106 protein-coding genes, 5 tRNA genes and 1 riboswitch (1 of these 112 only partly in view) are annotated in these 113,829 nt (G+C 56.9%); of the genes, 49 read left to right on the top strand and 62 right to left on the bottom strand.

Annotated elements, in window-relative coordinates; genetic code table 11:
- The 8 genes from urtE to ABFX35_RS03045 all read right to left on the bottom strand — a co-directional run.
- On the bottom strand, window positions 1-295 hold the 5' end (the start) of the coding sequence (gene urtE, locus ABFX35_RS03080) for an urea ABC transporter ATP-binding subunit UrtE (RefSeq protein WP_346079092.1). It extends 404 nt beyond the left edge of the window; only the first 295 of its 699 coding nucleotides appear in the window; the start codon lies at window positions 293-295; the stop codon falls past the left edge of the window.
- Between the two features lie 249 nt (window positions 296-544).
- Complete coding sequence (gene urtD / locus ABFX35_RS03075) at window positions 545-1,336, bottom strand: urea ABC transporter ATP-binding protein UrtD (RefSeq protein WP_487047079.1); 792 nt, start codon at window positions 1,334-1,336, stop codon at window positions 545-547.
- Between the two features lie 11 nt (window positions 1,337-1,347).
- Window positions 1,348-2,424: an urea ABC transporter permease subunit UrtC gene (gene urtC / locus ABFX35_RS03070; protein WP_346079088.1), complete on the bottom strand. Its 1,077-nt coding sequence runs from the start codon at window positions 2,422-2,424 to the stop codon at window positions 1,348-1,350.
- A complete protein-coding gene (gene urtB, locus ABFX35_RS03065) occupies window positions 2,424-4,004 on the bottom strand; it encodes an urea ABC transporter permease subunit UrtB (RefSeq protein WP_279029232.1) in 1,581 nt (526 codons plus the stop codon). The genes urtC and urtB overlap by 1 nt, the downstream gene beginning before the upstream one ends.
- Before the next feature lie 132 nt (window positions 4,005-4,136).
- On the bottom strand, window positions 4,137-5,405 hold the full coding sequence (gene urtA / locus ABFX35_RS03060) for an urea ABC transporter substrate-binding protein (RefSeq protein WP_346079086.1): 1,269 nt from the start codon (window positions 5,403-5,405) through the stop codon (window positions 4,137-4,139).
- A 91-nt stretch (window positions 5,406-5,496) separates the two neighbouring features.
- Window positions 5,497-6,207, bottom strand: a complete 711-nt coding sequence (locus ABFX35_RS03055) for a GntR family transcriptional regulator (protein ID WP_095845322.1) — start codon at window positions 6,205-6,207, stop codon at window positions 5,497-5,499.
- A 166-nt stretch (window positions 6,208-6,373) separates the two neighbouring features.
- The gene (atzF, locus tag ABFX35_RS03050) at window positions 6,374-8,191 is read right to left on the bottom strand and encodes an allophanate hydrolase (RefSeq protein WP_346079083.1); all 1,818 of its coding nucleotides are present in this window, start codon (window positions 8,189-8,191) and stop codon (window positions 6,374-6,376) included.
- Between the two features lie 383 nt (window positions 8,192-8,574).
- Window positions 8,575-9,042 (bottom strand): YehS family protein, encoded by a 468-nt coding sequence (locus ABFX35_RS03045; RefSeq protein ID WP_279028844.1) that lies wholly within the window; start codon window positions 9,040-9,042, stop codon window positions 8,575-8,577.
- A 199-nt stretch (window positions 9,043-9,241) separates the two neighbouring features.
- Here ABFX35_RS03045 and ABFX35_RS03040 point away from each other — a divergent pair, with 199 nt between their 5' ends.
- Window positions 9,242-10,117 carry an NAD(P)-dependent oxidoreductase gene (locus tag ABFX35_RS03040; protein ID WP_346079081.1) on the top strand — a complete coding sequence of 292 codons (876 nt, stop codon included), beginning with the start codon at window positions 9,242-9,244 and terminating at the stop codon, window positions 10,115-10,117.
- An 18-nt stretch (window positions 10,118-10,135) separates the two neighbouring features.
- On the opposite strand, the gene ABFX35_RS03035 is transcribed toward ABFX35_RS03040, so the two are convergent.
- Both ABFX35_RS03035 and ABFX35_RS03030 read right to left on the bottom strand, forming a co-directional pair.
- Window positions 10,136-11,239 carry a suppressor of fused domain protein gene (locus tag ABFX35_RS03035; protein ID WP_346079079.1) on the bottom strand — a complete coding sequence of 368 codons (1,104 nt, stop codon included), beginning with the start codon at window positions 11,237-11,239 and terminating at the stop codon, window positions 10,136-10,138.
- Window positions 11,240-11,356: 117 nt separating this feature from the next.
- Window positions 11,357-12,250 carry an oxygenase MpaB family protein gene (locus ABFX35_RS03030; RefSeq protein WP_279028839.1) on the bottom strand — a complete coding sequence of 298 codons (894 nt, stop codon included), beginning with the start codon at window positions 12,248-12,250 and terminating at the stop codon, window positions 11,357-11,359.
- A 339-nt stretch (window positions 12,251-12,589) separates the two neighbouring features.
- On the opposite strand from ABFX35_RS03030, the gene ABFX35_RS03025 reads away from it, so the two are divergent.
- Genes ABFX35_RS03025 through ABFX35_RS03015 form a run of 3 tightly spaced genes read left to right on the top strand, consistent with a single transcriptional unit; the run spans window position 12,590 to window position 15,112 of the window.
- Window positions 12,590-13,615 (top strand): methionine ABC transporter ATP-binding protein, encoded by a 1,026-nt coding sequence (locus ABFX35_RS03025; protein WP_279028841.1) that lies wholly within the window; start codon window positions 12,590-12,592, stop codon window positions 13,613-13,615.
- On the top strand, window positions 13,608-14,276 hold the full coding sequence (locus ABFX35_RS03020) for a methionine ABC transporter permease (protein WP_095845328.1): 669 nt from the start codon (window positions 13,608-13,610) through the stop codon (window positions 14,274-14,276). The genes ABFX35_RS03025 and ABFX35_RS03020 overlap by 8 nt, the downstream gene beginning before the upstream one ends.
- Window positions 14,277-14,293: 17 nt before the next feature.
- Window positions 14,294-15,112 (top strand): MetQ/NlpA family ABC transporter substrate-binding protein, encoded by an 819-nt coding sequence (locus ABFX35_RS03015; RefSeq protein WP_095845329.1) that lies wholly within the window; start codon window positions 14,294-14,296, stop codon window positions 15,110-15,112.
- Between the two features lie 58 nt (window positions 15,113-15,170).
- Here the strand turns inward: ABFX35_RS03015 and ABFX35_RS03010 are convergent, their stop codons facing one another.
- Window positions 15,171-15,824 (bottom strand): TetR/AcrR family transcriptional regulator, encoded by a 654-nt coding sequence (locus ABFX35_RS03010; protein ID WP_346079075.1) that lies wholly within the window; start codon window positions 15,822-15,824, stop codon window positions 15,171-15,173.
- Window positions 15,825-15,990: 166 nt separating this feature from the next.
- Here ABFX35_RS03010 and bhsA point away from each other — a divergent pair, with 166 nt between their 5' ends.
- A complete protein-coding gene (gene bhsA / locus ABFX35_RS03005; protein ID WP_095845331.1) occupies window positions 15,991-16,248 on the top strand; it encodes a multiple stress resistance protein BhsA in 258 nt (85 codons plus the stop codon).
- A gap of 216 nt (window positions 16,249-16,464) precedes the next feature.
- Complete coding sequence (locus tag ABFX35_RS03000) at window positions 16,465-17,424, top strand: sulfonate ABC transporter substrate-binding protein (RefSeq protein WP_279028877.1); 960 nt, start codon at window positions 16,465-16,467, stop codon at window positions 17,422-17,424.
- A 36-nt stretch (window positions 17,425-17,460) separates the two neighbouring features.
- Here ABFX35_RS03000 and ABFX35_RS02995 read toward each other — a convergent pair whose 3' ends face one another.
- Genes ABFX35_RS02995 through ABFX35_RS02970 form a run of 6 tightly spaced genes read right to left on the bottom strand, consistent with a single transcriptional unit; the run spans window position 17,461 to window position 23,814 of the window.
- On the bottom strand, window positions 17,461-18,111 hold the full coding sequence (locus tag ABFX35_RS02995; protein ID WP_279028879.1) for a methionine ABC transporter permease: 651 nt from the start codon (window positions 18,109-18,111) through the stop codon (window positions 17,461-17,463).
- Window positions 18,095-19,180, bottom strand: a complete 1,086-nt coding sequence (locus tag ABFX35_RS02990) for a methionine ABC transporter ATP-binding protein (RefSeq protein ID WP_346079072.1) — start codon at window positions 19,178-19,180, stop codon at window positions 18,095-18,097. The genes ABFX35_RS02995 and ABFX35_RS02990 overlap by 17 nt, the downstream gene beginning before the upstream one ends.
- A gap of 2 nt (window positions 19,181-19,182) precedes the next feature.
- Window positions 19,183-19,995 (bottom strand): MetQ/NlpA family ABC transporter substrate-binding protein, encoded by an 813-nt coding sequence (locus ABFX35_RS02985; protein WP_346079070.1) that lies wholly within the window; start codon window positions 19,993-19,995, stop codon window positions 19,183-19,185.
- An 18-nt stretch (window positions 19,996-20,013) separates the two neighbouring features.
- Complete coding sequence (locus ABFX35_RS02980; RefSeq protein WP_346079068.1) at window positions 20,014-21,399, bottom strand: LLM class flavin-dependent oxidoreductase; 1,386 nt, start codon at window positions 21,397-21,399, stop codon at window positions 20,014-20,016.
- Window positions 21,396-22,601, bottom strand: a complete 1,206-nt coding sequence (locus ABFX35_RS02975) for an SfnB family sulfur acquisition oxidoreductase (RefSeq protein WP_346079066.1) — start codon at window positions 22,599-22,601, stop codon at window positions 21,396-21,398. Before ABFX35_RS02975 ends, ABFX35_RS02980 begins: the two co-directional genes overlap by 4 nt.
- Before the next feature lie 10 nt (window positions 22,602-22,611).
- Window positions 22,612-23,814, bottom strand: coding sequence for an SfnB family sulfur acquisition oxidoreductase (locus tag ABFX35_RS02970; RefSeq protein WP_279028812.1), 1,203 nt, complete (start codon window positions 23,812-23,814; stop codon window positions 22,612-22,614).
- A gap of 497 nt (window positions 23,815-24,311) precedes the next feature.
- Between ABFX35_RS02970 and amyA the strand changes: the two genes are divergently transcribed.
- Together amyA and ABFX35_RS02960 are read left to right on the top strand one after the other, a co-directional pair.
- Window positions 24,312-25,802, top strand: a complete 1,491-nt coding sequence (amyA, locus tag ABFX35_RS02965; RefSeq protein ID WP_346079064.1) for an alpha-amylase — start codon at window positions 24,312-24,314, stop codon at window positions 25,800-25,802.
- A 117-nt stretch (window positions 25,803-25,919) separates the two neighbouring features.
- Window positions 25,920-26,771 (top strand): PA4780 family RIO1-like protein kinase, encoded by an 852-nt coding sequence (locus ABFX35_RS02960; RefSeq protein WP_095845340.1) that lies wholly within the window; start codon window positions 25,920-25,922, stop codon window positions 26,769-26,771.
- A 168-nt stretch (window positions 26,772-26,939) separates the two neighbouring features.
- Here ABFX35_RS02960 and ABFX35_RS02955 read toward each other — a convergent pair whose 3' ends face one another.
- Window positions 26,940-27,851 (bottom strand): EamA family transporter, encoded by a 912-nt coding sequence (locus ABFX35_RS02955; protein ID WP_346079062.1) that lies wholly within the window; start codon window positions 27,849-27,851, stop codon window positions 26,940-26,942.
- Window positions 27,852-28,154: 303 nt separating this feature from the next.
- On the opposite strand from ABFX35_RS02955, the gene yajD reads away from it, so the two are divergent.
- From yajD to ABFX35_RS02940, 3 genes are all read left to right on the top strand, one after another.
- A complete protein-coding gene (gene yajD, locus ABFX35_RS02950) occupies window positions 28,155-28,496 on the top strand; it encodes an HNH nuclease YajD (RefSeq protein WP_095845342.1) in 342 nt (113 codons plus the stop codon).
- Window positions 28,497-28,801: 305 nt separating this feature from the next.
- Window positions 28,802-29,437: a division plane positioning ATPase MipZ gene (locus ABFX35_RS02945; RefSeq protein ID WP_279028821.1), complete on the top strand. Its 636-nt coding sequence runs from the start codon at window positions 28,802-28,804 to the stop codon at window positions 29,435-29,437.
- A complete protein-coding gene (locus tag ABFX35_RS02940; RefSeq protein ID WP_095845344.1) occupies window positions 29,434-29,733 on the top strand; it encodes a hypothetical protein in 300 nt (99 codons plus the stop codon). Before ABFX35_RS02945 ends, ABFX35_RS02940 begins: the two co-directional genes overlap by 4 nt.
- A gap of 320 nt (window positions 29,734-30,053) precedes the next feature.
- Here ABFX35_RS02940 and bglX read toward each other — a convergent pair whose 3' ends face one another.
- Window positions 30,054-32,351: a beta-glucosidase BglX gene (gene bglX, locus ABFX35_RS02935; RefSeq protein ID WP_346079059.1), complete on the bottom strand. Its 2,298-nt coding sequence runs from the start codon at window positions 32,349-32,351 to the stop codon at window positions 30,054-30,056.
- Window positions 32,352-32,464: 113 nt separating this feature from the next.
- Window positions 32,465-33,397 (bottom strand): LysR substrate-binding domain-containing protein, encoded by a 933-nt coding sequence (locus ABFX35_RS02930; RefSeq protein ID WP_346079057.1) that lies wholly within the window; start codon window positions 33,395-33,397, stop codon window positions 32,465-32,467.
- A gap of 118 nt (window positions 33,398-33,515) precedes the next feature.
- Between ABFX35_RS02930 and ABFX35_RS02925 the strand changes: the two genes are divergently transcribed.
- On the top strand, window positions 33,516-34,670 hold the full coding sequence (locus ABFX35_RS02925) for a methionine aminotransferase (protein ID WP_095845347.1): 1,155 nt from the start codon (window positions 33,516-33,518) through the stop codon (window positions 34,668-34,670).
- Between the two features lie 34 nt (window positions 34,671-34,704).
- A complete protein-coding gene (locus ABFX35_RS02920) occupies window positions 34,705-35,487 on the top strand; it encodes an ABC transporter substrate-binding protein (RefSeq protein WP_346079055.1) in 783 nt (260 codons plus the stop codon).
- 374 nt (window positions 35,488-35,861) lie between these two features.
- On the opposite strand, the gene ddlA is transcribed toward ABFX35_RS02920, so the two are convergent.
- Entirely contained in the window at window positions 35,862-36,968 is a 1,107-nt protein-coding gene (gene ddlA, locus ABFX35_RS02915) for a D-alanine--D-alanine ligase (RefSeq protein ID WP_346079053.1), read from the bottom strand.
- 495 nt (window positions 36,969-37,463) lie between these two features.
- On the opposite strand from ddlA, the gene dld reads away from it, so the two are divergent.
- Window positions 37,464-39,179: a D-lactate dehydrogenase gene (dld, locus tag ABFX35_RS02910; RefSeq protein ID WP_346079052.1), complete on the top strand. Its 1,716-nt coding sequence runs from the start codon at window positions 37,464-37,466 to the stop codon at window positions 39,177-39,179.
- A 58-nt stretch (window positions 39,180-39,237) separates the two neighbouring features.
- Here the strand turns inward: dld and ABFX35_RS02905 are convergent, their stop codons facing one another.
- The gene (locus ABFX35_RS02905; RefSeq protein WP_095845350.1) at window positions 39,238-39,828 is read right to left on the bottom strand and encodes a Yip1 family protein; all 591 of its coding nucleotides are present in this window, start codon (window positions 39,826-39,828) and stop codon (window positions 39,238-39,240) included.
- Between the two features lie 443 nt (window positions 39,829-40,271).
- Here ABFX35_RS02905 and ABFX35_RS02900 point away from each other — a divergent pair, with 443 nt between their 5' ends.
- The 5 genes from ABFX35_RS02900 (at window position 40,272) to ABFX35_RS02880 (ending at window position 44,278) form a co-directional block, all read left to right on the top strand.
- Window positions 40,272-40,739 (top strand): acyltransferase, encoded by a 468-nt coding sequence (locus ABFX35_RS02900; RefSeq protein WP_346079050.1) that lies wholly within the window; start codon window positions 40,272-40,274, stop codon window positions 40,737-40,739.
- Window positions 40,740-40,772: 33 nt separating this feature from the next.
- Entirely contained in the window at window positions 40,773-41,492 is a 720-nt protein-coding gene (locus ABFX35_RS02895) for a DUF1460 domain-containing protein (RefSeq protein ID WP_346079048.1), read from the top strand.
- Between the two features lie 120 nt (window positions 41,493-41,612).
- Window positions 41,613-42,425: a lipoprotein NlpA gene (nlpA, locus tag ABFX35_RS02890; protein WP_346079046.1), complete on the top strand. Its 813-nt coding sequence runs from the start codon at window positions 41,613-41,615 to the stop codon at window positions 42,423-42,425.
- Between the two features lie 145 nt (window positions 42,426-42,570).
- Window positions 42,571-43,596 (top strand): MerR family transcriptional regulator, encoded by a 1,026-nt coding sequence (locus ABFX35_RS02885; RefSeq protein WP_346079044.1) that lies wholly within the window; start codon window positions 42,571-42,573, stop codon window positions 43,594-43,596.
- A 127-nt stretch (window positions 43,597-43,723) separates the two neighbouring features.
- Window positions 43,724-44,278: a GNAT family N-acetyltransferase gene (locus tag ABFX35_RS02880; protein ID WP_346079042.1), complete on the top strand. Its 555-nt coding sequence runs from the start codon at window positions 43,724-43,726 to the stop codon at window positions 44,276-44,278.
- Window positions 44,279-44,307: 29 nt separating this feature from the next.
- On the opposite strand, the gene ABFX35_RS02875 is transcribed toward ABFX35_RS02880, so the two are convergent.
- The 3 genes from ABFX35_RS02875 to ABFX35_RS02865 all read right to left on the bottom strand — a co-directional run bounded on the left by ABFX35_RS02875 (window position 44,308) and on the right by ABFX35_RS02865 (window position 47,838).
- Window positions 44,308-45,225, bottom strand: coding sequence for a DUF808 domain-containing protein (locus ABFX35_RS02875; protein WP_279027392.1), 918 nt, complete (start codon window positions 45,223-45,225; stop codon window positions 44,308-44,310).
- A 155-nt stretch (window positions 45,226-45,380) separates the two neighbouring features.
- Window positions 45,381-46,307 carry a D-alanyl-D-alanine endopeptidase gene (gene pbpG, locus ABFX35_RS02870; RefSeq protein WP_279027394.1) on the bottom strand — a complete coding sequence of 309 codons (927 nt, stop codon included), beginning with the start codon at window positions 46,305-46,307 and terminating at the stop codon, window positions 45,381-45,383.
- Between the two features lie 427 nt (window positions 46,308-46,734).
- Window positions 46,735-47,838 carry an adenosylhomocysteinase gene (locus ABFX35_RS02865; RefSeq protein WP_279027396.1) on the bottom strand — a complete coding sequence of 368 codons (1,104 nt, stop codon included), beginning with the start codon at window positions 47,836-47,838 and terminating at the stop codon, window positions 46,735-46,737.
- Window positions 47,839-47,955: 117 nt separating this feature from the next.
- Between ABFX35_RS02865 and ABFX35_RS02860 the strand changes: the two genes are divergently transcribed.
- The 3 genes from ABFX35_RS02860 (at window position 47,956) to ansP (ending at window position 51,047) form a co-directional block, all read left to right on the top strand.
- Entirely contained in the window at window positions 47,956-48,639 is a 684-nt protein-coding gene (locus ABFX35_RS02860; protein ID WP_346079039.1) for a DJ-1/PfpI family protein, read from the top strand.
- A gap of 79 nt (window positions 48,640-48,718) precedes the next feature.
- Window positions 48,719-49,279: a DedA family protein gene (locus tag ABFX35_RS02855; RefSeq protein ID WP_095845360.1), complete on the top strand. Its 561-nt coding sequence runs from the start codon at window positions 48,719-48,721 to the stop codon at window positions 49,277-49,279.
- A 301-nt stretch (window positions 49,280-49,580) separates the two neighbouring features.
- Complete coding sequence (ansP, locus tag ABFX35_RS02850; RefSeq protein ID WP_346079037.1) at window positions 49,581-51,047, top strand: L-asparagine permease; 1,467 nt, start codon at window positions 49,581-49,583, stop codon at window positions 51,045-51,047.
- Window positions 51,048-51,127: 80 nt separating this feature from the next.
- Here the strand turns inward: ansP and ABFX35_RS02845 are convergent, their stop codons facing one another.
- From ABFX35_RS02845 to rhlE, 4 genes are all read right to left on the bottom strand, one after another.
- Window positions 51,128-51,982: an ATP-grasp fold amidoligase family protein gene (locus ABFX35_RS02845; protein ID WP_279027406.1), complete on the bottom strand. Its 855-nt coding sequence runs from the start codon at window positions 51,980-51,982 to the stop codon at window positions 51,128-51,130.
- A gap of 262 nt (window positions 51,983-52,244) precedes the next feature.
- A complete protein-coding gene (gene dusC / locus ABFX35_RS02840; protein WP_346079034.1) occupies window positions 52,245-53,189 on the bottom strand; it encodes a tRNA dihydrouridine(16) synthase DusC in 945 nt (314 codons plus the stop codon).
- Between the two features lie 66 nt (window positions 53,190-53,255).
- Window positions 53,256-54,221, bottom strand: a complete 966-nt coding sequence (locus tag ABFX35_RS02835) for a D-2-hydroxyacid dehydrogenase family protein (protein ID WP_346079032.1) — start codon at window positions 54,219-54,221, stop codon at window positions 53,256-53,258.
- Between the two features lie 211 nt (window positions 54,222-54,432).
- Window positions 54,433-55,800, bottom strand: a complete 1,368-nt coding sequence (gene rhlE, locus ABFX35_RS02830; protein ID WP_346079030.1) for an ATP-dependent RNA helicase RhlE — start codon at window positions 55,798-55,800, stop codon at window positions 54,433-54,435.
- A 354-nt stretch (window positions 55,801-56,154) separates the two neighbouring features.
- On the opposite strand from rhlE, the gene ABFX35_RS02825 reads away from it, so the two are divergent.
- From ABFX35_RS02825 to ABFX35_RS02800, 6 genes are all read left to right on the top strand, one after another.
- Window positions 56,155-56,853, top strand: a complete 699-nt coding sequence (locus tag ABFX35_RS02825; RefSeq protein WP_346080832.1) for a CerR family C-terminal domain-containing protein — start codon at window positions 56,155-56,157, stop codon at window positions 56,851-56,853.
- A gap of 19 nt (window positions 56,854-56,872) precedes the next feature.
- Window positions 56,873-57,868, top strand: coding sequence for a secretion protein HlyD (gene hlyD, locus ABFX35_RS02820; RefSeq protein WP_346079028.1), 996 nt, complete (start codon window positions 56,873-56,875; stop codon window positions 57,866-57,868).
- 70 nt (window positions 57,869-57,938) lie between these two features.
- Entirely contained in the window at window positions 57,939-59,678 is a 1,740-nt protein-coding gene (locus tag ABFX35_RS02815) for an ATP-binding cassette domain-containing protein (RefSeq protein ID WP_346079026.1), read from the top strand.
- Window positions 59,675-60,811 carry an ABC transporter permease gene (locus tag ABFX35_RS02810; RefSeq protein ID WP_279026805.1) on the top strand — a complete coding sequence of 379 codons (1,137 nt, stop codon included), beginning with the start codon at window positions 59,675-59,677 and terminating at the stop codon, window positions 60,809-60,811. Before ABFX35_RS02815 ends, ABFX35_RS02810 begins: the two co-directional genes overlap by 4 nt.
- A 9-nt stretch (window positions 60,812-60,820) precedes the next feature.
- Entirely contained in the window at window positions 60,821-61,927 is a 1,107-nt protein-coding gene (locus tag ABFX35_RS02805; protein ID WP_346079024.1) for an ABC transporter permease, read from the top strand.
- A 54-nt stretch (window positions 61,928-61,981) separates the two neighbouring features.
- The gene (locus ABFX35_RS02800; protein ID WP_230469396.1) at window positions 61,982-62,296 is read left to right on the top strand and encodes a hypothetical protein; all 315 of its coding nucleotides are present in this window, start codon (window positions 61,982-61,984) and stop codon (window positions 62,294-62,296) included.
- 50 nt (window positions 62,297-62,346) lie between these two features.
- On the opposite strand, the gene ABFX35_RS02795 is transcribed toward ABFX35_RS02800, so the two are convergent.
- The 7 genes from ABFX35_RS02795 to moaA form a co-directional block, all read right to left on the bottom strand.
- Window positions 62,347-62,775, bottom strand: coding sequence for a DUF2628 domain-containing protein (locus tag ABFX35_RS02795; protein ID WP_279026810.1), 429 nt, complete (start codon window positions 62,773-62,775; stop codon window positions 62,347-62,349).
- A gap of 199 nt (window positions 62,776-62,974) precedes the next feature.
- The gene (locus ABFX35_RS02790; RefSeq protein WP_095845374.1) at window positions 62,975-63,685 is read right to left on the bottom strand and encodes a Bax inhibitor-1/YccA family protein; all 711 of its coding nucleotides are present in this window, start codon (window positions 63,683-63,685) and stop codon (window positions 62,975-62,977) included.
- A gap of 140 nt (window positions 63,686-63,825) precedes the next feature.
- Window positions 63,826-64,278, bottom strand: a complete 453-nt coding sequence (gene moaE / locus ABFX35_RS02785) for a molybdopterin synthase catalytic subunit MoaE (RefSeq protein WP_095845375.1) — start codon at window positions 64,276-64,278, stop codon at window positions 63,826-63,828.
- Between the two features lie 2 nt (window positions 64,279-64,280).
- Window positions 64,281-64,526: a molybdopterin synthase sulfur carrier subunit gene (gene moaD, locus ABFX35_RS02780; protein ID WP_279026813.1), complete on the bottom strand. Its 246-nt coding sequence runs from the start codon at window positions 64,524-64,526 to the stop codon at window positions 64,281-64,283.
- Between the two features lie 3 nt (window positions 64,527-64,529).
- Window positions 64,530-65,006, bottom strand: a complete 477-nt coding sequence (moaC, locus tag ABFX35_RS02775) for a cyclic pyranopterin monophosphate synthase MoaC (RefSeq protein ID WP_346079021.1) — start codon at window positions 65,004-65,006, stop codon at window positions 64,530-64,532.
- A 4-nt stretch (window positions 65,007-65,010) separates the two neighbouring features.
- Window positions 65,011-65,523: a molybdenum cofactor biosynthesis protein B gene (gene moaB, locus ABFX35_RS02770; RefSeq protein WP_121552979.1), complete on the bottom strand. Its 513-nt coding sequence runs from the start codon at window positions 65,521-65,523 to the stop codon at window positions 65,011-65,013.
- Window positions 65,524-65,576: 53 nt separating this feature from the next.
- Window positions 65,577-66,563 (bottom strand): GTP 3',8-cyclase MoaA, encoded by a 987-nt coding sequence (moaA, locus tag ABFX35_RS02765; protein ID WP_346079018.1) that lies wholly within the window; start codon window positions 66,561-66,563, stop codon window positions 65,577-65,579.
- Window positions 66,550-66,693: riboswitch (molybdenum cofactor riboswitch) on the bottom strand. (Overlaps the previous gene by 14 nt.)
- Before the next feature lie 258 nt (window positions 66,694-66,951).
- On the opposite strand from moaA, the gene yvcK reads away from it, so the two are divergent.
- The gene (gene yvcK / locus ABFX35_RS02760) at window positions 66,952-67,869 is read left to right on the top strand and encodes a uridine diphosphate-N-acetylglucosamine-binding protein YvcK (RefSeq protein ID WP_279026817.1); all 918 of its coding nucleotides are present in this window, start codon (window positions 66,952-66,954) and stop codon (window positions 67,867-67,869) included.
- Window positions 67,870-67,887: 18 nt separating this feature from the next.
- Here yvcK and ABFX35_RS02755 read toward each other — a convergent pair whose 3' ends face one another.
- Both ABFX35_RS02755 and uvrB read right to left on the bottom strand, forming a co-directional pair.
- Window positions 67,888-68,133, bottom strand: coding sequence for a VF530 family protein (locus ABFX35_RS02755; protein ID WP_279026818.1), 246 nt, complete (start codon window positions 68,131-68,133; stop codon window positions 67,888-67,890).
- Between the two features lie 115 nt (window positions 68,134-68,248).
- Window positions 68,249-70,261, bottom strand: a complete 2,013-nt coding sequence (gene uvrB, locus ABFX35_RS02750) for an excinuclease ABC subunit UvrB (RefSeq protein ID WP_279026820.1) — start codon at window positions 70,259-70,261, stop codon at window positions 68,249-68,251.
- Between the two features lie 1,330 nt (window positions 70,262-71,591).
- Between uvrB and ABFX35_RS02745 the strand changes: the two genes are divergently transcribed.
- Window positions 71,592-72,302, top strand: a complete 711-nt coding sequence (locus tag ABFX35_RS02745; protein WP_095845384.1) for an ABC transporter ATP-binding protein — start codon at window positions 71,592-71,594, stop codon at window positions 72,300-72,302.
- A gap of 43 nt (window positions 72,303-72,345) precedes the next feature.
- On the opposite strand, the gene bioD is transcribed toward ABFX35_RS02745, so the two are convergent.
- Genes bioD through bioB form a run of 4 tightly spaced genes read right to left on the bottom strand, consistent with a single transcriptional unit; the run spans window position 72,346 to window position 75,958 of the window.
- The gene (gene bioD / locus ABFX35_RS02740; RefSeq protein WP_279026821.1) at window positions 72,346-73,026 is read right to left on the bottom strand and encodes a dethiobiotin synthase; all 681 of its coding nucleotides are present in this window, start codon (window positions 73,024-73,026) and stop codon (window positions 72,346-72,348) included.
- The gene (bioC, locus tag ABFX35_RS02735) at window positions 73,019-73,786 is read right to left on the bottom strand and encodes a malonyl-ACP O-methyltransferase BioC (protein ID WP_346079014.1); all 768 of its coding nucleotides are present in this window, start codon (window positions 73,784-73,786) and stop codon (window positions 73,019-73,021) included. The genes bioD and bioC overlap by 8 nt, the downstream gene beginning before the upstream one ends.
- Complete coding sequence (gene bioF, locus ABFX35_RS02730) at window positions 73,770-74,921, bottom strand: 8-amino-7-oxononanoate synthase (RefSeq protein WP_279026824.1); 1,152 nt, start codon at window positions 74,919-74,921, stop codon at window positions 73,770-73,772. The genes bioC and bioF overlap by 17 nt, the downstream gene beginning before the upstream one ends.
- Window positions 74,921-75,958 carry a biotin synthase BioB gene (bioB, locus tag ABFX35_RS02725; protein WP_279026825.1) on the bottom strand — a complete coding sequence of 346 codons (1,038 nt, stop codon included), beginning with the start codon at window positions 75,956-75,958 and terminating at the stop codon, window positions 74,921-74,923. Before bioB ends, bioF begins: the two co-directional genes overlap by 1 nt.
- A gap of 88 nt (window positions 75,959-76,046) precedes the next feature.
- Here bioB and bioA point away from each other — a divergent pair, with 88 nt between their 5' ends.
- Entirely contained in the window at window positions 76,047-77,321 is a 1,275-nt protein-coding gene (gene bioA, locus ABFX35_RS02720; protein ID WP_346079011.1) for an adenosylmethionine--8-amino-7-oxononanoate transaminase, read from the top strand.
- Window positions 77,322-77,348: 27 nt separating this feature from the next.
- Here the strand turns inward: bioA and ABFX35_RS02715 are convergent, their stop codons facing one another.
- Both ABFX35_RS02715 and ABFX35_RS02710 read right to left on the bottom strand, forming a co-directional pair.
- Window positions 77,349-77,750, bottom strand: coding sequence for a YkvA family protein (locus ABFX35_RS02715; protein WP_341464482.1), 402 nt, complete (start codon window positions 77,748-77,750; stop codon window positions 77,349-77,351).
- A gap of 2 nt (window positions 77,751-77,752) precedes the next feature.
- Complete coding sequence (locus ABFX35_RS02710) at window positions 77,753-78,028, bottom strand: metal/formaldehyde-sensitive transcriptional repressor (protein WP_095845391.1); 276 nt, start codon at window positions 78,026-78,028, stop codon at window positions 77,753-77,755.
- 79 nt (window positions 78,029-78,107) lie between these two features.
- Here ABFX35_RS02710 and dmeF point away from each other — a divergent pair, with 79 nt between their 5' ends.
- Window positions 78,108-79,106, top strand: a complete 999-nt coding sequence (dmeF, locus tag ABFX35_RS02705; protein ID WP_346079009.1) for a CDF family Co(II)/Ni(II) efflux transporter DmeF — start codon at window positions 78,108-78,110, stop codon at window positions 79,104-79,106.
- Window positions 79,107-79,138: 32 nt separating this feature from the next.
- Window positions 79,139-79,621, top strand: coding sequence for a kinase inhibitor (locus tag ABFX35_RS02700; RefSeq protein WP_095845393.1), 483 nt, complete (start codon window positions 79,139-79,141; stop codon window positions 79,619-79,621).
- A gap of 53 nt (window positions 79,622-79,674) precedes the next feature.
- Here the strand turns inward: ABFX35_RS02700 and pgl are convergent, their stop codons facing one another.
- Entirely contained in the window at window positions 79,675-80,670 is a 996-nt protein-coding gene (gene pgl / locus ABFX35_RS02695; RefSeq protein WP_346079008.1) for a 6-phosphogluconolactonase, read from the bottom strand.
- Between the two features lie 346 nt (window positions 80,671-81,016).
- On the opposite strand from pgl, the gene ABFX35_RS02690 reads away from it, so the two are divergent.
- Both ABFX35_RS02690 and ABFX35_RS02685 read left to right on the top strand, forming a co-directional pair.
- On the top strand, window positions 81,017-82,573 hold the full coding sequence (locus ABFX35_RS02690) for an L-lactate permease (protein ID WP_279026713.1): 1,557 nt from the start codon (window positions 81,017-81,019) through the stop codon (window positions 82,571-82,573).
- Window positions 82,574-82,663: 90 nt separating this feature from the next.
- Entirely contained in the window at window positions 82,664-83,485 is an 822-nt protein-coding gene (locus tag ABFX35_RS02685; protein ID WP_121525259.1) for a pyridoxal phosphatase, read from the top strand.
- Between the two features lie 322 nt (window positions 83,486-83,807).
- Here ABFX35_RS02685 and modC read toward each other — a convergent pair whose 3' ends face one another.
- The 4 genes from modC to ABFX35_RS02665 form a co-directional block, all read right to left on the bottom strand.
- A complete protein-coding gene (modC, locus tag ABFX35_RS02680; protein WP_346079006.1) occupies window positions 83,808-84,899 on the bottom strand; it encodes a molybdenum ABC transporter ATP-binding protein ModC in 1,092 nt (363 codons plus the stop codon).
- A 2-nt stretch (window positions 84,900-84,901) separates the two neighbouring features.
- Window positions 84,902-85,591: a molybdate ABC transporter permease subunit gene (gene modB, locus ABFX35_RS02675; protein WP_095845398.1), complete on the bottom strand. Its 690-nt coding sequence runs from the start codon at window positions 85,589-85,591 to the stop codon at window positions 84,902-84,904.
- Window positions 85,588-86,361 (bottom strand): molybdate ABC transporter substrate-binding protein, encoded by a 774-nt coding sequence (gene modA / locus ABFX35_RS02670; RefSeq protein ID WP_346079004.1) that lies wholly within the window; start codon window positions 86,359-86,361, stop codon window positions 85,588-85,590. The genes modB and modA overlap by 4 nt, the downstream gene beginning before the upstream one ends.
- A 179-nt stretch (window positions 86,362-86,540) precedes the next feature.
- Window positions 86,541-86,702: an AcrZ family multidrug efflux pump-associated protein gene (locus ABFX35_RS02665; protein WP_279026723.1), complete on the bottom strand. Its 162-nt coding sequence runs from the start codon at window positions 86,700-86,702 to the stop codon at window positions 86,541-86,543.
- A 174-nt stretch (window positions 86,703-86,876) separates the two neighbouring features.
- On the opposite strand from ABFX35_RS02665, the gene modE reads away from it, so the two are divergent.
- From modE to ABFX35_RS02650, 3 genes are all read left to right on the top strand, one after another.
- Window positions 86,877-87,668 (top strand): molybdenum-dependent transcriptional regulator, encoded by a 792-nt coding sequence (gene modE, locus ABFX35_RS02660; protein WP_095845400.1) that lies wholly within the window; start codon window positions 86,877-86,879, stop codon window positions 87,666-87,668.
- A gap of 92 nt (window positions 87,669-87,760) precedes the next feature.
- Window positions 87,761-89,233: a molybdate ABC transporter ATP-binding protein ModF gene (modF, locus tag ABFX35_RS02655; protein WP_346079001.1), complete on the top strand. Its 1,473-nt coding sequence runs from the start codon at window positions 87,761-87,763 to the stop codon at window positions 89,231-89,233.
- A gap of 118 nt (window positions 89,234-89,351) precedes the next feature.
- The gene (locus ABFX35_RS02650) at window positions 89,352-89,924 is read left to right on the top strand and encodes a cysteine hydrolase family protein (protein ID WP_346078999.1); all 573 of its coding nucleotides are present in this window, start codon (window positions 89,352-89,354) and stop codon (window positions 89,922-89,924) included.
- A gap of 48 nt (window positions 89,925-89,972) precedes the next feature.
- Here the strand turns inward: ABFX35_RS02650 and ABFX35_RS02645 are convergent, their stop codons facing one another.
- Together ABFX35_RS02645 and ABFX35_RS02640 are read right to left on the bottom strand one after the other, a co-directional pair.
- The gene (locus ABFX35_RS02645) at window positions 89,973-91,343 is read right to left on the bottom strand and encodes a sucrose-specific PTS transporter subunit IIBC (RefSeq protein WP_346078997.1); all 1,371 of its coding nucleotides are present in this window, start codon (window positions 91,341-91,343) and stop codon (window positions 89,973-89,975) included.
- A 219-nt stretch (window positions 91,344-91,562) separates the two neighbouring features.
- On the bottom strand, window positions 91,563-93,095 hold the full coding sequence (locus ABFX35_RS02640; protein WP_346080830.1) for a carbohydrate porin: 1,533 nt from the start codon (window positions 93,093-93,095) through the stop codon (window positions 91,563-91,565).
- 450 nt (window positions 93,096-93,545) lie between these two features.
- Here ABFX35_RS02640 and ABFX35_RS02635 point away from each other — a divergent pair, with 450 nt between their 5' ends.
- The 6 genes from ABFX35_RS02635 (at window position 93,546) to gpmA (ending at window position 99,381) form a co-directional block, all read left to right on the top strand.
- Window positions 93,546-94,364: a CPBP family intramembrane glutamic endopeptidase gene (locus ABFX35_RS02635; protein ID WP_346078995.1), complete on the top strand. Its 819-nt coding sequence runs from the start codon at window positions 93,546-93,548 to the stop codon at window positions 94,362-94,364.
- A gap of 274 nt (window positions 94,365-94,638) precedes the next feature.
- Window positions 94,639-95,685, top strand: a complete 1,047-nt coding sequence (galT, locus tag ABFX35_RS02630) for a galactose-1-phosphate uridylyltransferase (RefSeq protein ID WP_095845404.1) — start codon at window positions 94,639-94,641, stop codon at window positions 95,683-95,685.
- A 4-nt stretch (window positions 95,686-95,689) separates the two neighbouring features.
- Window positions 95,690-96,841 (top strand): galactokinase, encoded by a 1,152-nt coding sequence (galK, locus tag ABFX35_RS02625; protein ID WP_346078993.1) that lies wholly within the window; start codon window positions 95,690-95,692, stop codon window positions 96,839-96,841.
- Window positions 96,835-97,875 (top strand): galactose-1-epimerase, encoded by a 1,041-nt coding sequence (gene galM, locus ABFX35_RS02620; protein WP_279026736.1) that lies wholly within the window; start codon window positions 96,835-96,837, stop codon window positions 97,873-97,875. Before galK ends, galM begins: the two co-directional genes overlap by 7 nt.
- A 194-nt stretch (window positions 97,876-98,069) precedes the next feature.
- Entirely contained in the window at window positions 98,070-98,411 is a 342-nt protein-coding gene (locus tag ABFX35_RS02615) for a PsiF family protein (RefSeq protein WP_095845407.1), read from the top strand.
- Window positions 98,412-98,628: 217 nt separating this feature from the next.
- Window positions 98,629-99,381 (top strand): 2,3-diphosphoglycerate-dependent phosphoglycerate mutase, encoded by a 753-nt coding sequence (gene gpmA, locus ABFX35_RS02610; protein ID WP_121553001.1) that lies wholly within the window; start codon window positions 98,629-98,631, stop codon window positions 99,379-99,381.
- A gap of 120 nt (window positions 99,382-99,501) precedes the next feature.
- Here gpmA and aroG read toward each other — a convergent pair whose 3' ends face one another.
- The 3 genes from aroG to nadA form a co-directional block, all read right to left on the bottom strand.
- Window positions 99,502-100,554: a 3-deoxy-7-phosphoheptulonate synthase AroG gene (aroG, locus tag ABFX35_RS02605; protein WP_346078990.1), complete on the bottom strand. Its 1,053-nt coding sequence runs from the start codon at window positions 100,552-100,554 to the stop codon at window positions 99,502-99,504.
- A gap of 405 nt (window positions 100,555-100,959) precedes the next feature.
- Window positions 100,960-101,685, bottom strand: coding sequence for a nicotinamide riboside transporter PnuC (gene pnuC / locus ABFX35_RS02600; protein WP_279029503.1), 726 nt, complete (start codon window positions 101,683-101,685; stop codon window positions 100,960-100,962).
- A 28-nt stretch (window positions 101,686-101,713) separates the two neighbouring features.
- Window positions 101,714-102,775, bottom strand: a complete 1,062-nt coding sequence (gene nadA / locus ABFX35_RS02595) for a quinolinate synthase NadA (RefSeq protein WP_095845411.1) — start codon at window positions 102,773-102,775, stop codon at window positions 101,714-101,716.
- 765 nt (window positions 102,776-103,540) lie between these two features.
- On the opposite strand from nadA, the gene ABFX35_RS02590 reads away from it, so the two are divergent.
- From ABFX35_RS02590 to ABFX35_RS02570, 5 genes are all read left to right on the top strand, one after another.
- Window positions 103,541-104,572: a zinc-binding dehydrogenase gene (locus ABFX35_RS02590; RefSeq protein ID WP_279029500.1), complete on the top strand. Its 1,032-nt coding sequence runs from the start codon at window positions 103,541-103,543 to the stop codon at window positions 104,570-104,572.
- Window positions 104,573-104,598: 26 nt separating this feature from the next.
- On the top strand, window positions 104,599-105,294 hold the full coding sequence (locus ABFX35_RS02585; RefSeq protein WP_279029498.1) for a FadR/GntR family transcriptional regulator: 696 nt from the start codon (window positions 104,599-104,601) through the stop codon (window positions 105,292-105,294).
- 202 nt (window positions 105,295-105,496) lie between these two features.
- Window positions 105,497-106,777 carry an MFS transporter gene (locus ABFX35_RS02580; RefSeq protein ID WP_279029402.1) on the top strand — a complete coding sequence of 427 codons (1,281 nt, stop codon included), beginning with the start codon at window positions 105,497-105,499 and terminating at the stop codon, window positions 106,775-106,777.
- A 47-nt stretch (window positions 106,778-106,824) separates the two neighbouring features.
- Window positions 106,825-109,455, top strand: coding sequence for a family 78 glycoside hydrolase catalytic domain (locus tag ABFX35_RS02575; RefSeq protein WP_346078987.1), 2,631 nt, complete (start codon window positions 106,825-106,827; stop codon window positions 109,453-109,455).
- Window position 109,456: 1 nt separating this feature from the next.
- Window positions 109,457-109,789 carry a hypothetical protein gene (locus ABFX35_RS02570; protein WP_279029396.1) on the top strand — a complete coding sequence of 111 codons (333 nt, stop codon included), beginning with the start codon at window positions 109,457-109,459 and terminating at the stop codon, window positions 109,787-109,789.
- A 583-nt stretch (window positions 109,790-110,372) separates the two neighbouring features.
- On the opposite strand, the gene ABFX35_RS02565 is transcribed toward ABFX35_RS02570, so the two are convergent.
- The 8 genes from ABFX35_RS02565 to tolB all read right to left on the bottom strand — a co-directional run bounded on the left by ABFX35_RS02565 (window position 110,373) and on the right by tolB (window position 113,734).
- A tRNA-Lys gene (locus tag ABFX35_RS02565) sits at window positions 110,373-110,448 on the bottom strand.
- A gap of 63 nt (window positions 110,449-110,511) precedes the next feature.
- Window positions 110,512-110,587: transfer RNA gene (locus ABFX35_RS02560), tRNA-Lys, on the bottom strand.
- Between the two features lie 64 nt (window positions 110,588-110,651).
- A tRNA-Lys gene (locus tag ABFX35_RS02555) sits at window positions 110,652-110,727 on the bottom strand.
- Between the two features lie 7 nt (window positions 110,728-110,734).
- Window positions 110,735-110,810, bottom strand: a tRNA-Val gene (locus tag ABFX35_RS02550).
- Window positions 110,811-110,842: 32 nt separating this feature from the next.
- A tRNA-Lys gene (locus ABFX35_RS02545) sits at window positions 110,843-110,918 on the bottom strand.
- A 177-nt stretch (window positions 110,919-111,095) separates the two neighbouring features.
- Window positions 111,096-111,872, bottom strand: a complete 777-nt coding sequence (cpoB, locus tag ABFX35_RS02540; RefSeq protein WP_095845418.1) for a cell division protein CpoB — start codon at window positions 111,870-111,872, stop codon at window positions 111,096-111,098.
- A 9-nt stretch (window positions 111,873-111,881) separates the two neighbouring features.
- On the bottom strand, window positions 111,882-112,397 hold the full coding sequence (gene pal, locus ABFX35_RS02535) for a peptidoglycan-associated lipoprotein Pal (protein WP_095845419.1): 516 nt from the start codon (window positions 112,395-112,397) through the stop codon (window positions 111,882-111,884).
- 44 nt (window positions 112,398-112,441) lie between these two features.
- A complete protein-coding gene (gene tolB / locus ABFX35_RS02530; protein WP_279026438.1) occupies window positions 112,442-113,734 on the bottom strand; it encodes a Tol-Pal system beta propeller repeat protein TolB in 1,293 nt (430 codons plus the stop codon).
- Between the last annotated feature and the right edge of the window lie 95 nt (window positions 113,735-113,829).

Raw genomic sequence — 113,829 nt, 5'->3', positions numbered from 1 at the left:
GCAGGATGTTCTCTTCCACCGTCAGGCGCGGAAAGATTTCCCGCCCCTGCGGCACATAGGCGATGCCCGCCTGCACCCGTTGATGTGGCTTGCGGTTATTTATGGTGTTTCCCTGCCAGCTGATGGTGCCGCTTTTAGCCGGGACCAGGCCCATCAGGCATTTCAGCAATGTGGTTTTACCCACGCCGTTACGCCCCAGCAGGCAGGTCACTTCGCCGATTTGCGCATCGAATGACAGACCGCGCAGGATATGACTACCACCGTAGTATTGGTTCAATTCGTTCACTTGTAACATTTTTTACCCTTAGCTTATGGTCTGGCCCTCACCCTGCCCCTCTCCCAACGGGAGAGGGAACCGACGGTGCCACATGCATGTACCGCCTCCCTCACCCTGGCCCTCTCCCAGCGGGAGAGGGAACCGACAGTGCCACATGCATGTACCGGCGCCCTCCCAGCGGGAGAGGGAACCGATGGTGCTATATGGGAGCACGGAATGCCCCCTCTCCCGGCGGGAGAGGGTTGGGGTGAGGGCGAAGGCGAAGCATCAACGCCCCAGATACACTTCAATCACCTGCTCATCCGCCTGCACCTGCGCCAATGAACCCTCCGCCAACACCTGGCCCTGATGCAAAACCGTCACGTGGTCGGCGATGCTTTCAACAAAGCCCATATCGTGCTCAACCACCATCAGCGAGTGCTTGCCGGCCAGCGATTTGAACAGTTCTGCGGTATATTCGGTTTCCGCGTCGGTCATGCCCGCAGCCGGTTCATCAAGCAGCAGCAGGTGCGGTTCCTGCACCAGCAGCATGCCGATTTCCAAAAACTGCTTCTGCCCGTGCGATAACAGCCCGGCCAGCCGGTGGCGTTCATGCCCCAGCCGCAGCGTTTTCAGCATTTCGTCGATGCGATCGCGCTGCTCGCTGTTCATCCTGGCGCGCAGGCAGGCCCACACCGACTTTTGCGTTTTTTGCGCAATCTCCAGATTTTCAAACACCGTCAACGCCTCAAACACCGTCGGTTTCTGAAACTTGCGGCCGATGCCGGCGCGGGCGATTTGCATCGGATCCTTTGCCGTCAGATCTATCGTTTGATCGTAAACCACCCGGCCGCTGTCCGGCCGCGTTTTCCCGGTGATCACATCCATCAGCGTGGTTTTCCCCGCGCCGTTGGGGCCGATCACGCAGCGCAGTTCCCCCACGCCGATCTGCAGCGACAGATCGCGCAGCGCGTGGAAACCATCGAAGCTGACGTTGATCTGATCCAACGCCAGCACCGGATCGGTTTGTTGGCGGTTTTTATCAGCCGGCAACGGCTGGGTATAGAGCGCTTCGTTCATCTGTGGCTGGCTCATTGTGATTTCCCTCTGCGCAGCAGGCCGATAACCCCTTTTGGCAGGAACAGCGTGACGACGATAAACATCAGGCCGAGGAAGAACTGCCAATACTCCGGGATCGCCATGGTGAACCAGCTTTTGGCGCCGTTGACGATGCCGGCGCCCAACAGCGGCCCCACCAGCGTGCCGCGCCCGCCGAGCGCCACCCAAATCGCGGCTTCGATCGAGTTGGTCGGCGACATTTCGCTCGGGTTGATAATGCCCACCTGCGGCACATACAGGGCGCCGGCCAGCCCGCACAGCACCGCAGACAGCGTCCAGACGAACAGCTTGAAGCCCTTCGGATCGTAACCGCAGAACATCAGGCGGTTTTCCGCATCGCGCACCGCCGTCAGCACCCGGCCGAACTTGCTACGCGCCAGTGCAAAGCCCATCGCCAGGCTGGCGAACAGCAGCACGACCGTCGCCAGAAACAGCGCCACACGCGTGCCGGTGGCGGTAATCGGGAACCCAAGCAGGGTGGTAAAGCCGGTAAAGCCGTTGTTGCCGCCAAAGCCGGTTTCATTGCGAAAGAACAACAGCATGCCGGCATAGGTCAACGCCTGGGTCATGATCGAGAAATACACGCCTTTGATTTTCGAGCGAAACGCAAAGTAGCCGAAGACAAACGCCAGCAGGCCGGGCACCAGAATAATCAGGCACAGCGCCCAGCCAAAATACTGGGTGCCGCTCCAGAACCACGGCAACTCGCTCCATGACAGAAACGACATAAACGCCGGCAGGCCATCGCCCGCCGCCTGGCGCATCAGGTACATGCCCATGGCGTAGCCGCCGAGGGCGAAGAACAGGCCGTGCCCAAGCGACAGCAGCCCGGCGTAGCCCCAGACCAGATCCAGCGCCACCGCCACGATGGCGTAACACAGGATCTTGCCGACCAGCGTTAAGGTGTAGGTCGAGATCGCCAGCGGGTTATCCGCCGGCAGCAGTGCAAGAAACGGCATGATCAGCAGCGCCAGCAACAGCACCGCGCCGATGCCCAGCGCCAGGCAGGGGGCTTTCTGCACGCCGGTTATGGTTAATGGTTGGCTCATCAGTCAATCACCCTGCCCTTAAAGGCGAACAGCCCCTGCGGACGCTTCTGAATAAACAGGACAATCAGCGCCAGGATCAGGATTTTCCCCAGTACGGCGCCAATCTGCGGTTCAAGGATTTTGTTTACGATGCCAAGCCCCATGGCCGCGACCACCGTGCCGGCCAATTGGCCAACCCCGCCGAGCACCACCACCAGGAAGGAATCGATGATATACCCCTGCCCCAGTTCCGGCCCCACGTTCCCCAACTGCGACAGCGCTACGCCGCCCAGGCCGGCAATCCCGGAGCCCAGGCCAAACGCCAGCATATCGACGCGCCCGGTCGGCACCCCGCAGCAGTCCGCCATCGCGCGGTTTTGCGTAACCGCCCGCACATTCAGGCCAAGGCGGGTTTTATTCAGCAGCAGCCAGGTCAGCACCAGGACCAGTACGACAAACACTATCACCGCAATACGGTTCCACGGCAGCACCAGATTCGGCAGCAGTTGAATGCCCCCCGACAGCCACGCCGGGTTGGCCACTTCCACGTTTTGCGTGCCGAACAGCACCCGCACTAGTTGGATCAGCATCAGGCTAATCCCCCAGGTCGCCAGCAGGGTTTCCAGCGGGCGGCCGTACAAATGGCGGATCACCACGCGCTCCAGCGCCATGCCGATACAGGCGGTAACGGCAAACGCCACCGGCAACGCCACCAGCGGATAAATCGCCAGCCACTGCGGCGCCAGCTGTTGGAGCAGGCTTTGCACCATATAGGCCGAGTAGGCGCCCAGCATCAGCATTTCACCGTGCGCCATGTTGATCACCCCCAGCAGGCCGTAGGTGATCGCCAGCCCCAGCGCCGCCAGCAGCAGGATCGATCCCAGCGACAGGCCGGTAAACGCCTGGCCGAGAAGATCCCCGAGCATCAGCCGGTGTTTGACGCTATTCAGGCTTTTTTCCGCTTCGGCACGCACCGCCGCATCCGGCTCATTGGCGCTATCGGTCAACGCCTGCAGGCGCGTCTGGGTTTCCGGATCGCCCGAGTTACCCAGCAGACGCACCGCGTTGAGGCGCACCTGCGGGTTGGCATCGGCCAGTTGCAGGTTGGCCAACGCAACGGCAAGCGCGTCGTGCACCTGGGTGTCTTTTTCTTCCGCCAGGCGTTGGCTCAACAGCGGCAACTGATCGCTTTGCGCTTCACGCTGTAAGGCCAGGGCCGCCTGCAAGCGCTGCGCCGGGTCATTACTCACCAGCATATGCGCAGATAAGGCGTTGGCGATCAGGTTGCGCAGCCGGTTATTCAGCCACACCTTTTTCGGCGTGCCCACCGGGGCGGCATCGCCCGACAGCGGCAGGAACTTATCGCCCTGTTGGATGAACGCGCGCTTGGCGCCGTCAATCACCACGTTTTCCTGTTTCAGCCCCTGCAGCAACGGCAGGCGTGAAGCGTCAGGCGCGGTAGACCACGCCTGCAATAATTGCGCCTGCTGCGTACGGCTGGCCGCAGCAAAATCGTCGGCTGGCCCGGCCTGCGCGAACATCGGCAGGCAGCACAGCAGAAACCACAGATGCCTAAGATGGCTTAGGGATAACAATTTCATCGTTTGTCTCGTCGCAATGGGCGGCGGCTCCGCACCGGGATCGCCGCCCTTCTTCGTAGAGAGGATGAAGGGAAAACGCATTCCCCCCCCTTCCCTGGCCCTCTTCGAGAGAGGGAATTCCCCTGCTGTCCGTTACTTACCGCCTTTCACCGGGTAGTCCGGTTTTTTGTCGTTACCGGCGATGTACGGGCTCCACGGCTGGGCGCGGATAGGTTCTTCGGTTTGCCACACGACGTTGAACTGGCCGTTACTTTCGATCTCGCCAATCATCACCGGTTTGTGCAGATGGTGGTTGGTTTTATCCATGGTCAGCGTAAAGCCGGAAGGAGCGGCGAAGGTCTGGCCGGCCATGGCCTCACGCACTTTATCGACATCGGTGGTACCGGCTTTCTCAACGGCCTGCGCCCACATCTTGATGCCGACATAGGTGGCTTCCATCGGATCGTTGGTGACCGCGGTGGCGTTGTTCGGCAGATTTTTCGCCTTGGCGTAGGCTTTCCAATCGGCAACGAATTTCTGGTTGGTCGGGTTATCTACCGACTGGAAGTAGTTCCATGCGGCCAGGTTGCCCACCAGCGGTTTAGTATCGATGCCGCGCAGCTCTTCTTCACCCACCGAGAAGGCAACCACCGGTACATCGGTCGCTTTGATGCCCTGGTTGGCCAGCTCTTTATAGAACGGTACGTTGGAATCGCCGTTGATGGTGGAGACCACCGCCGTTTTACCGCCGGCGGAGAATTTCTTGATGTTGGCGACGATGGTTTGGTAATCGCTGTAGCCGAACGGGGTGTAAACCTCTTCAATGTCTTTATCCTGTACGCCTTTGGAATGCAGGAAAGCGCGCAGGATCTTGTTGGTGGTGCGCGGGTAGACGTAGTCGGTACCGAGCAGGAAGAAGCGTTTTGCCGAGCCGCCGTCTTCACTCATCAGGTATTCCACCGCCGGGATTGCCTGTTGGTTTGGCGCCGCGCCGGTGTAGAACACGTTCGGCGACATCTCTTCCCCTTCGTACTGCACCGGGTAGAACAGCAGGCCATTGAGTTCTTCAAACACCGGCAGCACCGATTTGCGCGAGACGGAAGTCCAGCAGCCGAACACCACCGCCACTTTGTCCTGCGTCAACAGTTGGCGCGCCTTCTCGGCGAACAGCGGCCAGTTGGAGGCCGGATCGACCACCACCGGCTCCAGCTTTTTGCCCAGCACGCCGCCTTTGGCGTTAATCTCGTCGATGGTCATTAACGCCATGTCTTTCAGCGGCGTTTCCGAGATGGCCATGGTGCCGGAAAGCGAGCTTAAAATACCCACCTTGATGGTATCGGCCGCCTGTGCGTTAAAGGCCAACCCCATCCCGATGAAGGTGGCGGACAACGCAAAAGCTTTAATAAAGTGACGACGTTGCATAGTAAAACTCCTGATGTGTGTATGAATCTGTTTTATTCAGCAATCCACCTGCCCGGTGCCAACCCCCGCGCAGCAGGTGACAAACTGATCGTTAAACAGCCCGGCCTTCCTGTTCCAACCGTGCCTGATGCAGCATATGCAAGGTTATTTTTCGTACTTCAGCTTTACTAACGGCTATGTGTTGGCTTAACAGCGTGAGCGCCTCCTCGCTATGACGTTGTAAAATGGCCCGCAAAATGGCGGCATGTTCGTTATAAGTGGCATCGACCCGCGCCGTTTTGGTGAAATCCAGGCGGCGGATGATGCAGATTTTCTCCGTCACGTCGCGGTGGATGCGGGCGATTTCGCCGTTGCCCGCCGCAGCCACCAGCGCCATATGGAACTGCTCGTCCTCTAACGCCACCGCCTTGCCGTCTTCCAGCCTGGGCGCGGCGATCCAGAAACTTTCCAGCTCCGCCAATGTGGCAGGCACCTTCCCCGGCGGCCGGGCGCACAGCCGCCTGACGGATTCACGTTCCAGCACCACGCGCAGGTCGTATAATTCTTCGAAATAATTGAAATCAAAGGGCCGCACCTGCCAACCGCTGCGAAAATGCACTTCGACATAACCTTCACGCTCCAGCCAGAACAGAGCCTGGCGCACCGGGGTGCGGCTAACGTCCATACGCTGCGCAATTTCGTTTTCACTAAAGCGATCGCCCGGCAGTAAATGAAAATTGAAAATGTCATCCTTGAGCTGCAGGTAGATGCGCTCTGCCAGCCCCTCCGGCCGCGCTTTGGTTCGGTTATTGGTAATTTGCATAGCGCTTTCCCCTTGCCCTCACCCTGGCCCTCTCCCACAGGGAGAGGGGATCTGCGGAATTGCTTGCAACCACGGGGGCTGATGCCCTCACCCTAACCCTCTCCCACAGGGAGAGGGGATCGATGGTGCCCTCACCCTGCCCCTCTCACAAAGAGAGCGGATCCCGTCACCGCGTGAGATAATTGCGCCAACCGCCAAATTCCGTGATGTCCGTCGCGCCCTGCAGCGCCCACGGCTCGCAGATAAACCCTTTCACCCGGCGGCCATCTGCCAGAACCAATGTGCCGATGCCAAGCGGCGCGGGAATTTCAGCGACAAATTCGCCGAAGCGCGCCAACGGGATATCCCATAGCTCAACGCTGATCGCCGCACCGCCGTCTTCCCGCACCAACCCCGGCTTCGGCGGCTGGGTGTCGGCCAGCGCGTATAACCGGTAACACGGAGCGGTGGTGGTCTGTTCCACGCGCACCGCCTGGCGTTCGGTCAATTGATGATTAAGCGGCATACCGGAAAGGTGAGCGCCCACTACCGCCACACGTGCGTAGTTCTCGGCAAACGGCAGTGGCTGCTGCGGCGGCAAGGGGTGCCCGGTGGCGCCAAGAGGCAACCCCAGCGCCTGCTGCCAGCGCTGGCCAAATGCCGCCAGCGCCCGGTCGTGCCAGGCCGGTGCAATCAGAGTGATGCCGGCCGGCAGGCCGTCGGCACGCATTGGCGCCGGCAGCGCCAGCGCGCTGAGATCGGCCAGGTTGGTGAAGTTGGTGTAAATGCCAAACTGCGAGTTGAATAACACCGGCTCCTGGGCCATTTCCGCCAGCGTGCGGATCGTCGGCGAAGTGGGAACCACCAGCGCATCAAACTGCGCCAGTTGCAGGTGAATGCGGCGTGCCAGTTCGGCGCGCAGGTATTCGGCCTTGTAGGCATCGCAGGCGCTGTACTGCAGGCCGCTGCTGACGATGCCGCGCACCACCGGGTTGATGGCCTGCGGATTGCTTTGCAGCAGTTCCTCCACCGCCACGGTGCGTTCCGCCACCCAGGGGCCGTAATAGAGCTGCTCGGCCAGTTCGCGGAACGCCGTGAAATCGATCGGTTCCAGTTGGGCGCCGATGGCCTGCAACTGTACCAATGCCTGTTGAAATGCCTGTTCTGCCAGCCGATCGCCAAAGAACTCCGGCGAGGCCGGAACGGCAAAGCGTGGCGCCGCTGGCAGATCCGCCGGGGCGGTGTTGGGGTTATGGCGTGAATAAGCATCGGCGGCGTCAAAACCGCCGGCCAGTTCGGCCACCAGCGCCGCATCCGCGACCGTCAGGGCGAACACAGAAAGGGTGTCGTTCAACCGGCAGGCCGGCACCAGGCCGCTGCTTGACAGCCAGCCTTTGGTGGGCTTCAGCCCGACGATATTGTTGAACCCGGCCGGAACACGACCAGAGCCGGCAGTATCGGTTCCCAACGAAAACGGCACCAGGCCGCGCGCCACCACCGAAGCCGAACCGGAGCTGGAGCCGCCGCTAACGTAACGGCTGTCGAAGCTGTTAACCACCGCGCCATACGGTGAGCGAGTGCCTACTAACCCTGTAGCGAACTGATCGAGGTTGGTTTTTCCCACCACAATGGCGCCAGCGGCACGCAGCCTGGCCACCACGGCGGCATCGGCATCGGCCTGATAGCTGAACGCCGGGCAGGCGGCCGTGGTCGGCCAACCGCCGACGTCGATGTTGTCTTTTACCGCAAAGGGCACGCCGAACAAGGGTAAACGGCTGAGATCGCCCTCCACCGCCGCCAGGCGCTGTGCTAACTGTTGGTATTGGGCTTCACACTGGGCCGCGGTGGCGTGATACAGCCAGGCGTTGTCGCTGCCGCCAAGGCTGGCAAGCAGAGCATTGATAGCCGTGCGCACGCCATCAATGCGTGCGCCAACCGGCTGGGTTTGATAGAAGCGTTGCCATTCGGTGAGCGTAAAACCGAATTGCTTTACAGACTGGGCCATCCGTTGAATTCCAACTAGTACACAAGATGGAATCATCAGAGCAAGGGGCGTGCCAGCTTTATACTCGTCATACTTCAAGTTGCAGGTGTGTTGGCTTTATTACTCGGCCCATCCTTGGGCCTCGCCCCAAAGGGGCCGCTGCCAACAGCGTTCAAATCTGCTCCCGGCAGAATTTGTCGCTTACCCCAGTCACTTACTCCAGTAAGCTCCTGGGGATTCGCTGCGTCGCCGCCTTCCTGCAACTCGAATTATTTAGAGTGAATATCGTTATGATTTTCGCCGTGAAACGGCCTTAACGGGGGGCGTTAAACCCAGCGGCGCACCACTGGCGAGCGGGCGCTGAGCAAAAACGGTGCATAACATCCACCCCGGGGGGTTTCGGCTTAAACCGCGCCGCGCACGCGTTGCGCCAGGCCTTTAAGGAAATAACGCAGCATCTGATCGCCGCATGGCCGGTAGTTCTTGGTGCCCTCTTTCCGAAACAGCGCATTCAGCTCCGGCTTGGAAATGCGGAAATCCACCGCGCTGAAAATAGCGTGCATATCGGTGTCTTTCAGTTCAAACGCCACGCGCAGCTTTTTTAGCACCTGATTGTTGGTGACCGGTAGCTCCACCGCCGGCGCCGGGTATTTGTCGTCTTTACCGCGCTTGAAGAACACCAGGCCATTGAGAAAATGCGCCATCACTGGATCCGGGCATTTTTCAAAGCCGGGCTCGCCTTCCTTGATCACATAACGGCCCATCGCAGCGGCATCGACGTTAAAACCGTCCAGTGAGACGATTTCCGCCATTTTTGCATCGTTAATACTTAGCATGTAGCGCACGCTGCGCAGCACATCATTGTTAATCATGGTATAGCCTTTTATTACGGGCACGACAGGCGGCCGCACGCCGGGAAGATGTGCGGCAGTATAGGCAGACGGCCAGGGTTTCTCAATCGGTTTGGCCGTTGGGCGCCAGGCAATGGTGCTTTTTACCCATAGGCCTTCCCTGCCCGCCTCGTTCGGGCCAATCATCAGCAAACAACGCAGAACGAACAGGAGACACAGAATGAACATTGGTTTCGCCGGCCTGGGCGGTATGGGGCAACCCATGGCCAACAACCTGCTGAACGCAGGGTATTCGCTGACGGTATGGAATCGTTCACCGCAGGCCGCACAGGGGTTAGTCAATGCCGGTGCCGCCCTGGCGCAACGGCCAAGCGATCTGGCCGCCGTTGATGTGTTGATCACCATGCTGGCCAACGATGCAGCAACCGAACAGGTGGTGGTCACGAGCGGGCTGCTGCAGCAATTGCGGCCGGGGGCAATCCACATCAATATGGCGACGGTTTCCGTTGCCCTGGCGCAGCGGCTGGCGGCGCTGCATGCCGAACATCACGTGGGGTATATTGCCGCACCGGTGCTAGGGCGTGTCGAGGTCGCCGCCGCCGGCAAATTGAACATTCTGGCCGCCGGCGACGCGCAGCATATCGCCCGCGTACAGCCGCTGTTTGATGTGTTGGGCCAGCACACCTGGCGCTTCGGCGATAAACCGGAACAGGCCAATATCGTCAAGATCGCCGCCAATTTTACCTTGGCAAGCGCCATTGAGGCGATGGCGGAGGGCAGCGCGCTGGTGCGCAACCATGGCGTTTCGGGGGCGGATTATCTGCACATGCTGACCAGCACGCTGTTTGCTGCGCCTGCTTACCAAGGCTATGGCGCGTTGATCGCCGAAGAAAAATACGCGCCGGCCGGCTTTAAGCTGACGCTGGGGATGAAGGATGTGGGGCTGGCGCTAGAGGCCGGCGGCAACAGCCATACGCCGATGCCCTTCGCCAGCGTGCTGAAAGATAATTTCCTGGATGCCGTGGCCCAGGGGGATGGCGAACTGGACTGGGCCGCGCTGGCTAAGGTGGCGACGCGGCGTTCAGGGCTAAAATAGCCCGATCGCCGCGCCAGCTCAGGCCAGCGGCTGGCGCGGGCGGAAGATGTGGTCAACGCCCTGCGCGCGCAGTCGGTTAACCAGATCAAGCCCGCCGTTTGGCGTGGCGTGCGCCAACAGCCGCTCATTTTCAAACACCGGGCTGGCCCAGAAGATATTGACCGGATCGCCGTACTGCTCCGGCAGCTTCAGGTGCTCCTGGTAAGGGTAAAAGGCGGAAGAAAGCACATAGCCTTCATACCCCTGCGGCGCCACTTCCGATTCCAGCGTGTGGCCTTCGCCAAGCCAGGTGAGCCGCGCCCAGGGCACATGGGCAAAGCCAGCCAGCGCGCTGGCCATCTGCACCGCGTTCTCTTCGGTCATATATTGCCCATCAATGGCAATCCCCATTTCCATGCGGCGATAGCGGGCGGCATCGTCGTTGAACAGGATATCCACCCACGGCATCGGCCGGATGCTGACCCCCAGGGTGAGGAAGTAATAGATGCCGTCACGCTCGTGCTGGGTGATCGCCATCGGCGGCCATTTGCCCTGGTCGATGGCGTAATATTTTACCGACGGGCCAAAATGCTGCTCGTAGCAGACGCCGTAATCGCGCTGGATCGTCGGCCACGGGTTACCTTCCTCACGCTGCCAACGGCGCCAGAACTGGCGCGTATTTTCCGCCTGTGCGTACTGCACGTTGGTGGAGGCAGAGCCCAGCGGATAGGCCAGCGGGCTTTCTTTAATACAGCTGGCGGAATAGCACACCGAATGGTCGATATACAGGCTCCAGCCCGGGATCACCGCCAGCAGTTGGCCGTAATACCACAGCGCGGCGCCGTCGTCGCTCTCCGCCCATACCACCAGCAGCCCTTCCGGGTTGAGCGGGGCCTCGCCTTCCAGATTGCGACAAAACTCGGCGGCCAGCATCGGCGGCTGCCCCATCTCCAGCGCGGCGCGGTCTTCCTGCTGCGGCGCTGCGGCCAGGTTGCGCAGCCAGCAGGCCCGCACCTGAAAACGTTCACTGTATGCTTCCGTGGGGTAAATATAAAAATAGGCGGCGCGATGATCTTGCTGCACCACGGCCACCAGCGTTTGGTTCTCGTTACTGACTTCGGCAAGTACAGTAGACTCGTTCATATCGCCTCAATAGGTCACCACGCGGCAATCACCGCCGCGCGCCAGATAAATGGGTTTTCACCAGTGTAAAACGCAAAGCCAGGCGGGATCACGCGTAAAAGTCCGAAAAACCCAGACTTACGCCTGCCGTTGCCCGTCTGCCGCCGCATTATTGATGCGCCGCAGCGCACGATGATAGGAGCCGTTGCGCACCGATGCGCGCAGCACTTTCGCCGTGCCGGCCACGCCGGCACGCACCAGCCGGCGCTGTATCGCCCCCTGGCGAAGCCCCAGTTGCTGCTGCGCCCAGTCCGGCAGCAGATCGATACCGGCCCGCATCACCAGGGCGCCAAACGGCCGCGCCAGCAGGCTGGGCGCCGGTGCGCCAAGCAGGATACGCGCCACTTCACGCGTGCGCGCATCGCAAACCAACTGCCCGCGCATCTGCTGCAGATAATCGGCCACCTCCGCGCAACTGGCCGGGATATCGCGCGCGCCCAACGCTTCGGCCACGCGCGCAGCTTCCTGGTAGTAGCGATCCTGCTGCGCCGGCGGCAAGGCCGGGTTGCGGTAGCGCAGGTGCGCCGCCAGAAAACTGCGGCTTTCCGCCACGTGCACCCAGGTCAGCAATTGTGGATCGCTGGCGGCATAGGGCGTGCCGTCGGCAGCGTAGCCGTTAACATGCTGATGAATCGCCTTAACGCGGGCAATCAGCCGCTGCGCGTCGGCGCTGGCCGCAAAGGTGGTGGTGGAAATAAACTGGCCGGTGCGGCGCAGCCGGCCAAGCATATCGCTGCGGAAATTGGAGTGATCCCATACCCCGGCCAGCGCCAGCGGGTGCAGCATTTGCAACAGCAGTGCGCTGACGCCGCCGCACAGCATTGAGGTGAAATCGCCGTGCACCTGCCAGATCGTGGTCTGCGGCCCGAACAGCCCCGGATCCCCCGGTGGGTTTTCAAAGTCGATCCCGCCCAGCGTTAGCCCGCTTAGGCTGTGCACCTGTTTTTCGATCGCTGCGCGTACTGTTTCCATCCCGGCCCTCTTTGCTGTTGCGGCCAGTCTATCATGGGAATGCAGCGGCGTTTAACCTTGCCGCCGCCGTTCACCGGGCACGCCTGCCGGCCAAGCGCTCAATCACGCCGCGGGCTTTTTGCTTAGTTTTCAATCATTAGTATGCTTTATAACTCATTATAAAAAAGAAGCATAAGTAATAGTTATTACATTCTTCCTGCCGGTATCAAGCCCCGGTAGGATTGGTAGCAATTTTTACCTGGCAGCATGATTTTTACGTCTTCCTCTCAAGCCGGCCCTGACGGTATGATGCGCGGCCACCGGAATACGTAGACTTTTTATTTAAGGATTATTGTCACAATGATCGTTCTTTCGAACGTTTGTAAAACCTTTGACAGCGCTCAGGGCCGTGTAATCGCCGTGGACGACGTCAATCTTAACGTTGAGGCCGGGCAAATCTACGGCATCATTGGCTACAGTGGTGCAGGGAAAAGCACGCTCATTCGCTTACTCAACGGCCTGGAAACCCCCACCAGCGGCAGTATCCGCATCAATGGTTTTGATATTGCCAAGGCCAGCCATGATGAATTGCGCCGGGCGCGCCTGAAAATCAGCATGGTGTTCCAACACTTCAACCTGCTGTGGTCGCGCACCGTCAGCGAGAACATCGCCTTTTCCCTACAGATTGCCGGCGCCGCCAAAGCGCGCATCAAGCAGCGGGTGGCGGAGTTGATTGCGCTGGTCGGCCTGCAAGGGCGCGAAAACGCCTACCCTTCACAACTGAGCGGCGGCCAGAAACAGCGCGTCGGCATCGCCCGCGCTCTGGCCAACAACCCGGACGTGCTGCTGTGCGACGAGGCCACCTCGGCGCTCGATCCGCAAACCACCGACGCCATCCTCGATTTGCTGCTGGATATCAACCGCAAACTGAACCTGACCATCGTGTTGATCACCCATGAAATGCACGTGGTGCGGAAAATCTGCCACCGCGTCGCAGTGATGGAAAATGGCCGCATTGTGGAAGAAGGGCCGGTGATTGACGTCTTCACCCGACCGCAGCAGCCGATCACCCAGCAGTTTGTGAAGCAGGTTTCGCACTATCAGGAGACAGAGGAAAGCTTTAACCCGCAGTTGACCGAACACCTGCAGGGCACCATTTTCAAGCTGACGTTTGTCGGCATGCAGACCCATCAGGCGGTGATTTCCGACGTTATCCAACGTTATGGCCTGAGCATCAACATCCTGCACGGCAAAATCAGCCACACGCTGAACGGCACATTTGGCGAACTGTATATTCATACCCTGGGCAGCGAACAGCAAATCGCCGGGATGCGGGAATTATTGCAAGAACGGGATATCGCCGTTGAGGTTGTTAAACATGATTGAATCGCTGTTCCCTCACCTGCGTATTGACCAACTGTTAGACGCCACGCTGGAAACGCTGTACATGACCGGCATCGCCGGCCTGGCCACCCTGATCCTGGGCATCGTGCTTGGCGTGATCCTGTTTTTAACCTCTAAGGGCCAACTGCTGCAAAACCGCCCGATCTACCTGCTGATCTCAGCCATCGTGAACATCTTCCGCTCCATCCCGTTCATTATCCTGATCGTGTTACTGATCCCCTTCACCAAAACCTTGATCGGCACCATTTTGGGCGCAGACGCCGCACTGCCGGCGCTGATCGTCGGCGCAGCGCCGTTCTACGCACGCCTGGTGGAGATCGGCCTGCGTGAAGTGGATAAAGGAGTGATTGAAGCGGCGCGCTCCATGGGGGCGAAAACCCGTACCATCATCTTCCGCGTGCTGTTGCCGGAATCATCGCCGGCGTTGGTTTCCGGCATCACCGTCACGCTGATCGCGCTGGTGAGTTACACCGCAATGGCTGGCGTGATCGGCGCGGGCGGGCTGGGCAACCTGGCGTATCTGGAAGGCTTTCAACGCAACCATAGTGATGTAACGCTGGTGGCGACACTGATGATTTTGTTGATCGTGTTCGTCATCCAGTTTATTGGCGACACAGTAACCACACTGCTCGATAAACGTTAATAACAGGAATAATGACGATGAAAAAACAACTCATGATGTTAGCCTTCGCTTCGCTGACGGCGCTGGCGTCTTTCACCGCCGCAGCGCAAACCAAACTGGTGGTCGGCGCTTCCAACGTGCCGCACGCCGAAATCCTTGAACAGGCAAAACCGATCCTCGCCAAAGAAGGCATCGATCTGGAAATCAAACGCTTCCAGGACTACATCCTGCCGAACACCGCACTGGCCAGCCACGATATCGACGCCAACTACTTCCAGCACGTGCCATACCTGAACTCGGTGCTGAAAGACCACGCCGATGACAAGAGCTATGACTTCGTCAGCGCCGGCGCCATCCACATCGAACCTATCGGTATCTACTCGAAAAAGTACAAAAGCCTGAAAGATCTGCCGGAAAATGGCAAAATCATCATGCGCGATGCGGTGGCGGAAGAAGGCCGTATTCTGTCTATCTTTGAACGTGAAGGGGTGATCAAGCTGAAACCGGGCGTGAGCAAGGTGGATGCGCGGATTTCCGACGTGGTGGAAAACCCGAAACATCTGAAGTTCCTGGCTAATGTGGAAGGCGCACTGCTGCCGCAGATGTACAACAACGATGAAGGCGATGCGGTGGTGATTAACGCCAACTACGCGATCGACGCAGGCCTGAACCCCATCAAAGACCCTATCGCGGTTGAAAGCGGCGTAGATAACCCTTACGCCAACATCATTACCGTGCACAAGGCCGACGTTAACAAGCCGGAGATCGTCGCGTTGGTGAAAGTGCTGCACTCTAAGCCGATTCAGGACTTTATCCGCGAAAAATATCAGGGCGCGGTTATTCCGGTTGACCAATAAGCCACCGCGTTTCCCCCTATTGCGTTAAACCCCCTCGCCACAGCGGCGAGGGAGTTTTTTATGTTTTACGCAACGCTTCCGCCTGGCACAGGTGCGGCCACACGGCCATCAGCGCCGCCAACAGCTGCAGCAGATCTTCGTGGCTTGCGCCTTCACGCGCCTGAACCGACATCCCTTCAATGTTGCAGATGATGAACTTCGCCAGCAGCATGGTATCGGTGTGCAGCGCCAATTCGCCCTGCTGCACTTTGTGGTCAAAACACGCCTTTAGGCTGGCCTCTTGCTCCTGGTGTTTTTTCTGCAGCATCGCCGCAATGGCGCCCGCTGAAGACGATAACGCCGAAGAAGTACACACCATAAAACACCCCGACGGCGTATCAGGATCGGTAAATACCTTCACGTAGGCGTGAATGTAGGCCTCGATGATGGCGGCAACCGGCTCATCCCGTCCCAGTATCCGGTTGGTACAGGCGGTGTACTTTTCCAGATAGCACTCTACGGCCGCAAGGAACAGCCCCTCTTTGTTGCCAAACTCGGCATACAGCGTCGGCGCTTTGGCGCCGGTCACCGCGACCAGATCGGCCAGCGAGGTGGATTCATAGCCGTCGCGCCAGAACAGCCTCAACGCCTGGTCGAGCGCCCGATCGCGATCGAACTGTTTCGGTCTGCCGCGTGTTTTTTTCTCACACATCTTTTTTTCGTTAGTCGTCATGGCATTTCCCCTGGTTCATTAATAGCGCACTATTAACTTAACGGTCATTATAAAAAAATATTGCATCGCCGTCGAGAAGAGACTAGCATTTAGTTATCGATCGTTAATTAATTTAGCGAACACGAAAACCAACACTGAAAAAACGACACAAACAGGAAATAACATTATGAAAAACATTAAAATGGCACTTGCAGCTATCGCACTGACCACCGTTTCTTTTGGTTCATTCGCCGCTCAACTGGTTACCGAACAACCGGCAAATGCGCAAAAAATCGGCGTAGTTACCGCCACCGGCGCCACCGATCTGACCAGCATGGAAAACCAGCTTTCCGCCCAGGCGGATAAAGCCGGTGCCAAAGCCTTCCAGGTTATCGACACCACCGGTAACAACAAACTGCATGGCACGGCAATCATCTACAACTAATGCCGCACGCCTGTAGATAAACAGCAAGCATTAGCGCCCCTGGCCCTCTTTTTACATTGAGGAGCCAGGTGCTTCTTCTCCAAGCCCCCCTGATTTCCCCCGGCCAGATCCCCCCCAAATAAAACAAAAATGAATAACAAGTTAAATTAAGTTATTTAATTGCTATATGCGTGTTTTGTTATCGTCTCTACTCTCCCCCAGCCATGAGATAACACGATGAAACAGAACCTATTGGGCGCTTCTTTGCTCGCCCTGACACTGCTGCTTGCCAGCGCCGCCGCACCGGGAACCGCGTTTGCCGAGGAGGCGCCGAAAACCATTAATATCGGCTATCAAAAAGCCAATATCTTTGCCCTGTTGAAATACCGCGGCACGCTGGATGAAAACTTCAAACGGCAAGGGATCGCCGTGCGCTGGGTGGAATTCCCCGCCGGCCCACAGATGCTGGAAGGCTTGAACGTCGGCAGTATCGATCTGGCCGCCACCGGCGATGCGCCGCCGACCTTTGCCCAGGCGGCAAAGGCCGATCTGGTGTATCTGGCGCACTCGCCGGCCAACCCTAAAACGGAAGCGATTGTGGTGCCGGAAAACTCGCCCATCCACAACGTGGCGGATTTGAAAGGCAAGCGCGTCGGCCTGAACAAGGGCTCAGACGTCAACTACCTGCTGGTGACCGCGCTGGAAGACGCCGGCTTAACCTATAAAGACATCACCCCCGTCTACCTGCCGCCCAGCGATGCGCGCGCCGCCTTCCAGCAGGGCGCCATCGATGCCTGGGTGATTTGGGATCCGTTCTACGCCGAGGTGGAAACCAACGCCAAAGCGCGGCTGGTAAAAAACGCAGAAGGGTTGGTACCGCATTACACCTTCTATCTGGCCAGCCGGAAATTTGCCGACACTTACCCGCACACGGCGCAACAGGTGATTAATGAGCTCGCCACGCTAAGCGACTGGGCCAACAAAAACCCGCAGGAAGCGGCAAAAATCCTGTCTGACTCGACCGGGCTGGACGCCGCTATTTGGGGGCGTGCGTTGGCGCGTATGCCATTCGGCGCGCAGCGGATGACGCCAGAGGTATTCCAGCAGCAGCAGGTACTGGCGGATAAATTCACCCAGATCGGGCTGTTGCCGGTGAAGGTTGACGTCAGCAGCGCCAAATGGTCGCAGGATCGATAAGCATCCGGCGCTCCACGCTGGGAGCGCCGATGGCTTTCAGCGGTGATTCAGCCGGCGCGACAGGCGATCGCCGAAGAACTGCAGCAGTGTGACTAACGCCACCAGCACCACGATAACCGTCAACATCACTTGGGTATCAAAGCGCTGGTAGCCGTAACGATAGGCCAAATCCCCCAGCCCACCGGCGCCGATGGCGCCGGCCATCGCCGAAGCGTTGATCATCGTCACCAGCGTGATGGTAAAACCGCTGACAATGCCCGGCCGCGCCTCCGGCAGCAAAACGTGCCAGACAATGTGCCAACGGTTAAACCCCATCGCCTGCGCCGCTTCAATCAGGCCATCATCCACTTCACGCAGGCTGACTTCCGCGATGCGGGCAAAGAACGGCATCGCCGCCAGCGTCAGCGGCACCGTTGCCGCCCATACGCCATACGACGTGCCGACAATCATGCGGGTAAACGGGATCAAAGCGACCATCAGGATCAAAAACGGGATCGAGCGGAACAGGTTCACCAACCAGCCCAGCACGCGGTTAAGAAACCGGCTGGGATACAGCGAGCCGCGATCGGTCACCACCAGGATCACCGCTAACGGCAGCCCCATGATCAGCGCCAGCAGTGAGGACACCCCCACCATCATCAGCGTTTCAACCAACCCCGCCCACAGGCGATCAAGAAGCAGCGACATAACCGAGGATCTCCACGTGATCGGCAAGCCCGGCGGGCAATGGCTGCGGCAACGGCTGCGCCACCCGCAGTAAAAGCTGGCCGATATTTTTACCCTGTACGTTTTCCAGCGAACTTTGCAGCAGCGTAATATCGCTGCCGAATGCCGCTATCAGGTGATTGAGCTGCGGCATTGCGCCGCTGCCGTTATAGCGCAGGCGGATAAGCGGGCCATAGCCGGCGGCGGGTTCCGGCCGCAGCCGCCGTTGCAGATCCTCCGGCAGGGCATCATGATCGGGGGCCAACAGAATACGCGTGGTTTCCTGCTGCGGATTGCCGTACACCTGCCAAACCGGCCCGCTTTCGACGATCTCACCGCGCTCAATCACCGCGACGCGCTGGCAAAGATCGTGGATCACATCCATTTCATGGGTGATCAGCACGATCGTAATATGCAGTTCACGGTTGATTTTTCGCAGCAGTGCCAAGATCGAGCGGGTGGTTTCAGGATCCAACGCCGACGTGGCTTCATCACATAGCAGCAGTTCCGGATCGTGCACTAGCGCCCGGGCAATACCGACGCGCTGCTTCTGCCCGCCGGAAAGCTGCGCCGGGTAGGCGTGTTGCCGCGCTTCCAGCCCCACCAGCGCCAGCAGCGTGTCGGTTTTCTGCCGCCGCACGGCGGCGGGCACGCCGGCGACGCGCATCGGCAATTCAATGTTTTCCCGCACGGTTTTGGCCGAAAGCAAATTGAAATGCTGGAAAATCATGCCGGTGCGCCGGCGCCAGGCCACCAGCTGCGCGTGCGTCAACGACCCCAGATCCACACCGTCGATCACCACCTGGCCCGCCGTGGGCTCTTCCAGGCGGTTAAGCAGGCGAATCAACGTCGATTTACCCGCCCCGCTGCGGCCGATGATGCCGAAGATCTCCCCGCGCCGAACCTGCAAATGGATATTTTTCAGCGCATCCGTTTGTTGCCCGGGGTAACGTTTCACCACCGCAGACAGCTTCACATGCCAGTCACCCGGCCGGCTGGTTGACGCTTCGGCCCATTCAGCGGCGTTTTCCGGCATCACCAAACTGCTCATGGCTACTGGCTCCAACCGGGTTGATAAAGTTTGCCGTAGAAGCTATCCAGTTTGGCGCGCACCACAGGTGAATGCTGGTAGATATCGACAAACTTGCGCAGCCGCGGATCGTCCTCGTGGCCATCGCGGATCACAAACTGGATCACGTACTCCGGGTTTTCCAGCCCGTCGAACAACAGCGCGTTGTTGGGATCAATCGCCCCGGACAAACGCAGGTAATGCGGGTAGCCTTGCGCCAGATCCACTTCATCCAGCGAGCGCGAAAGCTGCACCGCTTCCACTTCGATGATCTTGAGCTTTTTCGGGTTTTCAACAATATCGCTCTGGGTGGATTTGATGCCGCTGCCCGGTTTCAATTTGATCAGCCCGGCTTTTTGCAGCAGCAACAGCCCGCGGCCGCCGTTGATTGGATCGTTGGCGATCGCTACCGTGCCGCCTTGCGGGATCTGATCCAGCTTGCTGTGCTTTTTCGAGTAAAGCCCGACGTTGTTAATGATGGCCGGCGCGTAAGCCACCAGGTGGAAACCGCTTTCCTGGTTGGCGTTATCCAAAAATGGCCGGTGTTGGAACAGGTTTACGTCAATATCGCCGTTTTCCAGGCTGACGTTGGGGGCAATCCAATCGCTGAATTCGATCAGTTCAACATTCAGCCCCTGCTTTTTGGCTTCTTCGACCGCGGTTTCCAGCGGCGGGGCAAACGCCGCGGTGGTGCCCACTTTCAACGGCGCGCTGTAATCGGCCGCCGCAGCGGCGTGGGCGATGCCCAATAGGGCGGCAAACAGGACATGGCGCGCACGGAATAAGGAAAATGACATGGTAAAAGCTCCAGGAGGTTAGGCAATAATGCGATCGCCGGCCGCGGCCGGTGTACGCCAACGGGCAGCAGGGTGGCTTGCCGGCAGGCAATCCTGCTGCTGAAAAAGTTTTTTCCTGAACGAACCGGCGGCATAGGCGGTTTTATAACGGCCGCGGGCCTGCAGTTCAGGGATCACCAGATCGATAAAATCGGTATAGCTTTGCGGATTAACAATGCGCGTCAGGTTGAAGCCATCGATATCGGCCTGATCCACCCATTGCAGCAGGCTGTCCGCTACCTGCTGCGGATCGCCGACGATCAGCGGGTAGCGCCCACCCAACGCATGCTGTTCCAGCAAGCGCCTTTTGGTCCAGCCGCTGTAAGTGTTGGAGACCGATTCGATCGCCCGCGTTGGCCCGCCAGCAACCGGCTCATCGAGGGCAAAACGGGAAAAATCAATGCCGGTCGAGCTGGAAAAGTGCGCCAGCCCCGCTTCCGGGCTGGCGTAGCGCAGATATTCCTGATGCTTTTCCTGCGCCTCGCGCGCCGTGGGGGCGACGATCACGCTGATGCCCATGAAGATTTTCAGATCTTCCGCCGCCCGCCCGGCCTCGACCACGGCGGCCCGCAGCTTATCGACCTGCGCCTTCATGGCCGCCGGCGTGGCGCCGTTAACAAAGGTGCATTCCGCATGACGGGCGGCAAAACGGATGCCGCGCGCCGAAGCGCCGGCCTGGAACAGCAGCGGCGTGCGCTGCGGCGAAGGTGAAGACAGGTGGTAGCCCTCCACCTGGTAAAATTCGCCGCGGTGGCGGATTTGATGAATTTTATCGGCGGCGGCATAGATACGCCGCTGCTTGTCGGCCAGCACCGCGTCATCCTGCCAACTGCCTTCCCACAGTTGATACGCCACGTCCAGGAACTCATCGGCCTGATCGTAGCGGCGATCATGGGCCACCAACTGTTGCTGGCCCATGGCCCGCGCCGCGCTGTCCAGATAGCCGGTTACAATGTTCCACCCTACCCGCCCCTGGCTAAGATGATCCAGGGTGGAAAAGCGGCGCGCGAACAAATACGGCGATTCATAGCTGACATTGGCCGTTAAGCCAAAGCCCAGGTGCTGCGTCACGCTCGCCATCGCCGATACCAGCAGCAGCGGATCGTTAACCGGCAGTTGAATAGCTTCACGCGCGGTTAAATCAATGCCGTTTTGATAAACGTCATACACCCCCAGAATATCGGCGATAAACAGGCCGTCGAACAGCCCGCGCTCCAGCAGGCGAGCCAGATCGAGCCAATATTCCAAGCGATTGAACTCCACCGAGCGGTCCTGTGGATGCGTCCACATGCCGTGATGAATATGCCCGACACAGTTCATGTTGAACGCATTGAGCAGGATTTCTTTGTGCGCGCTTGGGCTCATAGCGTCCCCCGCCGCGCGGGCAGCACACCGTTGAGCACGTAATTGCCGATCGCCGGGAACTTCCAGCGCACCGGATCGTGCAGCGTGTGGGTGCGGGCATTGCGCCAGTGGCGATCCAACTGGTACTCCTGCAGCGTGGCGCGCGTGCCGGACAGTTCGAACAGCAAATTCGCCGCCGCCAGAGAGAGCTCCGTAGTCCAGGCGCGGGCTTTGGCAACCTCAACAGAGGCCACCGCCACCGTTTCGGCATCGCTGTGCTGCTGGGCGGCATCTACCGCGTCCCCCGCCAGCGCCAGCAACGCTTCGCCGGCCTGCAAGCGCGCCGCCAACCGGCCGAGGCGATCCAGCGTCAGCGGATCGTCGCCGGCTTTTTCCACCCCGGCATCCGGCCATGGCCGCGAGCGCTCGCGCACGAACGCCAGCAGATCCTGGAACGCGGCCCGGGCGATCCCTTGATCAATCGCCGCATGCAGGATCTGGGCGAACGGGCCAACGGCCGTCGGGCGCTCAAACGCCACCTGGAACGGCACGATGTCCTGCTCATCCACGTTGCAACGTTCAAAGATTACCGTGCCGCTGCCGGTGGTTCGCTGGCCAAAGCCCGACCAATCGTCGATCACCTGCACGCCGGCCGCCCGGCGCGGCACGAACACCAGCTGTTCACTTCCCTGCTCGTTGTAGGCGGCGGTAGGAATGCGATCGGCAAACAGCGCGCCGGTAGCGTAAAATTTGCGCCCCTCCAGCAACCAGTTCCCCTGTTGGCGATAGACGCGGGTGGTGCGTTGATGTGCCGCCGGCGCCTGAAACTCGGCCAACGCATTGCCAAAATGCGCCCCGGCCAACACTTCGGCGTACAGCCGCTGTTTTTGCGCTTCGCTGCCGTTAACCCGCAGCACCTCCAGCGCATAAAAATGGTTTTGCGGTACCTGGCCGATCGAAGCATCCGCCTCGCTCAGGCTGGTCATCAGCTTCGCCAGCTCTGCGGTCGGCAAAGCTATCCCGCCATAGGCCCGCGGCACGGTCACCGCGCCAAGCCCAGAGCGAAACAGGGTGCGCAGTTCATCAACCGGCAATTGCCGTTGGCGATCGCGCTCGCCCGCGCCGCGGCGAAACTGCTGCGCCAGTTGCCCGGCCGCCTGGTGCGCCGCTTCCGCGCTGTCGATCCGCGTTGCCTGTTCGCCGGTATCAGGTTGATATGTCATCGCAATCTCCTTAAATCCAGGCGTGGCGCACCGGGAACTGCCCATTCAGGTAATAGTTGCCGATAGCATGGTTTTTCCAGCGCACCGGATCGTGCAGGGTATGAGTACGGGCATTGCGCCAGTGGCGATCGAGCCCATGTTCCAGCAGGGTGCCGCGGCTGCCGGCCCACTCCAGCAGTTTTTCGCTTGCCAGCAAGGCCACCTCGGTGGTCAACACTTTAGCTTCGGCAACGGCGATTGACGCACTGGCCGCATCGGCCGCCGTCAAGTTGGCCGGATCGAGCGCGTTCAACAGGCGCGCGGCGCGCTGCAACAGCGCATTCGCCGCGGTCAGTTCCATACTCACCCGGCCGATATCCGCCACCAGGTAGGGATCTTCCGCATTGCTGCTTACCCCCGCATCCACCCAGGGGCGCGAACGGGCGCGCACAAATTCGCAGGCTTCGTCCAACGCGCCCTGCGCAATTCCGGCGTCGATCGCGGCCTGGATCAACTGCGATACCGGCCCGCGCAGGGAGGGCTTTTCAGTATCCGGCAGGGGAATCACCAACGCCGGATCCACCGGCGTATCACGCAGGCGCACGGTGCCGCTGGCCGTGGTGCGCTGCCCCATGCCGGACCAATCATCAATAATCTCCAGCCCCGGCGCCGGGCGCGGAATAAACGCCATCACCGCCTTGCCGGCATCGTTTAACGCCGTGGTCACCACAATATCGGCGAACAGCGCCCCGGTGGAATAGAACTTATCGCCGGTCAGTTGCAGCCCCTGCGGCGTTTGCCGCAAACGCGCTTGCACTTCCCGCGTATGGCGGGTGTTTTTTTCCGGCCCGCCGTTGCCTAAACGCTGCCCGGCGACAATGCGTTCAAACAGATAACGTTGTTGTTCAGCCGTGCCTTCATCAAGAATAAATTGAATAATGCCGAAATGATTTTGCGGTATTTGGCCAAGGGCCGGATCGACGGCGGAAATTAAACGGAAAACTTCAGCTATCGTGGTATAAGGCAAACCGCCGCCGCCCCATTTGCGCGGCACGGAAATAGATCCCAGCCCGCTAAAGGTGAAAAGGGCCAGCAGCTCCGCCGGGTAAATGCGCTCACGATCGCGCAGCACTGCCTCTTTGCGCGCCGCCTGGGCAACCGCCTGTGCGGCCTGCAGCGCCTCCTGCTCGGTTGTGATAACGCGGGCAATAGCAGCATCACCATGCTCAGGCATGATTATTCCTCTGATTAGGTAGAAGCATTACGGGAATTACCGCTAAGGGCAGTAATTCATTAAAAGGTAAAATATATGTTGTTGAGTCGATAATAATAACCGGCCCAACCAGAAGTAAAGGGAAGTCATTATTAGAATAATGGCAAAGGTTAGCGAATTATTTAATATAACCCCCAAACAATTCGGATTGCAGGTGCGTTGGTTTTCCTCTCTCTTCGTCCTTTAGCAAATATCACAGGCTTACAACCATTATCTGATCTGCCACCGTTACGCTCGATCCAGATTGCCTGCTCCCCGGCCTGCTGGCGCTCTATCCAGCGCCTTTTCACACCGGACATTTCCCTTTTGGCAAAATTGGATCATGATTAAAACAGGCTGCGCCCCCTTCCCTATCCGGTTGCACTTGCCACGCCGGCACAAGCGCACCGCTGGCAATCGCCTATCCGGCGCCGGCTAAAAGCCGGCTAGCCCCCTTTCACCAACCGGGATATTGGCTCATGACGCAAAAAACCACCCTGCTGCAATTTTTCCATTGGTATTACCCCGACGGCGGCAAACTTTGGCACGAGGCGGCCGAGCGTGCGGCGCAGATAGCCGAACTCGGCATTACCGATGTTTGGCTGCCGCCGGCTTATAAAGGGGCGAGCGGCGGCTACTCGGTGGGCTACGATACCTATGATCTGTTCGATCTGGGGGAGTTTGACCAGAAAGGCAGCACGGCCACCAAATATGGCGACAAGGAGGCCCTGCTCAACGCCACGGCGGCGCTGCGCGATAACGGCCTGCGCGTGATCTATGACGTGGTGTTCAACCATAAAATCGGCGCCGACGAAAAAGAGCAGGTACACGTTTACCGGGTGGACGCGAACGATCGCAATAATATCGATGATGAAGGGCTGGATGCGCTGGCCTATACCCGCTTTACCTTTCCGGGTCGCCAGGGGCAGTATTCAAAATTCATCTGGGATTATAAATGCTTCAGCGGCGTTGATTATATTGAGCAGCCGGATGAAAAAGGCATTTTCAAAATCGCCAACGACTACGGCGACGAGGGCTGGAACGATCAGGTTGACGACGAAAAAGGCAATTTTGACTACCTGATGGGCGCCGACGTGGAGTTCCGCAATAGCGCCGTGGTGGAAGAGTTGAAATACTGGGGGCGCTGGCTGATGGAAACGCTGCCGTGCGATGGCTTCCGGCTGGACGCCGTCAAGCATATCCCCGCCTGGTTTTACAATGACTGGGCGGAGCACGTGCGCGCCGCTGCCGAACGCGATCTGTTCATCGTGGCGGAGTATTGGTCGCCCGATCTGGATGCGCTACAACAATATATTGATCTGGTGGAAGGCCAAATAATGCTGTTCGATGTGGGGCTGCACCTGAAATTCCACCTGGCGTCGCAGCAGGGCGATGAGTTTGATATGGCGAGCATCTTCGCTGATACCCTGGTCGCCAACGATCCCACCCACGCCGTCACCTTTGTCGCCAACCACGACACCCAGCCGCTCCAGTCCCTGGAGGCGCCGGTGGCCCCGTGGTTCAAACCGCTGGCCTATGCGCTGGTGCTGCTGCGTGAGCAAGGCGTGCCCTGCGTGTTTTATCCCGATTTGTACGGCGCCAGCTATAAGGACCAGGGGGACGACGGCGGTGAGTACCAGATAGACCTGCCGGTTATTCCCGAGCTGGCGCAGTTGATTGCCGCGCGCCAGCGCTTTAGCAACGGCGTACAAACCGATTATTTCGACGATAAGCACTGCATCGCCTTCAGCCGCAGCGGCACCGTGGAAGCCCCGGGCTGCGTGGTGGTGCTAACCAATGGCGCAGAAAGCGGGAAAACCGTCGGCCTGGGCGAAGCCCTCGCCAACACGGCCTGGCGTGATTTTCTCGGCCATCGTGAAGAGGAGATCGTGACTGATGAGCACGGCAATGCTACGTTCACGGTTAACGGCGGCAGCGTTAGCGTTTGGATTTTGGCCGAAAATTTGTAATGCTGGCGTGTACCGACTGGTAACGGCGGGAAACTACTTTGGCGCTTTCCGGTCTAAATCACGCTGTTGACAGCAGTAACCCATTCACACCGGAGCCTAAATAGGGTACAAGGCTGCATGAAAATACCAAAACGACTCCAGCCATTGGTTGATGATGGTTTAATTGATGACGTCATCCGCCGCTTGAAAAGCGGCAAAGAGGCCGATGTGTTTATCGTGCGCTGTGGCGATGAGATCCGCTGCGCCAAAGTGTACAAAGAAGCAGAAAAACGCAATTTCAAGCAGGCCGTGAACTACCAGGAAGGCCGCAAGGTGCGCAACAGCCGCAACGCGCGCGCCATGAGCAAAGGCTCACGCTTTGGCCGCCAACAGCTTGAAGAAGCCTGGCAAAACACAGAAGTAGACGCACTCTATCTGCTGGCGAAAGCAGGCGTGCGCGTGCCGCAGCCGGATATTTGCCTGGACGGCGTGCTGCTGATGGAGCTGATCACCGACGAAGAAGGCATGGTGGCGCCGCGCCTGAGCGATATTACGCTGGAGCCGCAGCAGGCGCTGGCCGATCACGCGTTGATGATGAACTACGCCGTCCGCATGCTGTGCGCCGGGCTGGTTCACGGCGATCTGTCGGAATTCAACGTATTGATGGATAAAGACGGCCCGGTGATTATCGACTTGCCCCAGGTGGTCGATGCGGCGGCCAACAACCATGCCAAAAGCATGTTCGAACGCGACATTAATAATATGACGCAATATTACGGCCAATTTGCGCCGCAACTGCTTGGCAGCCAGTACGCCAAAGAAATTTGGGCGTTGTATCAGGAAGGCAACCTGACGCCGGAGAGTGAACTGAGCGGCTACGTGGCCGAAGACAATAAGCGCGCCGATATTGGCGCCGTACTGGAAGAAATTCAGGCCGCCCACGATGAGCACCAACGGCAGCAACTGGCCCGGCAAGAAAATAATCAGTAAGGCTCCAGATAAAAAAATACCCTGTCTTTACACAGGGTATTTTATATAAGTATGCCAGCAAGCGGTTACGCTAACGAAACATCCGGCAGTTTAGTAATACGGTTACGCAAATCACGGCGCACAATTTCAATCGACCAGAACCAGAATACATGGCCGATAAATTCATTATCAGGTTCGCTTCCCTAATTGGCGCCAGCGCGGCAGCCCAAACATATTGACCGCCATGCCGCACAGCACCAGCAGCGCGCCGGCGGCCTGTAGCACCGACAATGCTTCCCCCACAATAACCCAGGCGCCAATCAACCCGACCAACGGTACCAACAGTGCCAGCGGCGCCACACGCCAAGTTTCGTAGCGCGCCAACAGATTGCCCCAAACTGAATAGCCGAACAGCGTGGCGGCAAAGGCCAAATACAACACCACCAACACACTGCTTAACTGTGGGTGAACCAGGCTGGCGACAACCTGCAAGCGATCGTCAAATAGCCAACTGCATGCCAAAAACGGTAACACTGGGATTAAAGCGCTCCATACCACCAATGGCAGGATCCCCTGCTGCGGAAACGTCGCCATAATTTTTTTGTTGGCCATATTGCCCAGCGCCCAGGAAAACGCAGCGCCAAGCGTCAGCAATAAACCGGCCAGCGGCACGGCGCTGCCGCCCAGTTGGTGGCGCAGGCTAGCGAGGGCCAGTAATAGCATCCCCGCACAGGCAACAGCGATACCGGCCAGGTGATTGACACGCAGTTTATCCCCCATCAGCACCATCCCCAGCAGCAGGGTAAAGAACACCTGCGCCTGGATCACCAGCGAAGCTAGCCCGGCCGGCATCCCCAGCTTAATCGCAAGAAACAGGAGGGCAAACTGACCAAAGCTCATGGTAAGGCCATAATAAACCAGCCACGTCCAAGGCAATTTGGGGCGAGGAATAAAGAAGATTGCCGGTACCCCTACCAGCAAAAAACGTAGACCGGCCAACAGAAACGGCGGCACACCCTGTAGCCCGTATTTGATTACGACAAAATTCATGCCCCAGATAACCACAACCAACAGCGCCAGCAACCGATCGCGTAACGTCATGTTCTCCCACCATTCCTGATTAACACACTTCATCGCAGCCTACAGCGAAATGCCGTAGGGCAATACATACAGATCTGTGCAATCTTCAGCAACACAGGCAGTCGGCAAAACTCAAACCGCACCTGCGCTGTCTCGCAGACGCACTATGGTATTATGTTCGCCAGAGGTTTTACTCAGCCCCACGCTTTCAAGGCGCACCGCCCGGCTTTCCCCTGTTTGTCACTCTGCCTGATTAGGGTTGCAGGAAAACCAGTGCACACACGGCTTGAAGGATGACCAATATATTCAACCAATGGATCCGCTATGGCATATATCCCGAAAAACTACGCGAAGCTGGAAATGGGCTACCGCGAAAAAGCGCTGAAACTGTTCCCCTGGGTGTGTGGGCGCTGTTCACGTGAGTTTGTTTACTCCAACCTGCGTGAACTGACGGTGCACCACATCGATCACGATCACAGTAATAATCCGGAAGACGGCAGTAACTGGGAAATGTTGTGTCTGTATTGCCATGACCACGAACATGAAAAATATACGCAGGCGGATTTATACGGCACAACGGTCGTGGCCGGGGAAGATGCGCAAAAAGACGTGGGCGTGGCCACGCACAACCCGTTCGCCAACCTGAAAGCCATGATGAAAAAATAACGCCGGCGAAATACCGCCCGGCGTGATTGCCGGTTGCAACCGCACCGGCAATAAGTTACCAACCCAATAAGTTACTAGCTTAATAATCCAATAACTTATCACTTCTGTTTTCCCGGAACATTCCTACTTACCCGCAGGGCGCCTTGCCAGCAAAATATCGGCTCAGGCCAATAAAATCGCAGCTTGGCAAGCGCCAATCGTTAAGGCATATTGTTAAAGGTAGCGCTTATTAGCCTGTTTAATTATCAACCTATCAAGCAACTAACTTAATAAGTTATCAGCTTAATAATTTAAGAGATGGCAGCATGATTGTTTTGATTGGCTCCCAAAAGGGCGGCGTCGGGAAATCGACAAAGGCGGTAAATATTGCCGGTTACTTAATTCTCAAGCAGGGCAAAACGGCGATCATCGTTGATGCCGATGACCAGAAATCGATCATGACTTGGTACAACGATCGGCAAAACGTCGGCGGCCTGCCGCACATCCCTGTCGTTGCCGCTTCAGGAAAGATCAAAGAAACGCTGCTGGAATTGGATCGCCATTACGACTATGTGATTGTCGATACCGCCGGGCGGGACAGCGCCGAATTGCGTTCCGGCCTGTTGGCGGCCGATTTGTTCCTCTCCCCGCTGCGCCCTTCGCAGATGGATCTGGATACCATCGGCTACCTTTCGGAAATGTTCTCTACCGCGCAGGAATATAATGAGAAGGTGAAAGGCTACATTGTGTTGAACATGTGCCCGACCAACATCTTCATCAATGAAGCCAATGAAGCGGCGGAAGTGTTAAGCGAATACCCGGAGTTTACGCTGGTGAGCAACCGCCTGTGCGATCGCAAAATCTACCGCGATGCCTGGGGCGAGGCGATCACGATTCACGAAGCCAATAATGAAAAAGCGCAAAATGAGATTGAAAGCCTGGTCAAGGAAGTCATCTTATGAAAAAACGTACGCCAACCCAGCGAATGACGGAAGATGAGTTTATCAATAGCGCCACATCCCATACGCTGGCCGTTCCTGCAGTTGAAAGCAAACCGCAGGGGCGCAAACGCACTTATAAAGCTATCTCGGTTAGCCTGACCGACAGCCATGTTGAGATGATTGACGAAATTATCGTGCTGGCGGCGCGCAACGGTATTGTGCGCATTACCCGTTCTGACGTGATTAAGCTGGCGATTGACGGTTTGGCGGGCAACAACGAAGCACAGCTGTTGGCATTGCTGAAAGCGCGCAGTTAACTTATTAAGCTATTAGCTAAGTAAGCTAATAGCTATGCTGTACGGCCCCTCACCCCAACCCTCTCCCCCAGGGAGAGGGGGCAGATAGTGCCCACCAATAAATTGACCAAAGCCGCGGCGGGCGCCGGGCTATCCCCTCTCCCACTGGGAGAGGGAGCAGATAGTGCCCGCAAGTAGGCCCCTTTTCCATTCACCAAAGCCGTATCCAGCACCAGGATTTTCTTATCCGTTAACCAGAGCTACATCCAACACCGGGCTATCCCCTCTCCCGCTGGGAGAGGGTTAGGGTGAGGGAGAAGGGGAAGGGAAAAGAGCAAAGGTTATTTCAGGCTAAAACTCTGCTGCTGCAGATTATCGGAATCCAGGCCCACAAACACAGTAAACTGACCTGGCTCGGCGCCCCACTTCAGGCTGGCATTATAAAACTTGAGATCGTCTTCAGTGATGGGCAATTCAACCCGTTGCGTCTCACCGGCCTTCAACATCACCTTTTTAAAATTGCGCAGTTCCTTCACTGGGCGGCTGACCGATGCGGCGACATCCTGCACATACAGCTGCACGATCGTAGCGCCATCATATTTGCCGGTGTTTTTCAGCGTTACGCTAGCGGTGATCTTGCCGTTACGCGCCATCTGCGAGCCAGACAGCTTCAGATCCGTCAGGCTGAAGGTGGTATAGCTCAAGCCATAGCCGAACGGATACAGCGGCCCATTCGGCGAATCAAAGTAGCGCGAAGTGTACTTGTTCGGCTTCTCAGGGTTAAACGGCCGGCCGGTATTCAGATGGTTGTAGTACATCGGGATCTGCCCGACGGAACGCGGGAAAGTCATCGGCAGCTTGCCCGAAGGGTTATAATCGCCGAACAGCACATCGGCTATCGCATTACCGCCCTCCGTGCCGCTGAACCAGGTTTCCAACATGGCATCGGCCTGTTGGCTTTCCCAGCTTAGTGCCAACGGGCGGCCATTCATCAGCACCAACACCAGGGGCTTGCCGGTGGCTTTCAGGGCGGCGATCAGATCGCGCTGGCTCTGCGGGATAGTAATGTCGGCACGGCTGGATGCTTCATGCGCCATCCCCTGCGATTCCCCGACGACGGCCACTATCACATCGGCCTGCCGAGCTACCGCCAGCGCTTCATCAAGCATCTGCTGCGGCGGGCGATCATCAAACACCACCGCCGGCTCATACAGGTTCAGATAATCAATAATGCTTTTATCCTGAGTAATATTCGCGCCTTTGGCATACAGAATTTTTGCCTTATCACCCACCGCATTTTGCAAGCCGGCGCGCAGGGTGATCGACTGCTTGACCACCCCGGCGGCCGACCAACTGCCCATCACGTCACGCTGGCTGTCGGCCAACGGCCCAATAAGGGCAATGGTGCCCTGTTTGCGCAGCGGCAGTGTCTGGCGATCGTTCTTCAACAGCACCATCGTTGTTCGCGCCACTTCGCGGGCTTCGGCCCGGTGCAGGCGGCTTTCAGCATTGGTATCCTGTGGATCGCTGCCTACCGGGCCAAGATGCGCATAAGGATCGTTAAACAGCCCCATGGCATATTTGGTGTTCAGCACATTGCGGCAAGCGCGATCGATATCGCTTTCCTTCACCAGGCCCGCTTTCACCAGCCCCGGCAGGTACTTATCGTAGAACTCATCGCTCATGCTCATATCCACGCCGGAGGTGATCGCCAGGCGCACCGCATCACGCGCATCCATCGCCACGCCGTGCTTGATCAGCTCTTTGATGGCGCCGTGATCGCTGATGGTGATCCCGTCGAAGCCCCACTGGTCGCGCAGTAAATCCTTCAGCAGCCATGGGTCCGCGGTGGCGGGTATGCCGTTAATCGAGTTGAGCGACACCATCACCCCGCCGCTGCCGGCATCGATCGCCGCCCGGTAAGGCGGCAGATAGTCCTGATACATCCGCAACGGGCTCATGTCGACGGTGTTGTAATCACGCCCGCCTTCCGTAGCGCCATACAGTGCAAAATGTTTGACGCTGGCCATCACCGCCCCCGGTTTGGCCGGATCGCCATTTTGCAGATTATCCACCATCAGCCGGGCAATCTTTGATACCAGCCAGGTGTCTTCACCAAAGCCTTCCGACACCCTTCCCCAGCGCGGATCGCGCGTGATATCCACCATTGGTGCAAACGTCATGTTCAGGCCGTCGTCGCTGGCTTCCATGGCGGCAATACGGGCGCTCCGGGCGATAGCCTGCGTATCAAAACTGGCCGCCAGCCCCAGGCTTATCGGGAAGATGGTTCGCTGCCCGTGTACAACGTCATAGGCAAAGAAAAGGGGAATTTTCAGGCGGCTGAGCTGCATCGCCTGATCCTGCATCACCCGGATATCCGGCCGGGTCACCGTATTGAAAATCGCGCCAATCTGCCCTTTGCGGATCCCTTCCCGAATCGCTTCTTTCGGGTTATCCGGCCCCACGCTGATTAAACGCAACTGGCCGATTTTCTCTTCCAGCGTCATCTGCCCCATCAGTTTGGCAATAAATGCATCACGCTGTTGAACATTGATTCCTTGCGTTGCGCCCGTTCCTTGCGCAAATGCCGGGCTGATGGCCAGACCGGCTAACACACTCACCACACAGAGCCATTTCATATTGTTATCTCAGGCGACTGCCGCCGCTACCAGCGGACAGAATGATTGATCGACGTGAAGAAATAGTTTGCCACAGGCCTTTTCGCAGCATAAACAATTAGTAGGAATAATATTTACAAAGCATTACCGGCGTGAGCGGAGCGATATTGCGCCTGGCGTTCACGGCTGCTTTGCGCCTCGCGGCTCAACCACCCCACCAATGCCGCCAGCGCGGCCGGCACTACTGCTCTTTCAGGATAGACCAGATAATACGCGGCGCCACTGACCACGCTAACGGGAAACGGCGTAACGATGCGGCCGGCCTGAAGATCGTCTTCCAGCAGACAGGGATCGCCGATGGCGATGCCGAACCCTTGCAGCGCGGCGCTCATCGCCAGATCAAGGGTGTCGAAATGCTGTGCTTTGGCCGCCGGCAGCCCTTCTTGCCCGGCGGCCTTCAGCCAACGCAGCCAGTCACGGCGATCGCGCGTGGGGTGCAACAGGATTTTCCCCGTCAAATCCGCCAGGGTGGGAGCACGGCCCAAACCGGCCAAATAAGACGGCGTGCAGACCGGCGTAAGCACCTCGTCAAACAGCAGATGTGCCGCCAGCCGCTTGCCCGGCGGCGGCCCGAACACCACCGCGGCGTCAAAACTCTCGGTGCTGAAATCCAGCCCGTGCGAAACCGCAGCGGTTAATTCGATGTGCATTTCCGGCCGTTCATTCTGCAAACGAATAATACGCGGCAACACCCAGCGCATGGCGCAGGTCGGGCATTTGATACGCAGGGTACCGGGCTGCGCGCTGACGCAGACCAGCGCTTCCTCCAGTTGCCCCAGCGCCTGTTGCACCGGCGCCAGCAGCTTCGCCCCTTGCGGCGTGAGCGCCAGGCCGCGCGCGCGCCGGCTGAACAGCGGATAGCCCAACTGCCGCTCCAGGCCCAGAATCTGGCGGCTGACGGCCCCCTGGGTCAGGTGTAATGCGTTGGCGGCATGGGTAAAATTCAGCCGCTGCGCTACCACGACGAAGGTTTTCAATACATCAAGCGACGGCAGTGATGACTGCATAACGGCTCCCGTAAGCCATGATCTGAATGCATGGCAAGTATGACAAAGTTTCCCTTGTTAGCCCAAAGGTTTCTGATGCCTAATCAAACAATCGCCCATGCTTAAACAGGAGTCCTTCATGCAGAGCGCCTGCTCACAACGTTCAAAACTACCGGACGTTGGCACCACTATTTTTACCGTGATCGGCCAGCTTAGCGCTGAACACCAGGCTCTTAACCTGTCGCAGGGCGCACCGAATTTCGCCTGCGCGCCCGAACTGACCGAAGCCGTGGCGCAAGCCATGCGCGCGGGTCATAACCAGTATGCGCCGATGAGCGGTGTGGCGGCATTGCGCGCGGCGCTGGCGGCAAAGATTGAAAAATTATATGGTGCACGCTATCACCCCGATGATGAAATCACGGTGATCGCCAGCGCCAGCGAAGGGTTATATTCTTCCATCAGCGCGCTGGTGCATCCGGGCGATGAGGTGATCTACTTCGAGCCGGCGTTTGACAGCTATGCCCCGATCGTGCGCCTGCAGGGCGCCACGCCGGTGGCGATCGCGCTTTCGCTGGAAGATTTTCACATTGATTGGGATCAAGTGGCCGCCGCCATCAACGGCAATACGCGCATGATCATTATCAACAGCCCGCACAACCCCAGCGGCAACGTGCTGAATGAACATGACATTGAACGGTTGATCGCGCTAACGCGCAATACTGATATCGTGATCCTGTCCGACGAAGTTTATGAACACGTGGTGTTCGACGGCCAACTTCACCACAGCATGGCGCGCCACCCGCAGTTGGCCGAACGCAGCGTGGTGGTTTCTTCCTTTGGCAAAACCTACCACGTGACTGGCTGGCGTGTGGGTTACTGCATGGCGCCGGCCGCGCTGATGGATGAGATTCGTAAAGTGCACCAGTTTATGGTGTTCTCGGCCGACACCCCGATGCAATATGCCTTTGCCGCAGCGCTGGCCGATGCGCAAAGCTATCTGGGGCTGGCTGCGTTTTACCAGCAAAAGCGCGATCTGCTGGCCAACGCGCTGAAAGATTCGCGCTTTGAACTGCTGCCAAGCCGTGGAAGCTTCTTTATGCTGGCGCGTTTTAGCGGTTTCAGCAATGAAAGCGATAACGACTTTGCGGTGCGCCTGATCCGCGAAGCCAAGGTCGCAACCATTCCGCTGTCGGCGTTTTACAGCAACGGCACGGACACCGGCATCATTCGGTTAAGCTTCTCCAAAGATAACGATACCCTGCTCGAAGGCGCCCGCCGCCTGTGCCAGGTATAATCCATTGCACGCTGACTACGGGAAAAGAACACAGATGAAAAACTCACTGAAAATGCTGATTGCCGCCGGCTGCCTGCTGGCAAGCGGCGCAACCCTGAGCGCGGAACAGAGCATGCGTTTTGGCCTGGAGGCATTGTATCCGCCGTTCGAATCAAAGTCCGCCAGCGGGCAGTTGGAAGGCTTCGATATTGATTTGGGCAACGCGGTGTGCGCGGCAGCGAAACTGAAATGCAGCTGGGTGGAGGCATCGTTTGACAGCCTGATCCCGGCGCTGCAGGCCCGTAAATTCGACGTTATCAATTCGGCGATGAACATCACCCAGCAGCGCAAACAGGCGATTGATTTTACTAATCCCATCTACCAAGTGCCGAACCGCCTGATTGCCAAAGCGGACAGCGGCCTGAAGCCAGATGCACAGTCGCTGGCCGGTAAAAGCGTCGGCGTGTTGCAAGGCTCAATCCAGGAGAGCTACGCCAAGGCGCACTGGGCGCCGAAAGGGGTGAACGTGGTTTCTTATCAGGATCAAAACCAGGTTTATCTGGATCTGACCGCCGGCCGCCTTGACGCCACCTTGATCATGGCGCCTGCAGGCCAGGGCGGTTTCCTCGATCGGCCGGATGGCAAAGGGTTTGCGTTCGTGGGTGATACGGTGCACGACGAGAAGATCTTCGGTGAAGGCATCGCCTTCGGCCTGCGTAAAGGCGATGACGCGCTGCGCAACAAGCTGAACGCCGCCATTGCCGAAGTTCAGCAGCAGGGCACGATCAATACGCTGGCGAAGAAGTATTTTGGCGATATTGATGTGACGGTGAAGTAACCCCCTTCCCCTCACCCTAACCCTCTCCCACAGGGAGAGGGGATTGAATGTGCACACATTACCTTCAGAGAACGGCCCCTCACCCTAACCCTCTCCCGCCGGGAGAGGGAACGGAATGTGTGCACATTGCCTTTAGAGAACGGCCCCTCACCCTGACCCTCTCCCATAGGGAGTGGGAACTGAATGTGCACGCATTGCTTTCAGAGAACGGCCCCTCACCCTAGCCCTCTCCCACAGGGAGAGGGAACGGAATGTGCACGCATTGCCTTCAGAGAACGGCACCTCTCCCCATAAAAGCCGGCAGGCTCATGCTTTACGGATAACAACACCTGAACGGCTCCCTCTCCCTGTGGGAGAGGGCTGGGGTGAGGGTACTAACTGTGATCGAACACCGAGCTTTGCAATGCGCGATCCTGCTGATGGCGTTCCAGCGCCAGCTCGATCAACGTCGTAATCAGTTGGGTATAACTCACGCCGCTGGCGCCCCACAGCTTAGGGTACATACTGATATTGGTGAACCCCGGCAACGTATTAATTTCGTTAACAATCACGTTGTTATCCGGCGTCAGGAACACATCGACGCGCGCCATGCCCGTGCAGTCCAGCGCGCGAAACGTCTTCAACGCCACATCGCGGATTTTATCGCTGGCCTCGGATGAAATCGCCGCCGGCACCATCACCTGCGCGCCCTGCTCATTGATGTACTTGGTGTCGTAAGAGTAAAACTCATCGCTCAACACAATTTCACCGCACACGCTGGCCTGCGGCTCATCATTGCCGAGCACGGCGCATTCGATCTCACGGCCAACAATGGCGGATTCCACCAGCACCTTGTGATCAAAGCTAAATGCCAGCGCCACCGCCTGCTCAAACTCGGCCTGGTTTTTCACTTTGCTAACGCCGACCGAAGAGCCCTGGTTAGCCGGCTTGATAAACAGCGGCAGGCCCAGGCTATCACTCACTTGTTCAAAGCTGAATTTGCTGCGATTATTGCGCGTTAAGGTCACAAACGGCGCCACGGCCAGCCCAGCATCGCGCAGCAGGCGTTTGGTGACGTCTTTATCCATGCTGACCGCAGAGCCAAGCACCCCGGCCCCGACGAACGGAATATTGGCCATACGCAACAGCCCTTGCAACGAGCCGTCTTCGCCCAGCGTACCATGCACGATCGGGAACACCACATCAAGCTGGGTCAGCGCGCCGGCGCTACCGGCCTCGATTAACTGCTGTTTTTCCTGGCCCGGGATCAGCGCAACATTTTTATTGGAGTGGTTGAGTGCGATCAACGCCGGGTTTTCCGCATGCAGCAGATAGTTGGACGCATCATTGATATGCCATTGCCCTTGCTTATCGATCCCCAACAGCGTGACGTCGAATTTCTCTTTGTCGATGGCATCCACAATGTTTTTTGCCGATTGCAACGAAACCTCATGCTCCGCCGATTTACCGCCAAAAATCACCCCAACACGTAATTTAGCCACGCCTGCAATCCTTCTGAAAAGTCATATAAAAAGCTGTAATCACAATAAACGCAATGCCCGGCATCGGCAATCATTGGCTGCGCAATTATCACGGCAAAACCGGTGGCCGGCGGCAAAGCGGCTAAAATAGCGACGAGCCGCACGATATTGTAAACGGATTGTACAAATGTAACATTCCACCGCGCCGTTGACACAACTCTTTGCTATGCTCAACCCTGTCATTTGCGAAGGCACTTCCAGCATGGAAAGTTACCGCCGCACCGCCGCGTTCAGCGCCAATGAATGGTACCCCATCCCGGCCACTCATCCTTCCGCCAGCGGGCGTTGCGCACGCGGGCCAACTCTCGCACAACATAGAACCACGTGGCCGGTCGCCTGACCACGCCGGCGTTGCACCTATCAGCCAATGCAGCGCCGCCACAGCCCCAAACGCTTGTTATCAATACTGAGAGCGGGGATTTGGGACAACATTGTATGTCACAGGGAGTATGCATCATGCAGTCCGCAAGTCAGGAAAATCAGGAATTAATCAAACAACTGAAAAATATTGTCGGCAGCGCCCAGGTGCTTACCGGCGAGCGCGATACCGAACGCTATCGTAAAGGGTTCCGCTCCGGCGGCGGCAACGCACTGGCGGTGGTGTTTCCCAACCGCCTGTTGCACATCTGGCAGATCCTGCAGGCCTGCGTCGCCGCAGACAAAATCGTCATCATGCAAGCCGCCAACACCGGCCTGACCGAAGGTTCAACGCCAAGCGGTGATGATTACGATCGTGACATCGTGATTATCAGCACCCTGCGCTTGGATCATATCCAGGTGCTGGACAACGGCAAACAGGTCATCAGCTTCCCCGGCGGCACCCTGTACAAACTGGAAAAAGTGCTCAAGCCCTATGGCCGTGAACCGCATTCGGTCATTGGTTCTTCCTGTATCGGCGCTTCGGTGGTGGGCGGTGTGTGCAACAACTCCGGCGGCTCACTGGTTAAACGCGGGCCGGCCTATACCGAAATGGCGCTGTTCGCCCAACTGGATGCTGATGGGCAACTGCGGCTGGTCAACCACCTTGGCATTAAACTGGGCAACACGCCGGAAGAAATTCTGACCAGGCTCGAGCAAGGCGACTACCGCCCGGAAGACGTGGAACACAGCGGCCATCAGGCTTCCGATCACGAATATGCCAAGCGGGTGCGCGATGTGGATGCCGATACCCCTTCCCGTTTCAACGCGGATAAGCGCCGGCTGTACGAGGCCTCTGGTTGCGCTGGCAAGCTGGCGGTATTCGCCGTGCGGTTGGACACCTTCGAAAAGGAAAACCAGCAGCAGGTGTTCTACATTGGCACCAACCATACCGAAGTGCTGACCGAGCTGCGCCGCCACATTTTAAGCCAGTTCAGCAACCTGCCGGTGGCCGGTGAATATATGCACCGCGATATTTTCGATATTGCCGAAGTGTACGGCAAAGATACCTTTATCATGATCGACAAACTCGGCACCGATCAAATGCCGCGCTTCTTTACCCTGAAGGGGCGGCTGGACGCCAGTTTCAACAAGTTGCCGCTGCTGCCGCACAACCTGACCGATCGGGTGATGCAGGGGCTGAGCCACCTGGTGCCCAACCACCTGCCGAAACGGATGAAGGAATACCGCGATCGTTTCGAGCACCATCTGTTGCTGAAAATGTCTGGGGCGGGCATAGAGGAAGCGCACGCTTACCTGAAAACCTATTTCGCCCAGGCCGAGGGGGATTTTTTCGTCTGCACAGAGGAAGAAGGCAAGAAAGCCTTTCTACACCGTTTCGCTGCCGCCGGGGCGGCGGTGCGCTACCATGCCGTCCACGCCAATGAGGTGGAAAACATTCTGCCGTTGGACATCGCCTTGCGCCGTAACGATACCGAATGGTTTGAAACGCTGCCGCCGGAGATCGACAGCCAACTGGTACACAAGCTGTATTACGGCCACTTTATGTGCCACGTATTCCATCAGGATTACGTCGTGAAGAAAGGGGTGGATACCCACCGGCTGAAAGAGCAAATGCTGGCGCTGCTTGATAAGCGTGGTGCAGAATACCCGGCCGAGCACAACGTCGGCCACCTGTACCACGCCAAACCGGCGTTGAAGGCCTTTTACCAGGCCGCCGACCCAACCAATAGCTTTAATCCGGGCATAGGCAAAACCAGCAAGTTGAAAAACTGGCAGGGCGAGGGCCACTAACGCCGGCCCCGGCACACGCCCCGGCGCTAATCCGCCGGGGCGTTCGACAACGCCAGGCTCAGAACAACCACGAACCATACCCCCACAACACCACCGTCAAGCCAAGCATCAGCTCAAGCACCAGGATCCCAATGGCGAAGGTGGAGCTTGAGAAGATAAACCCTTCCTGGCTATCAATATTCAGGAAATGCGGAATGCCCAGATACAGCAGGTAGCCGGAATAGCACAGCCCGATGATACCGACAAACAAACACAGCCATACCATCGGGTACAAGGCGACCACGCCGCTAAGGAACATCGGCGTCGCGACATAGCCGGCAAACACCATGCAGCGGTGCAGGCTTGGGCGTGAATCATAACGCCGCGCCATCCAGTGAATCACCTGCCCCATCACCGCCACGCCCGCCAGCATCAACACATAAAACAGCAACGCGGCAAATAACGCCGCCGGGATGCCCAGCCGTATGGCGTGCCCGCCGCCGGAAAGCCACCCCAGTTGGGTGGTGCCGATAAAGGCGCAGATCACCGGAACCGCGGCCAGTAACAGCACGTGATGTGTATAGAGGTGCGCGATCGACTCGTTCTCGCGTTTTATCTGTTTGAATTCGGTAGCGGGATGCGCCAGCAACCCCCAAACATGATTGACCATAATCCCCTCCCCCATTTTGCCGCAGTATGCCCGTGGCAGTTGACTCACCCGGCCATGAAATAGCTTTGCTTAATCGCCGGCGCCAGTACAAATTATAGCCAATCAATCACCAATCGCACGCCTCGCCGCCGTTGTTTTATACTCGTCATACTTCAAGTTGCAGGTGCGTTGGCTTGGTTACTCGGCCCATCCATGGGCCTCACCCCTTCGGGGCCGCTGCCAACAGCGTTCAAATCTGCTCCCGGCAGATTTGTCACTCACCCCAGTCACTTACTTGAGTAAGCTCCTGGGGATTGATGAGAGACATCCTTGTCTCTCACCGGAGGCTGGCCAAAGGCCAGGCAAATTCGTTCCTGACGAATTTGTCGCTGTGTCGCCGCCTTCCTGCAACTCGAATTATTTAGAGTATATAATCAAGCCACCGCTCCCCGCTGAGGAACCTTATGCCATCTTCCCTGCGTACCCTTCAGGCAGGCATCGTCGATGTTGAAACCGGTGAAAACGTCACGGTGATCGAACCCTGCAACCTGTACAGCTGCCATCTTGGCGATGGGGTGTTTATTGGCCCGTTTGTTGAGATCCAGCGCAATAGCCGCATTGGCGCCCGCAGCAAAGTGCAATCCCACAGTTTTATCTGTGAATACGTGACCATCGGCGAGGATTGTTTTATCGGCCACGGCGTGATGTTCGCTAACGATCTGTTCAAACAGGGCGCGCCGGACGCTAACCCAGAAAGCTGGGGGCACACCTGGATTGGCGATCGGGTTTCGATCGGCTCCGGCGCAACCATTCTGGCGGTAACCATTTGCAGCGGTGCGGTAATCGGCGCCGGAGCGGTGGTGACTCGTGATATCGCCCGCAAGGGCATTTACGCCGGCAACCCGGCAAGGCTATTAAGAGCGCTGCCCTAAGCTTGCGCCATGCCTCAAATAAACAGGTATACGATGACGCTCGATCCGCAAACCTTACATACCCTTCAGGCCTGCCTCGCGCTACGCGCGGCCACCCCGCCAGGTGCCGCAAAAGGTGAGCTGCGCGCACTGCTGGCGCAGCAATTCCTGGGGATCCCCTATGCGGCCAACCAGCTTGTCGGCTCGGCGACGGTGCCGGAACGGTTAATCATCGATTTCCGCGGGCTGGACTGCTTCACCTTGCTCGATTATGTCGCCGCGCTGAGCGTATCAAACAGCGTGCCCACGTTTATACAAAACCTGATCGAAACCCGCTATGCCGACGGTGAAATCAGCTTCCCCCAGCGCAAGCATTTCTTTAGCGACTGGGCCTGGCGCGGCAAAGCCGTGGCCCGCGATATCACGGCCCAGATCGGCTCACTGGCCGTAACGGTCGAAAAAAGCCTTAACCAAAAGGCCGACGGGGGCGTTTACCTGGCGGGCCTGCCGGTGGTGGCGCGCACCATCACCCACATCCCCGGCACAGAGGTCGACGCTGGCTGCATTTCCCGCCTGCACAGCGGTGATTACATCGGCATTTATACCCCGCTCGCCGGTTTGGACGTCACCCACGTCGGCATTCTGGTACACACCGCGGCCGGGCCGGTGCTGCGCCATGCATCTTCTCACCCAAACCGGCGAAAAGTGGTCGATTCCCCTTTTATCGAATACGTCAGGGCCACCCCGGGCATCGTGGTGCTGCGGCCAGAATAATAATTAATGGTTATGAGCCATAGCCACTTATGCTTAAGGGCTGTTTGACATCGCTCCGGCCCTGCGTTTAGCTATCAGCACAAAAACCACATTTTTTCATTGTTTTTCAGGGAGTAGATTATGGCAACCCGCTGGCGCTACGGCGCATTGGCAGCGGCTCTGGCGGCAACGTTGCTGCTGCAGGGCTGCGATCGGAAATCGGATCAAAATCATATCAAAGTCGGCGTGATCAACGGCGCCGAGCAGGACGTGGCGGAAGTCGCCAAACAGGTGGCGAAACAAAAATATGGCCTGGATGTCGAACTGGTCGGCTTTAGCGGCTCACTGCTGCCGAACGACGCGACCGACAAAGGGGAACTGGACGCCAACGTGTTTCAACACCGCCCATTCCTGGAACAGCAAAACCGCGATCATGGCTACAAGCTGGTGGCGGTAGGCAATACCTTCGTGTTCCCCATGGCCGGTTATTCTAAAAAGATCAAATCGGTGCAAGCACTGCAGGATGGAGACGTGATTGCGATCCCAAACGATCCCACCAACCTTGGCCGCGCATTGCTGCTGCTGCAAAAAACCGGGCTTATTACGCTGAAGCCGGGTAAGGGCTTATTACCCACCGCACTGGATATCAGCGCCAACCCGCACAACTATCAGATCATGGAGCTGGAAGGCGCCCAATTGCCGCACGTGCTGGACGATCCCAAAGTCACGGTGGCGATTATCAGCACCACCTACATTAACCAAACCGGCCTGACGCCAACCAAAGACGGGATCTTCATCGAAGATAAAGATTCGCCGTACACCAATATCGTGGTCGCACGTGAAGACAATAAAGACGCGCAAAATGTGCAGAACTTCGTCAAAGCCTATGAGTCGGACGAAGTCGCCACCGCCGCGGAAAAAATCTTCAACGGCGGCGCAGTTAAAGGCTGGTAACCCCCCGCGCTCTGCTCCTCCCGGCGGGAGGAGCCCTCTTTTTTGCCGTGATCGGCAACAACAGCAAATAATCCGCTATCCCGCGCTTGACCCTGACGCCGCGTCAGGCAGTAATCTGCGCCACAGGCATCACGGAGATCATCTTATGTTATTGAAAGTTGGCGAACTGGCACGCCGCTGCGGGCTTACGATCCGCACGCTGCACTACTACGACAGCATCGGGCTGTTGGTGCCCTCGGCGCGTTCCGAAGCCGGTTACCGTTTGTATAACCGGGCGGATATCACCCGGCTGCATCATATCCAGGCGTTGCGCCGCATGGGGGTCGCACTGGCGGAAGTCGGCGCCATTCTGCAGCGCGCCGATCCGGCGCTGCCTTTCGTCATCGAACAACAAATCACCATGCTCGATCGGCAACTGGCGCAGATGACCGCGCTGCGTGGCCGACTGCAGCATTTGCATACACAGTTGACCGCCGGGGACGAGCCTGAACTGAATGATTGGCTAACCACATTGGAGTTAATGGCAATGTACGATAACTATTTTACCGTGGATGAATTGGCGCAGTTACCCTTTTACCAACCTGATGAAGCCCGTGAACAACAGTGGGCAGAGATGGTTGCCGAGGCTCAGGCGCTGCTCGATACCGGCACCAGTGAACAAACCCCACAAGCACAGGCGCTGGCGCGCCGTTGGATGTGCACGCTGGAACGCGATACCGCCAAGAACCCGACGTTCCTGGTGAAGCTGAACGCCATGCATAGCCATGAACCCGTCATACGCCAACAAACCGGCATCACGCCTGCCGTGGTGGATTACATCACCCGGGCATTTGGCGAAAGCAAGCTGGCGATTTTCCAAAACTATCTGTCGGCAGATGAATATGCGTATGTCCGTCGGCACTATTTCGATCGCCTGCACGAATGGCCGCCGCTGATCGCCAAATTCCACCAGGCAATGGCAGACGGCGTGCCGGCAAGCTCCGCCCTGGCCGGGCAACTGGCGGGGGAGTGGCTGGCGCTGTTTCGCTCTTACGCCAGTGACGATCCCGCCACACAGGCGAAAATCCGCCATGCTATGGCGCAGGAACCGGCGCTGGCGGAGGGAACCTGGCTCACACCGGCGCTGCTCAGCTATCTGCAACAGGCAATAGGGCACAGCATGCAACGCTGATCCGATGTTTTTCTTATGACCGTCATAGCAAAAATCAATTTATCGGGCTAAAAAACCAAGGGCATAATGGGATTATCTTTCAGGCCGCGCCGACGGCCTGATTCCCTCCCTATTTACAAGGACATATATGTCGTTATCCGCAACGCCGACACCCGCGCAGCTCACCATCACCGATGCCAACAGTGAGGATATGGCCGCCGTGCAGCAAATTTATCAATACCATGTGTTGTACGGTGCCGCTTCATTTGAGGAAACGCCGCCGTCGCTAGATGAAATGGAAGCACGCCGCCAAAAGGTATTGGCGGACGATCTGTTCTGGCTGGTAGCCCGGCTCAACGGCCAGGTGGTGGGCTATTGCTACGCCGCGCAATACCGGCCGCGCCCCGCCTACCGCTTTACCATCGAAAACTCGGTATACATTGCCGAAGGGATGCAGGGCAAAGGGATCGGCAGCAGCCTGATGGCGGCGCTGATCGCCCGCTGTGAACAGGGGCCCTGGCGGCAAATGCTGGCCATCATCGGCAATTCGGCAGAGAATTTGGGATCGCTGGCGTTGCACCGCAAGCATGGGTTCACCAGCGTCGGCACGCTTAACGCCGTCGGCTTCAAGCTGGGCAGTTGGCGCGACACGCATGTGATGCAACTGCCGCTAGGGGAAAGCAATCAGACACTGCCGGTTTAACCGGCAGTGTCAGTGCAGACGGCGGGGAATCAGGCTTTGTAGCGTGCGCGGATAGCGCCCAATACGGAAACCACCAGCAGCACCACGCCACCGGCAACAATGCCGAACACCACGTTCAGCAGCGAAGGCACGACGCCCTGCAGCAGCAGGCCGAACGTTGGCACCACCGAGGTGTCTGCCGCCCAGCCTTCAAACAGATGGTGTACCGCCGGCAGGCCGTGAGTCAGGATGCCGCCGCCCACCATAAACATGGCAATAGTGCCCACCACCGACAGCGTTTTCATCAGGTATGGCGCTGCACGCACAATGCCGTTGCCCACGCTCCGCACCAGCGTGCTGGTCTTGCGGCTTAAATACAGCCCCAAATCATCCAGCTTCACAATGCCCGCCACAATGCCATACACGCCGATAGTCATAACGATGGCGATACCGCACAGCACAATCACCTGTTGCGTAAAGGTGGCAGCGGCCACGGTGCCCAGAGTAATAGCGATAATTTCGGCCGACAGCACAAAATCGGTACGGATAGCGCCGGTAATCTTGCGGGTTTCATAGGCCGCCACGTCTTCATTGGCGCCCGGGCCGTCTTTGTCTTCCCCTTCGCCTTTCTTATGAAACAGGCTGTGGAACACCTTTTCAAAGCCCTCAAAGCAGAGATAGGCGCCGCCCACCATCAGCAACGGGGTAATCGCCCAGGGGGCAAACGCACTGATCAACAACGCCAGCGGCACCAGAATCGCTTTGTTGACAAACGATCCTTTCGCCACGCGCCATACCACCGGCAATTCGCGGTCTGCGGAAACCCCGGTCACCTGTTGGGCATTGAGCGCCAAATCATCGCCCAGCACGCCAGCGGTTTTCTTTGCCGCCATTTTGGTCATCAGCGAGACATCATCCAGCAACGAGGCGATGTCATCAATTAACGTCAGTAAGCTACTTCCGGCCAAGATGCGCCATCCTTAATCAAAAAAAAAGAAATATGACAATGCAATACAGTAACTAGCATAGCGGGATTTAACAGCGAATGCGTGGCTAACTTTCACCAAGCGATGAAAGAAAAGAGAGAATGGGCCTGCCGGAAAGCCCGGCAGGCAAAGGCAGGTTATTCAGCGTTCTGCGCCAGGCGCGCATCTTTTTGCCGGCGATAATCACGCGCCGCCGGTGGGATTGGCGTCACCTTACCGGTTTCAATCCAACTGCGCAGGCGGTTAGCATCGGCAAAGTGGGTATATTTACCAAAGGCATCCAGCACCACCAGCGATACCGGGCGGCTGCCGATCACCGTGCGCATCACCAGGCAGTGGCCGGCCTCATTGGTGAAACCGGTCTTGGTCAGTTGAATATTCCACTTCGGGTTATAAACCAGGTGGTTGGTGTTACGGAACGGCAAGGTATAGTTTGGCCCCTTAAACGCCGCCATACGTTCGGTGGTGGTGCTCAATTGGCCGATCAGCGGGTACTGTTTGGTGGCAATCAATAGCTTGGTCAGATCGCGCGCGGTCGAGACGTTATGAATCGATAACCCGGTCGGCTCCACATAGTGGGTGTGCGTCATCCCCAACGCTTTGGCTTTGGCGTTCATGGCGCGGATAAAGGCGTCGTACCCGCCGGGATAATGATGCGCCAGGCTGGCGGCGGCGCGGTTTTCGGAAGACATCAGCGCCAGCAGCAGCATATCCTTGCGGCTGATTTCACTGTTCAACCGCACGCGGGAATAGACGCCCCGCATTTCCGGGGTCTGATGGATATCCACCGCCAGCATTTCATCCAACGGCAGGTGAGCATCCAGCGTCACCATCGCCGTCATCAGCTTGGTGATGGAGGCGATCGGCACCACTTCATCCGGGTTACGGGCATAAATCACGTTATGGGTGCGCATATCCACCACCATGGCGCTGCCGGAGGCCAGTTCCGGCTGGGTGGCATGTAACGCAGGGGTATTTTCACTGGCCAGCGCGCGCGGCGCCAGGCCTGCGCCCGCTTGTAAAGCGAGCAAGGCCAACACAAGTACTCGGATTTTCACATGCATTACTCTTGTCACAAATAAGGGAAGATCTCGGCTTGTCGCCCCTCACCCTAGCCCTCTCCCAGAGGGAGAGGGAATAGTTAGCGCTGACTATTGAGGCCCCCCTCTCCCCTTGGGAGAAGACCAGAGCCACTATCAATATAGACGCCCCTTCTTCCGCTGGGAGAGGGCCAGAGCCACTATCAATATAGGCGCCCCCTCTCCCTCTGGGAGAGGGCCAGAGCCACTATCAATATAGGCGCCCCCTCTCCCTCTGGGAGAGGGCCGGGGTGAGGGAAACCGGCTATCGGCAAACATTCATGCGGCGAATTATATGTGAGCCTAATAAAGTTAGCACTGGGATTGTCAGTGGCGATTTGTGACAAATTCTGTCTATAGAAACCTAACGCAGCCCGCGAGGGCTCTGGGCTGCGGGCAAATCATACAAAAGTTACAGCGCCGCCTGCCAGGCGGAACGGGGCAACAGATACACCCCGGCGGGCTGTTGCGCGCCGGCACCGATGATGTGGCCGATGCCCGCCGCCATCACCGCCAGCGTAACGTCAAATGCGTTCAGGCTATCGCCGTAGCCGGCCGTCAGGTTCAGCATCGAACCGTTGGCCAACAGATAAAGCGTATTGTCGTCCATCTGGTAGGCATCAATAAACGGCATCGGCTGGCTGTGCGGCAGCGTCTGCAGAAAACCTACGTCAATTTCCGCCGCCACGTGGCCAACGTTGAGAATAAATACGCCGTTTTTGGTTTGCTGCAAATGCCGGGCGCAAAGCACATTGCTGGCCCCGGTGGCGGTGGCGATCACGTCGGCCAGCTGCACCGCCTCGGCCAAATCAACCACTTGCCAACCGTCATAGCGCGCCTGCAGAGCGCGGGCCGGATCGATTTCAGCCACCATCACCTGCCCGCCATAGGCCCTGGCCGCCGCCGCCACGCCTTGCCCCACCAGCCCATAGCCGATAACCAGTACGCATTTTTCATGCAGCGTCAGCCGGGTGGTCTGGAAAAAAGTATGCCAGGCCGTCAGGCCAACCATATGGCGGTTATGCAGCCCTTCTTTAACCGGCAGATCGTCCCAGTTGAAGATGGGGTAACGCGGCGCCATGCCATCCAGCCGGCTGATGCCGGAACCGGTGGCTTCCAACCCGGCCTTGATCGGCAGGTCGCTGCCCGCCTGGTGCAGGCGGGCGGTCAGATCGGCACCCATCTCACACAGATGGGTCGGCCCCCAGGCCAACGCGCGATCGAAAGACGCCGACCAATCCGCCTGATCCATATCGCGCCAGGCAAAAGCCTGCGCGCCGTGGCGCTCCAGCCAGGCCACCACCTCATCCTGCACCGTGGTGGGGTTGCAGGTGGTCAGATACACCGCCGCGCCTTTGTTTAGCAAGCCGGCAACCAGTGGCACCATTTTCAGATCCAAATGCATGCTGCACGCCAGGCGCACGCCGTGCAGATCCGGTAATGCCGCCACCGCCGCCCGGGTGCGCGGCATCTGGCCCAACGCCCAATTCAGTTCACGTTCAAAATCCAGGCTCATCCCGCACTCCTTTTTCGCTTTACCGCCTGTCGTGGCTTGCAACAGCAGCCTTGCTATCTATCAGAACATTGGCAACTATCATTACTCAGGTTAAATCACGCGCTCAAGGTAAAAATCATGGCCGAACCGTTAACGATCGTTTTCCCGCTTTATTCTGGCGTCACCCAGCTTGATTTCACCGGCCCGTATCAGTTCCTCTCACGGATGCCCAATACCGAAACCATTGTCGCCTCCGTAGACGGCGCAGAGATCGACGGGGACGGCCTGTTTTTCAACCATCTGCGGCCATTGGCGCAGATCGCCCATTGCGACGTGCTGTGCGTACCGGGCGGCGGCGGTTGCACCCAGGCGATGCAGGATGAGCAATATATGGCGCAGATCCAACGCCTGGCGCACGGCGCCCGCTATATCACATCCGTTTGCACCGGTTCGCTGATCCTGGGGGCCGCGGGCTTGTTGCGCGGCAAACGCGCCACCAGCCATTGGTCGATGTGCGACTGCCTGCCGCTGTTCGGCGCCATTGCCAGCAGCGAACGTGTGGTGCGCGATGGCAATGTGATCACCGGCGGCGGCGTCACGGCCGGGATTGATTTTGCACTGACGCTCATCGCCGAACTGCACGGTGAGGAAACCGCACAGGCCATTCAACTGGGCTTTGAATATGCTCCAGCCCCGCCGTTTGTCGGCGGCACGCCGGCACTGGCGCCGCCGGCGATAGTAAAAAAGGTGCGGGAAACTATGGCCGAAAGCCTGCGGCAACGGCAGGCGCTGGTCGCGCAGATTGCCGCCAAATGCGGTTAACCCCGGCAGCGGTTCAACACAGCCTGGGCGGCAAGGGGTATAATGTGCCCCTATTGGCTGGCAAGACAAGGATTTAAGGATGAACATCCTGGCACACTATATTAGCGAATACGGCTATTGGGCGCTGTTTTTTGGCTGCCTGGCGGAAGGGGAAACCATCACGCTGCTGGGCGGCATCGCAGCACATGAGGGATTGCTGCACTGGCCGTGGGTGATTGCCGTGGTGGCGTTCGGCGGCACGCTGGGCGATCAATTGCTGTATTTTGCCGGGCGCCGCTATGGCGAACGGGTGATTTCGCGCCTGAAAGGTCAGCAGCAACGCATTACGCGCGCACAACGGCTGATTACCCGCCACCCGATGCTGTTTGTGATCGGCGTGCGTTTTATGTATGGCTTTCGCATTATCGGCCCGGTATTGATCGGCGCCAGCAAGTTGCCGCCGTCACGCTTTGTGCCGCTGAATATTCTGGGCGCCATCCTATGGGCCACACTGTTCGTCATGCTGGGCTATTTTGGCGGCCGGGCAATGGAACACGTTGTTGCCGGCTTCGACAAAAAGCTCTCCAGCCTGCTGTTCGTTGCGTTGGTGATTCTGGTGATGTTGCTGGTGCGCCACTGGTGGCGCCGCCGCAAGGCCTAGCGGTTCAGCAACAGTTTGGCGCCAAACAGCGCCAGCATCGTGCCGCTCCTCTGTATCCTTTTGAATAACATTCCGTTTCTAACGCCAAACAACAGAAAAAAACAAATAATAACGATTTTGGCGCAGGATTTTTTGCCTCATTTCCAGAGAAAAGGTAGCATGCTTCGCTGTTATTTTTCAGCCGCCGCACAAAAAACAAACGGCAACATGCGGTGATGCTCCTTCGCAATAACGATTAGCGATAGCAATCGTTTGCTCCCTTGAGGGCAAAGAACGATAGACAGGCAAAACAGGACGAACGATGAAATCACATAATAAATCTGCGCACGACAGGCTCGCAGCCAGAAGACGTTGGTTAGACTCCCATGAATCCGGTTACCATAAAAGCATGGGTAACCGGCAGATCCAGATGATCGCCATCGGCGGCTCGATCGGTACCGGCTTGTTCCTCGGCACCGGCGGCCGTCTGGAACAAGCCGGCCCGGCGCTGGCGCTGGTTTATCTGGCGTGCGGTATTATCTCTTTCTTCATTCTGCGTGCGCTGGGTGAGTTGGTGCTACACCGCCCAAGCAGCGGCAGCTTCGTCTCTTACGCCCGTGAATTTCTCGGCGAAAAAGCCTCGTACGTTGCCGGCTGGATGTACTTCCTCAACTGGGCAATGACCGGCATTGTCGATATCACCGCGGTCGCGCTTTATATGCACTATTGGGGAACCTTTGCAGACGTGCCGCAGTGGCTGTTCGCCCTGTGCGCGCTGGGTATCGTCGCCACCATGAACATGATCGGTGTGAAATGGTTCGCCGAAATGGAGTTCTGGTTTGCGCTGATCAAAGTGGCCGCCATCGCCGCCTTTCTGGTGGTCGGCGTGGTGTTGCTCGGGGTTGGCACACCGATCGACGGCAACACCACCGGCATGCACCTGATCACTGAAAACGGCGGCGTATTCCCGCACGGCCTGCTGCCGGCACTGGTGCTGATGCAAGGGGTGATCTTCGCCTTCGCCGGCGTGGAATTGATCGGCACCGCCGCCGGTGAGTGCAAAGACCCGGAAAAAATGCTGCCCAAAGCGGTCAACAGCGTGATCTGGCGTATCGGCCTGTTTTACGTCGGCTCCGTGGTGCTGTTGGTGCTGCTGCTGCCGTGGAATGCCTACCAGGCAGGGCAAAGCCCGTTCGTCACCTTCTTTAGCAAGCTCGGCGTGCCTTATATCGGCACCATCATGAACATTGTGGTGCTCACCGCCGCGCTCTCCAGCCTGAACTCCGGGCTGTATTCCACCGGCCGTATTCTGCGTTCTCTGTCGATGGGCGGTTCCGCGCCGAAGCTGATGTCGAAGATGAGCAGCCAGAAGGTGCCCTATGCCGGTATTCTGGTCACCTGCTGCATCTATGTGCTGGGCGTGATTCTGAACTACCTGGTGCCATCCCAGGTGTTCGAAATTGTGCTTAACATCGCCTCGTTGGGCATTATCAGCTCATGGGCATTTATCATCATCTGCCAAATGCGCCTGCGCAAAGCCATCAAGGAAGGCAAAGCCAAGCCGGTTTCCTTTAAAATGCCGGGCGCGCCGGTCACCTCATGGATAACGCTGCTGTTCCTGCTGGTGGTGCTGGTCATGATGGCGTTTGACTACCCGAACGGCACCTGGACCGTGGCCACCATTCCGTTGCTGGCTGTGCTGCTGGTGCTTGGCTGGTTCGGCCTGCGTAAACGCGCAGCGGAAGTGAAACACGAGCAAAAAGCGCTCGAAGAAAAAATCGACCGCTGATCGCCACGTCATACTCCCCCGCCGTTAATCAACGCGGGGGATTTTTTATGCCTAAACGACGTTAAAGCGCCAGTAAGCGCTCACCATTCTTGCACCATCAGATCCCCCAGCAGGCGATCGGTGGAATGCGGCAGGAACACTTCATTGCCGGCCCCAGGGGTTAACGTCAGTTCGCCAATATAGATCTGTTCCTGCGTCAGATAAAAATCGACCCGGCAATAATCCAGATCCGCCGACACCGCCTTGGCGACGTCAATCATTTCATCCCAGAAGCGCGGCTTTTCATATAGGGTATTCAACTGTGGGATGTCATCCTGAATAAAGAAACAGTGATGGCAGTGCTCATCCAGATATTCCAGCGAGGTCGGGTGCGACCCGCCGCGCAGCAGCTCAACAAACAGGTATGGCACCTTGCCGTTGAAAACATGCACTTTATAGTCAATCGGCTCGCCATTAACCTCAATATCCAGCAGTTTTTCGACAATGATTTTCGGCGGGATATTCGCGTAGTGCTTTTCACGATAGCGTTTCCAGTAGGTGACTTTCGCCCATTGCTTCAGCGTATTCTGAATATCCTGGAACGAGACCTGCGTTTTATCCTTCACAATCATCACCTGCAACGAGGCGTTATTGGTTTTGATAACAAACGCAGAGGGTAAAGCCTGATAATCCTGCGCGGTAAATTCTTCGGTTATCAGGATCACCGGCGCCATATATTTTTCCGGCACCCGGCTGGCGATATATTTACGTACCGCGACCTTATCCGCAATCTGGCTGAATGCTTCACGCGGGTAACGCATACGATGGTAAATTTTCTCTGAAAAAGTGCGAGGATTCTTGAAGTTAACGAAGGAACCGTGTGCTGCGTAATGGCCCAACTGGTAATAAATAAAATCGGGTGCGGCCTGGTAAAGGCGTTTTATAAGGCTTCTCATTTTTTCTTCCATGACCACATACATGCAAAAATTCAGATAAAAAGCTTAAGTGACGCGTCTAACCGGGCACAGTGAAAATTTATATAATCATAAAAAACCGAAGAGTGAACAAATATGAAAAATAGATGAATTTTATTTAAAAACAACAAGATAAATTCAATTTATCGCACATAAATGACAATAGCCGGCCAATATAGCGGCTAAATGTCGCCAAGTGTAACTGGGAATCATTGTAATCATCATTGTTTAAATAATTTGAATGCTACGCTATTTCGGCATTGCGAAAAATAGCCCTGGCAATATCGGCGGAGCGGGTGAGCGCACGAATTTCGCTAAACATTTCGCTGGCCTCGTTATATTCTTTACGTAAATAGCCCAACCACTGTTTAATTCGCGCCACATGATAAAGGCCGGTATCGCCGTTTTTTTCCAGATAGGTATATTTCAGCAATAGATGCATTACCTCGGGCCATGGCATACGCGGTTCGTTATATTTCACCACCCGGCTCAGGTTCGGTATATTCAGCGCGCCACGCCCCAACATCACCGCATCACAACCGGTCGCCTGCAAACAATCCTGCGCGCTTTGGTAGCCCCAGATTTCGCCGTTGGCAATCACCGGTATCGTCAGGCGCCGGCGGATCTCGCCAATCGCCTGCCAATTGATGCGCTCGGCTTTATAACCGTCTTCTTTGGTGCGGCCATGCACCGCCAGCTCCGTCGCGCCGGCCTGCTGCACGGCATCGGCAATCTCCAGGCTGTAATGGGATGAATCCCACCCCAGGCGCACTTTTACCGTCACCGGCAGATGCGCCGGCACGGCGGCGCGCATCGCCTTCACCCCTTGATAAATCAGCTCCGGCTCTTTGAGCAGCGTCGCCCCGCCGCCGCTGCCGTTAACCGTTTTGGAGGGGCAGCCGCAGTTCAGATCAACACCATAAGAACCCAGCGCCACCGCCCGGGCCGCGTTTTCCGCCAGCCACTGCGGGTATTGGCCAAGCAGTTGAACACGCACCAGAGTGCCGGACGGGGTACGGCTGGCATGGCGCAATTCCGGGCACAGCCGGTAGAACAATTTTTCCGGCAGCAGTTGGTCGACAACGCGCAGGAACTCGGTGATGCAAAGATCGTAATCGTTCACTTCGGTGAGCAATTCACGCACCAAAGAATCGAGCACCCCTTCCATCGGAGCCAGTAACACACGCATGAACAAACCACCCCAGCAAAAAAGACGCGCAATGATACGGGCTAATGCCTGCGCGCGACAAGCCCATCATGCAACAATCCGCCGCGGTACCGGTGCGCCGTCGATAAACGCCTGAATATCTTCCACCGCCTGCTGAAAGTAAGTGTGATAGTTACTGTCGGCGACATAACCCAGGTGCGGCGTCGCCAGCACGTTAGGCAAGCGGCGCAACGGATGGTTGCCCGGCAGCGGCTCTTGTTCAAACACGTCCAGGCCGGCGCCGGCGATCCCGCCCTGCTGCAAGGCCTCAAGCAAGGCCGGCTGATCCACAATGGCCGCCCGCGAGGTATTAATCAGGAAAGCGCCGGGCTTCATTGCACGCAGTTCGCTCCGCCCCACCAGGCCGCGGCTGCGCTCGCTCAGCACCAGGTGCACGGAAAGCACATCGCTTTGCTCGAACAGCGCCTGTTTGGATGGCGCCAGGGTTACGCCTACTTCGGCCGCCCGTTGCGCCGTCAGGTTCTGGCTCCAGGCGATAACGCGCATGCCAAACGCCTGCCCTACCGTTGCCATTCGGCTGCCGATTTTGCCAAGCCCCAGCAGCCCGAGGGTTTTGCCATGCAGGCTAACCCCCACCTGCTGTTGCCACGGCCCGTTGTGGCGCAGGCCGTTGCTTTCCGTCATCAGGTGTTTGGTCAGGCCAAGGATTAATGCCCAGGTCAATTCCATCGGCGGTGCGGAACCGCTGTCGGTCCCGCACACCACTACGCCCTGGCGCGCCGCAGCGGCCAAATCCACCGCGGCATTGCGCATCCCCGAGGTCACCAACAGCTTCAGCGCCGGCAAGCGGGCCAACAGCGTTGCCGTAATAGGCGTGCGCTCACGCATGATCACCACAATCGCGCAATCGTTGAGCTGTGCGGCCAACTGCGCCTCGTCGGCGATATGTTCGCTGATGCTAAACACCTCAACCCGATCGGCAATCGGCCCCCAATCCGCCATCGCCAGCGCCACCTGCTGGTAATCGTCGAGTATGGCACATTTGAGTTTCATTCATGTTCCCCTTACCGGCGCATTCCGCCGCATTACAGCGTAGTACGGATCGGAGCGTTCAGCTGCAACAAACGGCGCCGGCACGCCGTTAATGCCGGGCGGTTAACATTTTCACAAGCGGCCAGCGGGGAAATGACGATAAAAAAATGCCAGCCGGATTGCTCTGGCTGGCACTGAAGGAACCGCGCGCGTGGTATTCGCGCCGCGTTATTTATTCCGCAGGCTTACGGCTGCGCGGACGGCGTGCTGGCGCACCGCTGCGGCGCTGGCCTTCACCCTGCGGGCGCGCATGGCCGCCTTCGCGGCTTTCGCGTTGGCCGCCGCCGTTGGCAGAGCGCTGACCGCCGCCTTGACTACGGCGCTGCCCACCGCCATTGCCACGCGGCGCACCACGCCCGCCGCCCTGACGGCCGTTGATGATCGGCTCCGCCTTGATGGACGGATCTGGCTCATAGCCAGGGATAGCAATGCGCGGAATTTCGCGTTTCAGCAGCCGCTCGATATCGCGCAGCAGTTTGTGCTCATCCACGCAAACCAGTGAAATAGCTTCGCCGGTGCGTTCGGCACGGCCGGTACGGCCAATACGGTGCACATAGTCTTCCGGCACATTAGGCAGTTCGTAGTTCACGACGTGCGGCAACTGATCGATATCCAGACCGCGGGCGGCGATATCGGTCGCAACCAGCACGCGGATCCGGCCGTCTTTAAAGTCGGCCAGCGCACGGGTACGCGCGCCCTGGCTCTTGTTGCCGTGAATGGCGGCGGCGGTAATGCCGTCTTTGTTCAACTGCTCCGCCAGGTGGTTAGCGCCATGTTTGGTGCGGTTAAACACCAGTACCTGGCGCCAGTCGCCGGCGCCGATCATGTGGGAAAGCAGCTCGCGCTTACGCTTTTTATCCACAAAGTGCACGCTCTGCGCCACTTGTTCAGAGGCGGTATTGCGGCGCGCCACTTCAACGGAGGCCGGGTTATGCAGCAGTTTGCTCGCCAGCGCTTTGATATCGTCCGAGAACGTGGCGGAGAACAGCAGGTTCTGGCGTTTTGACGGCAGCTTGGCCAGCACGCGGCGGATATCGTGGATGAACCCCATATCCAGCATGCGGTCGGCTTCATCCAGCACCAGAATTTCAATTTTCGACAGATCTACTGCGTTCTGGTGTTCCAGATCCAGCAGGCGCCCCGGCGTTGCCACCAGAATGTCGACGCCACCGCGCAGCTTCATCATCTGCGGGTTGATGCTCACACCGCCGAACACCACCAGCGAACGCAGGCGCAGGTGTTTGCTGTACGCCACGACGTTTTCGCCGATCTGCGCCGCCAATTCACGGGTTGGCGTCAGGATCAGCGCCCGCACCGGGCGGCGGCCTTTGGCCGCATGGTCATGTTTGCTCAGCAATTGCAGTAACGGCAGGGTAAAACCGGCGGTTTTCCCGGTGCCGGTCTGGGCGCTGGCCATCAGATCGCGGCCTTCCAATACCACAGGAATGGCCTGACGCTGAATTGGCGTAGGTTCGCGATAGCCCTGTTCTTCAACAGCGCGCAGAATTTCAGCACTTAAGCCGAGGTTTTCAAATGACATAGTAGAGAAAAACTCCAGATCCCCCCTAACCTGAACATCAGTTCGGTGCAGTTTCCTGGGAGGATGATCAGACGGGGCATAAGGATGTGCCCGGCATTCAGCCGCTGGCAACATTCCCGGGATGACCACGAGGGATTGGCACAAACTGCAGTGCACCAAGCGAGTGATTGTAGCAGAAGTCGAAGAAAAAAAAGCAATTTTACGTGATGAAACGCACAATGCCGCTGCAACACGCGAAAAACGCCATCAAACCTGGCTGACCGCGCAGGAGAAAAACGCGCGGGCCGGTTTACATGGCCCACTACGAGGCCTAAAGTTAATCATATGATTGATTAATTTTTATGGATGCGTGTGATGCCTTCAGCGGAGAATAAACAGGTTGCCAGCCAGGCACGTGGCGAACAGGCGCGCCAGCAACTGATCGCCGCCGCCATCGAGGTGTTTGGCGAATACGGCCTGCGCGGCGCCACGACGCGGGAAATCGCCCGGCTGGCCGGGCAAAATATCGCCGCCATCACCTACTACTTCAATTCAAAAGAAGGCCTGTATCGTGCCGTAGCACAGTGGATCGCTGATTTTTTCCAGCAGGCATTCAGCCCGCTGGCCGAAGAAATTGAGCGTTTCTGGCTGTTGCCGGCCGCGCAGCGCCCGCCTGAAAGCTACCTGCACTACCTTAAGCGCGGGCTATTGATGCTAAGTGAACTGATGACTCAGCCGCAAACCATCAAGATAAGCAAAATCATGTCGCGCGAGCAATTGTCGCCCACCGATGTCTTCCCGCTGATCCACGAACAAATAACGGCGCCGGTCCATAGCCAACTGTGCCGGTTGATGGCGGCCAGCACCGGCATGGCGCCGGAATCAGACAAAGTCGTGCTGCATACCCATGCGCTGATCGGCGAAGTACTGGCGTTCCGCGTGGCGCGGGAAACCATCTGCCGGCAGGCCGGCTGGCAGCAAATTGGCGAGGAACAGGCGGCGCAGATCAGGGCCGTGTTGGTTGAACATATCGATCTTCTGGTTCACGGGTTGCATCAGCGCTATAGCGCATAAAACGCTGGCAGGGAGTGTTATGAACAAGAAAAGAAGTGCCGTTGTGGTGGTGGCTATTCTGGCGATCGCCGCCGTCGTCTATGGATTTTTATCTTACCAGCAGCGGCAAAACACACCGCTGACGCTGTACGGTAACGTCGATATCCGCACCGTTAATCTCGGTTTCCGCGTTGATGGCCGCCTGGCTTCGCTGGCGGTTGATGAAGGCGATCGCGTCCAACCGGGGCAACCGCTCGGCAAACTGGACGATGGCCCCTACATCAACGCGCTGCGGCAAGCAGAGGCCAACGCTGGCAGCGCACAGGCCAAGCTGGATCTGTTGCTGGCCGGCTACCGCAATGAAGAGATCGCCCAGGTGCGCGCAGAGGTGGCGCAGCGGCAATCGGCGTTCAGCTATGCCGACAGCTTTTTAAAACGCCAGCAGGGGCTGTGGGCCAAAAACGCCACGTCGGCCGACGCCCTGGAAGATGCCCGCACCGCGCGCAACCAGGCGCAGGCCAATCTGCAAGCGGCGAAAGATAAACTCACCCAATACCAAAGCGGCAACCGCCCGCAGGAAATCGAACAGGCCAGGGCCGTTCTGGCCCAAAGCCAGGCGGCATTGGCGCAGGCGCAACTCAACCTGCAGGATACCGCCCTGCTTGCCCCCTCCGCCGGTACGGTGCTGACCCGTGCGGTGGAGCCAGGCACCATGCTTAGCGCCAGCAGCACTGTGTTCACCGTTTCGCTGACCAACCCGGTTTGGGTACGCGCCTACGTCAGCGAAGCCCACCTGGGCCAGGCGGCGCCGGGCACCGAGCTTGCCATTTACACCGACAGCCGGCCGGATAAGCCCTATCACGGCAGGATCGGTTTTGTTTCCCCCACCGCCGAGTTCACGCCAAAAAGCGTCGAAACGCCGGACCTGCGCACCGATCTGGTCTACCGCCTGCGCGTGGTGGTGACCGACGCCGACGATGCGCTGCGCCAGGGGATGCCGGTGACGCTGCGCTTTGACAACGGCGCCGCCCAGTAGGATTCGGCGCAGGCTGCCCGCAGCCTGCAAACGCTATACCTCGTTGATAGCTTCTGACGTTAGGGATGTCATGGAACAGGCACATGTGATTGAGCTGGAAGCGCTGGAAAAACGCTTTCCGTCACTCGAGAAACCGGCGGTCGCCAGCCTGACCACCACGCTACGCAGCGGTGCGGTGACCGGCCTGGTCGGGCCGGACGGCGCGGGCAAAACCACGCTGTTGCGCATGCTGGCCGGGCTGTTGAAACCCAGCAGCGGCCAACTGCGCGTCGCCGGGTTGGATCCGATCGCCCAGGATCGTCAACTGCACGCCATTCTTGGCTATATGCCGCAAAAATTCGGCCTGTATGAAGACCTGACGGTGATGGAAAACCTGACGCTGTATGCCGATCTGCGCGGCGTCACCGGCGAAGCGCGCCAGCGAACCTTCCAACAACTGCTGGAATTTACCGATCTCACTCACTTTACCGATCGCTTGGCCGGCAAGCTTTCCGGCGGCATGAAGCAAAAGCTGGGGCTGGCCTGTACGTTGGTAGGCCAGCCGCAGGTGCTGCTGCTGGATGAGCCGGGGGTGGGCGTCGATCCGATCTCGCGCCGCGAACTGTGGCGTATGGTGCATGAACTGGCCAACGACGGCATGCTGATCCTCTGGAGCACCTCTTATCTTGATGAGGCCGAACAATGCCGGGAAGTGCTGCTGATGAATGAAGGCGAATTGCTGTTCAGCGGCGCGCCGCAGGCGCTGACCCAGCGCATGGCCGGCCGTTCGATCCTGCTCGATGCGCCGGGCGACAACCCGCGCGCGTTGTTACAGCGCGCGATTTGCTTGCCGGCGGTCACCGACGGGGTGATCCAGGGCAAATATCTGCGCCTGATGCTAAAACCCGACGCCGAACACCCGCAGGTATTACAGGCGCTGGATCTGCCAAATGCTAAACTGCGCGAAGCCGAGCCGCGTTTTGAGGATGCGTTTATCGATCTGCTCGGCGGCGGCCCCAACAGCCGCTCGGCGCTGGCGGAGATCATGCCAACGGTACAGGGCGACAGCGCGGAAACCGTGATTGAAGCGCAAGGGCTGACCAAAAAATTTGGCAACTTCGCCGCCACCGATAACGTGGATTTCAAAGTACAGCGCGGCGAAATCTTCGGCCTGCTGGGGCCAAACGGCGCGGGCAAATCCACCACCTTCAAAATGATGTGCGGCCTGCTGACGCCCAGCGGCGGTAAGGCCCTGGTGCTGGGGATGGATTTAAAAACCAGCTCCGGCAAAGCACGCCAGCGCCTGGGCTATATGGCGCAAAAATTCTCGCTATACGGCAACCTGACGGTGGGGCAAAACCTGAAGTTTTTTTCCGGCGTATATGGCCTCAGCGGCAAAAGGCAGCGCGATAAAATCGATGAAATGTCGCGCGCGTTTAACTTCGGCTCGATTATCGACCAAACCCCGGACTCGCTGCCGCTGGGGTTTAAGCAGCGCCTGGCGCTGGCCTGCGCGCTGATGCACGAACCCGATATTCTGTTCCTCGACGAACCCACCTCGGGGGTCGATCCGCTAACCCGGCGTGAATTCTGGCTGCATATCAACGGCATGGTGGATAAAGGCGTGACGGTCATGGTGACCACCCACTTCATGGACGAAGCGGAATATTGCGATCGCATCGGGCTGGTGTATCACGGCAAGATCATCGCCGCCGGCACGCCGGACGATCTTAAACACCAGGTCGCCTGCGAACAGAATCCCAACCCGTCAATGGAAGATGCGTTTATTGAGCTGGTGCAAGGCTACGATCGGCAGGAGAAAACATCATGAGTGAAAGCAGCGGCTTTTCCTGGCGGCGTTTGCGCGCGCTGTGCCTGAAAGAAACCCGCCAGATCCTGCGCGATCCCAGCAGCGGGCTGATCGCGTTCGTCATCCCACTGCTGCTGCTGTTTATCTTCGGCTACGGCATCAATCTGGATTCCAGCAAACTGCGGCTGGGCATTTTGCTTGAACAGCAAAGCGAAGAGGCGCGGGATCTGGTCAGTGCGTTTACCGGATCGCCGTATATCGATCCGACCGTCAGCGATAACCGGCAGGCGTTGATCCAGAAAATGCAGGCCGGTGAGATCCGCGGGCTGGTGGTGATCCCCACTGATTTTGCCCAACGCATGGCCCGCCCTTACGATCAGGCGCCGATCCAGGTCATCACCGACGGCAGCGAACCCAACACCGCCAACTTTGTGCAGGCCTATACCCAGGGGGTATGGCAGATCTGGCAGCAGCAGCGCGCTACCGATCGCGGGCAGGAGGATAAGCCGCTGATCGAGATCCAAATGCGCTACTGGTTCAACCCGGCGGCGATAAGCCAGCACTTCATCATTCCTGGGGCGATCACCATCATCATGACGGTGATCGGCGCGATCCTGACTTCGTTGGTGATCGCCCGCGAGTGGGAGCGCGGCACCATGGAGGCCCTGCTGTCGACGCAGGTGACGCGCGGCGAGCTGTTGCTCTCCAAACTGCTGCCCTACTATCTGCTGGGCATGCTCGCCATGGCGCTGTGTATGGTGATATCGCTCTTCGTGCTCAAGGTGCCTTACCGTGGCTCGTGGCTGATTCTGTTTATCATCAGCAGCCTGTTCCTGGCCAGCACGCTCGGCATGGGGTTGCTGATTTCTTCCGTGACGCGCAATCAGTTCAACGCGGCGATGGTGGCGCTGAATGCCGCCTTCCTGCCTTCAATCATGCTTTCGGGGTTTATTTTCCAGATCGACAGTATGCCGGCCGTGGTGCGCGCCTTCACTTACCTCATTCCGGCGCGCTACTTCGTCAGCACCCTGCAAACGCTGTTTCTGGCGGGGAATATCGGCACGGTGCTGATCATCAATCTGCTGTTGCTGATCGCTTCTGCGGTGGTGTTTATCGGGCTGACGGCCTGGAAAACCCAGCGGCGGCTGGATTAAGGGGGAAGCATGTTGCACCGTTTATTAACGCTTATCATCAAGGAACTGCAAACGCTGCTGCGCGATCCGCAAACCCGCACCATTCTGATCATGCCGGTGCTGGTGCAGGTGTTGTTGTTCCCGTTCGCCGCCACGCTTGAAGTCACTAATGCCACGATCGCCATTTACAGCGAAGACAACGGCCAGGCTTCGATCGAACTGACCCAGCGCTTTGCCAAGGCCAAAGCCTTCTCACAGGTTTTGCTGCTGCGCAACCCGCAGGAAATTCAGTCCACACTCGACAACCGGAAAGCACTGTTGCTGATCCGCTTTCCGGCGCAGTTTTCACGTGATATCGCCACCGGCAACACCGCACCGCTGCAATTGATTCTGGATGGCCGTAACTCGAACAGTGCGCAGATTGCCGCCAATTATGTCCAGCACATCGTGCAGGATTATCAGGAAGCGCTGATCGGCGGCCGGCAGAAACCCAATAACAGCGAGCTGGTGGTGCGCAACTGGTATAACCCCAATCTGGATTACAAATGGTTTGTGGTTCCGTCCCTGATCGCCATGATCACCACCATCGGCGTGCTGATTGTCACTTCGCTTTCAGTGGCGCGCGAGCGTGAACAGGGCACGCTGGAACAGCTGCTGGTCTCCCCGCTCACCACCTGGCAAATTTTTATCGGCAAGGCCGTGCCAGCGCTGATTGTCGCTTCGTTCCAGGCATCCACCGTGCTGTTGATCGGTATTTTCCTGTTCCAGATCCCGTTCGCTGGCTCTCTGCTGCTGTTTTATGGCACCATGCTGGCCTACGGGCTGTCCCTGGTGGGCTTCGGCTTGTTGATCTCGGCGCTATGCGCAACCCAGCAGCAGGCGTTTATCGGCGTATTCGTGTTTATGATGCCGGCGATCCTGCTTTCAGGCTATGTTTCGCCTGTGGAAAATATGCCGGTGTGGCTGCAGAACCTGACCTGGATTAACCCAATCCGTCACTTCACCGACATCACTAAGCAGATTTATTTGAAAGACGCCAGCTTCGGCATTATCTGGCACAGCCTGTGGCCGTTACTGGTGATCACCGTCACCACCGGCAGCGTGGCTTATGCCATGTTCCGGCGTAAAATCGCCTAAGAGCGGGGCTGCGGTAACGGGCGTGTCTTGTTATCGATTATTCATGGAGGCGTTTTGGCAGAAGCAGTTAAAGACAATGAATTCAATAAAATGACCCGTTTTGGCTTCCGGCTTGCCGGCATTAGCCTGCTGCTGGTCATGCTGATTTTTGCGGCCGGTTTTTTTCTGCCGGAAGACAGCGGAGAGTGGCTTGATCTGGTGGTGCTGGCCATGGCCGGCGTGAATGTGATTGCGAACTTCGTGGTGTTCTACTTTGCCATCATCGGGCTGTTCAAATCGTCATTGAAATGGCGGGCGCTATTCTCTTTACTGATTGCACTGGCGATTTTTGCACTCTATCTCATCGCTATCGCCTTCGCATCCTCATAAGGCCAGCCGTGATAGCCAAAGAGGGCAATCCGTTTGCCCTTTTCTGCCCATTAGCGCTGGGCGATTCTTGCCGCCGACGCTTTGGTTAAGCCTTCCAATGGGTTCCAACCCTGAATGCCCTTCACTTCTTTCAGGTAATAGCTGTAGTTGGCGAGGCTGCCGCACGCACACGCATAGGCAACGTTCACGCCGCGCGCCCAGGCATCAAGGTTCACGCCATTGCTGTATTCAATCATCCCCAGGATTAAGTTGATGGCACATATCACCACAAACAGCACCAGGCCTTTCTTCCACAAGCCCAAAATACAAAAATAAATAATGCCGAAGAAAAAGGCGTAAAAGTTCATGACGTATTTAAGCCGCGCGAAGAACTTCATCTCCTTTAGCTTCCGCTGGTATTCAGGGGAAGTGACATTCCCACCGACGCTATCATATAAGGCAAAACGCGCTTGCCACTTTGGGCTTAGCTCTTTACTCATAAATCCCTCGTTACCATTATCATTGTGTTTTACTACTGCCATCCCATATAACCTGTTTATTCAACGCAATGCCTGGCGCAGTGTCAATAAAACGGCGTGAAAAAGCATGACTGTCGCTTAAGTAAACAGATAACAAAAGGCCCTGCAAAACAGGGCCCTTTGAGAAACAACGGTGCGGGTAGCAACGAAGGATTAGCGATTAACGGCGGTTGCCGAAAATCCGCAGCAGCATCAGGAACAGGTTGATAAAGTCGAGATACAGCGTCAGCGCGCCGACAATCGCATATTTGCGGAAATGGTCTTTATCATCCGCGTTGAGCTGTTCGCCCATCGCTTTCAGTTTCTGGGTGTCATAGGCCGTCAGGCCAACAAATACTACCACGCCGATGTAAGTGATCGCCCACATCAATGCGCTGCTCTTCAGCCAGATATTAACCAGCGACGCCAACACAATACCGATCAACGCCATAAACAACAGGCTGCCGAAGCCGCTCAGATCGCGCTTGGTGGTGTAACCATACAGGCTCATGGCGCCGAACATCCCGGCGGTGACCACGAAGGTGCTGGCGATGGAAGAATAAGTGTAGGCAATGAAAATGCTGGAAAGCGTCAGCCCGGTCAACGCCGAATACAGCATAAACAGCGAAGTGGCCATCGCCCCGCTCAGGCGGTTAACCATGCCGGAAATAACGAACACCAGCGCCAATTGCACAATAATCAGCCCGAAGAAGGTGATCTGGCTGGAAAAAATAAAGTTGAGGATTGCGGGCGTGTTGGCCGCATACCATGAGACAAACGCCGTCAGCAACAGGCCGCAGGTCATCCAGCCATACACCTGCGCCATATAGGCCTGAATGCCGCTGCCAGCACGTTCGACAATTGAACCATTAGAACGTGGATATCGGTCCATGACGGTTACCTTTTGCATGTTGAACAAGATTCGGGATGGCATATGCCATAGCCCTGCCGTTATTAAGAGTACCACAATAACGCACTGCCGGGAGCGCGCAGCGCTATTAATTACGCGCCGTTGAACAATGATTTACCTGCTCACCAGCGCTTCGCCGCCAGCGTATCCGCGGCACGCGCCTCCACCCAGCGCTCCCCCTGCCCGGTGGCTTCACGCTTCCAAAACGGTGCGCGCGTCTTCAGATAATCCATAATAAATTCGGCGGCCTCAAAGGCCTGGCTACGGTGCGCGCCGGTCACGCCGACGAACACAATTTCATCACCGGGAAACAGCTCGCCGATCCGGTGAATCACCGCGACCCGCTGCAATGGCCAGCGTTGGCGGGCCTGTTCAACAATCTCGGCCAGCGTTTTTTCCGTCATGCCCGGGTAGTGTTCCAGCGTCAGCGCGCTCACATCGTCACCCAGGTTATGATTGCGTACCTTGCCGGTGAAGGTCACTACCGCGCCATCGTCGGCGCACTGCGCCAGCCAGGCATATTCATCACCGACGTTAAACGGCGCATGGCCAACGCGAATACGGGTATTGCTCATGGTTACCCCCCGGTTACCGGTGGAAAGAACGCCACCTCGTCGCCGGCGCACAGCGGGTGTTCCAGCGGGACCAACGCCTGATTGACCGCCGCCAACAGCTTGCCGTTTTCCAACGCCAACGCCCAGCGATCGCCACGCGCGCACAGCGCCTGGCGCAATGCCTCCACGGTCGAGAACTCTGCCGCCAGGCGCAGGCTGGGCACACCGACCAGTTCACGCACCTGGGCAAAAAACAGAATATCAATCATGCGCTATTCCACCCTGAAGTCGCCGGATTTACCGCCGCTTTTCGCCAGCAGGCGCACGGGGCCGATCACCATGTCCTTTTGCACCGCCTTGCACATGTCGTAAATGGTCAGTGCCGCCACCGAAGCGGCGGTGAGCGCTTCCATTTCCACGCCGGTTTTGCCGCTAAGGCGGCAGCAGGTTTCGATACGCACGCGGCTGTGCGCCGGCTGCGCTTCCAACTGCACTTCGACCTTGCTCAGCATCAGCGGGTGGCACAACGGGATCAACTCCCAGGTGCGCTTCGCCGCCTGGATGCCGGCGATGCGCGCGGTAGCGAATACATCGCCCTTGTGATGGCGGCCTTCGACGATCATCGCCAACGTCTCGGCATGCATGGCGACAAACGCCTCGGCGCGGGCTTCTCGCACGGTGTCCGCCTTGGCGGAGACATCCACCATATGGGCTTCGCCGGCGGCGTTAATATGGGTTAATTGGTTCATAAGGCTACTTTTTCACATGCGGCTGAAAATTACACGGGCGATGCCGTGCGTCCAGTTGTTCTTCGATAACCCGCTCCCACGCGGTGCGGCAGGCGCGGGTGGAACCCGGCACGGCAAAAATCACGGTACGGTTGGCAATGCCGGCCAGCGCGCGCGACTGAATAGTCGCCGTGCCGATCTCTTCATAAGAGACCATGCGAAACAGCTCGCCGAAACCTTCAATTTCCCGATCGAACAACGGCAACAACGCCTGCGGGGTATTATCCCGTTCGGTAAACCCCGTGCCGCCGTTAACCAATACCGCCTGCACGTCATCGCTGGCGATCCAAAGCGAGATCTGCGCGCGGATCTGGTAAAGATTGTCTTTGACCAACGCGCGAGCCACCACCGTGTGGCCGGCTTCCTGCGCTGCCTGCTGCAAGTAGTCGCCGGAAGTATCCTCCGCTTCGCTGCGGCGATCGGACACCGTCATCACGGCGATGCGCAACGGAATAAATTCACTGCTGGTATGGCTCATAATGTGTCTCGCTCCTGCTGATGTGGTGCCGCGCGTTACCGTTCGCTCCGGTATTAACCGCCGATAAACGACAAATTCTGCGTTATGCCGCTGTTGCCCTGGTGCAGGAAGTGGGTCTGCTTTTTGTTCAGCAGCCCGCCCTGAATGCGCAGCTTCAGCTGTTCCAGTTGGTTATCCGCCGCCAGCAGATCGCGCAGCGGGATCCCCTGCTCGCCAAACAGGCACAGATGCAGGTTGCCGATGGCGGATACCCGCAGCCGGTTGCAGCTGGCGCAGAAATCCTTCGCATAGGGCATGATTAACCCCACCTCGCCCTGGTAATCCGGGTGGCTAAATACCAGCGCCGGGCCATCGCTGCGCTCACGCGGCAGATGGCGCCACCCTTCACGTTCCAACTGCCGGCGGATCACATCGCCGGAGACATGGTGTTTGCGAAACAGCTGCCCGCCTTCGCCGGTTTCCATCAGTTCAATAAAGCGCAGTTGAATCGGGCGATCTTTAATCCAGCGCAGAAAAGCGTCGAGCTGATGGTGGTTCACGTCGCGCATCAGCACCGCGTTGACTTTCACCTTGCGGTAACCGGCGGCAAAGGCGGCATCAATGCCGGCCATCACCTGCTGAAAACGATCCTGGCCGGTAATGGCGTGAAACTGGCGGGCATCCAGGCTATCAACGCTGACGTTAATCGCCGTTAATCCGGCGTCACGCCAGCGTTCTACGTCACGCGCCAAACGGTAACCGTTGGTGGTCACGGCAAGCTGGCGAACCATCGGGTTTTCGCGCACGGCGGCAATAATCTCGGTAAAGTCGCGCCGCAGCGACGGCTCGCCACCGGTCAGGCGCACTTTCTCCGTCCCCAGTTCGGCGAACGCGCGGCTAACCCGCCGGATCTCATCCAGTGAAAGAAAGGTTTTCGGACTGCCGTTCGGCTGATAGCCGCCCGGTAAACAGTAGGTGCAACGAAAATTGCACACGTCGGTGATCGACAGGCGCAAATAGTAAAACTTGCGCGCAAAAGCATCAGTGAGTTGCGGCACCATAACACCTTTCCAAATACGGGAGATGCCGGCGTTTCCACTGGCACCCTGGTGGCAGGCTTCGCCACGGCCCAAACGCCATATTGTTCGATGGGAACAACACAGGCCCAGGGGCTAGGAGTTTTGATTTCAGCCCGGCGAACAGCCTTGCCGGGATAAAACCGCGGTTTTCGGCGGAATTCTAGCGCCAATTCCCGGCGATAGCCAACGGGCAATTTCGTTATATAATAATGTAGATAGCGCTTTCGCCCGCGCCGCTAACACATTAATCACGAAAAATACCTGTTTCGCAGAGCGATCGGCTAAAGTCATGCAAACGGCACGCGGTTTCGCGTTTTTTCATCGGATCGGTTAATTTAAGCAGGCAGTCAGCCCCTCTTTAAGGAAATTTATGCGTAATCGAACCCTGGCCGATCTGGATCGGGTGGTGGCACTGGGCGGTGGCCATGGCCTTGGCCGCGTGATGTCTTCGCTCTCATTGCTCGGCTCCCGCCTGACCGGAATCGTCACCACCACCGACAACGGCGGCTCCACCGGCCGTATTCGCCGTTCAGAGGGCGGGATCGCCTGGGGGGATTTGCGCAATTGCCTCAACCAGTTGATTACCGATCCTAGCGTAGCATCGGCCATGTTCGAATACCGCTTTAGCGGTAGTGGTGAACTGGCCGGGCATAACCTGGGCAATTTGATACTCAAGGCGCTGGAGAATCTCAGCGTGCGCCCGCTGGAGGCCATCAACCTGATCCGCAGCCTGCTGAAAGTGGACGCGTGGCTGATCCCGATGTCAGAGCAGCCGGTGGATCTGGTGGCCTACGATCGTGAAGGCAACCAGGTTTACGGCGAGGTCAATATCGATCGGCTAACCCACATGCCGCAGGCGCTGCTGCTTTCCGCACCGGTGCACGCCACGCGCGAAGCGCTGGACGCCATAGCGCAGGCCGACGTGATCCTGATTGGCCCGGGCAGCTTCCTCACCAGCCTGATGCCGCCGCTGCTGCTGGCGGATCTGGCCCAAGCGCTGCGGCGCAGCAGCGCCAATGTGATTTATATCAACAATCTGGGGCGCGAGCTGAGCGTGGCCGCGGCGTCGCTGTCATTGCAGGACAAGCTGAATATGATGGAAGAACATATCGGCCGCAGGATGATCGATGCGGTGATCGCCTGCCCCGCGGCCGATACCCGCCAGGTGCAGGATCGCGTGGTGATCCAACAAGCGCTGGAAGCCAGCGATATCCCTTACCGTCACGATCGCCAACTGCTGCGCCAGGCGTTGGATCGCGCCCTCTCGGAGCTGGCCGCCCGCCGTTGATCGCGCAAGAAAGGCCGTTTAATCGCGGCCGCGTAGCCACGGGTTATCGCTGACGGTGCGAATATACAACTCTTCGACCTGCTTGCGCGCCCACGGCGTGCGGCGCAAGAACTTCAAACTGGATTTAATGCTCGGATCGCTGCGAAAGCAGTTGATGCGAATACGCTCCGCCAGCCCCGGCCAGCCATACTCGGCCACCAGTGCGTTCAGCAACTGTTCCAGAGTGATGCCATGCAGCGGATCTTTTGAGGGGAAGGTGGTCATATCGGCAGCTCATTTTTTTATTGGCCGCACACCATAATCAGCTTTGCCCGGTGCGGCAAGGACTTTTGTTTACCCGGCATTAGCGGGGCCAGATACGGCCCCGCGGCGTTATGCATCAGGAAATGGCGATAAACTGCTCGCGCAACTGCTGAATTTCATCGCGCAGTGCCGCAGCCTGTTCAAACTCCAGGTTCTGCGCATGGGTATACATTTGCGCTTCCAGCTCGCGGATTTTCTTCTCAAGCGCTTTTGGCGACAGCAGCTGATGCTGCGGCTGACTTGCCGCTTTGCCTTTGCCCTTCGCCAGGTTTTTACCATTGACCGGCTGGCCGATTTGCAAAATATCGCCGATCTTTTTATTCAGGCCTTTTGGCGTGATGCCTCGCTCGGCGTTGTACGCCTGCTGTTTGGCGCGGCGGCGCTCGGTTTCACCGATCGCTTTGGCCATGGAGTCGGTAATTTTATCGCCGTACAGTATCGCCTTGCCGTTCAGGTTACGCGCCGCACGGCCGATGGTCTGGATCAGCGAACGTTCGGAACGCAGGAAGCCTTCTTTATCGGCGTCCAGAATCGCCACCAGCGAAACCTCTGGCATATCCAACCCCTCACGCAACAGGTTGATGCCCACCAACACATCGAATTCCCCCAGACGCAGATCGCGGATGATCTCAACGCGCTCCACGGTATCGATATCCGAGTGCAGGTAGCGCACGCGCTCACCGTGTTCTTCCAGATATTCCGTCAGATCTTCCGCCATCCGTTTGGTCAGCGTGGTCACCAACACACGTTCGTTGATCGCCGCCCGCTTGCGGATTTCAGACAGCAGATCGTCCACCTGCGTGGTGACCGGCCGCACTTCGATTTCCGGATCCAGCAACCCGGTCGGCCTGACCACCTGATCGATAATTTCACCGCCGGATTTCTCCAGCTCATATTTGCCTGGCGTGGCGGAAACATAGATCGTCTGCGGCGCCAACGCTTCAAACTCTTCAAAACGCATCGGGCGGTTGTCCAATGCGGAAGGCAGGCGGAAGCCATATTCCACCAGCGTTTCCTTGCGTGAACGGTCGCCCTTGTACATGCCGCCGATCTGCGGGATCGTCACGTGGGATTCATCCACCACCAGCAAGCCATCCGCCGGCAGGTAATCGAACAGCGTGGGCGGCGGCTCGCCCGGCCCGCGCCCGGAAAGGTAACGCGAGTAGTTTTCAATGCCGGAGCAATAGCCCAGTTCGTTCATCATCTCCAGATCAAACTGAGTGCGCTGCGTCAGGCGCTGTTCTTCCAGCAGCTTGTTATTGGCCAGCAGCACTTTGCGCCGATCGGCCAGTTCCAGTTTGATCTCTTCCATGGCCTGCAAAATACGTTCGCGCGGCGTGACATAGTGTGATTTGGGGTAAATGGTGAACCGCGGCACCACCTGCTGAACCTGGCCGGTGAGCGGATCAAACAGCGACAGCCGCTCGACTTCCTCATCGAACAGCTCCACGCGCAGCGCCAACTCGTCGGATTCTGCCGGGAAGATATCGATCACTTCGCCGCGCACGCGGAAGGTGGCGCGCTGAAAAGCCTGATCGTTGCGGGTATACTGCAACTCTGCCAGCCGGCGCAGGATTGAACGCTGATCGATAATCATCCCGTTGGTCAGGTGCAGCATCATCTTCAGGTACAGATCTGGATCGCCCAAACCGTAGATGGCGGACACCGACGCCACCACCACCACATCACGCCGCTCCAACAGCGCCTTGGTGGCCGACAGACGCATCTGTTCGATGTGTTCGTTCACCGAGGCGTCTTTTTCAATAAAGGTATCGGAGCTTGGCACATAGGCTTCCGGCTGGTAGTAATCGTAATAAGAGACAAAATATTCCACCGCGTTCTCCGGGAAGAACTCTTTCATCTCGCCATACAGCTGCGCCGCCAGCGTTTTATTCGGCGCCAGCACCATGGTTGGCCGATTGAGATCGGCAATCACATTGGCGATCGTGAAGGTTTTGCCCGAACCGGTGACCCCCAGCAACGTCTGATGCGCCAGGCCGTCTTCCAGCCCTTCTTCCAGTTTGCGGATGGCCTCCGGCTGATCGCCGGCCGGTTTGAACTCAGAATGCAGTTTGAACAGTTTACTCATCAGACTAGGCTACCCCGTGAGAAATGCGCGCTCAGGCGCCCCGTGAATCGCTTCACTGAGCGGCCCTTAAGTATGGAAAGCCCCGGCGAATTGCGCCAGTGCCATTATGATACTGGATATAAAACCAGCTTCAAGCAGATTTACCCGCCGCGGCGTTGGCGAGGGGAAAACCGCAGCCTGCCGCCATTTAGCCCGGCACCAGAGACCAGCGGCACACCAGGCAACCGCTATTCCCACAGCGCGATGCCCCAAGATCGGCCAGCCATGCACCGTTGCCCGGCTTTACGCGCATGCCGGCGATGACAATACGGTGACATTTTTATTGTCAATCACAGATTTATCCCCAAAACCCGCTCAGCGTTAACTTATCAGTAACACAACGGTAAAAATCCAGGCAAACGCATTAGCTCTATCAGGCATCGCTTGATTTTAATTAATTATTTGATAAATATATAGTTTAATAAAAAGATGAGAATACGGGCAACGCGAACACAACCCGCGCCGGCTCTCGCTTTAAGGCGCTTTTCTAAATCTAATACACAAGGTTATCCACAGGAATAGTGGATAACTCTTACCACCCCGCCAACCACGGGAGCTTCAGAAAGAACCCCTTTCGGTTACCAAAACGGTTTAAAGGGTCTTTTTAGTTATTTTTTTCATAAAAAAATCGCTGTGTTTATGCCGATTAATGCTAATAAACCGGCCCGGCTGAAATTCATTTTCCACTTTCAACCGCTACAAGGGGTTGTGGTCTGCCCGATGGGTGAAATCCTGTGCACCATAACCAATCCCGGCAGCACCGCAAAAGTGCACACCCGGCGCTTACTGCCCAGACTTTGCCTGCGCCGCCTTGCCGCCAGCCCGCCTCGCCCCTGCCGCCAGGTTAACACCACGCTAACAAGACGCTTTTTTATCGCCGCGATAAAGTTGGCCTGCTAATTGCAAAACCCCGTTAAGGATAGACAGCGCGGATAGAGAGTGAACCCCGCCTGTACGATAGAATCCTCTGCTTGAGTTGGCCTGTTACCGGTAAAATAAATCACCGCTAACACAGTCATAAAAGCGAAACATAACGGGAATCCGGCTTTTAATGGCCATTTTTTCCTGAATATTAAATTTTAGCGGCCTTTCTGCGCTAACCACCCACGGTAGCCGGAACGGCATTTTATTCTGGCCGTTAATACACTTGGGAAAGAAACCGCTAACGCGGCGAGTACAGTTAAGGAGTGTGGATACACTCAGGACGTTGACGTTGGATTGCCATACCGGCGTTACGCCAGCGCCATTGAGGCGTACATCCACAAGTGCCAGGCCTTTGAGGAGAATGCCGATGTTAAGTTTAAGGTCGTTAAATCAGTATTACGGACAAAATCATACGCTGTGGGATATCAACCTGGAGCTGCCGCGCGGCCAATGCACCACCCTGCTTGGCCGCAACGGCGTGGGCAAAACCACGCTGGTCAACTGCATCATGGGCCACTTGCCGGTGGTCAGCGGCAGTATGACCTGGCAGCCTACGGACGCGCCGCCGCAAAACCTGCTGCAACAGCCGGTGGAAACCCGCGCGGCGCTGGGTATCAGCTATGTGCCGCAAGGGCGACAAATTTTTTCCCAGTTTAGCGTGGAAGAAAACCTGCAGGTGGCGTTGATGGCGGGGCGCGATAAACCGCATCGTATCCCGCCGTTGGTCTATGATCTGTTCCCCAATCTGTACGATATGCGCTCCCGCCGCGCCGGCGATTTGTGCGACGGCGAACAGCAGTTGTTGGCGATTGGCCGCGCGCTGGTGCTGGAGCCGGAACTGATGATTCTGGATGAGCCGACGGCCGGCATTCAGCCGTCCATCGCGGCGGATATCACCAATGTGATCCGTAAAATCAACCGCGAGCTGGGGATGACCATCCTGCTGGTGGAACATTCATTGCCGTTCGTACGCCGCGTGGCAGATCGCTTCTGCCTGATGGATAAAGGCCGCAACGTGGCTAATGGCACGCTGGAACAGTTGGATGAGGAATTGATTAATGCCTATCTGGCAGTGTAAACAAACAGGGCGCAACGTGTACGCTGCGCCCTGCTATTATGGTTCAGGCCGGCAACGCCCCTAAATCTAGATACTGGCCAAGCGGCTGCCGCTCAATCTGCGGCAAATGCGGGATCTCCCCCAACAACGGCGCAGCCAGCATCCGGCGCAGGGTTGCCAGGTATTCCTGATGACGAACCCCAGGCGCCACCACATCATTCGCAATCCAACCGGCTAATGTTAACCCCGCCTGCGCAATGGCTTGTGCAGTCAACACCGCATGGTTGATGCAACCCAGCTTAACGCCCACCACCAAAATCACCGGCAGCCGTTCCGCCTTTACCCAATCAGCAAAGGTATAGCTTTCCGACAGCGGGGTGAACCAACCGCCAGCCCCTTCAACCAGCAGCCAGTCTGCACGCTGCTCCAGATGACGCAGCCCGGCGGATAAATGTGCCGGATCGATTGGCCGCGCTTCAGCGGCGCTGACGATGTGCGGCGATGTCGGCTCGGCGAAGGTGTAAGGATTCACTTCGCCATAATCCAGCGTGATGCCGCTGTTGGCTTGCAGCGCCAGCGCGTCATCGTTGCGCAGCCCCTGCGCCGTCATCACGCTGCCGGAAGCCACCGGCTTATAGCCCGCGCTGCGGTACCCTTGCTGGTTCGCCGCCTGCAGCAGCGCGCTGCTGGCCACGGTTTTCCCCACTTCGGTATCCGTCCCGGTGATAAACCAACGCTTAATCACGATAAATGACTCCATAGGCTAAATGATAACTCAGCGGAAACTGCCCGTGTTGGCGAGGGTAAGCAGCCTGCAATGCCGCCAGCCGCCGACGAGAAAGCAGCCCGGCCCCGCGCCCGCCGTGCAGGTGCGTCGCGCCGATGCCTTTCAGCGAGCGCATCAGCGCCACGACATCCGGGTAGTCCAGGGTTTGCCAGGCGGCCTGCAACTGATGGCGATAGGTACCGCAGGCGGCGCCTATCTGCGCCAGCGGCAGAAAATCATTCACGTGGCGCTCGCCGTCCACCTGTTGCCAGGCGTCCCCCAGTTCATACAAAGAACCTTGCGCCAGGGTGGAAAACAGGATCACCCCGCCGGGACGGGTGACCCGATACAGCTCCGCCAGCGCCTGCGGCAGGCTGGCGCACCATTGCATCACCAGGCTGCTGAAGCAGATATCCACCACGGCGTCCGGCAACGGGATGTGTTCGATATCCCCCAGCAGGTAATCGTCGGCTGCCTGTTGTTGGCGGGCGTAAGCCAACATGCCGGGGGCCAGATCGAGCGCGGTGACCCGTTTCCCCTGTTCGCGCCAGCGGCAACTGAAATAGCCGGTGCCGCAGCCGGCATCCAATACGTGGCGGCCGGCGTGCGCCGCCCCCATCCCCAGTAAGCGTTCACCAACGCTGCGTTGCAGGACAGCCGCGGCGTCGTAGCTGCCGGCGGCGCGGCTGAAGGCCGAAGCGACCGCCAGTTTATTGACGGCGTCAAACGCTGACGGCATGCAGCACCTCCAGCAGGCGATCGACATCCTGTGGCTGGTGCGCCGCCGTCAGGGTGATGCGCAGCCGCGCGCCGCCCGGCGGTACCGTTGGCGGGCGGATGGCGCTCACCCACAGGCCTTGCGCCCGCAGGCGCTGGGCCAGATCGAGCGCCCGCTGGTTATCCCCCACCAGCAGCGGCTGGATGGCGGTTTGCGAATCGGTGAGCGTGAGCGGCATGCCCGCCACGCCGGCGCGGAAGCGCTGAATATGCGCCTGAAGGCGCGCGCGCAACGCATCGCCCTGCTGGATACGCTGCAACGCCGCCTGCAGCGCGCAGGCCTGTGCCGGCGGCATGGCAGTGCTGTAAATCAGGTGGCGGGCAAACTGCAGCAGGTACTCGGCCAGCGGTTCGTCGCACAGCACCGCGGCGCCGCTGACGCCGAATGCTTTGCCGAAGGTCGCCACCAACACTTCCGGCCGTACCCCCTGCTGCCAGCAACTGCCTCGGCCCTGCTCGCCGCACACGCCGATGCCGTGTGCGTCGTCAACCATCAGCCAGGCGCCCGCCCGTCGGGTTAAACGGTGCAATTCAGCCAGCGGCGCGCTGTCGCCGTCCATGCTGAATACCCCTTCGGTCACCGCCAGCGTCTGGCCGTTGCAGGGTTTATCCAGCAGAGCCGCCAGCGCCGCGGACTGGTTGTGGTGAAAACGCCGCAGTTGCGCGGGTGAGTGAGCGGCCGCTTCCAGTAACGAGGCATGGCTCAGCTTATCCGCCAAAATGCGATCGTCCGCCTGCATCAACGCCGCCAGCAACGCCTGATTGGCCGCATAGCCGGAAATGAACAACAGCGCACGCGGGTAGCCAAGCCATGCTGCAAGCTGCTGCTCCAGCGCGTAATGGGCTTCGCTATAGCCGGTCACGTGGCCGGAGCCGCCGCTGCCTACGCCATAGCGCCGCGCGCCCTGCTGCCAGGCGGCGATAACCGCCTCATCCTGGCTCAGGCCGAGATAATCATTACCGGAGAAATTGAGGTAATGTTCGCCGTTAAGCTGAATCAGGCGGCCATTTCCCCCCTGGTTAACCTGCCGGCTGCGATAGGCAGCGGCTTGCCGCCGCGCTTCCAGCCCCTGGGCAATACGCTGCTGCCAGTCCATTATAGTGCCGCGTTGTAATATTCAGCCGTATCGGCATTCAGCAACTGCTGCGCCAGCACCTGCTGCTGTTGATTATCGCCGTGCTCGGTTTCGGTTTGCTGTGGGTTCAGCCCCAGCTTGCGGAATAGCTGCAGGTCTTTATCTTCTTCGGGGTTTGGCGTAGTCAGCAGCTTGCAACCGTAGAATATAGAGTTGGCGCCGGCCATAAAGCACATGGCCTGGGTCTGTTCATTCATCTGTTCACGCCCGGCGGACAGCCGCACGTAGGAAGACGGCATCATAATGCGCGCCACGGCGATAGTGCGGATAAAATCAAACGGATCAACGTCTTCGTTATCCGCCAACGGCGTGCCCTTAACCTTCACCAGCATGTTGATCGGCACGCTTTCCGGTGGTTTTGGCAGATTGGCCAACTGCACCAGCAGGCCGGCACGATCGCGCACCGTCTCCCCCAGCCCGACAATGCCGCCGGAGCAGACTTTGATACCGGCTTCACGCACTTTTTCCAGCGTATCCAGGCGCTCCTGATAGCTGCGGGTGGTGATGATGTTGCCGTAGAATTCCGGTGAAGTGTCCAGGTTGTGGTTGTAATAATCCAGCCCGGCTTCCGCCAGCCGCTCCGCCTGATCGTTATTCAGGGTGCCCAGCGTCATGCAGGTTTCCAGCCCCATGGCCTTCACGCCCTGCACCATTTGTTGCAGGTAAGGCATATCGCGCTCGTGCGGGTTTTTCCAGGCGGCGCCCATGCAAAAACGGGTAGAGCCGGCGGCCTTGGCCTTACGCGCCGAAACCAGCACCTGTTCCACCTGCATCAGGCGTTCGGCTTCCAGCCCGGTCTTGTAGCGTGAGCTTTGCGGGCAATATTTGCAGTCTTCCGGGCAGGCGCCGGTTTTGATCGACAGCAGCGTGCTCACCTGCACCTGGCGTGGGTCGAAGTGCTGACGGTGCACGGTTTGCGCTTCAAACAACAGCTCAAGCAAAGGTTTTTCAAACAGGGCTTGGGCACGCCCTACGGTCCAGTGAATGCGGTCAGCCATAATGGCGTCTCCAAAATAAAAAAGTCTCGTCAGTTTAAATATTGTGGATATACTGTCAACCATTCGGTAATCAAATTGGTTTACAAGTATGTCGCTATCCCCTTCGGCGCTCGAATTTGATCGGCGCCACATCTGGCACCCCTACACCTCAATGAGCCATCCATTACCCTGCTACCCGGTGGAAGCCGCCAGCGGCGTAGAGCTGCAGTTGGCCGACGGGCGGCGTTTGGTGGACGGCATGTCATCCTGGTGGGCGGCGATCCACGGCTATAACCACCCGCGCCTGAACCAGGCCGCCTGCCAGCAATTGGAAAAAATGGCGCACGTGATGTTTGGCGGTATTACCCATCCAAGCGCGATTGCGCTGTGCCAAAAATTGGTGGCAATGACGCCCGAACGGTTGGAATGCGTATTCCTGGCAGATTCCGGCTCGGTGGCGGTAGAAGTGGCGATGAAAATGGCCTTGCAATATTGGCAGGCGAAAGGCGAACGCCGGCAGCGCTTCCTGACGCTGCGCCATGGCTACCACGGCGACACGCTGGGCGCCATGTCGGTGTGCGATCCGGATAACTCCATGCATAGCCTGTATCAGGGCTATCTGGCGCCGCACCTGTTTGCACGCGCCCCACAGAGCCGGTTCGGCGGCGTTTGGGATGAGCAGGATATCACCCCGTTCAAACAACTGCTGGAACAGCATGCCGGCGAGATTGCCGCGGTGATTCTGGAGCCAGTGGTGCAAGGCGCCGGCGGCATGCGTATCTACCACCCCACCTACTTACAACGCGTGCGCGAACTGTGCGAACGCCATCAGGTGCTATTGATTGCCGATGAAATCGCCACCGGCTTTGGCCGCACCGGCACGCTGTTCGCCTGCGAACACGCCGCGGTGGTGCCGGATATTCTGTGCCTGGGCAAGGCGCTGACCGGCGGCTACATGACGTTATCCGCCACCCTAACCAGCCGACAGGTGGCGGAAACCATCAGCAACGGCGCGGCGGGCTGTTTTATGCACGGGCCAACATTTATGGGCAACCCGCTGGCGTGCGCGGTGGCTTGCGCCAGTCTGGATTTACTGGCGGAGAACCGTTGGCAGCAGCAGGTTGCAGCGATCGAAACGCAGCTGAAACAGCAGTTGTTGCCGCTGGCGCACATGCCGAAAGTGGCCGACGTGCGCGTACTGGGCGCCATCGGCGTGGTTGAGATGCATGATGCGGTGGATGTGGCGCAGTTGCAGAAAGGCTTTGTCGCGCGCGGCGTGTGGATCAGGCCGTTCGGCAAGCTCATCTACCTGATGCCGCCCTATATCATTCAGCCCGAACAGCTCAGCCGGCTCACGGCCGCGGTTGCCGAAGCCGTGCGCTGACGGACAGGCCCCGCCCGGGGCCTGTCGCTACCAATGCTGGTTCAAGTAACGGGCCAGCCAAACCAGGCACAGGATCCATAGCGTAATAATCACCACCATCGCCAGGCGGCCGGTAGGATTATCCATACGCTTTTGCGCCCTGGCGCGGAACTCCTGCATCAATGGTTTTGGGATAAGACGCACCGCCAGCATGATGCCGAGCGGCACCAGGATCACGTCATCCAGATAGCCGAATACCGGGATAAAATCCGGGATCAGATCGATAGGCGATACGGCATAACCCGCCACCAACAAGGCGATAAGTTTGGCATACCAGGGCGTGCGCCGATCGCGCGCGGCCAACCACAATGCATAAATGTCGCGTTTGATGCCGTTGGCCCAGCGGCGCAGCCAGCCAAACCAAGGCGAACGTTTTTTAAAAGAGATCATGGTTATTTCATATAAGTGCGTAAAACGGACATCAGTTGTTCAACGTCCTGCTCGCGCTGCTGGGGCGTTGCGTCTTCCGCCGCCAGATGATTGCGCACGTGTCCTTCCAATACCTGAGCCATCAAGCCATTAACCGCGCCGCGTACCGCCGCAATTTGTTGCAGGATCTCAGAACATTCACTCCCGCTCTCCAACGCGCGCTCCAGCGCATCAGCCTGCCCTTTGATGCGACGCACCCGCGCCAATAGCTTCTTTTGATCTTTGATCGTATGGCTCATAAACGATTTCCGTTTGTTAACTACTATACTGGGGTATAGTATAATTTATCATTCACCCATGACGTAGGGACTTGTCATTATGCCTTCATCCACATTAACCGTCCGGCCACAACATAATCACACTTTTGACGATGGGAATCCATTGGCAGAAAAGCACACCCGTTGGGCGGCTATCCTCACCGCGGCAATGATGGTCATCGAGATCGTCTGCGGTTGGTTGTTCAACTCGATGGCGCTACTGGCGGACGGTTGGCACATGAGTTCACACGCGCTGGCAATGGGGCTTTCCGTGTTGGCCTATACTGCCGCCCGCAGGTTGGCGAATAACCGCCGCTTCAGCCTCGGCACCTGGAAAATCGAAGTGCTGGCAGGCTATACCAGCGCGGTTCTACTGGTGGTGGTTGCCGTGTTGATGCTGTTCCAGTCTGTCGAACGCCTCTTCGCGCCAACGCCGATCCACTACAGTGAAGCCATCGCCATTGGCGTTGCCGGGCTGGCGGTTAACCTGATTTGCGCCTGGCTGTTGCGTGCGACGCCGGATCACGGGCATGGGCATGGGCATGGGCATGGGCATGGGCATGGGCATGGGCATGGGCATCATCACGGCCACGGCGAAGATCTCAACCTGCGCTCGGCCTATGTGCACGTGCTGGCCGACGCCGCCACCTCGGTGCTGGCCATTCTGGCGCTGGTGGGCGGCCTGCTATGGGGCGCCGCCTGGCTTGATCCACTGATCGGGATCGTCGGTGCCGGGTTGGTTGCCGCTTGGGCCTATAGCCTGCTGCGTGAAACGGGAAAGATCCTGCTGGATGCCGAAATGGATAACCCGCTGGTTGAGGAAATTAAAGACACGCTGGCCCACTCCGGCTATAAATTAACCCTGACCGATCTGCACCTGGGCCGCATCGGCAAAGGGAAATATCACTGCATATTGGCGCTAAGCAGCCCAGATGCTACTCTCACGCCCGAACGCGTGCGCCAATTGCTGCGCGCGCACAATGCGTTGGTGCATATCACGGTGGAAATCAGCCACCCAACGCCAACGGTTGTATTGTTCAGGCAAAACGATCTAGTTTAAGAGTTCGCTTTTCTCGACAACCAGGAGTCATCATGGCTTTTCGTTTGTACAGTAATGATCTGCAAGACGGCGCCAAAATGCCTGAAAAGCAGGTGTTCAATGGCATGGGCTATCAGGGCGAGAACCTTTCGCCGCACCTGGCCTGGGATGGGGCGCCGGAAGGCACTAAAAGTTTTGTGATCACCGCTTACGATCCCGATGCGCCGACCGGTTCCGGCTGGTGGCACTGGACCGTCGCCAATATCCCGGCCGACGTGCGTGAGCTGCCGCAAGGGGCCGGCTCGGGCAAACCGGGGCTGCCGGCGGGTGCAGTGCAGGGCCGCACCGACTTCGGCAAAGCCGGCTATGGCGGCGCAGCGCCGCCACAGGGCGAAAGCCACCGCTACCAGTTCACGGTATACGCGCTGGATGTCGATCACATTGACGTTGATGAAGGTTCAAGCGGCGCTCTGGTGGGCTTTAACGTGCACTTCCATACGCTGGGCAGTGCGGCACTGACGGTAATCTACAGCTAACCCCGCGAATAATAATCAGGGCGCAACGCCGTTGCGCCCTCAATCTTACGGCCTTACTGCGCCAGAATGCTTACCCACATCGGGCCTTTACCCACCGGATAACGCGCCAGCGTTTTCAATGTGCCATCCGCGCTATTAATCGCATAGACCGCAATATGGTCGGACTGCTGCCCGGCGGAAATCACATAACGCCCACTGTGATCGATATTAAAGCCGCGCGGCTGCTGTTCCGTAGGGTGGTGCCCGACGACGCTCAGCGCGCTGCCGTCTTGCGCCACGCGGAAAATCGTCAGAATGCTGGCGGTGCGATCGCTGGTATACAGGAAGCGGCCATCCGGCGTGATGTGGATATCCGCCGCCCAACGGGTGCCGCTGAAATCCGCGGGCATAACGTCGAGCGTCTGCACCGTGGTGTATTTTTTGCCGTCTTCGCCGATCGCCAGCACATCCACCGTGCTGTCCAGTTCATTAACGCAATACGCATAACGTTGATTAGGATGGAAAGCCATGTGGCGTGGGCCGGCGCCGCTGGCGGCGTCGATCTCTGGCTGGCTATGGGGCGCCAGTTGCCCTTGTGGGCTTAGATCGAACAGGCGAATGCGGTCTTCCTTCAGGCACGGGATCAGCACCAGTTGGTTGGTCGGATCGATATTCGCCGAGTGCGGCGCCGTCAAGCCGTTGATTTCCTGCAGCGGCGCGGCCACAACGCCATCTTCGCCGATCGGGCTGACGCTGGCGCAGTTGCCGCTGTATGAAACCGAGAACAAATAACGCCCCTGCAAATCGGTGGAAATATGCGTCGGCCCCCCCGGCAACGGCGCCATCCCGGCCTCCTGCAGCCTGCCGTCCTCTTCGATACGGTAGCTCACCACGCCAAAGGCGGGGCGGACGCCAACGTACAGATAGCGTTTGTCCGGATGAATGGCGATCGGCTGCACCTGCCCGGGTACGTCAACGGTCTGCAGCAGTGCCAACGCACCGGCATCATCCAATTGCCATACGTGAATCTGCTGGCTTTCTGGGCTGGCGACATAAACGATTTGCTTCATTTGGGCTCCTTGAACAGGGTAAAAGAGAAACCGGTTTCATTTTTGCGGTTTTCCTTAGCTTACCTCAGGCGCCGGCCGTCGGCTATCGGTGTGCGTGCGCATTGCGGCGTTTATAGCCAATTTATTTGCCCGCTTGCTCTCGGTTAAATAACCCAAAAATTCATCAAAGTTATTAATAAAAGATAAATAATATTCTTGATAAATATTTTTTTAAAAATGCGTCTTTTTTTGCATTTTTTCCCCTGAAGCGATCCAGCCCCCTGATTTGAACCTATTTTCACGCTACAAAAACAACCGGTTAAATCATCATACTAATAATTTTTCGCCTGCGCAGTTAGGGAGCTTTATGCAAGAATATCTGCAGTTTCTGCTGGGGGTTTCCCCGCTTTTAGTCATGATATTTTTAATTCTTAAGGTCAAGACACCTATCCACTACGCCGTTATTGTTACCCTCCTGCTTTCTTTAGGCGTGGCCGCCTTTTTCTGGCACACCCCGTTGCAAACCCTGACATCGGCGGTTATCTACGGTTTCATCAAAGGGCTGTGGCCGATTATCATCGTGATCCTGGGGGCGATTTACAGCTATAACCTGATGCTGAAAACGCGCAGCATGGACGTACTGCGGGATGTACTGGCCAGCATCAGTGATGATAAGCGTATTCAGGTGCTGCTGATTTCCTGGTGCTTCGGCGGCTTTCTGGAAGCGGCCGCCGGTTACGGCACGGCGGTGGCGATCCCCATCGGGATTTTGATCGCGCTCGGGTTCAACCCGCTTAAAGCCGCCATCGCCTCGCTGGTGGCCAACACGGTGCCAACCGCGTTTGGCGCGGTAGGTATCCCGGTTTCTATTCTGGCCGAGCAGGTCAATCTACCGGTCACCGCGCTGGGTGGGACGATTATCGCCCAACTGGCGTTATTTAATATTTTGCTGCCTTTTGTGATCGTCGCGATCATCGGCGGCGGGGTTAAAGCCATCCGTGGCGTATTTGGCATCACCTTGCTGTGCGGTATCACCACCCTGATCCCGCAATATTTCGTCGCGGTTCACCTGGGGGCCGAACTGCCGGCGTTCGCCGGCAGCCTGGTGAGCCTGCTGGCCGTCGCGCTGTTGGCCAAAAGGCGCAAGGGCGCGGCGGTTGACGACGCCTACCGCATCGCCAGCACGGCGTTATCTGCCCGCCCCCGCTATACCCTGCCCCAACTGCTGCAGGCCTGCGCCATTTACCTGCTGATTTTCGTCTTTATCCTGCTGTGCTCACCGCTGTTTCCCGGCATCAAAAGCGCCGTGGCGCAGGTGGCCTCCAGCCTGGCGTTGCCGTTGGCCAACGGCGGTGCGCTCAAGCTCAAAATCGACTGGATCGCCACGCCTGGGGTACTGATTATCATCGCTACCCTGTTGGGCGGTTTTATCCAGGGCGCGTCTCTGCCTGACATGCTCAAGACCTTTTGGGGCACCGTAAAACAGTTGAAGAACTCCATCATCGCCATTACCGCAATCGTGGCGATGGCCACCGTGATGGACGTCAGTGGAGTTATCGCCACGCTGGCGCAAACCATGGTTAACACCACCGGCGGCGCTTATCTGTTTATCGCACCGGTCATCGGCGCGCTGGGCACCTTTGTCACCGGTAGCGACACCAACTCCAACGTGCTGTTCGGCAAACTGCAAACCGCGGCGGCGGAAAAACTGCATGTCGATCCGCTGTGGCTGGCGGCCGCCAACACCTCTGGCGCAACCGGCGGCAAAATGATCTCCCCACAGAGTATCGCCATTGCCGTTTCCGCCACGCGTATGGAAGGCCAGGGCAGCGCCATCATGGCCGGCACCCTGAAGTACTGCGCGGCCTATATCATTATTCTCGGCCTGAAGGTGGGCCTGGTGTATTACCTGTTTATGGCATAGCGGAAAGCGCGGCGGGTATTACGGTTTTATCCGGGGGTGAGACGGTGTACCATCGGTTGATTATTTCGCTGACAATTAATGAGACACGCTATGAGCTATCGCGTTATTGCCCTCGATTTGGACGGCACCTTGTTGGACAAACAAAAACGGATCTTGCCCCAATCGCTTGAAGCGCTGGCGGCGGCACAGGCAGCCGGGATTAAAGTGGTGGTGGTGACCGGCCGCCATCACGTGGCTATCTATCCGTTCTACCATGCGTTACAGCTTGATACCCCGGCTATTTGCTGCAACGGCACCTACCTCTACGACATCCATCAGCAAAAGGTACTGGATGCCGATCCGCTGCCAAAAGCGCAGGCGCAGCAGGTGTTGCAGTTGCTTAAGCAGAGCCGCATCCACGGGCTGATGTATGTGGACGATGCCATGCTGTATCAGGAAGAAACCGGCCACGTCACCCGTTCGCTGGCCTGGGCCGAAACCCTGCCAACGGCGCATCGCCCAACGTTGCTGCAGGTTGATAGCCTGATGCAGGCAACCGACGACGCGCAGGCAATCTGGAAGTTCGCTACCTCGCATAACGATATCCCGGCCTTGCGCACCTTTGCCGAAACGGTTGAGAAAGAGCTGGGGCTGGCCTGCGAATGGTCATGGCACGATCAGGTGGACGTCGCCAAAAGCGGCAACAGCAAAGGCAAGCGCCTGCGCCAGTGGGTGGAATCCCAAGGTTTGAGCATGGATCAGGTTGTGGCGTTCGGCGATAACTATAACGATCTAAGCATGCTGGAAACGGCCGGGCTTGGCGTCGCAATGGGCAACGCGGATGATGCAATCAAGGAACGCGCCGATTTGGTGATCGCCGATCATCTGCAGCCAGGCATCGCCGAAGTGATCCGCACCCGAGTTCTGGCATAACGCCTTCCCTCCCCCAAACCGCAGGGGGAGTATCTAGGCCGGCAACCAGCCAACTACCAACTTATGTAAAGTGGTATTTCTCTTCTCTATCGCTACAGAGAACGAGATTTAGGCCCGGAACCTAAACCCAACTCTGGCTGCTCCCTCTCCCTACGGGAGAGGGCTGGGGTGAGGGCGAGATTTAGCCCCGGAACCCAAACCCAACTCCGGCTGCTCCCTCTCCCTGCGGGAGATTGCTGGTGTGGGGGCAAACAACTCACTAGACTGACAGAGAGCGAGATTTAGGTCCGGAACTAAACCCAGCTCTGGCTGCTCCCTCTCCCTACGGGAGAGGGTTGGGGTGAGGGTGAGGCCGTTCTCGACTAATCGCTACGCTTTTCACCTGTGCATACAGCTTCATCCCTGGCTGGATCGCCAGTTCATCGCGCGCCCATGGTGTGATCCGCGCCCAGAGTACATTATCCCCCACGGCCAGCTTCACCTCCACCTGCTCGTCCACATCCAGGCATTCAAGCACCTGCGCCGGCAGCACATTGCGAATACTGCTGTTCAGCGGGGGCTGCAGCACCAAAGAAACATCGGCAGCATTAACACGGACACGTAACGCCGTGCCAATCGGCGCCTGAATGCGCCCCACCCATAAGGGATAATCCCCAACCCCGAGCGCCGTCATCGCATAGTGGGAATGGTGCTCCATAACGCGCACATTAAGCACGCTGCTTTGATCCGCCTGTTGCAGCCACGGCCGCAGTACGCTGCTGGCCCAGACGTCTTCCAGTGCGCCAAACGCACGCACTTTTCCCTGATCCAGCACCATCACCTGTTCAGCAAGACGCAGAATTTCTTCCATGCTGTGGCTGACGTAGAGAATCGGGATCTTCACATCCTGCGCCAAGCGTTCCAGATAGGGCAGCAGCTCACGCTTGCGCGGCTGATCAAGCGATGCCAGCGGCTCGTCCATCAACAGCACCTCAGGCGCTGTTAACAACGCCCGGCCAATCGCCACGCGCTGTTTTTCACCGCCGGACAACGTCATCGGCAGGCGGTTCAACAGCGGCGCAATCCCCAGCAGCTCGACGATGGCATCAAACTGGCTGCGCATAGCCGCAGCCATGCCATATTGCAGATTGCCGCGCACCCGATAGTGCGGGAACAGGCGGGCATCCTGAAAAACATAGCCGATGCGGCGTTTTTCCGGCGGCAAACACAGCCCGGCGGCGGTATCCAACAACGCCCGGCCGTTAAGCACAATACGCCCGCGTTGCGGCCGCGTCAGGCCGCCGACGGCGTTAATCAGCGAGGTTTTGCCGGCGCCGGACAGCCCAAAAATGGCCGTGATCCCGTGCGCCGGCAGGTTGGCTTTCACCTGCAGATCAAGATCGCCAAGCCGTTGCGAAAAATCCAGTTCCAGCATGACTACACCCCTAACCGCTTACGGCCCCAGCGGGACAGCCATTCGGATATCAACAAAGAAGCCAGGGAAAGCACAATAGCTATCACGCACAGGCGCGCCGCCGCGGCTTCCGCCCCCGGCGTTTCAATCAGGGTATACATCGCCAGCGGAATAGTGCGGGTTTCCCCCGGAATGTTGGAAACGAAGGTAATGGTGGCGCCAAACTCCCCCAGCGAACGGGCAAAGGCCAATACCACGCCGACGATAATACCCGGCAGGGAGAGCGGCAGCGTAATAGTGAAAAACACCCGCCAAGGATTGGCGCCCAGCGTGCGCGCCGCCTGCTCCAAACGGGTATCGATCGCCTCCAACGCCAGCCGGATGGCGCGCACCATCAGCGGAAACGCCACCACCGCAGAAGCCAGTGCGGCGCCGCGCCAGCTAAAGCTGAAGCTAAAACCAAACCAGTCATACAGCCATTCGCCAATCACGCCGCGCCGCCCCATGGCGACCAGCAGTAAATAGCCGATCACCACCGGCGGCAGCACCAACGGCAGGTGAATCACGCTGTCCAGCAGCGATTTACCGGGGAAACGGCAACGCACCAGGATCCAGGCCATCAATATGCCCAGCGGCAAACTGCCGATCACCGCCACCACCGAGACTTTGAGGCTCAGTTCAACCGCCTGCCACTCATACTCGCTCAGCATCATTGGCGCGGGCTAAAGCCATATTTTTTAAACACGGCGGCCGCTTCCGGGCCCTTCAGGTAGTCATAGAATGCGGTGACAGCAGGGGTCTGGCGATCCTTAACAATCGCCATTGGGTATTCAACCGGCTTGTGGCTGTCTTCCGGGAAGACGCCGACGACTTTCACCTTGTTGCTGGCAACGGCATCGGAACCGTAAACAATGCCCAGCGGCGCTTCACCGCGTTCCACCAGCGCCATCGCACTGCGCACATTATTGGCGCGCGCCAGTTTAGGCTCCAGCGCCGCCCAGGCACCAAGATTACCTAACGCTTCTTTGGCATAGATGCCCGCCGGCACGTGATCCGGATCGCCCACCGCCAGGCGGCTGCCGTTGAGCAGCTTGGCCCAGTCAGTCTGTTTGGAAATGGTCAGCTTATCCTGTTTGCTGTCTTGTGCAGCGATCAGCACTAGCTCATTGCCCAACAGGGTGTAACGGGTCTCTTTCACCATTTGCTGTTTATCGATGGCGTAATCCATCCACTGCTGATCGGCAGAGATAAACATATCGGCCGGCGCGCCTTGCTCAATCTGGCGCGCCAGCGTGGAAGAAGAAGCGAAAGAAGAAACAACCTGCACATCCTTGCCATGCTGATACTGTGTCGCGATGTCCTGCAGCGCATTGGTCAACGAAGCCGCTGCAAATACCGTGATTTTATCCGCCGCCGACGCCTGCATCACCATGCCGGAAGCCAATACCATACCGCCGATCCATTTGGTCCATTGCTTTTTCATTGTTTTCTCCGCCAATTAACAAACGAACACACCCTGCGCTGTATAATGAAGACTATAGCGCTGACTGTAAAGAGAGTGAATGGCTTTTGCGAGGTGGCGCAAAGAACGCACGCAATGTGCGCCGGGAGGGGGGAATAAAAGGCACCGTGATGCCCAAAATTGGCGGTGCCGCGGAGCGGTTATTTGTGCTGTGTGGCCTGGCCGGATTTTTCGCTTGAATGGCCCACTTTGGACAACACGTTGAAAACCTCACCCAGGCCATAGATCAGGCCAAGGATAATGGCCATCACGACCGGCACCATTACCACGGCGAATAACAGACTTTTTAATAGTTCCAGCATCGTAGCCTCGCTTAACTGCTGATTTAAACAACCGTCTCTGGTTTCTACACTAAAATACAGATAAAACGTGGCCATTTTAAGGCCCAGGTGAAATTTATCATCTGCCAAACGTGCTCATTTGGTTGTTAACGCCAAATCAGCGACAATAACGCTTTTGAGCCAACAGGATGTGTTATGCAGGCCGAAATCCTCCTCACCATTAAACTTCAGCAAAAGCTCTTTGCCGATCCGCGGCGTATTGCATTGCTCAAACAGGTGCTGAACTCTGGCTCCATCAGCCAGGGCGCCAAACTGGCAGGCATCAGCTATAAAAGCGCCTGGGATGCGATTAATGAAATGAACCAACTGGCGGATCACCCGGTGGTGGAAAGCGTAACCGGCGGCAAAGGGGGCGGCGGCGCGCAGGTCACCCATTATGGCCAGCGGTTAATCCAGCTCTACGATCTGCTGGCGCAGATCCAGCAGAAAGCGTTCGACGTGCTGCGCCAGGATGAACTGCCGCTGGATAGCCTGTTGGCGGCCATCTCCCGTTTTTCCCTGCAAACCAGCGCCCGTAACCAGTTCTTCGGCACGGTTATCGAACGCGATCACCACCAGGTTCAGCAGCACGTCAACCTGCTGTTGGCCGATGGCAAAACCCACCTGGCCGTTGCGCTCACGGAGCAAAGCGCCAACCGCCTGCAACTGGCTCCCGGCAAAGAAGTGCTGGCGTTAATCAAGGCGCCCTGGGTGAAACTGACGACCGATCCGGCGTTAGCCCACGCGGCGGATAATCATCTGCCGGGCTGCGTAAGCCATATCCAGCCCGGCCCCGATCACAGTGAAGTGCTGGTGCAACTGGCCGGCGGCGAAACGCTGTGCGCGACGCTCACCAATCAGGAACTGCAGCAGTTGCAGCTAAGCACGGGCATGGCGGTGACCGCGTTGTTCAATGCCGATCGCGTGATTATCGCCACGCTGTGCTAGCCCAGGCGGAGTAAAAAGCCGCCCGTGCCGATTGACATCGCTGGCCGAAGCGCCTATTCCTAAGAATAAAATTGCATAAAAAGGAATAGTTGATGTCGTCGTTGCAGATTTCGCAAGGTTCGTTCCGCATTAGTGATACCCGTACGCTGGCGCTGGATGCGCTGACCATTGATTCAGGTGACAGTTGGGCGTTTGTCGGCGCCAACGGCAGTGGGAAGTCTGCTCTGGCGCGCGCCCTGGCCGGTGAACTGGTGCTGCTGCGCGGCGAGCAGCACAGCACCTTTCATCGCGTGGTGCGCATTTCATTCGAACAACTGCAAAAGCTGGTCAGCGAAGAATGGCAGCGCAACAACACTGATATGCTCAGCCCCGGCGAAGACGACACGGGCCGAACCTGCAGCGAAATCATCCAGGAAGAGGTGCAAGATCCGGCCCGTTGCGCGCAGTTGGCCGCACAGTTTGGCATCAGCGCTCTGCTCTCCCGCCGCTTCAAATACCTTTCCACCGGTGAAACCCGTAAAACGCTGCTGTGCCGCGCACTGATGCCGCAGCCGGATTTACTGATCCTGGATGAACCCTTTGACGGCCTGGACGTCAACTCACGGGCACAGTTGTCGGCATTGTTGGCCACGCTGTCGCAGCAGGGCTATACGCTGGTGTTGGTGCTGAACCGCTTTGATGATATCCCGGATTTCGTTCAGCAGGTCGGCGTGCTGGCGGACTGCACCTTGACCAACACCGGCCCGCGCGCCGAGGTGATGGCCGAAGCGCTGGTGGCGCAGTTGGCGCACAGTGAGCACCTTGACGGCCTGGCGCTGCCGGAAACCGAAACTCCAGCGCAGGAAACCAAACCACCGCAGGATCAACCGCTGATTGTGCTGCGCGACGGCGTGGTCAGCTACAACGAGCAACCGATCCTCAACCACCTGGATTGGCAGGTGAACCACGGTGAACACTGGCAAATTATCGGGCCGAACGGCGCAGGAAAATCCACCCTGCTCAGCCTGATCACCGGCGATCATCCACAGGGTTACAGCAACGATCTGTCGCTGTTCGGCCGCCGGCGTGGCAGCGGTGAAACCATCTGGGATATCAAACGCCACATCGGCTATGTCAGCAGCAGCCTGCATCTGGACTACCGCGTCAGCGCCAGCGTACGCAACGTTATTACCTCTGGTTTCTTTGATTCGATCGGTATCTATCAGGCGGTGTCCGATCGCCATCGCCAGTTGGCGGGCCAATGGCTGGCGCTGCTGGGGTTCAGCCAGGCCCAAGGGGATGCCCCCTTCCACAGCCTTTCCTGGGGGCAACAGCGCCTGGTTCTGATCGCCCGCGCCCTGGTCAAACACCCGGCGCTGCTGATCCTCGACGAGCCGCTGCAGGGGCTTGATCCGCTCAATCGCCAGTTGGTGCGCCGCTTTGTCGATGTGCTGATAAGCCAGGGCTCGACTCAACTGCTGTTTGTCTCGCACCATGCGGAAGATGCCCCGCAGTGCATTACCCACCGCCTGGCCTTCATTCCCGACGGCGAGCACTATCGCTACCAACACCAAAAACTGGCTTAGCGGCTCCGGCTGCGTGGCCATGCCGCGCAGCCGATGACATATCTGGCAACACTTCGCTACAGCACATCCCGCGCGGCCTTTTATCATGAAAAGATGAATTACCGTTTTTGGAGAAGCCATGTCCGCTGCGCTAATCGTTGTCGATCTTATTGAAGATTTTGCCGGCGCCAAAGGCCGTGCCAATCACTGCTACCTGCAGGCCGTGGCGCGGGATCTGATAGCCCACATCAATGTGGCCACCGCCTATGCCCGCGTGCGCAAAATCCCGGTGATATGGGTGCGCACCGGCTTTGCCGACGACTACCACGATATGCCGCCGCACTCGCCGCTGTTTAACCACCTCAAGCAAACCGGGGCGCTACGCCTGAGCAACGGTGGCTGCCATTGGCTGCACGGGCTGGATCAGCAGCCGGAGGATCTGCTGTTTGATAAAAAGGCTGTCAGCGCCTTCGCCGGCAACAATCTGTTGGCGTGGCTGCGCGGCCAGCGCTGCCACCACCTGCTGATGGCCGGCGTCAGCACTCCGTTGGCGATCGAAAGCAGCGTGCGTCAGGCGCATGACGCCGGTTTCAAAGTGTCTGTGTTACAGGATTTATGTGCAGCGCCCACCCAGGAACTGCACCAGCAAAGCCTGGATACGTTGCAAAACTTCGCGGATATCAGCCAGTCGCAACGTTGGATGAAAGGATAAACGCCCGGGCCGGCGGCCAGGGCGTTAAGCAGAGAACCACCAGAAGCCTTATTGGCCGTCGGTTTTGTATTTCAACAGCAGCGAGATAACAAACGCCCCGGCAAAGGCGATCACCATACCGATGGTGTAATTAAGCAACGATCCGGCCTGGGCGATAGCCATGCCCGGCAGGCCGGTCAGCCCCACCGCCGTCATATTGACATGCATCGCCACCACCCAGGCGCCGCCGAGCGCGCCGCCGATCAACGCAGCGATAAACGGTTTCATAAAACGCAGGTTGATGCCGAAAATCGCCGCTTCCGTAATGCCCAGCAGGCAAGAGAACGAAGACGGGATCACAATCGCTTTGATTTTGGCGTCACGGGTTTTGAAGTACACCGCCAAACAGGCGCCCCCCTGCGCGACGTTTGCCATCGCCCAAATCGGCAACAGAAAATTCACGCCGATATTGGGGTTGCCCAACAGCCCGGCTTCAATGGCGTGGAAGCTGTGGTGGATGCCGGTGATCACAATAACGGAATACAGACCGCCGAACAGCAGGCCCGCCAGCCAACCGGCGTGGGCGATCAGGGTGCTAAGCACCAATGAAATACCGTCACCCAGGGCGCGGCCTGCCGGGCCGATAAACAGCATGGCAATAAAGCCGGAGATAATTACCGTCAGAAACGGCGTCAGGATCAGATCCAGAGCGTCAGGGATGATCTTGCGCAGGCGTTTTTCCAGCTGGCTCATGAACCACACCGCCAGCAAGACCGGGAAAACCGTGCCCTGATAGCCGATCATCGCCACATCCAGGCCAAAGAAATTCATCGTCTGGAAGCCGCCGGCAACGCCCCAGGCGTTGGTCAACGCCGGGTGAGTCAGGATGCCGCCCAGCGTGGCGCCCAGGTAAGGATTGCCGCCAAACTCACGCGCTGCCGTAAAGCCAATCAGGATCGGCAGAATGATAAACGCCGCCGAGCTGAACATGTCCAGCATCACAAACAGTGCGCTGTTGGCATCGGCCCAGCCGTAGGTTTTCACCATTCCAAGCAGCCCCATCAACAGGCCGGAGGCCACGATGGCGGGGATGATCGGCACGAAGATGTTCGACAGCAAACGTGCCAGGCGCTGCAGCGGGTTCAGCTTTTTGGCGGCGATGTTGGCGGCTTCAGATTTGCTGGATTCGCTAATACCGGCGGCCTGAATAAAGGCAGCATGCACTTTATTGACCAGCCCGGTGCCAAAAATAATCTGCATCTGGCCGGCATTATGGAAACAGCCTTTTACCCCATCAAGCTTTTCAATAGCGGCTTTATCCGCCAGGCTGTCGTCGCAGAGCACCAGGCGCAACCGGGTGGCGCAGTGTGCGGCGCTGGCGATATTTTCTTTCCCGCCCAAGAGGGGAAGCAACGCGTTTGCTGTAGCGTTAATGTCCATGGTATTCCTCTGTATGATGAATCAGGCAACCGCTATCCCCTTCATGTTTCAGTTGCAGCGCATCGCCTGCGTTCAATCATCCCTCCCTGGGTACTCCACAACCGCCCCGCCCTGACCCGCAGCGTGGTTTGTTCGGCTGCCGCTTTCCTGCAGCTTGATACTGATGGGGATCGTGGCACCGGCTGCCCAGGCCGGGCGCCGGTGGCCGTATGCGTATAGTTAGAACCAGGTTTCCATCTGGACGCCAAAGTTCCATTCACCGCCAGCGGTAAAGCCTTTGGCGCCGAATGCGTCATCCGTGGCATAGTTATCCAGCCGCTTATCCCAATCCATCCAGGAGGCGAAGACGCGCAGTTCCGGACGGCTGAAGAAATCGGCGATGTCGCCCACCTTAAACGTTGGCGCAAACGTCAATTTATAGAACCCGCCGCTCACGTGGTTACGGCTCAGGTAACCTTGCGGATCAAGATCCATATATTGGTAGCTGCCCTCGTAAGCCAGCGCAAAGTTCTGGTTAATTTCCTGGATAAAGCGGGCGTTAAAGGTGACCCAGTCATAGCTGTCGCCTTTGATGTAGCGATCTTTACTGGTCTGCGCCAAAACAGAAGGCGCGAAACTCCAGGTCTTATTCAGCGAGGTGGTGCCATAGGTGGCCAGGCGCCAGGTGCTGGCATCGTCGGTCAGGTTGCCGTCGGAACCGATAGACTTCACCTCAGCCCCCAGACCGTGGCCATACAGCAGTGCGGTTGTCGAAGTGCCGTCGCGTAACCCATAGAAACTGTCGCCGTGCCAGGCCAGCATCGCATGGTAACCGGTATCGCCCGCGTTGCTGTTGGTCACCGTATAAGCGCTGTTATGACCGGTATTTGCCCGCGCATCATTGTCTTTGGCGCGCAGGCCGCTGAGCATAAACTGGAACGGGCCAACGTAGTTATTGGCCGTCAGAATGTAGTTCTGGATGCTGTCATCCAGCCCTTCGATATCGCCCAGGCTGCGGCCATACAGCGAGAAGTTGCTCTTGAAGTTTTCCGCCCATTTCACATCGTAGATACCGCCGCCGGTACCGGCGAGGAAGATCACATCAGAATCGATCCAGTGGATATCGAAGTTATCGCGATCAAAACGCTTACCTGCCCAGATCGTGCTGTCTTTCAATGCGCCGGTGAAGCTCGGCAGCGAACCCAGCTCAACAAAGGCTTCACGCACGTTGAGATCGCTGGTGGACGCCGTCCAGTCGTTATAGCTGCGCTGGCCGTCGGCCATCATCACTTTGAAACGGGTGGTCGCCCCGTTATCCAGCTTCTGTTTGTGCTCCAGCTTCATTTCAACATACGTATCGTCTTCATTGCCCAGACGGCCGACGTGGCCGCCGGTGCTGCCCGCCGGCGTCATCCCCGGCCCAATATCAACCTGGGAGCTGCGCGGCGAGCCGTTAGTCGACAAGCCGGAACGGGCATAGCCGTGGAATTCAAAACCATTGGCGACTTTATTCTGGCTGGCCAGATCGGCCGTTTTTTGCGCGACCTGATCGGTTTTTTGCTCGGCCTGCGTTGTGCGTGCCGCCAACTGTTGCGTCTGTTTTTCTGCCGCATCGGCGCGGGCTTCCGCCTGCGCCGCGCGCTGTTCCGCCAGTTGCAGGCGTTTTTCCAGCGCATTTAGGCGCGATTCAAGGCTATCAGTGGTCGATGCCGCCATCGCGGAACCGGAAAGTATCAGACCCATCGTTACAGCAAGATAACTGCGTTTTATCATCATCTTAGTGTTCCCATCAGAGGTACGTTTTGTTTTTTGCTAAAATAGCTAAATCGGTTTTACAGGGAGATTAATGAGGACATAACGCGTTAACAAGATATTTTGCTAACCCGATTCAGTATCTGTGATCCTGTTGGCAAAACCGTGGGGCATAACGCGTTTTCCGCGGGAAAAGCAACCGATGCACAGCGTTGTTTTTCGGCTAACGAACGGGCGGCAGGTGATTTTTTACAGGCAAATCCTAATGCGGCGGGCTGCAAACCACGTGAAGATACGATTATTATTTCATTCACGGCCAGGGCCTGGCACGGGTTGCTATTTCATCAGGGCGATTACTGCGGTATCAATCTGTGGTCAGGTTGCCTTGTGTTACTATCCGTTCAGCCATCTATCGGGCAACGCGGCCTGCGCGTACCGGCCCTGGGTAACAATCGCAAAGGAATAACAACGATGTGGGGAGTTCTTTCGGCTTCATTATTTTTCTTGCCCTTCAATCAGCTTGTCGCCTGGCTGATTCTTCTCGCCTCCGTGGGAATGGGAATTTATCACCATATCATTACCCCCACGGGCTTAGGCATTTTGGCGGGGTTTGCGGTGCTGATTGGGCTTAAGTTGCGCTATCGGCAGCCATCCGCATTGTCCATTGTGCTGGAAGCCATACTGGTGATCGGCGCCATCGCCCTGTTTTGCCATCTGCTCCCCGGTTTTAATAACCCAGTGATGATTGATGGCCAGCCCGGGCCGCTGAGTGCATCATTCAAACTGTATTACAACTTCGATAAGGCGCTGCTCCCCTTCCTGCTGTTTGCCTGCTTGCCCACGCTGTTTAATGCCGCCCAGGCGGACAAAAACGCTACCCCGGTCGCCTGGCTGCTGCTGATCTTGTCCGTCCCGGTGCTGCTGCTGCTGGCTGTGGGGCTGGGTGGGTTGAAAATCGAACCGCATGCGCCCGAATGGATACTGGCGTTCCTGATGGCCAACCTGTTTTTCGTCGCCATGGCGGAAGAAGCGCTGTTCCGCGGCTACCTGCAACAGCGCCTGCGCCAATGGCTGGGCGCCTATCCGGCGTTGATTATCACCGCGCTGGCGTTTGGCGCCGCCCATCTGGCCGGCGGTATGCTGCTGGTGGGCTTCGCGACCCTGGCCGGGCTGATCTATGGGCTGGCCTGGATGTGGAGCGGGCGCCTGTGGGTACCGATCCTGTTCCACTTTGGCCTGAACGTCATACATCTGCTGTTTTTCACCTATCCACACTACCTGCACGCCTGACCGGCCGCCGGCAGGGCTCCCTGCCGGCACGCGCAATGAAAACGCTACCATCCTCATAGCCATTAAATCATCAGTTATGGCATCAACACGTTATTCCACGTTTAAAATCACAGTGTAAACGATTCCATTTTTCGCGCTGGATCACCTTTTTTCACGCGCCATGGTGCTATCTTTTTGCCCAACATAAGCCGCCATTCGCTCAGCACGGGGGCTAACCACACGCTGAAAACGATTGCAGAGACGGCCCAAACACAGGCACCTGAAAGGAAGAATCATGACGGAGTTTAATCCCATCGATCACCCGCATCGTCGTTTTAATCCGCTCACCGGCCAGTGGGTATTGGTATCGCCGCACCGCGCCAAACGCCCCTGGCAAGGGCAACAAGAAGCCCCGGCGCGGCTGACATTGCCCGCACACGATGCCCAGTGCTTTCTTTGCCCCGGCAATACCCGCGTTACCGGCGATAAGAACCCAGATTATTCGGGCACCTACGTGTTCACCAATGACTTTGCCGCCCTGATGAGCGACACCCCGCCGGCGCCGGAAAACAGCGATCCGTTGATGCGTTGCCAAAGCGCGCGCGGCACCAGCCGGGTCATCTGCTTTTCCCCCGATCACAGTAAGACGCTGCCGCAGCTTTCCCTGCCGGCGCTGGAACAGGTGATTGCCGCCTGGCAACAGCAGACCGCCGAGCTGGGCCAACGTTACCCCTGGGTGCAAGTGTTTGAGAACAAAGGCGCGGCGATGGGCTGCTCTAACCCGCACCCGCACGGCCAGGTATGGGCCAACAGCTTTTTGCCGAACGAAGCCGAACGTGAAGACCACCTGCAACGCGAGTATCTCACCCAGCACGGCAGCGTGATGCTGATGGACTATGTGCAACGCGAGCAGGCCGATGGCCGCCGCACCGTGGTGGAAACCGAGCACTGGCTGGCTGTGGTGCCCTACTGGGCCGCCTGGCCGTTTGAAACCCTCCTGCTGCCCAAGGCGCCGGTGCAACGCCTGCCCGATTTAAGCCACGGCCAATGCCAGGATTTGGCGCTGGCGCTGAAAAAGCTGACCAGCCGTTACGACAACCTGTTCCAGTGTTCTTTCCCCTATTCCATGGGCTGGCATGGCGCGCCATTCAACGGCGCCGATAACCGGCACTGGCAACTGCATGCCCACTTCTACCCGCCGTTGTTACGCTCCGCCACGGTACGCAAATTTATGGTGGGCTACGAAATGCTGGCGGAAACCCAACGCGATCTCACCGCAGAGCAAGCGGCAGAGCGGCTGCGCGCCGTTAGCGATACCCATTACCTTGAAGCCGGAGAGTGACACCATGAGTTTGAAAAACCATACCCAAAACACCTTTACCCAACACTTCGGCTACCCACCGGCTCTGACCGTTCAGGCCCCGGGGCGGGTGAACCTGATTGGCGAACATACCGACTACAACGACGGCTTTGTGCTGCCCTGCGCCATTGATTACCAAACGGTGATCAGCGCAGCGAAACGTGACGATGGTCAAATTCGTGCGCTGGCAGCAGACTATGATAATCAGCAGGATCTGTTTTCCCTCGCCAGCCCGATAACACCGCACCCCGATTGGCAATGGGCGAACTACGTGCGCGGCGTGGTAAAACACCTGCTAAACCGTTGTAGCGATTTCGGCGGCGCGGATCTGGTGATCAGCGGTAATGTGCCTCAGGGCGCCGGCCTGAGTTCCTCGGCTTCACTGGAGGTTGCCGTTGGCCAGGCCTTGCAGGCGCTGTATGCCCTGCCGCTTGACGGCGTGGCGCTGGCGCTGAATGGGCAGGAAGCAGAAAACCAGTTCGTTGGCTGTAACTGCGGCATTATGGATCAGCTTATTTCGGCATTGGGCAAACAGGATCACGCGCTGTTGATCGACTGCCGCTCTCTGGCCACCCAAGCCGTATCCATGCCGGAAAACGTGGCCGTGGTGATCATCAACTCCAACGTTAAACGCGGCCTGGTGGACAGCGAATACAACACCCGCCGCAAACAGTGCGAAGAAGCCGCGCGGTTTTTTGGCGTTAAAGCGTTGCGCGATGTTGATGAGGAGCAGTTCGCAGGCGGCCATGCGGGGTTGGATCCGATCGTTGCCAAACGAGCGCGCCATGTGATCACAGAAAACGCGCGCACGCTGGCCGCCGCAAATGCGCTGGCGGCGGGCGATCTGCAGCAGATGGGGCAGTTGATGGCGCAATCGCACGCTTCAATGCGTGACGACTTTGAGATTACCGTGCCGCCTATCAACGCATTAGTGGAGATCGTTAAATCGGTGATAGGCGAACGCGGCGGGGTGCGTATGACCGGCGGCGGCTTTGGCGGTTGCGTCGTGGCGCTGATGCCCCAGGAACTGGTCGCATCGGTACGCGAAGCCGTGGCGCGCGAATACCCACTTCGAACCCATGGCCTTACTGAAACCTTTTACGTGTGCCAAGCATCACAAGGAGCGAGCCAATGTTAACCGCCGAAGACGCACCCGCCCCCGATGGGCAGCCGTTCAATCTGGTTACGCTGCACAATGCCAACGGTATGACGGTCACGCTGATGGATTGGGGCGCAACCTGGCTGTCCACCGTTTTACCGCTAAAAAGCGGCGAGCGGCGTGAGCTGCTGCTGGGGTGCCCTTCCCCCGCCGATTACCCGCATCAGGGGGCTTATCTGGGGGCCACCATCGGCCGCTACGCCAACCGCATCGCCCTGGCCCAGTTGCAAATCGACGGTAAAACGCACCCGCTGGCCGCCAATCAGGGCCAGCATCAGTTGCATGGCGGGCAGGCTGGGTTCCATGCCCGCCGCTGGCAGGCCAGCCAACAAGATGCACAACAGGTCACTTACCGCCTGCACTCTAAAAATGGCGATCAGGGCTTTCCCGGCAACCTCGATGCGCAGGTGACTTACCGCCTGACGGCCGCTAACCGCGTAGAGATCGCCTTTTGGGCGCAAAGCGATCGTCCCTGCCCGGTCAACCTGACCAATCATGCCTATTTTAATCTGGACGGCGCCGGCACGGACGCACGCAAACAACGGTTGCAGCTGTTTGCAGACCGTTATCTGCCGGTCGACAGTGACGGCATCCCCCGTGCCGCGCTGACGGCGGTAGATGGAACCGGCATGGATTTCCGCCAGCCCAAAACCCTGTTGCGGGATTTTTTACACGATCGCGATCAGCAGCGGGTAAAAGGCTACGATCATGCCTACCTGCTGCGCCAGCCCGGCGCGTTGGCCGATCCCTGCGCCCATCTGTGGGCGGCAGACAATAAAGTGCAAATGAGTATGTTCACCAGCGCCCCTGCGGTGCAGTTATACAGCGGCAACTTCCTGGCCGGCACGCCAGCACGCGACGGCGGCAGCTACACCAACTATGCCGGCATTGCGCTGGAAAGCGAGTTTTTACCCGATAGCCCTAACCACCCTGAATGGCCGCAGCCTGACTGCTGGCTGCAACCCGGCCAAACGTACCGCAGCGCAACCCATTACCAATTTTTCTCTCTGTAACCCAGCGAGCACCGGCAACCGGCCGGGGCTCGGCTGTTATAAATGCTTACGCTTTAGCGCGGGGGCAAGCGCGCCGCGCCTTTTCTTATTCCATTGCCGGCACTAAAATCAGATGACGGTGATAAGCACAACCCGTTGTGCCGCTTCACAATCTTCGGCCGTTCCTGGCCGGCCAATAGCAAAAGGAATTTTTAATGCGTCTGATTACCGCACTCCCATTACTGGCTGGTTTAATGCTGAGCAGCAACCTGATGGCCGCTGAACACCCAGCAAAAACCCCTTCCCCGGCGCAGGCTGCCCAGCAGCAACGCATGACGGATTGCAACCAGCAAGCCTCTGGCAAAGCGCTAAAGGGTGCCGATCGTTCCACCTTCATGAGCACCTGCCTGAAATCCGAAGGCCACCAAACCGCTGAAAAACACCTCACGCCACAGCAGCAGAAAATGAAAAGCTGCAATGCCGAAGCGGCCAAAAAAGACCTGAAGGGCGAAGCGCGCAAAACCTTTATGGGCCACTGCCTGAAAAAAGCGGCGTAATCCCGCCAACCTTCCACGGCGTGGTTGAATAAATTTCATTCGCGCCGTGCCTTATCTGCCCGCCAGCCTGATCGATTCAGCTTTTTCCTTAACCAATCCCTTACTTTGTGCCAAGAAATTGGCTATGGTTAAACACTATCGATTGCCGAGCCACCGGGCACGGCAATATAATGATATTCGTTATCATTGAATCGTCAGATTATTAAGGAGTTAAGCTATGGCTGTAACTAAGCTAGTTCTGGTGCGTCACGGCGAAAGCCAGTGGAACAACGAAAACCGCTTTACCGGTTGGTATGATGTTGACCTGTCCGACAAAGGGCGCTCCGAAGCGAAAGCAGCAGGTAAACTGCTGAAAGACGAAGGTTTCTCCTTCGATTTCGCTTATACCTCCGTACTGAAACGCGCGATTCATACTCTGTGGAGCGTGCTGGACGAACTGGATCAGGCCTGGCTGCCAACGGAGAAATCCTGGAAGCTGAACGAACGCCACTACGGTGCGCTGCAGGGCCTGAACAAAGCGGAAACCGCTGAAAAATACGGCGACGACCAGGTGAAACAATGGCGCCGCGGCTTCGCCGTTACCCCACCGGCACTGACCAAAGACGACGAACGCTATCCTGGCCACGATCCACGTTACGCAAAACTGACCGAAAAAGAGCTGCCGCTGACCGAAAGCCTGGCGCTGACCATCGAACGCGTAATCCCTTACTGGAATGAAAGCATTCTGCCGCGCATCAAAAGCGGTGAGCGCGTGATCATTGCCGCTCACGGCAACTCTCTGCGTGCGCTGGTGAAATACCTGGATAACATGAGCGAAGAAGCAATCCTTGAACTGAACATCCCAACCGGCGTGCCGTTGGTGTATGAGTTCGATGAAAACTTCAAACCGATCAAACACTACTATCTGGGCAACGCCGACGAGATCGCAGCGAAAGCCGCTGCCGTGGCGAACCAGGGTAAAGCGAAGTAATCATTGCGCGCCGGCATAACCGTGCCGGCTAATAGCAAAAATGCCAGTCAGGCTAACTGACTGGCATTTTTTTATCCGCGTTTTGCGGCAGGTTGCTGGCACCTGCCCGGCACATCAATATCAGCTACGGCGTGCACGCACCGCCGCGGCCAAATCGCGCAGCACGGTTTCAGTGTCTTCCCAGCCGATGCAGGCATCCGTCACGCTTTGCCCGTATACCAACGGCTCGCCGCTTTCCAGCGCCTGATTGCCTTCAACCAGGTGGCTTTCGATCATAACGCCGATGATGCCCTTCTCACCGCTACGCAGTTGCTGGCAAACGTCTGCGCTCACTTCCAACTGCTTCTTGAACTGTTTACTGCTATTGGCGTGGCTGAAATCGATCATCACCTGCGCCGGCAAACCCACCTTGGTCAGCACCTCTTTCACTTGCTGCACATGCACCGCGCTGTAGTTTGGCTCTTTACCGCCACGCAGGATGATGTGGCAGTCGCCGTTACCGCTGGTGTTAACGATCGCCGAATGGCCCCATTTGGTTACCGACAGGAAGCAGTGCGGCGCGCCCGCAGCGTTAATCGCATCAATAGCAACCTTGATGGTGCCATCGGTGCCATTTTTAAAACCAACCGGGCATGACAGGCCGGAAGCCAGCTCACGGTGCACCTGCGATTCCGTAGTACGGGCGCCGATAGCCCCCCAGCTCATCAGATCCGCCAGATATTGCGGGGTGATCATGTCGAGGAACTCCCCGGCCGCCGGCAGACCGGTGTCGTTGATATCCAGCAGCAACTTACGTGCCAGGCGCAGGCCATCATTAATCTGGAAGCTGTGATCCATCAACGGATCGTTGATCAAACCTTTCCAGCCCACGGTAGTGCGCGGTTTTTCAAAGTAAACACGCATCACAACTTCCAGATCATCCTGCAATTCATGGCGCAAGTTCAGCAAACGCGCCGCATATTCTTTGGCCGCTTTCGGATCGTGAATAGAGCATGGGCCGATCACCACCAGCAGACGATCGTCATTGCCACGAAGGATCTTATGAATCGCGTTGCGTGCCAGGGCCACCGTCTCCGCAGCCTTTTCCGTGGCCGGGAACTTCTCTAACAAAGCCACTGGCGGCAGAAGTTCCTTAATCTCTTTAATACGTAAATCGTCGTTTTGGTAACTCATAACTTTTCCATTCGGTATCGATAATGTTTCTTAAGGCATATACCCAAAATAATTCGAGTTGCAGGAAGGCGGCAACGCAGCGACTCCCCAGGAGCTTACTGGAGTAAGTGACTGGGGGGAGCGAGGAAAGCCAACACACCTGCAACTTGAAGTATGAAGGGTATAGATCAGATGGCATCAATCTAGCCTGCGAGGCAGGCGCTGTAAATCACCTTTGGCACGCGAAATCGCTGCGATCAATTTATTGGCGAATAATTCTTATATATCAGAACAACGTACCAATACGGCAAACTTGCCGAAAAAAGTAAAAGCACCGGCTGTATCAGCGGTGCTTTTGATATGGCCTGGCGGCGAATCATGGCGCAATGGCCGCAGCCACCACGCCTTTGCCTGTGCAGCCGTGAATTATTGCACGGACGACAGCGGCCGTGAACGGTTGTGGGCGGCGCTTTTGATCCACAGCCAGCAACCGTTAAGCGCGATCAGCGTCAGGATAACGTATTCCAGCGCCATGGCGTAAACGCCTTGATAGGCGAAGATCGCCACGCTGATCACGTCAATCACCACCCACAGCAGCCAGTTCTCAACGTATTTGCGGGTCATCAGGATCATCGCCACAATCGACAGCACCATCATGGTGGAATCCCAGAATGGGAAAGCATCCGGCTGGAGCGCCGGCATGCTGATCGACATCCCCAGGCCTTGCATCACCGCGACCGCAAGCCGCGTCAGCCAGGCAAAGACGGCATCGATATTAAAGGTCATCAGCACAATGCCGATGGCGCACACCGCCGCCCAGGCCAGAGCTTTGGGCAACGGCAGCCAGCGGATCTGCAATTCGGCCTGCCGATCCGCCGTCTTGCGGCTCCAGGCGTACCAACCGTAAATATTGGCGGCAAAGAAAAATAGCTGCAGCAACAGGCTGGCATACAGTTGGATCTGGAAAAATATTACGGCGAACAGCGTGACGTTGATCAGGCCAAGCGGATAGTTGATGATTTTCTCTTTGCTGGCATACCAGATGCACAACAGGCCAAACAGCGTGCCGATGGCTTCTATCCAGGAGAGATCATACCCCCCCGCGCCCAAGGGAATATGCACCAATATATTGCTGGTACTGAAAAAACTCATCTTCTCGTCCTTATCTCATGATTAAAAGTTAGGCGTTCCCTTTGACCTGCATATTCAAACGGGCTGCAAATTCCAACATGCGGTTCAGCGGCAGCAGCGCTTGCGCGCGCAGTTGCGCATCCACCTGGATTTCATGCTGCCGGCCGCCGAGCGCCAACCCTTCGGCAATCGCCTTCAGGCCATTCATCGCCATCCACGGGCAATGCGCACAGCTGCGGCAGGTGGCGCCTTCACCGGCGGTCGGCGCTTCGAACAACGCTTTATCCGGGCATGCCTGCTGCATCTTATAAAAGATGCCGCGATCGGTCGCGACAATCAGCTGGCGTTGCGGCAAGGTTTTGGCCGCCTGGATCAGTTGGCTGGTAGAGCCCACCGCATCCGCCAGATCGACCACCGCCTGCGGCGACTCCGGATGCACCAGTATCGCCGCCGCGGGATACAAGGCTTTCATGCGCATCAGCGCCTGAGTTTTAAACTCGTCATGAACGATACAGGCGCCCTGCCAGCACAGTATGTCCGCCCCCGTCTGTTTTTGCACATAGTTGCCTAAATGGCGATCTGGCGCCCAGATGATTTTCTCGCCCAGGCTATCCAGATGCTCAATCAGCTCGACGGCAATGCTTGAGGTCACCACCCAATCGGCGCGCGCCTTAACGGCAGCCGAAGTATTGGCATACACCACGACGGTGCGGTCCGGGTGGCTATCGCAAAAGGCGGCGAATTCCGCCGCAGGGCAACCCAGATCCAATGAACATTCCGCCTGCAGCGTGGGCATCAGCACCTGCTTCTTAGGGCTGAGGATTTTGGCGGTTTCCCCCATAAAGCGCACGCCAGCCACTAGCAGCGTGGAGGCCGGGTGTTGGCAGCCAAAGCGCGCCATTTCCAGGGAATCCGCCACACAGCCACCGGTTTCTTCCGCCAGCGCCTGAATTTCCGGATCGGTATAGTAATGCGCAACCATCACCGCATCGCGTTGCTTGAGCAGGGTTTTGATTTTCTGGCGATAGAACGCGTTTTCCGCGGCATCCAACGGCACAGGCTTTGGCGGGAACGGATATACCGCCGCATTAGCATCAAACATTTCACTCATCGCTGTTATCTCTGCGCTGGCCGGCTAGGCTTACGATGATTTCCGATCCGCAAACCGCCGTGTTTTACATACTAAACAAAATACCTAACAAAAAGTGAAATGTCGCTGTTATTTTCTGAAAATGTGGGATTTTGTTTAATTTATTGAAAACACATGTGCATTGAAGCACGCCAGGAGTATGGGTATGAACAGTGGAAGTGTGTAACTACGCAGCACGTGAATGAACGCGGAGTAAATCAGGAAGGTAAACATGCCAATGGCGCGGCTTGAATGGATCTTGCTCAACGGCTCTTCAGGGGTGTTAAGTCTTTTTGCCAATTCATTGGCCAGCATCTACAACTGTTGGCCGTCCATGGGAATCACTACTTGCAGGATGAATCATATTCAATGAAAAACAGACTATTCGGCACAGCCGCTCCCTCCGTCATATTACGACCCCTTCACGCATAATCACACTTTTAATAAAAACACCTTTTTATTATTGCCACTAATTCATTCTGACTGGCAATTTCACAAAGATCACGTGTATTAATATCACAAGAAAACATCATTACCGATTAGTAATACAGTAACCACAAATTTAATTCAATTGATTGTTAAATAACGAGTTATTATTATTTGTGCAATCTGAATCACAGTTTCCCATTGTCATTGTTTATTAAAAACTAGGCGGGTTGTTTAATTAACTAAAATTTGGTCAGGCCAGATGGCCAGTTTCATAAATAACATAGAGAGCAATAGCCCGGAGTTTACAAAGGTAAATTTATGAATGTGAATTGTATTGTTTTAAACGAGCCTGGCACTGTCGATATGAAGCAGGCCGGGTTGACTGAACCACAAGAAGATGAAGCGCTCATTGAAGTTGAAGCAATGGGGATTTGTGGTTCAGATATTGGTGCATTCAGAGGAACAAATCCACTTGTCACCTACCCCCGAATACTGGGACATGAAGTGGCTGGTCGTATCTTGAAAATCAATAATAATAATCCAAAGAATCTTGCAGTTGGCGACCGCGTTATTGTCGATCCCTATATATGGTGTGGTAACTGTTACCCATGCAAGATAGGTAGAACAAATTGTTGCGAGAATTTAAGGGTTATCGGTGTCCACATTGATGGTGGTATGCGCGAAAAATTTGTTCATCCCGCTCATTTATTACATAAACTGCCAGAAAATATGCCATTGGCCAGTACCCCTTTAGCTGAACCACTGACCATTGCTTTACACGCTTTACATCGGACAGAGACCAAAGTCGGCGAACATGTCGTCATCATTGGTGCAGGTGCGATAGGATTCATGGCTGCACTTGTCGCCATACATTACCAGGCAACGCCGATACTGATAGATATTGTCCAGGAAAGACTCGATCATGCTTATAAAGCAGGTATTGAGCATATTATTAATCCGAAGACTACAGACGTTATTAAACGAATCGGTGAGATCACCCACGGTAGAATGGCGGAAGTTGTTATTGAAGCATCGGGGGCTAATAGCGCTGTCCGTGCCACACTTGATTATGTCTCATTTGCAGGCCGGATTGCCTTCACGGGCTGGCCAAAGCAGGAAACCTCCCTGCCAACTAACTTGATTACTTTTAAAGAAATTGATATTCGCGGTTCACGAACCAGTGCCAATGAGTTCAACGAAGCCATTGAACTACTTTCGTCAGGCACAGTTTGTGCTGATGCTATCATTAGCAAAGTGATTACGATGGAAGAAATACCGGCAATGATCAGGGAATTGTCAGACTATCCCGAACGGCATCTAAAAGTGAATGCGGTTGCTCATTCTCGTTAAATAATCTTTCCAGAGGAGTCGTCTTTATGTTCATTACCCCAGTAATTAAGAAAGATCGTTTATACCAGAAGGCCGCGAATGTATTAATAAATCTTATTCGTCAACAGCATTATAAACCCGGTGACTCTTTACCAGCAGAACGAGAAATGTCAAAGCTGTTAAATATTGGCCGTTCAACGCTACGTGAGGCGCTGATTGTTCTGGAATTATCTGGGTGGATCGAGATTCGCTCCGGAAGCGGGATCTACGTTTGCGAAACGCATGGTCGGGAAAGCATACATATGCCATCTTATGAATACTCCCCTCATGATGTCATTCAGGCTCGCCAGGCTATAGAAAGCGAACTTGTTGGTATCGTTGCATTATCCCGCACGGATGAGGATATCGATACACTGAGTATGCTGGTTGATGAAATGGACTTTTGTATTCAAGAATGCCGGGTGCCTGATTTCTATCGTATGGACCGAAGATTTCATTTGCATATAGGTAAAATTTCGGGGAATAACATTCTTAGCGAGATGAATGAAATCATTTGGAATCGCCGTAGTAATATCCATTATTCAAACCTCGATGAACCTAATGCAAGCCCCGAGAAGCTCGTTGCCTTCAACAACGATCACAGAGCCATGGTTATGGCAATAAGGAGTTCTAATAAAGCAGAAGCAAAATCCCATATATTAAAACATCTTGAAAGGGTAAGCTCGTATATATACTCTAAATAATTCGAGTTGCAGGAAGGCGGCGACGCAGCGAGTCCCCAGGAGCTTACTCCAGTAAGTGACTGGGGTGAGCGAGGAAAGCCAACACACCTGCAACTTGAAGTATGACGAGTATAGCATAAACCATTGCTTTTCCTTTCTTATAAAACAAGAATCTTAAAACAATTACAGCCATATGTTGTGATTGTTTATTAATGGTGACTATATGAAGAACCATAACAACAATATGGAAAGACAACGTAATAGATCATTATGGATAACAACTGTTCTTGCTGGGATGGCGTCCTATCTGGATGCAGGACTTATTGTATCAATAGGAATTAGTCTTGCCTTATGGGAATCACATTATCAGGCAAGCGCGTTGGTTATTGGTTCTATTTCTGCAGTCTCTACTGCCTGTATTGCAGTAGGTGCTTTGGTTGGTGGTCGACTGGCCGATATCTGCGGGAGAACTCGCGTATTCAGTATTACCGTCGCGATGTACTCGATAGGTGTTTACTGTATTGTGTTCGCTAATGATTTACATCTATTATTTATTGGCATAATTATCAGTGGTATTGCGGCAGGGGCTGATTTACCAACATCGTTATCAATTATATCCGAACGAGCGCCTAAGGGTAAGCAAGGGAAGCTAATCGCGTTTACTCAGGTCATGTGGAGTGTCGGCATTCTGGGGGTGACTGCTATTGGTTTCGCCGTCTCGACCATGGGGATAAATGGATTAAAATTGTTGTGGGCGCACCTTGCCGTATTGGGAACAATAACCTGGTTGCTGCGCTGTTTCTATAAACCCATCCGAGATCTTGAGCAACAATTGCCGGTGGAAAGTGATGAATATAATGGAACCAAGTTAGGTTATAAGGCTATTTTTACTACGGGGCTATTGCTACCGCTCGTTTTAATCGGTGGATATTATATCTTTGAAAATATAACAGCGAATACTACCGGGCAATTCAAATTTTATCTCCTCACCACGGTCAGCGGCGCCAGCCAGGAAATGGCTACTGGCATCTCTTTTCCAACGATTGTCATTGGATTGATCTGTGCAATCATATTTAGCCGCATTGCAGATACGCCCTGGCGTAACCGCCTTTACTTTATAGGTTTGGCCGGGCAATTGATTGCTATTTCTGTTATGGCCTATACCGGTGCGCAGGATGCCACAACGATGTTCATTTGCCTGTTTATTTATAGTGTAAGCGTGCCATTTTCTGGTGAGGCCATTTATAAAGTATGGATTCAGGAGCGATTCCCGGTAAATATTCGGGCCACTGTACAGGGAATGACTTATGCAATTTCACGCTTCATTGTTGCTCTGGTATCGCTGGCATCGCCTGCGATTATAAAATATAGCCCTTCGTTATTAATGTGGCTACTGATGTCGATTACTTTTATCGGCGGCGTATTCGCCTTTCTGATTATCACGGGCTTCAAAGGGGTTGTATCCCGGGGAAAAACAGAAAATACCGAGCTGGTTTTAAAGTAACAAAATCAGGTTGAAATTACGGGTTCAATATCATTCAGGAAGTGATTATGTTATCAGTTCAACTTACCGCCCCCGTTTTCGAGCACCATACCCAGTTATTGGGCATCGATGAACCTTGCCCGCGTATATCTTGGCAGGTTCATTGCGAACATGAGTTATGCCCAAGCAGTTATGAAATCATGATAACACGCGATGGCGAAACCGTAATTTATGGCCCCTTTTTATGGAGAGATCCTGTTCTTGTTCCATGGCCGGCTAAACCACTGGCGCCCCGTGAAGGAGCAACCGTAGCAGTCCGAATCAAAGATACTGGCGGGCTCTCTTCTGCATGGAGCCCTGATAGCTATGTTGAACGAGGACTTTCCCCTGCAGACTGGAAGGCACTTCCTGTCGGGCCGGGTTGGCAGGAAATACCGGGAAGTGACAGACATCCCCCCATTATTCGTCATCGGTTTTTTCTCGATAAAGCTGCCGTTAAAGGCAGGCTTTACGTTAGTGCCCATGGCCTTTTTGAAACCACGATCAATAGTAAACGTACCGACAATTTTGCCCTTCTTCCAGGCTGGAGTAGCTACCATCATCGGCTTCGTTACATCACGCTGGACGTGACATCATTGCTGGTTCGTGGTGAAAACGTTATCTCGGCACTGATGGGCGATGGCTGGTACCGGGGGCGTATAGGATGCCGGGGAGGATTACGCGATGCATGGGGACAAGATATTGCATTAATCGCACAACTGGAGATTGAGTTCCAGGACGGTACAAAAACGACAATAGCGTCTGACGCCCAATGGCGTTCCATTCCCGGGCCAGTATTATTCAGCGGACTCTATGAAGGCGAAATTTACGACGCGCGGCTTGAACCTAAAGGCTGGACAGAGGCCGAATTTGACGACAGCCAATGGTACCCCGTATCCACTGGCAGGCAAGATTACCAAACCCTCAAAGCCCCCGATGGCCCACTCGTGGTCTGTACGGAACAACTGCAACCCGTCGATAGTTGGGCCGTTGGTAAGGGGAAATGGATTTTTGATTTTGGGCAAAACCTGGTTGGTCGCGTTCGTTTACGGGCCAATGGTCAATATGGTGAAATCATCAAACTACGCCATGCTGAAGTTATTCAAGATAATGCCCTTTATACGCGGACATTGCGTACCGCCACCGCGGCTGATGCCTATATCTTTGCCAACCAAGCCAGTATTGACTGGGAGCCTCGTTTCACTTTTCATGGATTCCGCTATCTGGAAATAGAAGCCCCTGAAGCTATTATCAAGACCATTAACGTTACCGCCTGTGTTTACCATTCCGATCTACGGAGAACAGGCTGGTTTTCATGTTCAGATGGCAGATTGAATAAACTTAGTGACAATATTATCTGGTCAATGCGTGGTAACTTCCTGGATATTCCGACGGACTGCCCCCAACGAGATGAACGGCTGGGCTGGACTGGAGATATCCAAATTTTTATGCCAACAGCACAATTTCTTTATGATTGTTCGGGAATGATGCGTGGTTGGCTAAAAGATCTGGCCTGCGACCAACACGCTTCGGGGATGGTTCCCTGGTATATTCCGGCTATACCTGATTATGAGCCGTGGACGTGGAACAGTCAGCATGCCACGGCAGCATGGGGGGATGCGGCAGTGCTGACCCCTTGGGATCTGTACTGGAGCACCGCTGACGAAAAGATACTCGCCGATCAATACCAAAGTGCGAAGGCATGGGTAAATCTTGAGCGGACGCGCGCCGGAGAATCGTTAATTTGGGATCGGGGCTTTCAGTTTGGCGATTGGCTGGATCCAGCGGCTCCGCCTGAAGATCCTTCTGCGGCGATGACGGATAAGGGGCTGGTAGCGACGGCCTATTTTGCCTGGTCAGTTTACCATTTATCAAAAATGGCCAGCGTGCTGAATAAGGCCGAAGACAACCGGGCCTTCCGGCGTTTGTTTGAGGATATCCGCGCGGCTTTCGTCCAGCGTTACGTCAGCCATTCAGGGAGGGTTGAACGGGAAAGCCAGACCGCCTATGCGTTAATTATATGCTTTGGTTTATATCTAACAGATAGCCAACGTGAGATGGCGGGCCAGCGTTTATACACCCTGGTGAAGCAATCAGGCTACCATATCGCCACCGGATTTGTCGGCACGCCACTGATTTCAAAAGCGTTGTGTCTCACTGGCTATTCCCAGACAGCTTTCCGCCAGCTTACAGAAGAAACCTGTCCATCCTGGCTTTATCCCGTCATGCAGGGGGCCACAACAATATGGGAGCGATGGGATAGTTTATTGCCAAATGGCAAGGTCAATAGCGGCCAAATGACCTCATTCAATCATTATGCTCTCGGCGCCGTGGGAAATTGGCTGTATCAGTATCTGGCTGGAATAGTACCTGCAACGCCAGGATATAAACAGATCCTATTCCAGCCGCACTGTTTTGCGGGGGTGGATTGGGCAAAGGCGCGTTATCTCTCTCCGTTTGGCGAAGTATCCATTTACTGGCTACGTGATGAGGAGGCGATCTCGATCCAGCTTCATATCCCTTTTGGCTGTAGCGGAAAACTGATACTTGATGACATAACCGTCCCGCTAAACACGCATGGTGATTATCATTATCTGTGGAAATTAGAGGGGGATGATAATGGAAAGCGCTCTGTGATTCTCCTCAAGGAGGAAAGATAATATGTTAATTCCACTACATCCCGTCGAATGTGTGACCCATTCAGGCACCGTGGCAAAAATCATCAGCATTGATAATACTCATGCGGTATGTTTACTCGGGGAGTATATGAGTATCGACGGCACTGTTCATGCCGAATCTTGGGATCTCAATGGAAATCCAGCCAGCGGCCTACCAGAACGGCAGATAGATTTATCCACACGCAATATTCAGCGTTTTATTACCGATGTTTTTTATAAGTTAGCGCCCATTGCTAAACAAGCCTATGGCCAGCAATGGGAGGAGAATCTTCAGTCTCAACAATATTTCCATTTCTGGGAAAAGTTATCTAAATGATGGGATTCTTTGGCTTTTCGTCAGGCTTTAGATAGCCATGATACGATTAACAGCGTATCAGCCAGAGATCAGTGGCTTCACCGTACCGGCTTTAGCTATAAAAATCCGGCAGGCACCGCGCATGAACGGTTTCAGGAGGAAGCACTGGCTGGCCCATCAGCAGAGAAGAAACCGGGGATACCAACTTCCTAGATACTTACCGCCGCCGGTACACCGCTATAGGCGAAGTGGTCAGGAATATACGGCCAACGCCGGTATGGTAACAAAGAGCCCGTTTCATCGTCATATGCGCCATTGAGAGCGTCCAGAGCCATTTTTCTATAGCCCTGTCCCGCCATGGCGTACGAGCGTTAGATCTGCCATTACAGCAGCAGGTGCGTCATCGGGAAATGGATAGCCTTATCACTGTTGATAGGGATGTGGTTTTCTTACTTCTCCGGGCCTATAGGGCCCCCAGGAAGGCTTGTTGGCAGGCCGTGCAGGATAACTCGCTTTGCTCGCCCTTCGGGCCGTCGCCTCACGAGGTTCGAATCATTAAGTTCGGTGCATAGCAAAAAAGCGCCTTTAGGGCGCTTTTTTACATTGGTGGGTCGTGCAGGATTCGAACCTGCGACCAATTGATTAAAAGTCAACTGCTCTACCAACTGAGCTAACGACCCATTGATATGGTTTACTGCTGAACGGTGAATACAGAATGGAGGACTGTATTATCAAAAACCAGATGGTGGGTCGTGCAGGATTCGAACCTGCGACCAATTGATTAAAAGTCAACTGCTCTACCAACTGAGCTAACGACCCACTGATGTGGTTTACTGCCGAACGATGAATACAGAACGGAGGGCTGTATTATCAAAACACTAAATGGTGGGTCGTGCAGGATTCGAACCTGCGACCAATTGATTAAAAGTCAACTGCTCTACCAACTGAGCTAACGACCCATAACAGTGGTGGGTGATGACGGGCTCGAACCGCCGACCCCCTCCGTGTAAAGGAGATGCTCTACCAACTGAGCTAATCACCCACTAAATATGGTTACTGCTATTACCAGGAAATTGGTGGGTCGTGCAGGATTCGAACCTGCGACCAATTGATTAAAAGTCAACTGCTCTACCAACTGAGCTAACGACCCAATTTCCCTGCTGCTTTAACATCTTGCAAGATGTCTTGGCAACGGCGGCATATATTACTAATTTATCTTGGCAGCGCAACCTAAATTTCATTAACACCGGTTCAACTGCTTGTTCTTCACGCGAATGAGCCCAGAAATCGGCCAAAAAGGCCAATATCCGGGCTCATTTTTACTGATTTAACTGGCGATGCGTTTTTTTGCCTGTTTGGCCGCATCGCTGGTTGGGTACTGTTTTACCACCTGTTGGAAAACGGCCCTGGCCTTATCGGCCTGCCCTTTTTCCTGCATGATAATCCCAACTTTATACATGGCATCCGGCGCTTTCGGTGATTTGGCGTAGTTCTTCACCACCACAGCAAAATAGTAGGCCGCATCGTCTTTTTTACCCTTGTTGTAAAACAACTGCCCCAGCCAATAGTTGGCGTTGGGCTGGTAGGTAGACTGCGGATACTGTTTTACGAAGGACTGAAAGGCCGTGATCGCCTGGTCATACTGTTTTTTTTCCAGCGCCAGCGACACAGCGGCGTTGTAATCGCTGTTCGCATCGCCCGTGCTGGCCGGGGCCTGTGCGCCCGAACTCGCGGAATCCGCATTAGCCGCAGCGGCACCTGCGCCTGCCGAAGCGGCAGGAGCCTGTGCGCCCCCTTGGCTAAGGCTGTCAATTTGCTGGTAGATCTGCTTCTGGCGTTCAACAACCTGATTCAATTGGTACTGGCTTTCTTGAATCTGCCCGCGCAGGGTGTCGATATCACGCTGGTTATCGGAGGCTTGCTGCTGAAGTTGGTTTAAAAGCTGGCCTTGAGCATTGGTGATACGCTCAAGTGAGGTGACGCGGTCTTCAACCGAGCCGGAGCCGACATTACTGATTGGCGCTTGGGCAGTAGCGGCCCATGGAGCCGCTACGCCAACCAGTAACGACAGACCCAAAAAATGACGTCTGAAGTTACTGTTCATGCGATTCTCTTAGTAAACCAGAACGGCACGACGGTTTTTAGCATAAGCCGCTTCGTCGTGGCCCAGTACTGCTGGTTTTTCTTTACCGTAAGAAACGATAGAGATCTGATCAGCAGAAACGCCTTTACCTTGCAGGTACATTTTCACGGCGTTAGCACGGCGTTCGCCCAGGGCGATGTTGTATTCCGGCGTACCGCGCTCATCCGCGTGGCCTTCAACGGTCACTTTGTAGGATGGGTTGTTACGCAGGAAAGCCGCGTGCGCATCCAGCATCTGAGAGAACTCAGAAGTGATGTCATACTTGTCCAGGCCGAAGTAAACAATGTTGTTCTTCTGCAGTTCTTGCATCTGCAGACGAGCTTGTTCTTCGGAAGACAGGTTGCTGCTACCGCTTTCCATACCAGTGCCGGCGCCAGCGCCCATGCCTGATTGGTCATTGTTAGCGCTTTTGTTAGAACTACAAGCTGCTACAGCCAGAACTGGCAGTGCCAGCAGAAGCCCTTTCAGCACTTTGTTCAGTTGCATTTCTTTGTTCCTTTTAGAGTTTGCCATACATATTTACACATGCATCACAGATACGGCGACCAGGCAGGAAATTTTACCTGTCCATCAGTTGCCGGAAGACGCGCTTTGAAACGCCCGTCGGTCGAAACCAATTGCAGCACAGAGCCCATACCTTGCGTGGAGCTATAGATCACCATGGTGCCGTTAGGTGCGATACTTGGCGTTTCGTCCAGGAAGGTATCCGTTAAAACTTGAACGGCGCCCGAACCCAGATCCTGTTTGGCGATATGCTGAACCCCATTGTTGGAGCTCACCATCACCAGGAATTTACCATCGGCGCTGACTTCAGAGTCCTGATTCTGAGAACCTTCCCAGGTCAGGCGCTGCGGAGCACCGCCATTTGCACTGATTTTATAAATCTGCGGACGCCCACCCTGATCGGAAGTGTACGCCAGCGACTGGCTATCCGGGAACCAGGTTGGCTCCGTATTGTTGCTGCGGCCATCGGTCACCTGAGTAATCTGCCCGGAACCCAGGTTCATTACGTACAGATTCAGGCTACCGGATTTAGACAGCGCAAAGGCCAGGCGGCTACCGTCCGGCGAGAACGCCGGCGCACCATTGTGGCGCGGGAACGAGGCAACCTGACGAATCGCACCGCTGGACAGCGTCTGGACAACCAACGCTGAACGGCCGCTTTCAAAGGTCACATAGGCCAGCTTGCTGCCGTCTGGCGACCAGGCCGGCGACATCAGCGGTTCCGGCGAACGGTGCACCGCAAACTGGTTGAAGCCGTCGTAATCCGCTACGCGCAGTTCATACGGGAACTTGCCGCCGTTGGTTTGAACCACAAAGGCGATGCGGGTGCGGAATGCGCCCTTAATGCCCGTCAGTTTCTCAAACACTTCATCGCTGGCGGTATGCGCAGCATAACGCAACCATTGCTTGGTTACCTTATACTGATTTTGCGCCAATACCGTGCCCGGCGCGCCAGAAGTGTCGACCAGTTGGTAAGACACCAGATAGCTGCCGTCGGCACCAGGCTGGATCTGCCCGACAACCACAGCGTCAATCCCCAATGCCGTCCAGGCTGCAGGGGTCACTTCAGACGCCGTAGACGGTTGCTGCGGCATGCGTGCGGCGTCAATCGGGTTGAATTTGCCGCTGTTGCGCAGATCGGCACCCACAATTTTGCCGATATCTTCCGGCGGCGTACCTGGGCCCGCCCATTTAAACGGCACCACGCCAATCGGGCGAGCGGAGTCGACCCCTTGGGTGATTTCAATGCGAATTTCCGCGTGCAGCACGGAGGCCCACAGTATTAAAAAACCTAGCGCTACTCGAAATGCCTGCTTCATCTCATCTCCCTTATCCAGACAGGATTGCCTGCGATAAATTAGCAGAATTTTAACAAACCAACACACACAACACTACATAATCCCTGCCAACACAG

It is taken from the genome of Gibbsiella dentisursi, from assembly GCF_039539505.1.
Lineage (GTDB): Bacteria > Pseudomonadota > Gammaproteobacteria > Enterobacterales > Enterobacteriaceae > Gibbsiella > Gibbsiella quercinecans.
Note: the sequence above shows the minus strand (reverse complement) of the source record. Positions and strands in the feature narration are given on the sequence as shown.

Coding starts and splice junctions, on each gene's coding strand:
- urtD (WP_487047079.1), bottom strand. CDS start 1,336: ATGAACGAAGCGCTCTATACCCAGCCGTTGCCGGCTGATAAAAACCGC.
- urtC (WP_346079088.1), bottom strand. CDS start 2,424: ATGAGCCAACCATTAACCATAACCGGCGTGCAGAAAGCCCCCTGCCTG.
- urtB (WP_279029232.1), bottom strand. CDS start 4,004: ATGAAATTGTTATCCCTAAGCCATCTTAGGCATCTGTGGTTTCTGCTG.
- urtA (WP_346079086.1), bottom strand. CDS start 5,405: ATGCAACGTCGTCACTTTATTAAAGCTTTTGCGTTGTCCGCCACCTTC.
- ABFX35_RS03055 (WP_095845322.1), bottom strand. CDS start 6,207: ATGCAAATTACCAATAACCGAACCAAAGCGCGGCCGGAGGGGCTGGCA.
- atzF (WP_346079083.1), bottom strand. CDS start 8,191: ATGGCCCAGTCTGTAAAGCAATTCGGTTTTACGCTCACCGAATGGCAA.
- ABFX35_RS03045 (WP_279028844.1), bottom strand. CDS start 9,042: ATGATTAACAATGATGTGCTGCGCAGCGTGCGCTACATGCTAAGTATT.
- ABFX35_RS03040 (WP_346079081.1), top strand. CDS start 9,242: ATGAACATTGGTTTCGCCGGCCTGGGCGGTATGGGGCAACCCATGGCC.
- ABFX35_RS03035 (WP_346079079.1), bottom strand. CDS start 11,239: ATGAACGAGTCTACTGTACTTGCCGAAGTCAGTAACGAGAACCAAACG.
- ABFX35_RS03030 (WP_279028839.1), bottom strand. CDS start 12,250: ATGGAAACAGTACGCGCAGCGATCGAAAAACAGGTGCACAGCCTAAGC.
- ABFX35_RS03025 (WP_279028841.1), top strand. CDS start 12,590: ATGATCGTTCTTTCGAACGTTTGTAAAACCTTTGACAGCGCTCAGGGC.
- ABFX35_RS03020 (WP_095845328.1), top strand. CDS start 13,608: ATGATTGAATCGCTGTTCCCTCACCTGCGTATTGACCAACTGTTAGAC.
- ABFX35_RS03015 (WP_095845329.1), top strand. CDS start 14,294: ATGAAAAAACAACTCATGATGTTAGCCTTCGCTTCGCTGACGGCGCTG.
- ABFX35_RS03010 (WP_346079075.1), bottom strand. CDS start 15,824: ATGACGACTAACGAAAAAAAGATGTGTGAGAAAAAAACACGCGGCAGA.
- bhsA (WP_095845331.1), top strand. CDS start 15,991: ATGAAAAACATTAAAATGGCACTTGCAGCTATCGCACTGACCACCGTT.
- ABFX35_RS03000 (WP_279028877.1), top strand. CDS start 16,465: ATGAAACAGAACCTATTGGGCGCTTCTTTGCTCGCCCTGACACTGCTG.
- ABFX35_RS02995 (WP_279028879.1), bottom strand. CDS start 18,111: ATGTCGCTGCTTCTTGATCGCCTGTGGGCGGGGTTGGTTGAAACGCTG.
- ABFX35_RS02990 (WP_346079072.1), bottom strand. CDS start 19,180: ATGAGCAGTTTGGTGATGCCGGAAAACGCCGCTGAATGGGCCGAAGCG.
- ABFX35_RS02985 (WP_346079070.1), bottom strand. CDS start 19,995: ATGTCATTTTCCTTATTCCGTGCGCGCCATGTCCTGTTTGCCGCCCTA.
- ABFX35_RS02980 (WP_346079068.1), bottom strand. CDS start 21,399: ATGAGCCCAAGCGCGCACAAAGAAATCCTGCTCAATGCGTTCAACATG.
- ABFX35_RS02975 (WP_346079066.1), bottom strand. CDS start 22,601: ATGACATATCAACCTGATACCGGCGAACAGGCAACGCGGATCGACAGC.
- ABFX35_RS02970 (WP_279028812.1), bottom strand. CDS start 23,814: ATGCCTGAGCATGGTGATGCTGCTATTGCCCGCGTTATCACAACCGAG.
- amyA (WP_346079064.1), top strand. CDS start 24,312: ATGACGCAAAAAACCACCCTGCTGCAATTTTTCCATTGGTATTACCCC.
- ABFX35_RS02960 (WP_095845340.1), top strand. CDS start 25,920: ATGAAAATACCAAAACGACTCCAGCCATTGGTTGATGATGGTTTAATT.
- ABFX35_RS02955 (WP_346079062.1), bottom strand. CDS start 27,851: ATGACGTTACGCGATCGGTTGCTGGCGCTGTTGGTTGTGGTTATCTGG.
- yajD (WP_095845342.1), top strand. CDS start 28,155: ATGGCATATATCCCGAAAAACTACGCGAAGCTGGAAATGGGCTACCGC.
- ABFX35_RS02945 (WP_279028821.1), top strand. CDS start 28,802: ATGATTGTTTTGATTGGCTCCCAAAAGGGCGGCGTCGGGAAATCGACA.
- ABFX35_RS02940 (WP_095845344.1), top strand. CDS start 29,434: ATGAAAAAACGTACGCCAACCCAGCGAATGACGGAAGATGAGTTTATC.
- bglX (WP_346079059.1), bottom strand. CDS start 32,351: ATGAAATGGCTCTGTGTGGTGAGTGTGTTAGCCGGTCTGGCCATCAGC.
- ABFX35_RS02930 (WP_346079057.1), bottom strand. CDS start 33,397: ATGCAGTCATCACTGCCGTCGCTTGATGTATTGAAAACCTTCGTCGTG.
- ABFX35_RS02925 (WP_095845347.1), top strand. CDS start 33,516: ATGCAGAGCGCCTGCTCACAACGTTCAAAACTACCGGACGTTGGCACC.
- ABFX35_RS02920 (WP_346079055.1), top strand. CDS start 34,705: ATGAAAAACTCACTGAAAATGCTGATTGCCGCCGGCTGCCTGCTGGCA.
- dld (WP_346079052.1), top strand. CDS start 37,464: ATGCAGTCCGCAAGTCAGGAAAATCAGGAATTAATCAAACAACTGAAA.
- ABFX35_RS02905 (WP_095845350.1), bottom strand. CDS start 39,828: ATGGTCAATCATGTTTGGGGGTTGCTGGCGCATCCCGCTACCGAATTC.
- ABFX35_RS02900 (WP_346079050.1), top strand. CDS start 40,272: ATGCCATCTTCCCTGCGTACCCTTCAGGCAGGCATCGTCGATGTTGAA.
- ABFX35_RS02895 (WP_346079048.1), top strand. CDS start 40,773: ATGACGCTCGATCCGCAAACCTTACATACCCTTCAGGCCTGCCTCGCG.
- nlpA (WP_346079046.1), top strand. CDS start 41,613: ATGGCAACCCGCTGGCGCTACGGCGCATTGGCAGCGGCTCTGGCGGCA.
- ABFX35_RS02885 (WP_346079044.1), top strand. CDS start 42,571: ATGTTATTGAAAGTTGGCGAACTGGCACGCCGCTGCGGGCTTACGATC.
- ABFX35_RS02880 (WP_346079042.1), top strand. CDS start 43,724: ATGTCGTTATCCGCAACGCCGACACCCGCGCAGCTCACCATCACCGAT.
- pbpG (WP_279027394.1), bottom strand. CDS start 46,307: ATGCATGTGAAAATCCGAGTACTTGTGTTGGCCTTGCTCGCTTTACAA.
- ABFX35_RS02865 (WP_279027396.1), bottom strand. CDS start 47,838: ATGAGCCTGGATTTTGAACGTGAACTGAATTGGGCGTTGGGCCAGATG.
- ABFX35_RS02860 (WP_346079039.1), top strand. CDS start 47,956: ATGGCCGAACCGTTAACGATCGTTTTCCCGCTTTATTCTGGCGTCACC.
- ABFX35_RS02855 (WP_095845360.1), top strand. CDS start 48,719: ATGAACATCCTGGCACACTATATTAGCGAATACGGCTATTGGGCGCTG.
- ansP (WP_346079037.1), top strand. CDS start 49,581: ATGAAATCACATAATAAATCTGCGCACGACAGGCTCGCAGCCAGAAGA.
- ABFX35_RS02845 (WP_279027406.1), bottom strand. CDS start 51,982: ATGAGAAGCCTTATAAAACGCCTTTACCAGGCCGCACCCGATTTTATT.
- dusC (WP_346079034.1), bottom strand. CDS start 53,189: ATGCGTGTGTTACTGGCTCCGATGGAAGGGGTGCTCGATTCTTTGGTG.
- ABFX35_RS02835 (WP_346079032.1), bottom strand. CDS start 54,221: ATGAAACTCAAATGTGCCATACTCGACGATTACCAGCAGGTGGCGCTG.
- rhlE (WP_346079030.1), bottom strand. CDS start 55,800: ATGTCATTTGAAAACCTCGGCTTAAGTGCTGAAATTCTGCGCGCTGTT.
- ABFX35_RS02825 (WP_346080832.1), top strand. CDS start 56,155: ATGCCTTCAGCGGAGAATAAACAGGTTGCCAGCCAGGCACGTGGCGAA.
- hlyD (WP_346079028.1), top strand. CDS start 56,873: ATGAACAAGAAAAGAAGTGCCGTTGTGGTGGTGGCTATTCTGGCGATC.
- ABFX35_RS02815 (WP_346079026.1), top strand. CDS start 57,939: ATGGAACAGGCACATGTGATTGAGCTGGAAGCGCTGGAAAAACGCTTT.
- ABFX35_RS02810 (WP_279026805.1), top strand. CDS start 59,675: ATGAGTGAAAGCAGCGGCTTTTCCTGGCGGCGTTTGCGCGCGCTGTGC.
- ABFX35_RS02805 (WP_346079024.1), top strand. CDS start 60,821: ATGTTGCACCGTTTATTAACGCTTATCATCAAGGAACTGCAAACGCTG.
- ABFX35_RS02795 (WP_279026810.1), bottom strand. CDS start 62,775: ATGAGTAAAGAGCTAAGCCCAAAGTGGCAAGCGCGTTTTGCCTTATAT.
- ABFX35_RS02790 (WP_095845374.1), bottom strand. CDS start 63,685: ATGGACCGATATCCACGTTCTAATGGTTCAATTGTCGAACGTGCTGGC.
- moaE (WP_095845375.1), bottom strand. CDS start 64,278: ATGAGCAATACCCGTATTCGCGTTGGCCATGCGCCGTTTAACGTCGGT.
- moaD (WP_279026813.1), bottom strand. CDS start 64,526: ATGATTGATATTCTGTTTTTTGCCCAGGTGCGTGAACTGGTCGGTGTG.
- moaC (WP_346079021.1), bottom strand. CDS start 65,006: ATGAACCAATTAACCCATATTAACGCCGCCGGCGAAGCCCATATGGTG.
- moaB (WP_121552979.1), bottom strand. CDS start 65,523: ATGAGCCATACCAGCAGTGAATTTATTCCGTTGCGCATCGCCGTGATG.
- moaA (WP_346079018.1), bottom strand. CDS start 66,563: ATGGTGCCGCAACTCACTGATGCTTTTGCGCGCAAGTTTTACTATTTG.
- yvcK (WP_279026817.1), top strand. CDS start 66,952: ATGCGTAATCGAACCCTGGCCGATCTGGATCGGGTGGTGGCACTGGGC.
- ABFX35_RS02755 (WP_279026818.1), bottom strand. CDS start 68,133: ATGACCACCTTCCCCTCAAAAGATCCGCTGCATGGCATCACTCTGGAA.
- uvrB (WP_279026820.1), bottom strand. CDS start 70,261: ATGAGTAAACTGTTCAAACTGCATTCTGAGTTCAAACCGGCCGGCGAT.
- ABFX35_RS02745 (WP_095845384.1), top strand. CDS start 71,592: ATGTTAAGTTTAAGGTCGTTAAATCAGTATTACGGACAAAATCATACG.
- bioC (WP_346079014.1), bottom strand. CDS start 73,786: ATGCCGTCAGCGTTTGACGCCGTCAATAAACTGGCGGTCGCTTCGGCC.
- bioF (WP_279026824.1), bottom strand. CDS start 74,921: ATGGACTGGCAGCAGCGTATTGCCCAGGGGCTGGAAGCGCGGCGGCAA.
- bioB (WP_279026825.1), bottom strand. CDS start 75,958: ATGGCTGACCGCATTCACTGGACCGTAGGGCGTGCCCAAGCCCTGTTT.
- bioA (WP_346079011.1), top strand. CDS start 76,047: ATGTCGCTATCCCCTTCGGCGCTCGAATTTGATCGGCGCCACATCTGG.
- ABFX35_RS02715 (WP_341464482.1), bottom strand. CDS start 77,750: ATGATCTCTTTTAAAAAACGTTCGCCTTGGTTTGGCTGGCTGCGCCGC.
- ABFX35_RS02710 (WP_095845391.1), bottom strand. CDS start 78,028: ATGAGCCATACGATCAAAGATCAAAAGAAGCTATTGGCGCGGGTGCGT.
- dmeF (WP_346079009.1), top strand. CDS start 78,108: ATGCCTTCATCCACATTAACCGTCCGGCCACAACATAATCACACTTTT.
- ABFX35_RS02700 (WP_095845393.1), top strand. CDS start 79,139: ATGGCTTTTCGTTTGTACAGTAATGATCTGCAAGACGGCGCCAAAATG.
- pgl (WP_346079008.1), bottom strand. CDS start 80,670: ATGAAGCAAATCGTTTATGTCGCCAGCCCAGAAAGCCAGCAGATTCAC.
- ABFX35_RS02690 (WP_279026713.1), top strand. CDS start 81,017: ATGCAAGAATATCTGCAGTTTCTGCTGGGGGTTTCCCCGCTTTTAGTC.
- ABFX35_RS02685 (WP_121525259.1), top strand. CDS start 82,664: ATGAGCTATCGCGTTATTGCCCTCGATTTGGACGGCACCTTGTTGGAC.
- modC (WP_346079006.1), bottom strand. CDS start 84,899: ATGCTGGAACTGGATTTTTCGCAACGGCTTGGCGATCTTGATCTGCAG.
- modB (WP_095845398.1), bottom strand. CDS start 85,591: ATGATGCTGAGCGAGTATGAGTGGCAGGCGGTTGAACTGAGCCTCAAA.
- modA (WP_346079004.1), bottom strand. CDS start 86,361: ATGAAAAAGCAATGGACCAAATGGATCGGCGGTATGGTATTGGCTTCC.
- ABFX35_RS02665 (WP_279026723.1), bottom strand. CDS start 86,702: ATGCTGGAACTATTAAAAAGTCTGTTATTCGCCGTGGTAATGGTGCCG.
- modE (WP_095845400.1), top strand. CDS start 86,877: ATGCAGGCCGAAATCCTCCTCACCATTAAACTTCAGCAAAAGCTCTTT.
- modF (WP_346079001.1), top strand. CDS start 87,761: ATGTCGTCGTTGCAGATTTCGCAAGGTTCGTTCCGCATTAGTGATACC.
- ABFX35_RS02650 (WP_346078999.1), top strand. CDS start 89,352: ATGTCCGCTGCGCTAATCGTTGTCGATCTTATTGAAGATTTTGCCGGC.
- ABFX35_RS02645 (WP_346078997.1), bottom strand. CDS start 91,343: ATGGACATTAACGCTACAGCAAACGCGTTGCTTCCCCTCTTGGGCGGG.
- ABFX35_RS02640 (WP_346080830.1), bottom strand. CDS start 93,095: ATGATAAAACGCAGTTATCTTGCTGTAACGATGGGTCTGATACTTTCC.
- ABFX35_RS02635 (WP_346078995.1), top strand. CDS start 93,546: ATGTGGGGAGTTCTTTCGGCTTCATTATTTTTCTTGCCCTTCAATCAG.
- galT (WP_095845404.1), top strand. CDS start 94,639: ATGACGGAGTTTAATCCCATCGATCACCCGCATCGTCGTTTTAATCCG.
- galK (WP_346078993.1), top strand. CDS start 95,690: ATGAGTTTGAAAAACCATACCCAAAACACCTTTACCCAACACTTCGGC.
- galM (WP_279026736.1), top strand. CDS start 96,835: ATGTTAACCGCCGAAGACGCACCCGCCCCCGATGGGCAGCCGTTCAAT.
- ABFX35_RS02615 (WP_095845407.1), top strand. CDS start 98,070: ATGCGTCTGATTACCGCACTCCCATTACTGGCTGGTTTAATGCTGAGC.
- gpmA (WP_121553001.1), top strand. CDS start 98,629: ATGGCTGTAACTAAGCTAGTTCTGGTGCGTCACGGCGAAAGCCAGTGG.
- aroG (WP_346078990.1), bottom strand. CDS start 100,554: ATGAGTTACCAAAACGACGATTTACGTATTAAAGAGATTAAGGAACTT.
- pnuC (WP_279029503.1), bottom strand. CDS start 101,685: ATGAGTTTTTTCAGTACCAGCAATATATTGGTGCATATTCCCTTGGGC.
- nadA (WP_095845411.1), bottom strand. CDS start 102,775: ATGAGTGAAATGTTTGATGCTAATGCGGCGGTATATCCGTTCCCGCCA.
- ABFX35_RS02590 (WP_279029500.1), top strand. CDS start 103,541: ATGAATGTGAATTGTATTGTTTTAAACGAGCCTGGCACTGTCGATATG.
- ABFX35_RS02585 (WP_279029498.1), top strand. CDS start 104,599: ATGTTCATTACCCCAGTAATTAAGAAAGATCGTTTATACCAGAAGGCC.
- ABFX35_RS02580 (WP_279029402.1), top strand. CDS start 105,497: ATGAAGAACCATAACAACAATATGGAAAGACAACGTAATAGATCATTA.
- ABFX35_RS02575 (WP_346078987.1), top strand. CDS start 106,825: ATGTTATCAGTTCAACTTACCGCCCCCGTTTTCGAGCACCATACCCAG.
- ABFX35_RS02570 (WP_279029396.1), top strand. CDS start 109,457: ATGTTAATTCCACTACATCCCGTCGAATGTGTGACCCATTCAGGCACC.
- cpoB (WP_095845418.1), bottom strand. CDS start 111,872: ATGAACAGTAACTTCAGACGTCATTTTTTGGGTCTGTCGTTACTGGTT.
- pal (WP_095845419.1), bottom strand. CDS start 112,397: ATGCAACTGAACAAAGTGCTGAAAGGGCTTCTGCTGGCACTGCCAGTT.
- tolB (WP_279026438.1), bottom strand. CDS start 113,734: ATGAAGCAGGCATTTCGAGTAGCGCTAGGTTTTTTAATACTGTGGGCC.